The following is a 111,387-nucleotide window of genomic DNA, read 5'->3' as shown; positions in this document are numbered from 1 at the left end:
GGCGTGGCGGGCACCGTCGGCGCGGCCGGCGCCGGCGCGGGCTTGGCGGACGCCGTGGCAGCGGGGGCGGCCGGTGCGACAGCGCCCTGCCCGCCAATCGTCATGCCCTCGGCCTGCAGTGTGGCGACCGACTTGCTACCGAGCCCCTTGACGCGTTTGGCCAGGTCGGCGGCGTCCTTGTAAGGGCCGTGAGCGATACGTTCGTCGATAATGGCTTTGGACTTGACCGGCCCGATGCCCTTGAGCGTTTCGAGTTGTGCCTGATCGGCGGTATTGATGTCGACCGCGGCCATCGCCAGGCCGCAGAGGGTGAAAAAGGCAACCACCGCCAGCAAGAGTTTGCGAAGCATGATGCGATCCTCGTCAAGACGAGCCGGCCACCGCTGCCGCCTTGTTCCGTCTCGCGTCCGGTGCATTCGAACGGCAACGGCCCGGCTCACGCCAATGGCAATGACGCACGGCATACGACAGCCGGGCATCACGCCCTCCCTTTCGCCGCCGCGAACTCGCGCCCGGCACTGCCTGCCACATCACAACACCTGCCACGGCAAGCCGCGCACCCGCCATGAGTGGCCGGGACTGCCGCCCCCGTCCCGCCTCGCGGGCGGCCTCGTGTCCCGCCTGCCCTCCGGCGCCTCATCGATGTGCGCCCTTCGCCGTCTTTTCCGTCTTTTCCGTCGGGCCGGACCTCTCTGCTTCCTCGCGACTTCCCTACTTCATGTTAACGCCGCGGATCGCTTCCGGATGACATCAAACGAGACGGGGAGCCGCCTGGGCTCCCCGTCCGCATCACCTTCGGTGAGCGCCGCTTATTGCGCGAGCAGCCAGCGCACGTAACGCGACACCCCCTCGCCCACGGTGTAGAACGGCTGCTGATAGCCGCCGGCCTGGCGCAGATGGTCGATATTCGCCTGGGTGAAACACTGGTACTTGCCGCGCAGCGCGTCCGGGAACGGGATGTATTCGATCAGGCCCTGCTGCACCATCTCGTCGAGCGAGAGCGCCGCCTCGCCCGCCTGTGCACGCAGCGTGTTGATCACGGCGAGCGCGATGTCGTTGAACGGCTGGGCGCGTCCGGTGCCGAGGTTGAAGATGCCGCTTCGCTCGGGATGATCGAAGAAGTGCAGGTTCACCTTGACGACGTCCTCGACGGAGACGAAGTCGCGGCTTTGCGTGCCGGCGGCGTAGCCGTTGTATTCGCCGAAGAGCTTCACGCGGCCGTTGGCGCGGAATTCGTTGAAGTTGTGAAACGCCACCGATGCCATGCGGCCCTTGTGCGCTTCGCGCGGGCCGTACACGTTGAAGTAACGGAAGCCGGCGACCTGGCTGGGCAACTTGCCGCCCGCCTCGCGCATGGCGCGACGCACGATCTGGTCGAACAGGAATTTGGAGTAGCCGTAGACGTTGAGCGGCTTCTCGTATTCGCGCGTCTCGACGAAGGTCTCCGACGCACCATACGTGGCGGCCGACGACGCGTAGAGGAACGGCACGGTCTGCGCCTGACAGGCTTCGAACAACGCGCGCGTGTAGCGGAAGTTGTTCTCCATCATGTAGCGGCCGTCCGTCTCCATGGTGTCGGAGCATGCGCCCTCGTGGAAGATCGCCCGCACGCGGCCGAATTCGCGGCGCTCGAAGCGCGCGACGAAGTCGTTCTTGTCGAGGTAGTCGCTGATCTCGCAGTCGACCAGATTGCGGAACTTGTCGGCGCGCGTGAGGTTGTCGACCGCCACGATGTCGGTCTCCCCGCGCTCGTTGAGGGCCTTGACGAGGTTGGCGCCGATGAAGCCCGCGGCGCCGGTCACGATGATGGTCATGTCAGTTCGGAAAAGAGTTCGGTGTAGTTCACGGTCGCCGTGCCGAGCTTGCCCACGACGATACTGCCCGCACGGTTGGCGAGTACGACGGCCTGCTCGAGCGGCAGGCCCGCCGAGAGCGACGCGGCAAGCGTGGCGATCACGGTGTCGCCCGCTCCCGAGACATCATAGACCTCGCGCGCTTGTGCCGGTACATGCAGCGCGCCGCCCGCGGTGAAAAGCGTCATGCCTTCCTCCGAACGCGTGAGCAGCAACGCTTCGAGACTCAGCGACTCGCGCAGGTTTTGCGCACGCGCCATGAGATCGTCTTCCGAGCGCCATTCGCCCACGACCTGCTGCAATTCCGAGCGGTTCGGCGTGAGGATCGTCGCGCCGCGATAGCGCTCGTAATCGCTGCCCTTGGGATCGACGAGCACCGGCTTGCCCGCCGCGCGCGCCGCTTCAATCATGGGCTGCACGTGTGTGAGGCCGCCCTTGGCATAGTCGGAGAGCAGCACGACGTCGTAGTTGGCCAACAGTTGACGGTACTGGTCGAGCACCGCCAGCAGCACTTCGCGCGCCGGCTGGTTCTCGAAGTCGATGCGCAGCAGTTGCTGCTGGCGTGAGACGATGCGCAGCTTGATCGTCGTGGCGAGATCGGCGTCGCGCGTGACGAACGCGTTCACGCCGCTCGCACCGAGCAGCTCGGCCACGCGCGCGCCCGGCTCGTCCTCGCCGAGCACGCACAGCAGGCCCGCCTGCGCACCGAGCGAGGTTGCGTTGAGCGCCACGTTTGCGGCGCCGCCGAGACGCTCTTCGTTGCGCTTGACGTGCACCACCGGCACGGGCGCCTCGGGCGAGATGCGGTTGACGTCGCCGAACCAATAGCGGTCGAGCATCACGTCACCGACGATCAGCACGCGCGCGCGCGCAAACGCCTCACGAGGCACGTTGGGCACGCCCGGCGCCTGCACCGTGCGTGTGAGCGAAGTTGCCGTCGAAATCATCCGTCACTCCTCGAGATTCAGGCGGCTTCGTGCAAACCGCGGCCAATGCCGTGGTACTCGATGCCCAGTTCCTTCATGGCTTCCGGATCGTACAGGTTGCGGCCATCGAAGATCAGCGGCAGCGACAGCGCGCCCTTCACGCGCGCGAAATCGGGGCTGCGGAACGCTTTCCATTCGGTCACGATTACGAGCGCGTCGGCGCCGGCGAGCGTATCGTTTTGCGTCGCGCAGAACTCGACGCGCGCATGCGCGGCCGGATCGTTCGCGAAGTCGAGCGCGATCACGCGCCGGGCCTCTTCGAGAGCGACCGGATCATAGGCGCGCACGCGGGCGCCGCGACGCACCAGCTCCGCGATCACACGGCGGCTCGGCGCTTCACGCATGTCGTCGGTGTTCGGCTTGAACGCCAGCCCCCACAGAGCGAACGTCTTGTCCGACAGGTCCTCGCCCAGCCGCGCCACGATCTTGTCGATCAGCACGGCCTTCTGCGTTTCGTTGACGGCTTCGACCGCGTTCAGGATGCGCAGCGGCAGACCGTAGTCTTCCGCCGTGCGCACGAGCGCCTGCACGTCCTTGGGGAAGCACGAGCCGCCATAGCCGCAGCCCGCATACAGGAAGTGGTAGCCGATGCGCGGGTCCGAGCCGATGCCCTGACGCACGTCTTCGATATCCACGCCCACGCGATCGGCCAGGTTGGCCAGCTCGTTCATGAACGAGATGCGCGTGGCCAGCATGGCGTTGGCGGCGTACTTCGTGAATTCGGCCGAGCGCACGTCCATGTACAGGGTGCGTTCGTGATTGCGGTTGAACGGCGAGTACAGCCGCTTCATCATGGCGCGCGCCTGCTGGCCGTTGGCGTCGTCATCCACGCCGATCACGATGCGATCGGGGCGCATGAAGTCGTCCACCGCCGCGCCCTCTTTCAGGAATTCGGGGTTGGAGACGACCGAGAACGCCACGTTTTCGCCGCGTTTGGCGAGCTCTTCGGCCACGGCGGCACGGACTTTGTCCGCCGTACCGACGGGCACCGTCGACTTGTCGACGATGACCTTGAAACCCTTCGCGTAGCGGCCGATGTTGCGCGCGGCGGCAACGACGTATTGCAGATCCGCCGAGCCGTCTTCGTCCGGCGGCGTGCCCACGGCGATGAACTGAACGTCGCCATGCGCGACGGACGCCTCGACATCCGTCGAGAATTGCAGACGGCCGGCTTCGCGGTTGCGCGCGATGATTTCCTGCAGGCCGGGTTCGTGAATCGGCACGCCGCCGTTGTTCAGGATGTCGATCTTGCGCGGATCGACGTCGAGGCAGAACACGTCGTTGCCGACGTCCGCCAGGCAGGCGCCCGTAACGAGGCCGACGTAACCGGAGCCGATGATGGTGACTTTCATGATTGCGCGAACTTGAGGAAATTAGGAGGCCGCCGGCACGTCGGCACGTCGCGGCGTATAGGTCTCCCAGCCGTTACAGCCGGGGCATTGCCAGTAGAACAGTCGCGCGCGGAAGCCGCATTGATCGCACACGTAGCGCGGCAGCGACTTGGTGCGCTGCGTGATGAGCTTGCCCATGAGCGCGAGATCGGCTTGCGTGTCGCCGTGCGCCGTGGCGGCGTGCGCTTCGAGCAGACGCGCCATGCCCGGCGCGCTCGGCGCCCGGTGCATGAGCTCGCGCATGAGCTTGAGCGCGGCTTCGGGGCCTTCGAGGGCCACCGTCTTCTCATAGACGATCTCCAGCAGATCGTCCGACGGATTCCTGCGCAGCGCGTCGCGCAGCGTGGCGAGTCCTTCGGGCGCACGACCGAGCGCCTCGTAGGCGCGCATCAGGCGCTTGGCCGCGAGGCCGAGATACACGGGATTCTGCGCTTCGATGGTGCGCAGTACGGCGAGCGCACCGGCCGCATCGCCCGCGGCGAGCAGCATGTCGCCGCGCAACAGCGGCGCGCGCACGTTGGCGGGGTTGACGGCGAGCGCGGCGTCGAGCTCGCGCGAGACCGCTTCGGTGTCCTTTCGCTGCAACGCTTCTTGCGCCAACTCGCAGTGGAACTGCGCGATCTCCTTGCGGTAGGACACCGCCGGATCGAGTTCGCTCAGCGTCTCGGCCTCGGAGAGCGCCTTGCGCCATTCCTTCTCGATCTGATAGATGGTGAGCTTGGCGTGCTGCGCGGCCTTTGCATAGGCGCCCGTGTGCAGACGGCCGAACGCCTCTTCGGCGCGATCGAGCAGCCCCGCCTTGAGGAAGTCGTGGCCAAGCTCGTAGAGCGCATGCTCCTGGTCGGCTTGCGGCAGATCGTCGCGTGAGAGCAGGTTCTGATGCACGCGAATGGCGCGCTCCGTCTCGCCGCGACGGCGGAACAGGCTGCCCAGCGCGAAGTGCAGTTCGGTGGTTTCCGGATCGAGCTTGGCGACCTCGATGAAGGCGTCGATGGCCTTGTCGGGCTGCTCGTTGAGCAGAAAGTTCAGCCCTCGGAAATAGGACGCCGGCAAATTGCGGCTCTCCGAGAGCAGGCTGCGCAGATCCAGGCGCGCGGCCACCCAGCCGCAGCCGAAGATCACGGGGATGGCCAGAAGCCACCAGACCTCGAATTCCATGAAAGCGTGTTGTCGTTGAAACAGTCGATGAAGATGGCGCGCTTCGCGTGCCGCGTCGCTGTTGCCTTAGACCGGCGGCAGCATGGGGGGCTGATCGCTCGCCTCGGGATCGCGCTGGGCACGGGCCAGATCGCGTCGCGCGCGACGCAGTTCCAGACGTTGCCGCATCAGGCTCGGCAGCGTAGCGAGCACCCCGATGACGCCACCCACGACGAAAAATGCCAGGCCGATCATGATCAGCGGCGCCGTCCACGTGCGGCCCAGGAACAGGTTCAACGTGACCTCTCCCGTGTTGGCGAGCGCAAGACACAGCAACACCACGAACACGATGAGACGAATGATCCAAACAATCAGCTTCATGCCGAAAGGCTCCTGCGGCAGGCCTGCCGTATGTTGTGCGATGTGAACCGCCCGCGCACGCCGCTGCCATGCCGTCGCCGCGCCGGGCCGGCACGTGCCCGTATTGTACCGGATGTGCCCTGAGAGGCGTCGTTCCTGCAGTGCGCTTCACATTTCGGCAAATGCGCGCACACGCATGCGCCAGATGCAAAAAAAGCGCCCGAAGGCGCTTTTCTTGCGTAGTAGATCCCAAAGGGCCTTATTGGTCCGACGCCTTGTGATCAACCCGCTCACGCAACTCCTTGCCCGGCTTGAAGTGCGGCACGAATTTCTCCGGCACCATCACCTTCTCGCCCGACTTGGGGTTGCGGCCGACGCGCGGTGGCCGGCGGTTGAGCCCGAAGCTGCCGAAACCGCGGATTTCGATTCGATGGCCGCGCGCAAGCGCATCGGCCATCGCGTCGAGAATCGTCTTCACCGCGAAATCGGCATCCTTGAGCACCAACTGGGGAAACCGCGCCGCCAACTGGTTGACCAATTCAGACTTGGTCATAGGCCGTGGACCTTACTGATTCTGGCTGTCCAGCTTGGCCTTGAGCAGCGCACCCAGGTTCGTGGTGCCGCTCGCTGCCGAGCTATCCGACGACAGCTTGCTCATCGCTTCTTGCTGCTCAGCCGAATCCTTAGCCTTGATCGACAGGTTGATGTTGCGCGACTTGCGGTCGATGTTGACGATCATCACGTTGACGGCGTCACCATCCTTGAGCACGTTGCGAGCATCTTCCACTCGGTCCTGCGAGATTTCCGAAGCGCGCAGGTAGCCCTCGACATCCTCACCCAGCGACACGACAGCGCCCTTGGCGTCAACCGACTTGACCGTGCCGTTGACGATCGAGCCCTTGTCGTTGATGGCCACGAAGGTGTTGAACGGATCGCCTTCGAGTTGCTTGATACCCAGCGAGATGCGCTCCTTCTCGACATCGATGCCCAGCACCACGGCTTCGACTTCGTCGCCCTTCTTGTACTTGCGCACGGCCTCTTCGCCAGCTTCGCTCCACGACAGGTCCGACAGGTGGACCAGGCCGTCGATACCGCCCGGCAGACCGATGAACACGCCGAAGTCGGTGATCGACTTGATCGCGCCCTTGATCTTGTCGCCCTTCTTGAAGTTGCGCGAGAAGTCGTCCCACGGGTTCGGCTTGCACTGCTTCATGCCAAGGCTGATACGACGACGGTCTTCGTCGATCTCGAGCACCATGACTTCGACTTCGTCGCCGAGCTGGACAACCTTGGTCGGAGCAACGTTCTTGTTCGTCCAATCCATTTCCGAGACGTGAACCAGGCCTTCGATGCCCGATTCCACTTCGACGAACGCGCCGTAGTCGGTGATGTTGGTGACCTTGCCGAACAGGCGGGTGCCTTGCGGGTAACGGCGAGCGATGCCTTCCCACGGATCTTCGCCGAGTTGCTTGACGCCGAGCGAGACGCGACCCTTCTCCTGGTCGAACTTGAGGATCTTCGCAGTGACTTCCTGGCCGACCGACAGAACTTCGCTCGGGTGACGCACGCGGCGCCATGCGATGTCGGTGATGTGCAGCAGGCCGTCGATGCCGCCGAGGTCGACGAATGCACCGTAGTCGGTGATGTTCTTGACCACGCCCTTGACGATCGCGCCTTCCTTGAGCGTTTCGAGCAGCTTGGCGCGCTCTTCGCCCTGCGTGGCCTCGATCACCGCGCGGCGCGAGAGCACAACGTTGTTGCGCTTGCGGTCGAGCTTGATGACCTTGAATTCGAGGGTCTTGCCTTCGTAGGGGGTCGTGTCCTTGACCGGACGCGTGTCAACCAGCGAGCCCGGCAGGAACGCACGGATGCCGTTGACCATCACGGTCAGACCGCCCTTGACCTTGCCGGTGATCGTACCGGTCACGAGGTCGCCCGATTCCAGGGCCTTTTCCAGTTGCAGCCACGAAGCCAGACGCTTGGCCTTGTCGCGCGACAGCACGGTGTCGCCGTAGCCGTTTTCCAGGGCGTCGATCGCCACGGAAACAAAGTCGCCGGCCTGAACTTCGACCTCGCCCTGATCATTCAGGAATTCTTCGATGGGGATGTACGCTTCGGACTTGAGGCCGGCGTTGACGACCACGAAGTTGTGGTCAACCCGCACGACTTCTGCGCTGATGACTTCACCAGCACGCATGTCTTGGCGGGAGAGCGACTCTTCGAAAAGCGCCGCGAAAGATTCGTTGGTCGAGGTTTGCAGGTCGGACATAAAAGTGGATTACGCCGCTGACGTTCGTCTGCCGTAAGGGGGACTGACGCTCACGTACAACGGTTGGGTTAAAGGTTAAACAAAGCCGGGCCGAATGACTGCATGAAACATTCGGTCAGGCGCCTTGCGGGTACTGCACCTGCGCGAACCATTCGAGCACCTGGGCCACCGCCTGTTCGACGTTGAGCCCCGATGTATCGAGCACCCGCGCACCCTCTGCCGGCCGCAGCGGCGCCTCGGCACGGGTACGATCCCGCGCGTCACGCGCCTCAAGATCCAGCATGAGACTGTCTATGTTAGCAGAAAATCCTTTTTCTATCAATTGCTTATACCGCCTCTCGGCACGCGCCTGCGCGCTGGCGGTCAAAAACACCTTGAGATCGGCCTCCGGGAAGATCACCGTCCCCATGTCCCGACCGTCCGCCACCAGGCCCGGCGCGGTCTTGAAGCCCCGCTGCAGGCCCACGAGCGCCTGGCGCACCGGCTTGTGCACGGCAATGCTCGATGCGCGGTTGCCGATGGCTTCGGCGCGGATCGCGTCGGTCACGTCTTCGCCGGCCAGCCATACGCGCTGGTCGCGAAAACGAACGTCGAGCGTCTCGGCCAGCACCGTGAGCGCGCCGACGTCGTCCGGATCGATGCCGTGGCGCGCGCTGGCCAGCGCCGTCAACCGGTACAGCGCCCCGCTGTCGAGGTAGTGAAAGCCCAGCGCGTCGGCCACGCGGTGCGCCACCGTGCCCTTGCCGGACGCCGTCGGGCCGTCCACCGTAATGACCGGAATTGAGTCGTCCACCACCGTCAAATCAGGCATCCCTTCGTCTCTGTCTATCCAACACATTGAAAATATACTTCCCATCTAAATAACAATGATTATCATTTAGATGTATGCACCGCCGGCGTTCCGGAAGAAGTGACCGACGTGCAAAGCCGCGATTATCGCTTAGGCGGCCCCGATCGAGGGCCATCGCCCAACGCCTGGGAACCCTTCCCGCGCCTGGCCGGGGATGGATGGGTTTCGCGGGCGCCGGCACGCTCGTTGCCGCGGGCTATATGGATCCGGGCAATTAGGCAACCGCCATTGCCGGAGGCGCGCGCTACGGCTACACGCTGCTGTGCGTCGTCCTGCTCTCGAGCGTGATGGCGCTGTTGCTGCAATGGCTGGCAGCGCGTCGGCCTCGTCACCGGACGCGACCTCGCGCAGCTCTCTCGTAGCCAGTATAGCCGCCGCACCTCGCTGGCGTTGTGGGGACTCTGCGAGATCGCGATCGTCTCCGGCGACAGTGCGACGCACGTTGCGCGCCACCCGCCGGGACACCGTCCTCTCGCGCGGACTGGCACTCCTCCCGGCGCTATTGATCGACGGTCACGGCGGCGAGGCGCAAACCACGAATCTGCATTACGACGCGACGCGGACGAACTCGGTGAAGTAAGTCGGGAACGTCTTGCCCACGCACTTCGGGTCGTTGATCGTCACCGGCACGCCGCCAAGGCTTACCAGCGAGAAGCACATTGCCATTCGATGATCGTCGTAGGTGTCGATGGCGGCGTTCGGCGTGAGCGCCGTCGGAGGCGTCACTCGCAGATAGTCCGCCCCCTCTTCCACGGTCGCGCCAACCTTGCGCAGTTCCGTCGCCATCGCCGTGAGCCGGTCGGTCTCCTTCACGCGCCAGCTCGCGATGTTTCGCAGGGTGGTCGTACCGTCAGCAAACAGCGCCGCCACGGCGATTGTCATCGCGGCATCCGGAATGTGGTTGAAGTCCATATCCAGCGCGCGCAGCTTGCCGCTCGGCGTGTCCACGCCATGCACCTCGATCGCATTGTCGTGCAACGTGACCTTCGCCCCCATCGCAGCGAGCGCGTCGACGAAGCGCACGTCGCCCTGAATGCTGTCGCGGCCCACGCCCTCCACGCGCATCGGCCCACCGCCGATGGCGCCTGCCGCGAGGAAGTACGACGCCGACGAGGCATCGCCCTCCACTCGGATCTCCCCGGGGCTCCGGTATTTCGGGCCGTCGGCGCCAGCCGCGGGCAACGCGAAGCGCGACCATCCGTCCTGGCGGACGTCGATGCCGAAACGGCGCAGCAAACGCAGCGTGATCTCGATGTATGGCTTCGAGATCAACTCGCCTTCCACCTCCACGACAATCTCCCCCGAGGCCGAGGGCAGTAGCGGCAGCGTGAGCAGCAACGCGGTCAGGAACTGGCTCGAGACGTCCCCGCGCACGCGAATCGGCGCAGTGGGCGCAGCCACGTCCGCAGGCTTGATATGCAACGGCGGGTAACCCGGATTGCCCAGATAGTCGATGTGCGCGCCGAGTTGCCGCAGCCCGTCGACCAGATCCCCGATCGGACGCTCGTGCATGCGCGCCACGCCCGAGACTTCGTAGTCGCCGTGGCTGAGCGAGAGCGCTGCCGTCAGCGGACGAATGGCCGTGCCGGCATTGCCCATGAACAGCTTGGCCGCCTTCACCGGAAACTCCCCGCCACACCCCTCGACGACGAAGTCACGCGTGTTGCCGACCTGCGTGCACGTCACGCCCAGCGCGGCCAGTGCGTCGAGCATGACCTGCGTGTCGTCCGACGCGAGCAGATCGCGCACGCGCGTCGTGCCGTGCGAGAGCGCGGCGAGCAGCAGCACACGGTTCGAGATACTTTTGGAGCCGGGCAGGCGCAGCGTGCCTTCGGCATGGCCGTAAGGGCCGAGATCGAGCGTTTCCATTACTTTTCCTGTTGCTTGGCCCAGTCCGTTCGCGCCTGACTCGTGCGAGCGAAGACGGCCTCCAGACCAGCGCCATCGCCGGCGTCGATCAATTGGCGCAACGCGCCGAGCGTGGCGAGATAGCCGTCGAGCTCAGCGAGCAGGGCGTCGCGATTAGCCACGCAGATATCGCGCCACATCTCCGGATTGGAGGCGGCAATGCGCGTGAAATCCCGAAAGCCACCGCCCGCGAAACCGAATTTCAGCGCGGCATCGGGGGCCTCCAGAATCTGCGCGATAAGCGCATACGACAGCACGTGCGGCAGATGGCTGACCGACGCGAAAACCCGATCGTGCTGCGTCTCTGACATTTCCGACACCAGCGCGCCCGTGGCCTCCCACATGGCGCGCACCCGGGCGACGTCTTGCGCACGGTTCACCGCCTGTGGGCAAAGCACCACGCGCCGATCGCGATAGAGGTCGGCCTTCGCGGCGTCGACGCCGGACAGTTCCGCGCCCGCAATCGGATGGCCCGGCACGAAGCGCCACGCCTCGTCGTCCAGCGCCGCGCGAGCAGCGGCCACCGCGTCGCTCTTCGTGCTGCCCGCGTCGGTCACGAGTGTGCCGCCGCCCAGATGTGGACGAATCGCGGCGAGCAACGCGGGCGTCTGCGCCACCGGCGCGGCGAGCACGACGATGTCTGCGCCGGGCACGGCTTGCGCCATCGATGTCGCGGCACGATCGATCACGCCCAGCTCGCGCGCTCGCGCGAGCGATGCCTCGCTGCGCCCGACGCCAACGACTTCGCCCACGGCGCCCGCCGCCTTGAGCGCACGCGCCAGCGAGCCACCGATCAGGCCAACGCCGCAGATGACAAGTCTGTTCACGCGCATGGTGTTCATGCGGAGCGCGGGTACGACCCGAGCACCTTGCAGTAGGCCGCGTTCTGGCGCAATGCGTCGAGCGCCCGGGCCACGTTCGGATCGTCCCTGTGGCCTTCGAAGTCGATGTAGAAGTAATACTCCCAGGCACCGCTCTTGGCCGGACGCGACTCGAAACGGGTCATCGACACGCCGTTGTTCGCGAGCGGCTCGAGCAGTGCGACGACGGCACCGGCGCGATTGGGCACCGACAGGATCAGCGACGTCTGATCGCGGCCGCTCGGGGCGGCATCCTGTGTGCCGATCACGACGAAGCGCGTGCGGTTGTGCGGATCGTCCTGCACGTGCGAGAACGCGATCTGCAAGCCGTATTGCGTGGCCGCCGATTCACCTGCGATGGCGGCCACGGTCGGATCGGTCGACGCCATGCGCGCCGCTTCGGCATTGCTCGCCACCGCCTGCCGCTCGAGTTTGGGCAAGTGCGCCGACAGCCAGTGCTGGCACTGTGCGAGCGACTGGGCGTGCGAGCAGATGCGTGTCACGCCCTCGAGCGTGCCGGACTGCGACATCAGATTGTGATGAATCGGCAACGCCACTTCGCCGCCGATCGTCAGGGGGCTTTGGAGCAACAGGTCCAGCGTGCGCGACACCACGCCTTCGGTCGAGTTCTCGACCGGCACGACGCCGAAGTCCGCACTGCCGGCCTCGACCGCACGGAACACTTCATCGAGCGACGGGCACGGCAACCCTTTCACGCTCTGGCCGAAATAAGAGAACGCGGCCTGCTCGCTGTAAGTTCCCGCCGGTCCCAGGTAGGCCACCGTCATGACTTTCTCGAGCGCCCGGCTCGCAGACATGATCTCGCGCCAGATCGACGCGAGGTTGTCGCCGTACAAAGGCCCGTCGTTCGCCTGCTGGAGCCGCGAAATCACCTGCAGCTCCCGCTCGGGCCGAAACACGGGCGCGCCGAAACGCTTCTTGACCTCGCCGACCTCCAGCGCGATGGCCGCACGTTGATTGAGCAGCTTGAGCAACTGCGCGTCGATGGCATCGATTTTCTCGCGCAGCGGGCGCAGCGATGCATTCAGATCGTCATCCATGGAACGTATTGTCTTCTTGCGATGGGACATGGTCAGGTGCTCTCCGGCGCGCTGCCTCTGTGGTTCCGGCCCCGTCTCGGGCGCCCGGAACGCTCGCGTCACGCCGCCGGTCCACCCTCGTCAGCCGTGACTGCGTTCGAATTCACGCAGATAGTCGACCAGCGCCTGGACGCCGGCGAGCGGCATCGCGTTGTAAATCGAGGCGCGCATGCCTCCCACGGACTTGTGGCCCTTGAGCTGCAGCAGGCCGCGCTCGCGAGCGCCGGCCAGGAAAGTTTCGTTGAGCGCGTCGTCATGCAGGAAGAACGGCACGTTCATGCGCGAGCGGCAATCCGCAGCCACCGACGTGCGATAAAAGTCGCTGCCATCGAGATAGCCGTACAGCAGTTCCGCCTTCGCCTTGTTCTGCGCTTCCATCGCGGCCAGACCGCCCTGACGCTTGATCCACTGGAACACCAGCCCCGCGATGTAGATGGCATAAGTCGGCGGGGTGTTGTACATCGAATCGTTTTCCGCAACGATCTTCCAGTCGAACGCGCTCGGCGTGATCGGCAATGCACGGCCCAGCAGGTCGTCACGCACGATGACGACCGTCAGCCCCGACGGACCGATATTCTTCTGCGCCCCGCCGTACATCACGCCAAACTTCGAGACGTCCATAGGACGCGAGAGAATGTGCGAGGAGACGTCGGCCACGAGCGGCGTATCGGGCAACCCCGCGGCGGCCAGGTCCGGCGTCCAGAAGTACTCGACGCCATGAATCGTCTCGTTCGTGCAGATGTGCACGTAAGCGGGGTCCTTCGACAGCTTCCATTCGGCCATCGACGGCAGGCGCGTGAACTTTTCGTCTTCCGTGCTCGCCGCGATGTTCACCTCGCAATACTTGCGCGCTTCCTTCTGAGACTTCACCGACCACGAACCCGTGACGACATAGTCGGCCGTGCGCTGCCCGTCTGCACGCGCGCCGAGCAGGTTCATCGGAATGAGCGCGTTCTCGGCGAGCGCGCCGCCCTGCATGAACAGGATGCGGTAGTTCTCCGGCACGGCCAGCAACTCGCGCAGATCGGCTTGCGCCTGCGCCAGAATGCTCATGAATTCCTTGCCGCGATGGCTCATCTCCATCACGCTCATGCCGGCCCCGTGCCAGTCGAGCATCTCCTCGGCCGCCCGCGCGAGCACTTCGGCGGGCAACGCCGCCGGACCGGCGGAAAAATTGAAAGCACGCGTCATAATCGTTTGCTGCAGTAAAAGTGAAACGCAAGCCGTCGGACAGGCACCCGTGCGGCTTGCGTTTCACGTCTGGACGATGATTCGGTTGCGCGGCGGCGATAAGGGCCAACTATACCGCCAGTTGCACTTCGCGTGCGGGGCCGGGCGAGTTTTCCGGCGTTGGACGAAGGGATTCTGGATAATTCCGAGCCGAATCTGCCGATTTGCCTCCTCAACGCAAAATGGCCGTTTGCGATCGCTCGCAAACGGCCATTATCGGTCAAACCCGGCGGCGCCCGCCGAATCGTACCGAATTACTTCTTGGCCGGAGCCTTCGGTGCCGACTTGGCAGCCGCGGCGATTTCGGCGTCAGCCTGCTTGCTGGTCGCGTCGATCGATTGCGGCATGTACTTCTGCATCAGGCCGCCGACCACTTCCTGGCCAACCTGGTCCTGCACCTTGATGTACTTCTGGCCGACCGGGCTCTTGTAGAACGCCGTCAGACCCTTGATCTCGTCGGTCGTGTAGTACTTGCCATAGGCGGCGTACTGGGCCTGCACCGCGTCGTTCTTGAACGAGTCGGTCGTGAAGACCTTGCCCGCACCGTCAACCAGCTTCTGCACGGAATTCTGTTGCAGCGTCGGCACGATGGCCTGCTTCTGTGCGTCGCTCAACGTCTTGTTCTCGACCAGCTGGCGCTCCAGCACTTGCGGCGCCAGTTGCTTGGCTTGCGCCTGAGCACCTTCGCCGATGGCGGTCACGAGCTTGCTGGAGTCGATGGCATCAAGCAGATCCTTGATGGCTGCCTTCTTGTCGGCATCCAGCGGAGCGCTCTGCTGGGCCATTGCCACTGCCGGTGCTGCCAGCAGCAGCCACATCCACTTCTTGACGTTGTGTTGCATAGTAATAGTCACTCCAAAGTTCGCCAGCTCCCGCCGGCGATAAATAGATGCATCCTCGCCTGGTCACTTCACTGCATCGAGCCAGATTCTACTGACTTTTCGGGACAATGCACCCGAAGCTTACATCGAGTTACGCCTGAATTACTCCGTGACATCCGCTTCGGGCGCCTCGCCGTCGCCACCGTTCTCGGCGGTGTCCGCGACTTCGGCATCGGACTCGACGATGCGTTGCAGACCTGAGAGCGTCGTGCCCTCGTCCAGGCTGATCAGCGTCACCCCCTGCGTGGCGCGGCCCATTTCGCGGATCTCGGACACGCGCGTACGGATCAGCACCCCGCCGGTAGTGATCAGCATGATCTCGTCATCCGGCTCGACCAGCGTCGCGGCGACCACCCGGCCGTTGCGCTCGCTCGTCTGGATCGCAATCATACCCTTAGTGCCGCGGCCATGGCGCGTATATTCGGTGATCGACGTGCGTTTGCCGTAGCCGTTCTCCGTGGCCGTGAGCACCGACTGCTGTTCGTTCTCGGCGACGAGCAGCGCGATGACCGTCTGGCCGTCTTCGAGCTGCATGCCGCGAACGCCGCGCGCTTCGCGCCCCATCGGGCGCACGTCGTTCTCGTCGAAGCGCACGGCCTTGCCGGCGTCCGAGAACAGCATGACGTCGTGAGCGCCGTCGGTGATCGCCGCACCGATCAGAACGTCGCCCTCGTCCAGGTTCACGGCGATGATGCCCTTCTTGAGCGGACGGCTGAAGGCCGCCAGCGGCGTCTTCTTGACCGTGCCCAGGCTCGTTGCCATGAACACGAAGCGATCTTCCGTGTACTCCTTGACCGGCAGCACCACGTTGATTTTCTCGCCGTCCTGCAACGGGAACATATTGACGATCGGGCGGCCACGCGAGTTCCGCGAGCCCTGCGGCACCTCGTAGACCTTGATCCAGTACACGCGACCGCGGTTCGAGAAGCACAGGATCGTGTCGTGCGTGTTCGCGATGAACAGCGTGTCGATCCAGTCGTCGTCCTTCGTCGCAGCCGCCTGCTTGCCGCGGCCGCCGCGCTTCTGCGCGCGGTACTCCGACAGCGGCATCGATTTGATGTAGCCCGAGTGCGACAGGGTCACGACCATGTCCTGCGGCGTGATCAGGTCTTCGGTGTCGAGCTCGGTAGCGTTGTGTTCGATGGTCGAGCGACGGGCGTCGCCGAACTCGGCGCGCACGGCCGTGAGTTCTTCGCCGATGATCGTGGTGACGCGCTCCGGACGCGCCAGAATGTCCAGCAAGTCGGCGATCTGCGCCATGACTTCCTTGTACTCGGAGACGATCTTGTCCTGCTCCAGGCCGGTCAGGCGCTGCAGACGCATCTGCAGGATTTCCTGCGCCTGCGTCTCGGACAGGCGGTACAGGCCGTCGGCCTGCATGCCGACCGCGGCGTCCAGCCCTTCCGGACGATAGGCGGCACGGCCGCCCTGGGTCTCGCTCTCGGCACGCGCGAGCATCTCGCGCACCACCGACGAATCCCACGACTTCTCCATCAGCGCGGCCTTCGCGATCGGCGGCGTGGGCGCGGCCTTGATGATCGCGATGAAGTCGTCGATGTTAGCGAGTGCTACCGCCAGACCTTCGAGCACGTGGCCGCGCTCGCGGGCGCGGCGCAGTTCGTAGATCGTGCGGCGAGTGATCACTTCGCGGCGGTGCGACAGGAAGTGCACCAGCATCTCGCGCAGGTTCAGCAGCTTGGGCTGGCCGTCGACGAGCGCCACCATGTTCATGCCGAAGGTATCTTGCAGCTGGGTGTGCTTGTAGAGGTTGTTGAGCACCACCTCGGGCACTTCCCCGCGCTTGAGCTCGATCACCACCCGCATGCCGCTCTTGTCGGACTCGTCGCGAATGTCGGAGATGCCCTCCAGACGCTTCTCGTTGACCAGCTCGGCAATGCGCTCGAGCAGCGAGCGCTTGTTGACCTGGTAAGGCAGTTCGTCGACGATGATCGCCACGCGCTGGCCGCGATCGATGTCTTCGAAGTGAGTCTTCGCTCGCATCACGACGCGACCGCGGCCGGTGCGGTAACCCTCGCGCACGCCGGAGATACCGTAAATGATGCCGGCCGTCGGGAAATCGGGCGCGGGGATGATCTCGATGAGTTCGTCGACGCTGGCGTCGGGGTGCTTGAGCAGGTGCAGGCAGCCCTCGACGACTTCGTTGAGGTTGTGCGGCGGAATGTTGGTCGCCATACCGACCGCGATCCCCGAGGAGCCGTTGAGCAGCAGGTTCGGGATGCGGGCCGGCAGGATCAGCGGTTCCTTTTCGCTGCCGTCGTAGTTCGGACCGAAGTCGACGGTTTCCTTGTCGATGTCCGCGAGCAGTTCGTGGCCGATCTTGGCCATGCGCACTTCGGTGTATCGCATGGCGGCGGCGTTGTCGCCGTCGACCGAACCGAAGTTGCCCTGTCCGTCGACGAGCATGTAGCGCAGCGAGAACGGCTGCGCCATGCGCACGATGGTGTCGTAGACGGAAGCGTCGCCGTGCGGGTGATATTTACCGATGACGTCACCGACGATACGCGCGGATTTCTTGTACGCACGGTTCCAGTCGTTGTTCAACTCGTGCATGGCGAACAGCGCACGGCGGTGAACCGGCTTCAGGCCATCGCGCACGTCCGGCAAGGCGCGGCCGACGATCACGCTCATGGCGTAATCGAGATACGACCGCCGCATTTCTTCTTCGAGCGAAATCGGGAGAGTTTCTTTGGCGAACTGATCCATTATCCGTGTCTATCAAGCCCTAATCGCGATAGGCGGCTGCCGGCGATATGATCACGTGATTCTAACATGCCCGTCATAGGCATCCGAAACGAGCGTGATGCGATGCACAAGACATGAAGAGGAGGCCAAAACGTCGCGTAATCACGGGCAATGAAACGGTTGGCGAGGCGCTTCAAAAGGTGTTGCGCTCAAACCACAACTGCGCCACGAGGGGCGGCAAACCTGGGTTTTTTCTCGCGGCCGGCTGGAGCGCTATGGCAAAATGCCGTGGCATAAGTTAGACATTATTCGAAGTGCATGGGCCATGCTTTCGCGCACTCGGCGATGTTATACTTCGAGCGATGTAAGACTTTGGTTCCGTCGTCTAGGCTCGCAGTAAACCTGCGGTAATCTCATTTCGAGAGGAGAAATATGAATAAATTCGCTAAGCTCGCGATCGTTGCAGCTACCGCAGTGATGGCTGCTTCGGCTATGGCTCAAAATTATGTCCAGACCGCTCCGGGCCCGATCGCGGCCTCGAAACAAGCTGTCAACGACAACTGGGTTAACGGCAGCGGCGAGTGGGTGTGGAAGAACGGCTCGGACGAACTCTGCTGGCGCGACGCCTACTGGACCCCGGCCACGGCCAATGCCAAGTGCGATGGCTCGATCATCGCCCAGGCTCCGGCTCCGGCACCGGCTCCGGTTCCGGTCGCTCCGGTTTCGCAGAAGGTGACGTACCAAGCTGACGCCCTGTTCGATTTCGACAAGGCCATCCTGAAGCCGGAAGGCAAGGCCAAGCTGGACGATCTGGCCGGCAAGGTCCAGGCGCTGAACCTCGAAGTCGTGGTTGCCACGGGCTACACCGATCGCATCGGTTCGGACAAGTACAACGACCGTCTGTCGCTGCGTCGCGCTCAAGCTGTGAAGGCTTACCTGGTCAGCAAGGGCGTCGAAGCCAACCGCGTGTACACCGAAGGCAAGGGCAAGCGTAACCCGGTCACGACGGGTTGCAACCAGAAGAACCGTGCTCAGCTGATCAAGTGCCTGGCACCGGATCGTCGCGTGGAAGTCGAAGTCGTCGGCACGAACAAGTAATACGGTTCACCGACTACGAAAAAACCCCGCCTCGGCGGGGTTTTTTTCGTCTGTTGCCGCCGCAACGGGGAGCCCCGGCAATTTCCGGCACAGCGTGATTGACGGCCTTTCCCGCCGATCACGCCGTCTGCCTCTGCCGCGCGCCCGCTGCCATCGCGGGCCACCCCGGGCAAGTCAGGCCTCGCCGGCCAACTGCGGATACTGGCGCTTGACCATGAATGACATCAGCGCCTTGACGGGACGATCGCGCCACCACGAGCCGGTCTCGAGCGGCTTGAACATCATGCGCGTGGCCGCCTCGACCGGCATGTACTGCTTCATGACGTCGCCTGACATGGCGAGGAAAGCCTCCCAGGTCATCGTCTCGAACGGCGGCGGCGAGCGCCAGAACCGGTTGAGCGGCTCGAACGCGAAGGCAATGTCCTCGTCGCGAACCAGTTCGCTGCGCGCGACCATCGTGCGCAGGCGGCTGATCACGCCGTGCCGCTCCACCGCGTTGTAGCGATCGAAGGTCTTGCGAAAGTAGCGATAGTGGCCGACCTCCTCGCTGCTCAGCTTGTGCATCATCTGCTTGAGTTCCTCGACCGGCATGTAGGACTCGAGGCAACGGTAGATCATGGCCGTCTGCGTTTCCGTGACGCACCGCGACAAGGCTTCGAGCGCCAGCGACGGCCGCATGTACTCCACATCGCACCGCGGCTTGTAGCGCTCGAGAAACGCGTCATAGGCGTTCTGCCAGTCGAACTCGGGCCATACGCGTGCGATATAGTCCTTGGCGAGGCGCCCGTGTTCGACCTCCTCGGGCAGCCAGGTGTCGCGCAGCCACGTTCGCATCTCGTCATCGTCGCTGTACATCTGATTGAGCGTGGCGACGAACTCGGGGACACTGGTCTCGATGAACGACACCGTGGCAAGGGAATAGAAGATAAACGCATTGCTTCGGACAGACGGCTCTGCTGCCATGACACACTCTCCTATCGGCATAGGGGGTTGAACATGAATCGCCCAAGCACGTGCGTGCGACGCTGGCGGGCCGGGCTGCCGGCAAACGGGTGGTGCACTGCGTCCATTGCCCGGTGGCACGGACAGGCCACATGAAACGTCACACGAAGGTCACAAAGGCATAGTATAGGAATTGGCCCAATATCGCAGCGCGGCAAACGATCGGCGACAAATGAGAGGCCTTCCGGCGCCGATGACCGACGTTTGCCTGCGTTGCACCCATCCGAACCGTGAAACGTCATGACGCAACGTTATTGGTTGATGAAGTCGGAACCCGAGGAGGCGAGCATCGACGATCTTGCCGCTGCCAGACATAAGACCCTGCCGTGGACAGGCGTGCGCAACTATCAGGCGCGCAACTTCATGCGCGACGACATGCAAGTCGGCGACGGCGTGCTCTTCTACCACTCCAGTTGCGCCGTACCCGGCATTGCCGGTCTGGCGACCGTGGCCTCCCCCCCCTACCCCGACCCCACGCAGTTCGATCCGAAGAGCCCGTACTTCGACCCCAAGTCGAAGCCCGAAGCGCCGCGCTGGCTGCTCGTCGACGTCAAGCTCGATCGCAAGACCCGCCTCGTGCCGCTCACGGAAATGCGCCAGACGCCGGAACTCGAAGGCATGCTGGTGCTCGCGCGCGGCAACCGGCTGTCGATCACGCCGGTCTCGCCCGAGCACTGGCGATTCATCACGAAGCACTTACTCTAGGAGCCGGGTATCCAGGGAACCAAAATTGTGGCGATAGCGTCTGTATAACGTTATCGGCACACGCATAGTACGTACCCACTAGCGCTCTCGGCGCTGCCGGAACGCGTGCATGTGTGAGTCGGCAACCGGTCAAACGTTCGCCGCCAAGACGCGAACTCACATTCGAAAAAGGACACAACTATGCGCAAATCTCTCGCCGCCGCTCTCCTGATCGCCACGGCCGCCAATGCCGCCTACGCCCAGTCGGGTGACGATCCGAACCGCAATGTCGCGGGCGTGCTGGGCCTCGAGGCCCACGCCACGAAGGAAGTCGAGCAGGACACCGTGCACATCACGATGTCCGCGCAGGAGCAAGGTCCCGACGCCGCCACCGTCTCGCGCAACCTCACGCAAAAGGCCAACAGCGCGATGGCCATTGCCAAGGGCCAGAACACCGTGCAGGTGCAGACCGGCAACGTTTCGCTGTATCCGACGACCAATCGCGATGGCAAGATCACCGCCTGGCGCGGCCGCACCGAATTGCAGATGACGTCGAAGGACTTCGGCGCGGCATCGCGCCTCGCGAGCCAGATCTCGGGCCAGATGCAGATGGACGGCGTATCGTTCTCGCTCTCGCGTGAAGCGCAGGAGAAAACGCAGGCGGAGCTGACCAACCAGGCCATCCAGGCGTTCCGCGATCAGGCGCAGAGCAACACGAAGGCGTTCGGCTATGGCAGCTACACCATCCGCCAGGTGCAGGTCGGCACGAACGCCCCGGTCATGCCGCGTCCGTATGCCATGAAGGCAATGGCGATGAGCGCGAGCGCCGACGCCGCGCCGCCGATGCAGCTCGAAGGCGGCAAGACGCAAGTCACCGTGACCGTCTCCGGCACCGTGCAGATGAAGTAAGCCGGCGTCGGCGGCCGGTCGCCGTCCTCGCAATGGAAAGACGCCGCCCCTCGAGGGCGGCGTTGCTTTATTCGGCCAACGAAGCACTACGGATCACATCGCGACGTTTCCGCACCGCACCCCACACCGCAACAAGGCGTCACCACACCATGTGGCGTGGTCGCGTGTCACATGTCGCGGGTGCGAGTGGCCGCGGCTTACTTGAAGCGCTCGCGAAGCACGTTCTTCTGCACCTTGCCCATGGTGTTGCGCGGCAGTTCGGGCACGAAGTGCACGCGCTTGGGCACCTTGAAATTCGCGATGCGATGCTTGAGCGCATCAATGACGGTGCGCTCGTCGGGCGTCGCCGCGCCGTTGCGCGGCACGACCACGGCGACCACCGCCTCTCCGAAATCCGGATGCGGCACGCCGATGACCGCCGACTCGGCCACGCCGTCCATCTCGTCGATGAATCCTTCGATTTCCTTCGGATAGACGTTGTAGCCGCCGGAGATGATGAGATCCTTCGAGCGGCCGACGATGTGCACGTAGCCATCCTCGTCGAACTTGCCGACGTCGCCCGTCTTGAAAAACCCGTCGGCGGTGAATTCCTCGGCCGTCTTCTCCGGCATGCGCCAATAGCCGGCAAACACGTTCGGCCCTTTCACCTGAATGTGGCCGATCTCGCCTTGCGCGCACGGCCGGCCCTCATCGTCGACGACGCGCACCGACACTTCCGGCAGCGGCACGCCCACGGTGCCGGCCCGGCGCACGCGCGCCGCATCGCCGTGATACGGATTGGAGACGAGCATGACCGTCTCCGACATGCCGTACCGTTCGAGAATCGTGTGACCGGTGCGCTCGCGAAACGCGTCGAACGTCTCGCGCAGCAATGGCGCGGAGCCCGAGATGAACAGACGAACATTGCGGCAGACTTCGCGATCGAGCCCCGCTTCGGCCAGCAGCCGCACGTAATACGTCGGCACCCCCATGAATACCGTGGCGCGCGGCAACTGACGCAGCACCTCGCGCGCGTCGAACTTGGGCAGCCAGATCATCTTGCTGCCCGAATACAGCGCCGCATGACTCGCGACGAACAGCCCGTGCACGTGGAAGATCGGCAGCGCGTGCAGCAGCACGTCGCCGCCGCTGCGCTCGCCCCAACCCCAGAACGCATGCAGCACACGCGTGTTGCTCGCGAGGTTGCCGTGCGAGAGCATGGCGCCCTTGCTGCGCCCGGTCGTGCCCGAGGTGTACAGAATGGCCGCCAGATCGTGCGGCGCGCGCGGCACGGTCTCGAACGTGTCGCCGAACCACGCGGCGCGCTCGAGCAGCGAACCGGTGCGGTCCTCGCCCAGCGTGAATACGTGCTTCGCGCCGCTCGTGAACGCGATCTTCGAGACCCAGCCGAAATTGGCCGGGCTGCACACGACCACGTCGGGCTGCGCGTTCTCGACGAAATACGCGATCTCGGCTTCGCGATACGCCGTATTGAGCGGCAGATACACGTAGCCGGCGCGCAGTGTCGCGAGATACAGCAACAGGGCTTCGGGCGACTTCTCGACCTGCACGGCCACACGTGCGCCGGGCGTGAGCTCGAGGCTGGCGAGCAGGTTCGCCATGCGAGCGCTGGCGCGCTCGATGTCGTCCCAACTGTAGTAAAGCCCCTCGGGCGTCTCGATGGCGCACGCCGATTTGTCGGCGGGAAAACGTTCGGCGAACAGTCGATAGAGGTTGGCGTCTTGCGTCATAAACGGAACCGGATACGAAACGATGAATGCATCAACAGAAAAAAGGTTTCAACGGCAGACGCGGCAGCATACTGCATCTCGTCGGCACCGCGCGCCGGCGCGGCCGCGACCGCCATTGGGGCGCCCTGGGGGCCGCCATCGAGGCGCAATCGAGCCGCAATCGAGCCGCAATCGAGCCGCGATCGAGCCGCGATCGAGCGGCAATGGGAACCACCATTGGAGCCGCCAAGGAAAGCGCGGTACCTGCCTGCTAGCGCCCCTCGAATTTCGGCGGCCGCTTCTCGAGGAATGCAGCGACGCCCTCGCGATGATCCTGGGAATCCCAATAGGAGAAGGCCTGCTGCCACTCGGCTTCCGAGAGCGGCGGCACGGGCGGCGCGAGACGCGCGATCAGCCACTTGTTGAGCTGCGCGGCTAGCGGCGCCCCAGCCGCCAGACGTCGCGCGCAGGCACGGCCGGCTTCCTCGACGGCCTCGTCGGCCACCACGCGCGTGAGCAGTCCCTTCTCGCGCGCCTCGGTCGCGCCGAACACGCGCCCTTCGAGCAGAATCTCGAGCGCGACCGCCCGGCCCACGAGCGCCAGCACGCCGCGCAGCTCGCCCGGCGCCATCGGAAACCCGAGCCTGTTGATCGGCACGCCAAAGCGCGCGCTCTCGCCGGCAATGCGCAGATCGCAGTGCGCCGCGATCTCGAGTCCGCCGCCAACGCATACGCCTTCGATCAGCGCCACACTCGGATGCCGGCAGCGCGCGAGCGCCTCCAGCGTCGGGCCGATGATCTCGCCGTGATAGCGGCGCAACGCGTCGTAGCTGCCGCGCTCGGCCGGGAATTCCTCGATGTCGGCCCCGGCCGCGAAGTTGCCCTGCGCGCCGCGAATCACGATGGCCCGCACACGCGCGTCGGCGTCGAGCGCCTCTACATGCTCGCGCAGCGAGCGCCACATCGCCACCGAGATGGCGTTGAGTCGCGCCGGGTTCGACAGCGTCAGCGTGACCCACCCTTCGTCGAGCGCGCGGTCGTCGCGCAGCACTTCACTCACAGATGTCTCCCTTTTTCGTGTCGATCGCCGCCGTGCTCAGAGCAGGCGCGCCACCGCGCGTCCGAGCGCCGGCTGGCCGTCGATGAGCCGTTGCAGATTGGCGTCGAGCTCCTCGGGCTCGTACAGATAATTCACCATCATGCCGCACGACTGCCGGGCGCCCTTCTTCGACAGGTCGGCATGCCAGTTGATGCGCTCCACGCGCGCGCCGTTGCCCAGGTGGAACCGGGCGACCGGGTCGCGCGGCTGCCCGCGCACGAACTCGCGCGCCAGATAGTGCGCCGCCAGCGCCTCGCCCAGCGTGCGCTGCAACGCCTGCGTGCCCTTGCGCTCGGGCGACGCCTGCAGCCACGCCACCATCTGCGCTCCCGACGCGCCGTCGGCCAGCGACGCTTCCTGCGCCAGCAGCTTCTGGCGCTTCGGGCCGAGCACTTCGGCCAGCGCCTGCGCGGATAGCTGACGCAGCCACTCGTTGAAGCCGGGAATCGGCGAGAGCGTGGCAAAGTTGCGCAGCTTGGGGAAGTCGACCTGGAGCTCGTCGATCACGCGCTTGAGCAGGAAGTTGCCGAAGCTCACGCCACGCAGCCCGGGCTGCGTGTTGGAGATCGAGTAGAAGATGGCCCAGCGCACGCGGCGCAGGTCCTCGAGCGGCGCCTGCTCGTCGAGCAGCAGGTGCACTTCGGCCGCCATGTCGGGCACGAACGCCACTTCGACGAAGATCAACGGCTCGCGCGGCATGCGCGGATGGAAGAACGCGTAGCAACGTCGGTCGGAATCGAGCCGGTTGCGCAGGTCCGTCCATGAGGAGATTTCGTGTACGGCCTCGTAGCGCATGAGCTTTTCGAGCAGCGACGCCGGCGAGTCCCAGGTAATCGGATGCAGCTCGAGCAGGCCCACGTCGAACCATGTGGAGAACAGGCTGCCCAGGTCCTCTTCGAGTGCCGCGAGGCCGGGCAGCGCGGCGCGATGATGCAGCATATCCGCACGCCAGCGCACCAGAAACGGCAAACCGTCGGGCAACGCGTTAAAGCGCTTGAGGAACCGCACGCGCGCGCTGCCGAGCGCGCCGGCCAGCCCGCCAGCGCCGCGTCTGGCGCTCTCGCCGTCCCTGGTGCCGTCCCTGCTGCCGTCCTTCGTGCTCTGCTCGCGCGCATTGAGGCCAGGATGGGTGCCGGGGTTGCCGTCGTTGGCGCAAATGTCCGCTACCACACCGAGCAACGCCAATTGCTCGGCCGGCGACGCGCCGGTGTAACGCGCCATGAATTCGCGCGCCGCCTCGTTCGCCGCGGTATCGGTGAGCCGCGCCGACAGGCATTGCGACAACTGACGGCGCAGCGCATTTTCCGCGCGCGTCGACAATTTCACGGGCTCGATCTTGCCCTCGCCCTTCCCATCGCCCTTGCCGTCGCCCTTGCCGCCCCCCGGCCCACCGCCCTGCCCCCCGGACCTGCCCATGCCGCGCCCGAACCACTGACCGAGCCGCTCGCCAAGCGACGGCTTGGGCGACGGCACCGGCGCGCTCACCTCCGTCGCCGCATCGGGCGAGCCGCGGCCCGAAGACGCGGCGGCGATCGACGCGGCGCTTCCCGAGGTTGCGGTAGCAGACGTTGCAGACGTGTTCGGCTCATCCTTCATGGCTTCCTCTCAATGCTTGCGCCCTGCGGCGCGGATCTCCACGACAAAACCGCACGACAGTGCATCGCGCTTGCGGCGCCCGCCGTGGCCGCGTCCATCCCCCGCCTCGCCCATGCCGCCCGCTGCCGTCATCCCATCAACCGGTCCGGCAGCCACAGCGACAGACCCGGCATCACGCAAATGAGAACGACGGCCAGGATCATCAGCGCCACGAACGGCATCACGCCCCACACGATGTCGCGCAGCGCGATATCGGGCGCGGTGTTCTTGATAACGAATATGTTGAGCCCCACGGGCGGATGAATCAATCCCAGTTCCATGACGATCGTCATCACCACGCCGAACCACACGAGGTCGAAACCGGCGGCGCGCAGCGGCGGCAGGATGATCGGCGCCGTCATCAGGATGATGCTCACCGGCGGCAGGAAGAAGCCGAGCACCACGACCATCACGAGAATCGCCGTGAGCAGCACCCAGCGCGACAGATGCAGCCCCACGATCCACTGCGCGGCCGACTGGCTGATGTGCAGATAGCTCATGACGTAGGAGTACAGCAGCGACATGCCGATGATGAACATGAGCATGGTCGATTCGCGCAGCGTGCCGGTGAGGATCGGGGCGAGCTGGCGCGGGCGCCACATGCGATAGATCACGGCGATGAGCGCGAGCGCCAGCAGGCCGCCGAGCCCGGCCGTCTCCGACGGCGTGGCGTAGCCGCCGTAGAGCGCCGCCATCACGCCGATGAGCAGCGTGACGAACGGCAGCACGCGCGGCAGCAGCGCCAGCTTCTCGCGCATCGTGGCCGGCGGCTCGGTCGGAAACGGCGAGGGCGTGCCGTCGCGCGCGAGCGCCAGTTGCGCAAGCCCGTACTCCTTGCGATAACGCCACGCCGCATAGCACGAGAAGAGCCCCACCAGCAGCAGGGCTGGCACGATGCCCGCGAGGAACAGACGTCCGAGCGACTGCTCGGCGGCCACCGCATAGAGAATCATCGTGATCGACGGCGGCAGCAGAATGCCGAGCGTGCCGCCCGCGGCAATGATGCCGGCGGCGAAGCCGGGCGAGTACCCGCGCTGGCGCATCTCCGGAATGCCGGCGCTGCCGATGGCCGAGCACGTGGCGGGGCTGGAGCCGGCCATCGCCGCGAACAGCCCGCAGGCGAATACGTTGGCAATGCCCAGACCGCCGGGAATGCGCCGCATCCACGCGTGCAGCGCGAGGTAGAGATCCTGCCCCGCGCGCGACTTGCCGATCGCCGCGCCCTTCAGAATGAACAACGGGATCGACAGCAGCGTGATGCTCGCCATCTCTTCGTAGACGTTCTGCGTCACCGTATCGAGCGACGACGCGGGCATGAAGCCGAACATGAATACCACCGCGACCGCGCCGAGCGCGAACGCGATGGGCATGCCCGAGAACATGGCGGCGAGCGTTGCGCCGCCGTAGAGCAATCCAATGCCAAGCTCGCTCATGCGTGCCCTCCCGTCCGCCCCGGCCCCACCGGCGCGCCGGCGTGAGCTGCGCCGCCGGCGGCCTCCGCGCCTCGCATCTCACACGCGCCGATCGCCACCTGCACAAGCAACTGCATCGTGAGCAGCGTCATGCCGAACGCCATCAGTCCGTAGGGAATCGCCAGTGGAGGCCCCCACGTCGAGCTGCTGGTCTGCCCGTCGACATAGGCTTCCCAAAAGAGCGTCCAGGACTTCCACGCGAAGAAGGCGCAGAACGCCAGCGTGGCGATGTCCACGAGCCAGCGCCGCACCCGGTTCACGCGCGCGGAGAGCAGCGTGGTGATCGCTTCGATGCCGATGTGCCCGCGCAGGTGCTGCACGTGCGCGGCCGACACGAACGTCGCGCCGACCAGCATGAAGACCGCCGCTTCGTCCTGCCAGTCGGTGGCAAGCTTGAGCACGTGGCGCGCGAACACGCTGTAGCTCAGCACCAGCGCCGCCCCGACGAGCGCGAACATGCACACGACCATGAGCAGGCGGCTCACGCCCTGCAGCAGGGCGTCGAGCCGCCGCAGCGTGCGCGAGCGCGCCGCCGCCGGCACGGCCCTCACGTCGGCCCCGCTCATGCGGGCACCTTCTCGGCCAGTGCGAGCAGCTTCGCGCACGTGTCCGACTTGCTCGCGTAATCCTTCCACGCGGTGCGGCGCGCGATCTCGCGCCACTTCATGACCGTTGCTTCGTCCAGGTCATAGACCTTCGCCCCGGCCTTCGTATACACGCTCGCGATCTGGGCGTCGTCGGCCTTGGCCGCTTCGGTGCCGAACGCCTCGAGTTCCGCGCCGACCTGCAGGATCACCTGCTGCTGGTCCTTCGGCAGTTTGTCGAAGACCTGCTTGGACATCAGCAGCGGCTCGAGCATGAACCAATAGGACTTGTTGCGGCCGGTGGTCAAATGCTTCGACACCTCTTCGAGACGGAACGACATCAGGCTCGTGGACGAGGTCATCGCCGCGTCCATCGCGCCGGTCTGCATGGCTGCATAAAGCTCGTTGGACGGCAGCGAAATGACGGCGGCGCCCGCCTCCTTGAGCATCATGTCCATCTCGCGGCTGCCGCCGCGGACCTTGAGGCCCTTGGCGTCCTCCGGCGCCACGAGCGGCGCCGTGCGGCTCGCCACCCCGCCCGCCTGCCAGACCCAGCTCACGATCACGATGTTCTTTTCGGCGAGCACGCCCGAGAGCACCTTGCCGATTTCGCCATTGCGCCACGCGTTGCCCTGCGCATACGAGGTGACGAGCCCCGGCATCAGGCCAATGTTGAGCTCGCGCACTTCGCCGCCGGCATACGGCAGCGGATACAGCGACAGGTCGAGCGCGCCGCGGCGCAGCGCCGAGAACTGCGCGTTGGTCTTCATGAGCGAGCTGCCCGGATAGACCTGGAACTTGAGTGCGCCGTTGGTGCGCTTCTCGACTTCCTGCGCGAACTTGCGGCACAACCGGTCGCGGAAGTCCCCTTCCGTGAGCGTGCCGCCGGGGAATTGATGGGAAATCTTGAGCGGGCCGGACTGCGCGAATGCGCCGCCCCATGGGCCGGCCAGACCGCCGGTCACGAGGGCCGACGCGGCCCCGAGCATGAGCTGCCGCCGCAGCGGGGAAGGTGTTGTCTCCATGGCGTCTCCTGTCGCTTCTGTCAGTGATGAACCAGCGCAACCGGTGCCTGACATCGCCCGCGACAGGTCCGACCAGGCCGATGACGTTGACAACATGGACGACATCGGTGGGATCGGTTCCCGCCCCGGGGTGCACCGGCTCCGCCGGCACTGCATGTACGGATGACTGCTTGTTTTTGGGTGTTCTGAGTGCGCGAGTTGCCGCTCTCGGAATCAAATCGTATAGTTATTCCAACACCGTGTATACAAATCGACGCCACAAAAAATACATTTCTGGCGTTTACCCCGATCTTCAGCGCGACTTTCGCGCGTTACTTTGGCGACGATGAAGCCCACTGCCCCGACACCCCCCGCAGCCCCGACTGACCGTTCGTCCCGCCGCGCGGCGGGACAGGACCACGACCGAGCGAGAGCGTCATGAGCGTAAAACCGAAGCGATCGGAGGCGCTGCGACAGGCCATCGAGGAAAGGATTGCCGTGGGCGAATACCCGCCGGGCATGCGGCTCGACGAGGTCGAGCTCGCCAGCGCGTTCGGCGTGTCGCGCACCCCCTTGCGCGAGGCGCTGATCCAGCTCGCGTCGGCCGGCGTGATCGAAATCCGGCCGCGCCGTGGCGCGGTAGTCGCGCAGATCGATCCGCAGCGTCTGTGCGAGATGTTCGAAGTCATGGCCGAGCTCGAATCGATGTGCGGCCGGCTGGCCGCGCGCCGCATCACCGAAGACGAACTCGAAGCGCTGCGCGCCACGCACGAAGCGAGCCGCGCGGCGGCCGAGGCGCGCGACATCGACACCTATTACGAAGTCAACGCGCACTTTCACGCACTGATCTATCAGGCGAGCCACAATGCGTATCTGCAGGAAACCGCATTGCAGTTGCACCGGCGGCTGCGCGTCTATCGGCGCCTGCAGTTGCGCGTGCGCGACCGGCCGCAGCACTCCTTTTCGGAGCACGACGGCGTGTTCCGCGCGATCGAGGCGGGAGACGCCGAGGCGGCAGCCGAGCGGCTGCGCGCGCACGTCACCGTGCAGGGCGAGCGTTTCGCCGATCTGATGGCTTCGCTGCGGGCCCTGGAGCGCAAGGCCGGTTGAGAAAAGGCGGGGGGGGGCCTGGGGTGGCCCCGCGAGTGGTCCTTGGGGGCGCCCCACCCGAAAGGGACGCCCAGAGGCCGCCGGAGAAGCCTCAGGCGGCCGAGGTCACCGGCCTGCGATAAGACCACGCGAGCATGATCACGCCCGCGAGCACCATCGGCAGCGACAACCACTGGCCCATCGACAGGCCGAACGAGAGCAGCCCGAGGAAAGCGTCGGGCTCGCGCGTGAACTCCGCGAGGAAGCGGAACAGGCCATAGCCCACGAGGAACATGCCCGACACGGCGCCGAGCGGGCGCGCGCGGCGCGAAAAGATCCACAGCAGCACGAAGAGCGCAACGCCTTCGAGCGCCACCTCGAACAGTTGCGACGGATAGCGCGGCAGCCCATGGTATTGAGCGAAGATCATCTGCATGGCGCTGTCGGCCATCGCCTGCGGATGCGCCATGACCCACCGCGCGTCCTCGACGGCGGCCTGCGGAAAGAGCATCGCCCAGCGCGAATCGGGGCTCGTCACGCGCCCCCACAACTCGCCGTTAATGAAGTTGCCCAGGCGACCGGCGGCCAGGCCGAGCGGGATCATCGGCGCGATGAGGTCGGTGCCTTCGAGCAGCGAATGGCCGCGGCGCCGCGTGAACAGCCACATCGCAACGAGCACGCCGAGAAAGCCGCCGTGAAACGACATGCCGCCTTCCCACACCTTGAAGATGTCCAGCGGGTTCGCCAGATAGAACGACAGCTTGTAGAAGATCACATAGCCCAGACGGCCTCCCAGCACGACGCCGAGCACGCCGTAAAAGAGCATGTCGTCGAGGTCCTGCGCCTTCCAGCCTTGCGCCGCCATGGACGGCTGGCGCACGCGCAGGCGGCCGACGAGCAGGAAGAGGATGAAGCCGACCAGGTACATCAGGCCGTACCAGCGGATGGCGAGTGGGCCGAGATGAATCGCGACCGGGTCGAATTGAGGATGAATCAGCATGGATGAGAAGAATCGGTTCGTGAACGAAAGTTCCATGGCGGCGCGCGGCGCCCGGGCATTGCGCCGAAAGCCTGCCGTGTGCGTGTGACACTTCCCGGCGCTGCGCTTGCAACGAATCCGGGGGCGCGCTGGGATGGGCAGCACGATACCACGAGCCTGCTCGCGTGCGGCATCGCCGTCCCGTCGCGAAGGTGAGGCGCCGTCAGCCGGCCAGCATCGCGCCCGGCGGGGTGAGCGCAATACCGCGGGCCGTCTGCAGAAAGCCTTCGAGCACGGGCGTGACTTCGGCCGTGCGCCAGAGCAGACCGGTCTCGATGAGCGCGCTCGTCTCGCGCAACGACCGGTACGTCACGCCGGTGCGGCGCAGGTGACACAGCGACTGCGGCACGAGCGCCACGCCCATGCCCGCCGACACCAGGCTCACGATGGTCTGCATCTGAATGGCCTCCTGCCCCACGCGCGGCGTGAGACCGAGCGCCGCATAGCATTCCATGATGATGTCGTAAAACGCGGGCGCCACGCGGCGCGGAAAGATGACGAGCGGCTCGTCGGCGTAGTCGGCCAGGCTCACCGTGCCGCTGGGCAGCCCGTCGGCGCCGGTGGCCGCTTCGCCCTTGCCGGCCGGCAGCGCCAGCATCAGCGGCTCGCGCACGATCGGCAGGTACGACAGTTCGCTGGCGTAGCGCGCCGGCACGGGCGGGATAAAAAGACCGGCGTCGATGCGCCCGTCCATGAGGGCCTCGACCTGCACGTCGCTCGTCGCTTCGAGCAATTGCAGGCGCACGCGCGGATAACGCTCGCCGAATTCGCGCAGCAGCGGGGGCAGAACGCCGTAGTCGGCCGTCGATACGAAACCCAGCGAAAGCGTGCCGACTTCGCCGTGGGCGAGACCCTGCGCAAGCGCGGGCAAGGCGTCCGCATCGGCCAGCACGCGCCGCACCTCGGGCAAGAGCTGCCGCCCGACTGCCGTGAGTTCGACCGAACGGTTGGTGCGCACGAAAAGCGGCGCGCCGAGCGACGTCTCCAGTGCCCGGATCTGCTGCGAGAGCGGCGGCTGCGTCATCGACAGGCGCTGCGCCGCACGGCCGAAATGGCGCTCTTCGGCGACCGCGACGAAATACCGGAGTTGGCGTAAGTCCATGATATGTTTTTCGACTCAATTCGAGTCAAATAATATATTTGACAAGCACTCAAGGAAAGACGAATCTTGACGTCCGGCCAGACCGGCGCCGTGCGCTCCCAGCGCGCGGACGCCGACAAGAAAAGCCGGACGGCCCGACGGCCCTTCCCCATAAGTACAGCGTTCCAGAGACGACCATGCCTCAATACCGTTCCCGCACCTCCACCCACGGCCGCAACATGGCCGGCGCCCGCGCGCTGTGGCGCGCCACCGGCATGAAAGACGGCGACTTCGGCAAGCCGATCATTGCCGTGGTGAACTCCTTCACGCAGTTCGTGCCGGGTCACGTACACCTGCGCGATCTCGGCGCCATCGTGGCCAAGGAGATCGAGGCGGCCGGGGGCGTGGCCAAGGAATTCAACACCATCGCCGTTGACGACGGCATCGCCATGGGGCATGGCGGCATGCTCTACTCGCTGCCCTCGCGCGAGTTGATCGCCGACTCGGTCGAGTACATGGTCAATGCGCACTGCGCCGACGCGATGGTGTGCATCTCGAATTGCGACAAGATCACCCCGGGCATGCTCATGGCCGCCATGCGCCTGAACATCCCGGTCGTCTTCGTCTCGGGCGGCCCGATGGAAGCCGGCAAGGTGAAGTCAGGCGACGGCCAGGTGATCGCCAAGATCGACCTGATCGACGCCATGATCAAGGCCGCCGACCCGAACGTGAGCGACGCCGACGTGGCCGAAGTCGAGCGCAGCGCGTGCCCCACGTGCGGCTCGTGCTCCGGCATGTTTACCGCCAACTCGATGAACTGCCTGACCGAAGCCATCGGTCTCGCGCTGCCGGGCAACGGCACGATCGTGGCCACGCACGCCTGGCGACGGGGCCTGTTCGAGCAGGCCGGCCGTCTCGTGGTCGATCTGTGCCGCCGTTACTATCAGGAAGACGACGCCTCGGTCCTGCCGCGCAGCATCGCCACCAAGGCCGCGTTCGAGAACGCCATGACGCTCGACGTCGCCATGGGCGGCTCGACCAACACCGTGCTGCACCTGCTCGCCGCCGCGCAGGAAGCCGGCGTCGACTTCACGATGGCCGACATCGACCGCATCTCGCGCAAGGTGCCGTGCCTGTGCAAGGCGGCGCCCGCGACCGACAAGTACCACATCGAGGACGTGCACCGCGCCGGCGGCATCATCGGCATTCTCGGCGAGCTCTCGCGCGCCGGCCTGCTCGACACCTCGTGCGGCAACGTGCACAGCGGCACGCTGGGCGCCGCCATCGCGCAGTGGGACGTGGCCGGCGGTGCCGGCGACAAGGCGCAGACGTTCTACAGCGCCGCGCCGGGCGGCGTGCCCACCACCATCGCGTTCAGCCAGTCGTCGACCTACCCGTCGCTTGACCTCAACCGCGAGACGGGCTGCATTCGCAGCAAGGAAAACGCCTACACGAAGGACGGCGGCCTGGCCGTGCTGTATGGCAACCTCGCCGAGAAGGGCTGCATCGTGAAAACGGCCGGTGTGGACGAATCGCAATGGGTCTTCACGGGCCGCGCCCGCGTGTTCGAAAGCCAGGACGACGCCGTCGAGGGCATCCTGGGCGACAAGGTGCAGCCGGGCGACGTAGTGGTGATCCGCTACGAAGGCCCGAAGGGCGGCCCGGGCATGCAGGAAATGCTCTACCCGACCTCGTATCTGAAGTCCAAGGGCCTGGGCAAGACCTGCGCCCTGTTCACCGATGGCCGCTTCTCGGGCGGCTCGTCGGGCCTGGTGATCGGCCACGCCTCGCCGGAAGCGGCCGAAGGCGGCACGATCGGCCTGGTCGAAGACGGCGACGTGATCGAGATCGACATCACCCGGCGCAAGATGCACCTGGCCGTGTCGGACGAGGAACTCGCGCGTCGTCGCGCGGCGATGCAAGCGCGCGGCGACAAGGCCTGGCAGCCGGTGGCGCGCGAACGCGTGGTGTCGCAGGCGCTGCAGGCCTATGCGGCGCTCGCGACGTCGGCCGACCGCGGCGCCGTGCGCGACCTGTCGCAATTGAAGCTCGCCAAGCGCGGTTGAGCGCGCCGGCGCCTGACCCGGCGCGGCGGCACGCCAGATGCTTGCCGCCGCCCCCGCCGTCCCCGATCGCGGGACCGCGCTCGACACGCACCGCGGGCGGCACGTCGCAGCCCGGGTCGTGCGCCCGGCATCCCAGCGTGATACAACAACGCCTATGCGCTATGCCGCGACAGGCCGCGGCGTAGCGCATCCCCACAGGAGAGAGACGTCATGGCATTCAACCGTCGTTCGCGCAATGTCACGCAGGGCGTGGCGCGTTCGCCCAACCGCTCGATGTACTACGCGCTGGGCTACAAGGAAGAAGACTTCGACAACCCGATGATCGGCGTGGCCAACGGCCATTCCACCATCACCCCGTGCAACGCGGGGCTGCAGCGTCTTGCCGACGCCGCTGTCGAAGCGATCAAGGCCCATCAGGCCAATCCCCAGATCTTCGGCACCCCCACCATCTCCGACGGCATGTCGATGGGCACGGAGGGCATGAAGTACTCGCTCGTCTCGCGCGAAGTGATCGCCGACTGCATCGAGACCGCGGTGCAGGGCCAATGGATGGACGGCGTGGTCGTCATCGGCGGCTGCGACAAGAACATGCCGGGCGGCATGATTGCGCTCGCGCGCATGAACGTGCCGGGCATCTACGTCTATGGCGGCACCATCAAGCCGGGCAACTGGAAGGGCAAGGATCTGACGATCGTCTCCTCGTTCGAGGCCGTCGGCGAATTCACCGCCGGGCGCATGACCGAGGCCGACTTCAAGGGTATCGAGAAGAACGCATGTCCGTCGACCGGCTCGTGCGGCGGCATGTACACGGCCAACACGATGAGCTCGTCGTTCGAGGCGTTGGGCATGTCGCTGCTCTACTCGTCGACGATGGCCAACCCCGATCAGGAAAAAGTGGACTCCGCGGCCGAATCGGCGCGCGTGCTGGTCGAAGCCGTGAAAAAGGACCTCAAGCCGCGCGACATCATCACGCGCAAGTCCATCGAAAACGCCGTGGCGCTCATCATGGCCACCGGGGGCTCGACCAACGCCGTGCTGCACTATCTCGCGATCGCGCATGCGGCGCAGGTGGAATGGAGCATCGAGGACTTTGAACGCATTCGCGCGCGCGTGCCGGTCATCTGCGATCTGAAGCCGTCGGGCAAGTATGTCGCGACGGACCTGCACAGGGCCGGCGGCATTCCGCAAGTGCTCAGGATTCTGCTCGATGCCGGCCTGCTTCACGGCGACTGCATGACCATCACCGGCCGCACGATCGCCGAGGAACTCGAGCACGTGCCGTCCGTGCCGAGCCCGGACCAGCAAGTGATCTTCCCGATCGAGCGTGCGCTGTACAAGGAAGGCCATCTCGCCATCCTCAAGGGCAATCTTGCGCAAGACGGCGCGGTGGCCAAGATCACGGGGCTGAAGAACCCGGTCATCACGGGTCCGGCGCGGGTGTTCGACGACGAACAAAGTGCGATGGAGGCGATTCTCGCCGACAGGATCAAGGCAGGCGACGTGCTCGTGCTGCGCTACCTCGGCCCGAAGGGCGGCCCGGGCATGCCGGAGATGCTTGCGCCGACGTCGGCCATCATCGGCAAGGGTCTGGGCGAATCGGTGGGCTTCATCACCGACGGCCGGTTCTCCGGCGGCACGTGGGGCATGGTGGTCGGGCACGTGGCGCCCGAGGCGTTCGTGGGCGGCACCATCGCGCTCGTGCAGGAAGGCGACTCGATCACCATCGACGCGCACAAGCTGTTGCTGCAGCTCAACGTGCCCGACGACGAGCTCGCGCGGCGCCGCGCGGCGTGGAAAGCGCCCGCACCCCGCTATACCCGAGGCGTGCTCGCCAAGTACGCGGCACTGGCCCAGCCGGCCAACAAGGGCGCCGTGACCGGCTGACCCGATCGCACGACTTCGCGCTGCACCGACGACACGTCCGGCCTGCCCGCGGACGTGTCGTTTTTTTTCGCGCGCGTGCGATTTCGCATCGCAGGGCTTGCGCCGATGGCGCAAATCCGCCCGGCAGGAGGTCCGTGCAGCGGTGCGCAAGTGCTATATTGCTGCCGAAACCACCCTCCACTTCCCGGATACGACGCTCGAATGAAGCCATTTGCCGGCCAGTCTGCGACTGCGATGATCGTTGCGGGGCTCCTCTTCGCGGCAGGCGCTGCAACCGCGCAGACGGGCCCCGCCACCGCCGACGCCGCCACCGACGCTCGCGCCGTCGAGAAGCTCGCCCGAGACCGGAACTGCATGACGTGTCATGCCACGGATCGCACGCTGCTGGCGCCGTCGTATCGTGACATCGCCCGGCGGTATGCCGGACAGCCGAAGGCCGCCGAGGTCATCGCGCACTCCATTGCGGAGGGCAGCCGTGGCAAGTGGGGAAGCATTCCGATGCCCGCCGGCCCGCAGGTCGCCCCGGAGGAGGCGAATCGGCTGGCACGCTGGATTCTCGGGCTGGCACGCTGAACCCGCGGCTTGAGGGGGCTTGAGGGGGCTTGAGGTGGCTTGAGCTGGCTTGAGGCGGCTCGCGCCGGTGCATGCCGGCCTGCGCACTCCCGAGAGCGCCCACCGTCGCCTTTCCGAGCCCCCACTTGCTGCCCACGCCGTCATCATCGACCGGGCGCACGGCCGCGCCGCGCGTCCGGCCGCTTCGCGGCTTCGTGCTATCCCTGCGAGCGGGACTGCTTCGCGACTTCGTCGATGACCGCCTGCCGGATCCTGTCCGGCAATTGCGCTTGCAGGGCGTCGGCGACCTGCTTGCCGATCAGTTGCACGAGCCAGGACGTCTGGTCGATCAGCGCATCGTGGCAGCGGCGCTCGACCATCGTGGTGATCTCGTCGGCCAGTTGCCGCGTGAGCCGTGTGCTCACGCGCTCGGCAAAGACCGCGACGTCGGCCGGCACGCCCCGCTCGGCCGCCTGCTCGGCCGCCGGCGCGGGCGCGGCGTCGCCCGGCGCGAGCACTTCGGTCAGCGTGGGAATACCGGGGTCGGCGCGCTCGGGCTCGTGGGTCACGATCAGCCTCTCTGGTCGTAATTGTTCAGGGTGTAGCCGCGATCGCGGTAGAACCGGTAGCGCTCACGCGCGCCGGACAGTTCCTCGGGGGCGTCGCCGATGATCTCGACCACGCGCTCGAAGCGCGCGAAGTGCGTGGGCACGCTCGCCGCCAGATTGAGCAGGACCTGGTGGTGCTGCGCCTCTTCGTCGGGCGCGGCCAGCACCACCGGCGTGCGGGGCGCGAGCGGATCGCGGGCGAAGCAGTGCGGCACGAATTCCAGCGGCGAGAACGTCCACAACGTCTGGTCGAACGCCCGCAGAATATCGGGCTCGCCCACGACGACGAGCGTCTGCCCGGTGCCGTAGACCTTGCGCGCGAACCGGCACGCATACTGGAGCCGGTCCGCGACGTGAGTGTGGAAATCGACGCGTGTCACCGGGCTTCGCGATCGATGAGGAACTGCGTGAGCAACGGCACCGGCCGGCCCGTCGCGCCCTTGGCCGCACCGCTCTTCCACGCGGTGCCGGCGATATCCAGGTGCGCCCACTCGTACTTCTCGGTAAAGCGCGCCAGGAAGCAGGCCGCGGTCACGCTGCCGGCCGGGCGCCCGCCGATGTTCGCCACGTCGGCGAAGTTCGACTTGAGCTGTTCCTGATACTCGTCCTCGACCGGCAGGCGCCAGGCGGTGTCGCCCGTCGTGCGGCCGGCGGCGAGCAGCTCGTCGGCAAGCGCGTCGCTCCTGGAGAACAAGCCCGAGTTCACGTGGCCCAGCGCGATGATGCAGGCACCGGTCAGCGTGGCGACATCGATCACGGCGGCCGGCTTGAAGCGCTCGGCGTAGGTGAGCGCATCGCACAGGATCAGGCGGCCTTCGGCGTCGGTATTGAGCACTTCGATGGTCTGCCCCGACATGCTCGTCACCACGTCGCCCGGCTTGGTCGCCTGACCGCTCGGCATGTTCTCCGTGGCGGGCACGATGGCAATGACGTTGAGCTTGAGGCCCATCTCGGCGACCGCACGGATCGTGCCGAGCACGGACCCGGCGCCACACATGTCGTACTTCATCTCGTCCATGCCCTCGCCCGGCTTGAGCGAGATGCCGCCCGAGTCGAACGTCACGCCCTTGCCGACCAGCACGATCGGCGCCTGCTTGGCCGCGCCGCCTTCGTACCTGAGCACGATGAACTGCGGCGGCTGAACCGAACCGCGGGCGACCGACAGGAACGCCCCCATCTTGAGCGCTTCGATCTGCTTCGGTCCGAGAATCTCGGCCTTGAGCTTGAACTCGCGGGCGAGCTTGCGGGCGGTGTCGGCCAGATAGGTCGGCGTGCACACGTTGCCGGGCAGGTTGCCCAGATCCTTGGTGAGCGCCATGCCGTTGGCGATCGCTTCGCCGTACCTGGCGGCCTGGCGCGCGGCCTTGAGCGCCTCGGGCGCCACCGCGAAGACGACCTTGCGCAGCGCGGTGTTGGCCGGCTCGACCTTGCTCTTCATCTGCGTGAAGCGATAGGTGGCCTCGCGCAGGGCCAGCACCGAAGCGCGCACGGCCCAGGCGGTATCCTGCTGGGCGACCTTCGCTTGCGGCAGCGTCCACAGCACGTCCGCGGCGCGCGAGGCGAGCACGGCGCGCACCGCGGCGCGCGTGGCTTCGTTGAACCCCTTCTGCGAGAGCTGGTCCTCGCGGCCCAGACCGACGAACAGCACACGTGCCGGGCTCCAGCCGGCGACCTCGTGCAGCATGAGCGTGCTGCCGAGCTTGCCGTCGAGTTCGCCGCGCTTGACCATGCGTGCGAGCAGGCCCTTGCTTGCCGCGTCGAGCGCCTTGGCAAGGCCCGCGAGCGGCTGCTGCTCGAACACGCCGACCACCAGACACTCGGTCTTTGCGTTGGCAAGACCGGCCTGGCCCGCCTTGGTCGAATCGAAGGCTTTTGTGCTAAAGTCCATCGCGCTTTCCTCGGGTAAAATTCGTTCGAGCCGCAATTATCCGCTTTTTTTCTGCGCTCGCCCAACCGCGAGAGCTCCCCAATCGCCATCACATGATTTTTCAGCGTTCCCTGCAGCGCGAGCTGAACTACACCGCCGGGGCCGTCTTCATGGTGCTGATCACCGTCATGCTCACGACCATGATGATCCGCATCCTGGGCTTCGCCGCGTCGGGGAAAGCCGATCCGCGCGATGTGCTCGTACTCATCGGCCTTGCCGTGATCGGCTACCTCGCCGTGATCCTGATCGTCACGCTGTTCGTCTCGATCCTGTTCGTCCTCACCCGCTGGTACCGCGACTCCGAGATGGTCGTGTGGTTCGCCTCGGGCCTGTCCATTACCGACTTCATCAGGCCGGTGCTGCGCTTCGCCGCGCCGTATCTCGCCGTCATCACGTTCTGCGCGCTCGTCGCCTGGCCGTGGGCCAACCAGCAGATCTCCGCGCTCGAGACCCGCTTCGCGCAGCGCGACGACGTCTCCATGATCTCGCCGGGACAGTTCCGCGAGAGCGCGTCGAGCCATCGGGTGTTCTTCGTGGAGACGGTGTCCTCCGACGCAACCAGGGTCCACAACGTGTTCGTCTCCGGCACGGAAAACGGCAAGGTCAACGTGGTCGTGTCCAAGGACGGCCACATCGAGACGGCCAAGGACGGCAACCGCTACATCGTGCTGGAGAAGGGCCGCCGCTACGACGGCGTACCGGGCCAGCCCGACTATCGCGTGATGGAGTTCGAACGCTACGGCGTGAAGATCGACAACCCGGCCACCGCCGAGGTCGACAACACGCCGACCAAGGGCGTGCCGACCATGCGGCTGCTGCACGAGATCCAGAATCCGATCTTCCGCGGTGAAATCGTCTGGCGCGTCGGCCTGCCGCTGCTCGCGCTCTCGCTCGTGCTGCTCGCCGTGCCGCTCGCCTATCAGAACCCGCGCCATGGCCGCACGATCAACCTCGTCATGGCCGTGCTCATCTACCTCGCCTACACGAACCTGCTCAGTCTCTCGCAGGCCTACGTGGCGCAGGAGCGCCTGCCGCTGGCCATCGGCGTGTGGCTGCTGCATGCGCTGGCGCTGTGCATCATCGTGCTGCTCTACGTGCGCCGGGTGCGCTTCCGTGGTCTGTTCGGCCGACGCCGGAATTCGACGAATACGGCGGCTCGCGCCTCGGGAGGCGTTCGCTGATGCGCGTCTACGAGAAATACTTCGCGCGCCAGATCTATCTGGCGTTCCTGTTCGTGCTGCTCGCGTTCGTGGGCCTGTTCGTCTTCTTCGATCTGGTGAGCGAGCTCGGCGACGTGGGCCGCGGCGGCTATCGCTTCCAGCACGCGCTGGCGTATGTGATGCTGTTCGCGCCGCAGCGCATGTATGAAATCATTCCGGTCGCCTCGCTGATCGCCGCCATCTACGTCTGCGCGCAACTGGCCGGCAATTCGGAGTTCACGATCTTCCGCGTCTCGGGGCTGTCGACCGGACAGGCGCTGCGCTCGCTGCTCAAGATCGGTTTTCCGATCGTGCTGATCACGTTCCTGATCGGCGAATACGTGGCGCCAAACGCCGAGCAGCTCGCCCAGAAAATTCGTCTCGAGGCGCTGGGCAGTTCGGTCTCGGCCGGATTCCGCTCGGGCGTCTGGGTCAAGGACACGGTCGATCAGAACGGCACGCGCGTCACCCGCTTCATCAACGTGGGCACGCTCAACCCGGACAACACCATCGCGGACGTGCGCATCTACGAATTCGACGCCGCATTGCGGCTCGACAGCGTGCGCCTCGCCAAGAAGGGCCAGTTCCAGTCGCCCAACTACTGGAAGCTCACCGATGTCTCGGAGACGGTGTTTACCGCCGCGGACGACGCCGCCTCGAGCACCGATCCGCTGCGCGCGCTGGTGCAGAGCAAGCAGGTGCACATCGGCACCGTGCAGATGCGCTCGGAGCTCACGCCGCAGATCCTGTCCGTGCTGATGGTCTCGCCGGACAACATGGCCATCGGCAGCCTGTACCAATACATCGGTCACTTGAAGGAAAACCAGCAGAACACCGACCGTTACAGCCTCGCGCTGTGGCAAAAGCTGTTGTACCCGTTCGCCGTGTTCGTGATGATGGCGCTCGCGCTGCCGTTCGCGTACCTGCATGCGCGCGCGGGGGCCATCGGCCTGAAGGTGTTCGGCGGCATCATGCTCGGTATGAGCTTCCAGTTGCTCAACAATCTGTTCTCGCATCTGGGGCTGCTCAATACCTGGCCCGCGTGGTTCACCGCCGCGCTGCCCTCACTGCTCTATCTGGTGCTCGCCGTCGCCGCGCTGCGCTGGGTCGACAAACACTGAGCGCACACCCATGAGTGGCCCGGCCGGCATCGTCCTTTTCGCTCACGGCTCGCGCGATCCGCGCTGGGCCGAGCCGTTCGAGCGGCTGCGCGAGAAACTCGGTGCGCAACGCCCGGACGCCGTCGTCCGTCTCGCTTTTCTGGAATTGATGACGCCCAGTCTCGGCGACGCCGTCGCCGAACTCGCGGCGCAGGGTTGTCGCACGGTCACCGTGGTGCCGGTGTTCCTGGGCCAGGGCGGGCATGTGCGGCGCGACCTGCCCGTGCTCGTCGAGGCCTGCCGTCAGGCGCATGCGGGGTTGACGGTGCGCGTGAGCGTCCCCGTTGGGGAGGACGATACCGTGCTGCAGGCCATCGTCGCCTTCTGCGCCAGCGAACTCGACCGCGCCTGATTTCCTGGCCTCTTTCAGCCTCTTTCAGCCTCTTTCAGCCTCTTCCGGCGACCTTGCCTGACCGCCCTGCCGCGACGCCTCAAGCGATCTCACGCGACCTCAGGCGACCTCAGGCGACCTCGCGCGACCTCAAGCGGCCTCGCGCGCGACCTGCGCCGTGCAGCGCGAGATGCGCTGCGCGTTCGCGCCGGCAAACACGTCGCCGATGAGCAGCACGCTGGGCTGGGCGGCATCGAACCAGGACGAGGCGGCGCCGTCGCGCAACGCCTGCAGCGAAAGCAGTGCGCGGCGCTCGCGCGGCGTCGTCGCCGCTTCCACGATCGCAACGGGCGTGCCCGCCGGCTTGCCCGCGTCGATCAGCTCGCCCGCAATGCGCTGTGCTGCGTCGCGCCCCATGTAGTAGACCAGCGAATCCGCCGACGCCTGTGCCGCGATCTCGGCCGACTCGGGCGCACGGCTTTGCGTGGCGAACGCCACACTGCGTGCCACGCCGCGCAACGTCAGCGAGCGCCCGAGCGCCGCCGCACCGGCCAGCGCCGCCGTAATGCCCGGGACGACCTCGACTTCGATGCCCGCGCCTTCGAGTGCGCGCAGTTCCTCGTCGGCTCGGCCGAACAGCATCGGGTCCCCGCCCTTCAGGCGCACCACCCGCCGGTGCGTGCGCGCGTGATCGATGAGCTGCTTGTTGATGAAGTGCTGCGCGCTCGAGTGCTTGCCGCAACGCTTGCCCACGGCGACGAGCTTCGCCTGTGGGCACAGGGCCAGCATCTCGGGCTCGACGAGCGCGTCGTGCAGCACGACGTCGGCCTCGGCCAACAGGCGCGCGCCGCGCACCGTGATCAGGTCGGCCGCACCGGGGCCGGCGCCAACGAGGTACACCTTGCCGGGTGCCGGAGCGGATTGTGAGTGCGTCGTCGTCATGATGCGACCGTTTTGGTGGAGCCGGAGGCCGGCCCCTTTGCGGGGGCCGTGCATCCGAGCATCCGAAGTAGCGAGAATGCGCGGGAATGCCGAGGCATGCGCGCCAATGGATAACGCCTGCGGCGGCTTACGCGGCGAGCGAACGGATCATGCCCGCCGCCACGGTATGGTGCGTCGCTTCGTCGATGAGCACGAACGCGCCCGTGGCCGGATTCGCGTCGTAAGTATCGGCGGCAAGCGGCTTTTGCAGGCTCAGCTGCACGCGGCCGATGTCGTTCATCGTGAGCGTGGCCTTGTCCGTGCCGTGCGAGAGTGTGCTCACGTCGAGCACCGTATCGACGCTGCCGATCTTGACGTACACCGTGCTGGTCGCCTGCTTGAGCAGGTACTTGCGCTGCGGGGCGAGAGCCTCCTCGTCGAACCAGCAGACGTCGGCGGCCACCTTGCGCGACGGCGCCAGCGTCGACTCGGCCGCCACGAACGTGTCGCCGCGCGAGACGTCGACGTCTTCGGCCAGTCGAATCGTCACGCACTGCCCGGCGAACGCCTCGTCGAGCAAACCGCGCGGCCCGACGATCTCGGCCACGGTCGCGGTGCGCCCGGCCGGCAGCACGCGCAGCGCCTGCCCCACGCGCACTGTACCGGATTCGACACGGCCCATGTAGCCGCGAAAATCGTCGGCATGCGAGCCGTCCTGGCGCGCGACCAGTTGCACCGGGAAACGCAGCTCGCCGCCGGACTGCGCGACGGGCAGCGATTCGAGCACGTCGAGCAGCGGCTCGTCCTGATACCAGGGCATGCGCTCGCTCGCGTACACGATGTTGTCGCCCTTGAGCGCCGAGACCGGCACGAAGCGCACGCCTTCCAGACCCAGGCGATGGGCGAGCTCCAGGTAGGCGGCGCGAATGGCGTTGAACGTGGTCTCGCTGTAATCGACCAGGTCCATCTTGTTGATGGCGACGATCACGTGCTGCAGGCCCAGCAGCTTGACGATCGCGCTATGGCGCTTGGTTTGAGCGAGCAATTCGGTGCGGCCGTTCACTTCGCTCACGCGCGTGGCGTCGACGAGAATGATCGCCGCGTGCGCCGTCGAGGCGCCCGTGACCATGTTGCGCGTGTACTGTTCGTGGCCCGGCGTGTCGGCAATGATGAACTTGCGGCGCGCCGTCGTGAAATAGCGATAGGCGACGTCGATCGTGATGCCCTGCTCGCGCTCGGCTTCGAGGCCGTCGGTGAGCAAGGCGAAGTCGATGTCCTCGCCGGCGGTGCGCTTGTGCTTGGCGCGGGCGAGCGCGGAGAGCTGGTCGGTGAGCACCGACTTGCTGTCGTAAAGCAGACGGCCGATCAGCGTGCTCTTGCCGTCGTCGACGCTGCCCGCCGTGATGAAACGCAGCACGCCGAGGTCTTCCTGATGCGGGGTGAGGCTCATGGTCTATTCAACTCGATTGCAAGGCCCCCGGCGCGGTGTTGCGGCGCGCCCGTCGGGCCGGTGTCTCTGAACGTTGGGGCTGATGGCGACGCGTCGCAGCTTCAGAAATACCCCTGCTTCTTGCGCTGCTCCATCGCCGCCTCGGACGCCTGATCGTCCATGCGCGTGGCGCCGCGCTCGGTAATGTCGGTCACGGCCGTCTCGGCGATGATCTCCACCGGGCTGGCCGCGACGCTCGCCACCGGGCACGTGCAACTGATGTCGCCGACCGTGCGAAAACGCACCGAAGCGTACTCGCTCGACTCGCCGTCCTGCTTCGGCGTGAGCGGCGTGACCGGCACCAGCAGGCCGTTGCGGCGCACGATCTCACGCTCATGCGCGTAATAAATTGAGGGCAGATCGAGCTTCTCGCGGGCAATGTACTGCCACACGTCCAGTTCGGTCCAGTTCGAGATCGGGAACACGCGCAGGTGTTCGCCGCTGTGCAGACGCGCGTTGAACAGATGCCACAGTTCGGGGCGCTGCGCCTTCGGGTCCCACTGGCCGAATTCGTCGCGAAACGAGAAGATGCGCTCCTTCGCGCGCGCCTTTTCCTCGTCGCGGCGCGCGCCGCCGATCATCGCGTCGAAACCGTGTTCGGCGATCGTCTCGAGCAGCGTCACGGCCTGCGCGGCGTTGCGCGAATCGTTCTCACGACGCAGACGCACCGTGCCGCGGCGGATCGAATCTTCCACATGGCCGACGACCAGTTCAGCGCCGAGCGCCTTGGCGTGACGGTCGCGGAATTCGATCACTTCCGGATAGTTGTGCCCGGTGTCGATATGAACGAGCGGGAACGGCAGGACGGTCTTGCGATTCGGGCCCAGGCCGAATGCCTTGAGCGCCAGATGCAGCACCACGACCGAATCCTTGCCGCCCGAGAACAGCAGCGCCGGCTTGCGGCACTCGGCCACGACTTCGCGCAGGATGTACATCGATTCGGCTTCGAGCCAGTCCAGATGGTCCATGCGCGCGCCGTTGGCCTGCGCGACTTCGTGCATCGCACCCATAGTGTTCCTTCCTTTATGATTCCGTGATTCCGTAGATTCGGTTTGCCGCGATGTCCGCCATGCGCGGCCTCGCATCCTCATTCGTTCTGCCGTGGCGGCCCTCTTTCCCCTCGCTCGCCTCGCTCCCCTCGCTCGCCGGCGTCGCGCCCGCAGGCGCTCAGCCCGATTGCACCGAGACCGGGATCTTGCTCAGATTGCTCGCGTGCAGCCCACACTCCTTGCTGTCGCGCGACTCCCACCACCAGCGTCCGGCGCGGCTGTCTTCGCCCGGGCGGATGGCACGCGTACACGGCTCGCAGCCGATACTCGGGTAGCCTCGCGCGTGCAGCGGATTGACGGGCACGTCGCGCGCCGTCAGATACGCCCACACCTGCGCTTCGGTCCAGTCGAACAGCGGGTTGTACTTGGCGATGCCGCGCGCGTCGTCGTGCTCGGCGAAGGCCAGTTCGCCGCGCGTGACCGACTGCTCCCGGCGCTGGCCGGTGAGCCATGCATCGGCGTCGGCAAGGGCGCGGCCGAGCGGCTCGACCTTGCGGATCTGGCAGCACGCCTTGCGCAGGTCCACGCTTTCGTAAAACGCGTTCGCGCCATGCTCGGCGACGTATGCGTCGACGGCTTCGGCCTGCGGCGCGTACTGCACGACGTCATAACCGTAGCGAGACTTGATGCGATCGATCATGCCCAGCGTCTCGGCATGCAGCCGCCCGGTGTTCAGCGTGAAGATGGCGATCGGCAGCCGCTCGCGCAGAATCACGTGCGTGATGAGCATGTCCTCGGCAGCCAGGCTGCTCGCGAACTTCACGTTGCGATGCGAGCGCGCGATGCGCGTGAGGCGCTCGGCCAGCACGGCCTCCATTTCGTCGAGCAGCGCCATGTCCTGATGCTCGGCATCGGCAGCGCTTGGCGGCACCGTGGTCTTGTCGGCCTGAATCGCGGCCTCGGGACGGGTTTCGTTTCGCATCTCGCGAACTCCTTGTGTTCCGTGGGGTGTCAGCCGACCAGCTTCACCGCGGCGAGCGTGAGCGTCGCCGCCAGCGCCCCGCGCACGATGCGCTCGGGCAAGTGACGGGCGAGCTTCGCGCCCAGCCAGATGCCGGGCAGCGAGCCGATCAGCAGACTGCCGAGCAGTGCCCAATGCACCGTCTCGAGCCAGATATGGCCCAACGCGGCAATGGCCGTGAGCGGCACCGCGTAGGCGATATCGGTGCCGGCGACTTCGGCCGGCTCCAGTTGCGGGTACAGCATCAGGATCAGCGTCGCGCCAACGGCGCCCGCGCCGATCGAGGAAATCGTGACCAGCACGCCGAGCACGGCGCCGACGAGCACCGTCGCGCCCGCCTGCGCGGATCCCGTCAACTGCCAGTTCGGGTGGGCGCGCAGCGTGGCGAGCAGCTTCGCGCGAAAAAGCAGCGAGAGCACCGTGAGCAACACCGATGCGGCGATCGTCAGTTTGATGACGTGCAAGGCCCCGTCGTCGATCTCGCCCAGGCGCTTGAGGCCAAGGATCGTGACGAGCGCCGCGGGCAGCGCGCCGAGGATCAGGCGGCGCACGATGTGCCACTTCACGTGGCCGTGCGCGCGGTGCGCCACGGTGCCGAAGCTCTTCGTGATGGCCGCGAACGCCAGATCGGTGCCGACCGCGACCGGCGCGGCATAGCCGAGCAGCAACGTGAGCAGGGGCGTCATCAGCGAGCCGCCGCCCACACCGGTCAGCCCGACCAGCAGGCCGACGCCAAATCCGGAAATGGGTTCGAGCCACAGCGACATGAATGACGTTCCTGTTGGGTGCGGGTTGGGTGCAGGCCAGGTGCCTGCCGAATGTGTCGAATGCCTGTCGAATGCTTAATGCCTGGCGGGAATAACGTTATCGAAACAGTGGCACCCACTGTAATGAAAAGGCTATATACTTCAAACGAATTAAAAATTGTTTGTATATTTTCTAAAGTTATACAAATGAACCTGCACCAGTTCCGTTTCGTGCGCGAGGCCGTCCGCCAGAATTTCAATCTGACGGAGGCCGCCAAGGCGCTCTTTACCTCTCAGCCGGGGGTCTCCAAGGCAATCATCGAACTCGAGGAAGAACTCGGGGTGGACATCTTTGCCCGGCATGGCAAGCGCATCCGTAACCTGACGGAGCCCGGGCGCATCATCTTCGAATCGATAGAGCGCATCCTTCTAGAGGTGGAAAGCCTCAAGCGCATCGGCAAGGACTATGCCGCCCAGGACCAGGGCAGCCTCACCATCGCGACCACGCACACGCAGGCGCGCTACTCGCTGCCGCACGCGGTGGCCGAATTCAAGAAGCGCTTCCCCAAGGTGCGGCTGTCGATTCTCCAGGGTAGCCCCACGCAGATCGCAGAAATGGTGCTGCATGACCAGGCGGACCTGGCCATCGCCACCGAAGCCATCGCCGGTTACAAGGATCTGGTCTCGCTGCCGTGCTATCAGTGGCAGCATGTGGCCGTGGTGCCACCCGACCATCCGCTGCTGCAACTATCGTCGGTCGGCATCGAAGATCTCGCCAAGTATCCGCTGATCACCTACGACCCGCAGTTCGCCGGACGCGCCAAGATCGATCAGGCGTTCGCCCTGCGCCACGTACCGCCGGATATCGTGCTCGAGGCGATCGATGCCGACGTCATCAAGACCTACGTGGAACTGGGTCTGGGCGTGGGGATTCTCGCGGGGGTGGCGTTCGATCCGGAGCGTGACCGCAATCTGCGCGCCATCCAGGTCGGGCACCTTTTCGGCACGAACGTAACGCGCGTCGCGCTCAAGCAGGGCGCATACCTGCGCGGCTACGTCTTCACCATGGTGGAGCTGCTCTCGCCGATCCTCACCCGCAAGCTCGTCGAGCAGGCGCTGCGCGGCGAGCACGAGAACTACGAGCTTTGAGTGCGAGGCGGAGGCGGTCCACCCGCGGCCGCTGTGCCGGCGACAACGAACCGGGCGGCACCCTCCCCGCTTTCGGCGTGATGGATCAGCGCGCTAGAACGCCTCGTTGATCTGGAAGTAGACGCCGCGCGTCTGGCGACCGAAACCGACATCGAATCGCACGTTTACTCGTGGCTTGAATTCGAAGCGATAGCCCACGCCGCCGTTGGGCAACCAGTGCGCCGAGGCCAGGTTACCGGGGCGATCGGCGATCGCCCCCGCCCCCAGCCACACGACCATCCCGTGGCGTCCCGTGAGATGCAGTCGGTATTCCACCTGCGCCGTGAGCATGTTCCTGTCCCGGTACTGGCCGAGAAAATAGCCGCGCATGTGCTTGCCATCGCCAAACGTCGGCATCATGCTCCACGGCACGTCGCCCCAACTGAACTTCCCGTAGACGTCCACCGCCAGCACATCGCGCTCGCGAAACCGCGTGTAGTGATCGTAGGACCATTCCAGCGACTCGAACGCCGTGCTGCTGCCGAAGGCGCGCCGGTAGAAAGTGCCGGTGAGGATCAACGCCTGGCCGCGGTACGGGTTCGGAATGAAGTCGCGGGTGTCGTAGGAAAAGTTGGCGCTCACGCCGATGCTGCGCACATACGGACCGATGGGGTCCGTAACGAACGCGCTGGCGTCACCCTTGTCCCGGTTCACCGCCGAATCGAAGTGCGCGTCGACGCCGAAGCCGCCGTAGGCGCTGGGCCAGAGTCGCCAGAGGAAGGTCGGCCGCACGAAGGCGCTGCGCTTGGTGTACTTCTCCCGATTGTCGTCGTTGCTTGCACTCGTGTAGCCGATTCCCCAGTACTGCGTCGGCATATTGACCAGCGCACCCGCGAAGACGAAGCGAAACCGGTCGTCGGTGAAAAACGTCGTGTTGTCCACGCCGATACCGAACGCGCCGGTCGTGGTACCGAAGCCGTGGATCGTCATGGTCGAGAGTTGCGTCGTGGGCAAGGCATCTCGCGTCTTGTACAGGCCAACGGCGGCCGCGCCAATGCCGAACCCCATCTCGGGGTTGTAGAACGGGCCCGGCATGACGCCCCAGTCCATCCCGTGGCTCACGTCGACCTTGTCGGCCGCGCCGAGCTTCGCGAGCAGGCGATCGATCCAGCCTTGCCGCGTGGCAGGCGAAGCTCCCGTCGCCGATGTGTCGGCCGGCACGGTCGTCGCCGAGCCGGCCGCGGGTGCGGCAACGGACGTCTGGGTGCCGGCGTCGAGGGCCCACGCCGGCGGCGCCCAGGCACATGCGCTGACGGCGAGCAGCACGGCGGCCGTGCCGCCGAGCCGCATATCCCGCCCCGCCGTGGCAATCCGCGGCGCGCGCATCAGAACCTCAGAAACGCCGTGAGGATGACGTCGTTGCGATGATAGCCGTAACCGAACTCCGCAAGCAGCCCGAAACGTTTGCTCGCCGCCCAGCTCACTCCGGCCACACCGCTCCAACTGCCCGTCACGGACTCGTCGATCCGGTAGTCCAGCCGCTGCGTCTGCCCGGGCGCCGCCTCGATCGGGATATCGAAGTGGCCGGTGATCGTGGCCCGGGTGCGGAACCACGTCGCGCCGACATACGGTGTGAGGATCCCGTAGGCGCCCAGGCGGAGATTCCAGCCCACGCGCGGCGAGATGTTCCATGACTGAATCAACGACTCGGACATCGAGATGTCCGACACCGTATACGTCACCGGCAACGAGAAGAACACGTCGCCATACGTACCCACGAGCGTGAACCCGGCGCCATATGTGTGCCCGCTATAGTTGGCGCGCTGCGTGGGAAGCTTGATCGGGTTGGCGCAGTCGGGCCGTGGCCGTCTGCCGGCACAACCGACGTTCAGGCCGAAGAACTGCTCGAGCGCCGTGAGCGAGGAGAAACTGATGTTGATGTCGCCGCCGCCGCGCACATTGCCCACGATCGCGTACACGTTCATGAACGGGAACAGCCACGCGCCGAGCTGAAACTGGTTCGACTCGCTCCGAATGCGCGACTGATCGAACTGCACGAAGTCCGCCGAGCGCAGTGGGTTGCCGTTCGCACCGACCATCAGGTGACTGAGCTGGTAGCGCTGCGTGCCGTTGAAATAGGAATAGCCGATGTCATAGGGATTGGGCAGATCGTATCCCCGGTCGATGACGCGTTGCGCGAAAAACGGCAGCGCCCGGTCCCAATGCCTGGGCGCCGGCGCAGCGGTGGTCGCCGTGCCGCCCGCCGATGCGGAGGCGTTCGCCGTCGCGGCGTCGCCCGGGGCGGCTGGGGTCGGCGCCGCGCCTGTGTCCGGGGTTGCCGTCGGGCCGATGACGCCGCGATACCACCCGCGCCGCGCCGCGACATCGCCGTCGGCGCTCTCCGACGCGGTGGGCGAGACCATCGTCGCCCCCGTCGCCCCCGCGCTCCAGGCGGCGGCATCGGTCGCCGCGCCACACAGGCACACCGCCGCGAGCGCCACACCCTTGCGGAAACGCGCATTTGGCCCCATTCGCATGCATTCGTCCTATCGTCTCGTCCGGTGGATGACAGTCGCGCGCCTCAATGCCAGGCGCTGCCGACCTGGATATAGAACGCGTTCTCGCCTTTGCTGTGCGCCACGTCGATGCCAACGGCAAGCCCGAGCTTGGACGCAATCAGATAGCGGAAGCCGGCCCCCACGCTGATCACGTTGTCGGCGTCGGAGAACGTCTTCCACTTGCCCCACGCTCGCCCCGCCCCCGTGAAGCCGAGCACATACCAACGCGGTACGACGTTCCATCGCAGTTCGGCTTCGAGCATGGCCGCGTTGCGGTCCTGATACCGGCCTTGCTGGACGCCGCGCAGTTTCACGTAAGGCTGCGCGTAGAAAGGAGTGTCGCCGGCAGAGAAGCGTCCGTCGACTCGCAGGCCGAGCACCCAGGCGCGACCGAGCGGCAACCACGTGTAGCCGCGTCCGTTATACGTCTCGAACGACTGCGAACTGCCGGCCCATGGACGCGCCGCCTGAATCTCCAGCTCCATATAGCTGCCGCGGTTCGGGAAGAACATGTTGTCGCGCGTGTCGTAATCGATCACGACGCCGACCTTGCCGATGCGCCGTTGGGCATCCGGCACCCCGACTTCCTGGGCCACCTGGCCGGTGAAATGCGTGTTCGAGTCGAAATAGGTGTAGCGCGGCCCCACGAACCAATGCGAGTGCCCCAGCCGGAACAGCACCTGCTGGACCAGCAGCCAGCCATTGAGCTGGTAAGAGCGCGGTGAATTGAGCAGCCCATAGTAGTCGGTCTTCATGTTGACCTTGGCAAGGCCGCCCAGATAGCGAATCGAGTCACCGCCCCAGGTGTGAAAGTGCATGAGGCCTGCGCCCCAAGTGCCGTTTTCCGTGTACATCCCGCCGACGGCGGTAATGTTCGGCGGCGACATCACACCGGTCTCCCTGGCGTTTTGCGCGGCGTCGGCCATCGACTCGGAGAAGAACATCAATGCGACACCGCCCCCGTAGCCAACGGCGGGCTCGGTGATGATCATGGGCACCGGCAGCGCGCCGCGATGGTTCAGCAAAAAGTCGCTCGCGTCGAATTTGCCATCCTCCGGCGAGTGCCAGGACACCTTGCGGGACTTCGATGACGCATCGGCGGCAGCGGCCGGGACAGTCGGAGTCGGCTCCGCCGACGGCGGCGCGACGGTGGCCATCGTCTCGGCATACGCCGCACAGGCGGGCCATAAGCGATCGGCGCGAGCAGTATCAGGCTCCAGCCCACGGCTGCGCGGCGCAGGCAAATCCGCAACAGATTCCGCATGAGTTATTCGCCCTCCGGAAGCGAGTACTTCATGACGATTTAAATAATCACCCTCGAATAAATCAAATCACCTCATCGAAAAACAATAAACACAATCAATTTCGATAAAACAACGATCACCGAATCCTCATCAAGTCGCCTTGCCCTCGAATACCGGCCATCTGTGGCTGGCGCAGACCATTACGTCGCATTGCACGGCGTTGCGCGGCATTACGCATGCACTAGACGGCGCCACATGGCGCATTTCGTCGCTGCCGCACGCCCCTCGCCACGGTGCAAATGCGCGCGCCACGACACGCCCCGCCGTTCACCGCGTGCAGAAGCGGCGCGCCTATTGCCCGACTGCCCGGCTGCCCGGCTGCCCGGCTGCCCGGTTCAGACATGGAAATTCATGCAACAGAAAAAATCATCGTAATTTAAATTACGGTTTAATTACCCACTCACAATCAAAAACAAGAATTCACAACAAAACACTAAATCAGACAGCAAGGTTTCGTCAAAAACAATTTTCCGAATATTGAGTTCCATGCCGCGCTGATGTGGGCGACCGGATGCCGGAGGTCACCCGCACCGGTCGACCGACACCCGCGGACCAACTATTTTTCCTGGCTGGAGGAACGCAAGCGGTGCGGTATGCTTATGCGATTCGTCTACAAGGAGACCCCATGCGCTCAGCTCTTCGCGGCATCCGCCTCTCGGGCGTGGTGCTTGCCATGACCCTCGCCGGCGTGACGACGGCGGCCCGTGCCGACATCACCGTCGGCATCGACCTGTCGTCGACCGGCCCCGCGGCCGCCATCGGCATTGCCAGCAAGAACGCCATGCAGCTCTGGCCGGATCAGATCGGCGGCCAGAAAGCGCATTACGTGTTCCTGGACGACGGCTCCGATCCGGGCACGGCCGTGAAGAACGCGCGCAAGCTCATCAGCGAGAACAAGGTCGACGTGATCGTCGGGCCGAACATCACGCCGAGCGCGCTGGCCATGCTCGATCCAATCTCCGAGGCCGAAACGCCCATGATCACGCTGATCGGCTCGGCCGTCGCCGTGGAGCCGCAGGACGCCAAGCGGCGCTGGGCGTTCAAGATGGCCGCCAACGATTCGGCCATGGCCGACGTGATGACCCGTTACATGGCCAATCACGGCGTCAAGACCGTGGGCTTCATCGGCTTTGCCGACGCCTACGGCGAGAGCTGGTGGAAGGAATTCTCGAAGTTCGCCGAGTTGCGCAAGCTCAAGATCGTGGCGCAGGAGCGTTTCAACCGGACGGACACGAGCGTCACTGGCCAGGTGCTCAAGCTGATGGCGGCCAAGCCCGATGCGATCCTCGTCGCGGGCTCGGGCACTCCTGCCGCGTTGCCGCAGCGCACGCTGCAGGAACGAGGCTACGGCGGCAAGATCTACCAGACGCACGGTATCGCCACGTATGACTTCGTTCGCGTGGGCGGCAAGGACGTCGAGGGCACGCTGTTCCCGACCCAGCCGGGCGTCGTTGCCAAGACGCTGCCGGCGGGCCATCCGGCGCGCACGGCCGCGCTGGCCTTTACCAAAAAGTACGAGGCGAAATATGGCGCGGACACCGTGACCCAGTTCGCGGCGGACGCCTATGGCGTGTGGGACCTGCTCAATGACGCCGTGCCGCGCGCGGCGAAGACGGCCGCCCCCGGCACGCCGGCGTTTCGCTCGGCGCTGCGCGACGCGCTCGAATCGACGCGCAATCTCGCGATTCCCAACGGCATCATGAACCTGAGCCCGCAGGATCACGTAGGGTTGGACCAGCGCGCGGGCGTGATGGGTCAGATCAAGAACGGGAAGTTCGTGTACGTCTCGGATTGATAGCGGCATGACGACATCCACCATTGCATTCGTCGGGCTGGGCGCCATGGGCGGCCAGATGGTTCGTCATCTGATGGCGGCGGGCCATCGGCTGCATCTGTACGCCCGCCGCCCCGAGTCGGCCGCGCCGTTCGTCGAAAAGGGCGCGACGTTTTTCGAGACGCCGGCCCTCGCGGCGGCGCAGGCCGATTTCGTCATTACCAACGTCACCACGACCCAGGACGTCGAGGCGGTGCTCCTCGGCGAGAACGGGGTGGCGCAGGGCGCCCGGCCCGGCGCCATCTGCATGGATCACAGCACGATCTCGGCGGAGGCGACGCGGCGCATAGCAGAGCGCCTGGCGCGCCGGGGCATTCGATTCGTGGACGCGCCGGTGTCTGGCGGCCCCACGCGCGCGGCGCAGGCGTCGCTGTCGATCATGGTCGGCGCCTCGCGCGAGGACTTCGAGACGGTCAAGCCGCTGCTCTCGGTGCTGGGCACGACCATCACGCACGTCGGCGAGGTCGGCGCTGGTCAGGTGGCGAAGGCGTGCAACCAGATCGTGCAGGTAATCAACATCCAGGGCATTGCGGAGGCAATGCTGTTCGCGGCGCGCAGCGGCGTGGACCAGGACAAGGTCATCGAGGCGATCTCGCAGGGACTCGCGGGCAGCCGCATGCTCGACATGATGGGTCCGAAGATGGCGCATCGCGACTTCTCCGCAGGCATCGAAGCGCGGCTGCACGACAAGGACTTCTCGATGATCCTCGACGCGGTCGCCGAGGCCGGCCTGTCGCTGCCGGCGCTGTCGCTGGTGAAGGGACAGTTGACGGCGCTGATGGAGAACGGCTGGGGGCATGACGACACGTCGTCGCTGCTGCGCGTGCTGGAGGGCCAGCAACAGGTCCACTGAAGGCCGTGGGCGGGCTTGTGGCCGCGGCGAATTTCGGTCATAATCTCGCCTTCGTCCGGTAGCCCATGGGGCATCGCACGAACCACGCTGCGACACCGTCCGGTGAACGCACACCCGCCCAGGTGGTGAAATTGGTAGACGCAGGGGACTCAAAATCCCCCGCCGCAAGGCGTGCCGGTTCGATTCCGGCCCTGGGCACCACTAGAATTCTTGGCGTTCCGCCGAAGCACTCACCAACGTAGTTATCCACAGATTGCGGAATATTCCGCAAAATCACCATGGAGCACGCTGCAATGCCCCGATCAGGGATGTGGCTTTTTGCCTCGATCCATTACTCTGTCGGCAAGCGTGAGGAGCAGTGCATCCCAGTAATCGGACTTCTATCGAGATTGACCTGCCCCCGGTTTTAGTCCGGACTGCAGTTAGAGCTCGAGGTTAAAAACTACTGCTTCGCGTCGTGCGCCCGGGCGAACTGCACAGGCGTCAGATAGCCGAGCGAACTATGAGGCCGCTCGGTGTTGTACTCGATACGCCATTCTTCAATCGGTCGCTTGGCGTGGCGCATTGAGACGAACCAGTGCTCGTTCAGGCATTCATCGCGGAACCGCCCGTTGAAGCTCTCGATATAGGCGTTCTCCACCGGCTTGCCAGGCCGAATGAACGACAGCGTGACACCGGCTTCGTAGGCCCATCCCGCTGCAACAGCACGTGAATCCGGCGATAGCCGTAGCGACGCTTCTGCGCGGCGATGGCCATCATCCGGCCAGTCAGCGCTTCGTCGTCAACTCGGCGGCGTGATTCGTAGTGGAACAGCGAGCGCGAAATCCCTATCCGAAGTGCTCCCGCCAGCGCCCGCATTCCGCGCGCCGACGCGATTCTGGACGCCCCGGTTCAGCCCCCCGTACAGATGAGAGATTGCCTGTGCTTCGAAGGCCATTTGGTCCAGGCGTTTCGCAATGCCCGAAGGCTGCGTGCGCAGCAGTTTCCCGACCCCGAAGCGAAGTTCGCCGAGTTGGAGCGCGAGGGCATTCTCGCCGTTCCGAAGACGTTCTATGAGCAGCCCATCTACTACAAGGCCAACCGGTTCGCCGTGATCGGCACCGACCACGATGTTCGCTGGCCCGCTTACAGCAATGTCCTGGACTTCGAGCTGGAGTTCGGCTTCTTCGTCGGCAAGCAAGCCACGGACGTGTCGAAGGAAGCGGCGCGCAGCTACATATACGGCTATACGATCTTCAACGACATGACCGCCCGCGACGCACAGACTGCCGAAATGGGAGGTCAACTGGGTCCGGCAAAAGGCAAGGATTTCGACACGGCAAATCCGATGGGGCCTTGCCTCGTCACTGCCGACGAACTCACCGACCCCTATAACCTGACGATGATTGCCCGCGTCAACGGCGAAGAATGGACACGTGCCCGATCGAACACGATGTATTGGAAGTTCGAAGACCTGATCGCGCATATCTCGCGCAGCGAAACGCTTTACCCGGGCGAATTCATCGGGTCAGGCACCGTCGAAGGCGGTTGCGGACTTGAGCTTATGCGGTTTCTCTCGCCGGGCGATACCGTCGAGCTGGAGGTGGAGGGCATCGGCGTATTGAGGAATCGCGTCGTGCGTTGATGTTTTCCGCATGTGCGAGCGCGAAGCGCGAGACCAGGGACAGGATGTTCTTTGCCACGTTCCTGAGAACCTTTCCTGAGCTCAACGAGCATCGTCCGCATCCGAAGGGGCGCACTTTCGGTGCTCTCCACGCTTGCTGGCCTGGGCATTTTCGGTTTTCGAACCGTTTGATGTGTTCGCGACGGACAAACAACAGGAGCTTCAGGCTCTCGTGGAAACGATCGTTCACGCGTGTTCACCTGGCGCGCCTGAATCTCCCAACGTTGGCCGTCCTTCGAGATGGGCGACGATTTCCTGCGCCGTTGCCCTCGCGCTTCGCATGACACCGATCAACGTCGCCGACGCGTAGCCCGTCCACTCGCCATAGCCCACCAGCCACAACCTCGGCTCGTCGGCGGCGCGCGTTCCCGACACGCGTATTCGCCCCTGCGCGTCGGCAAGTTGCAGCCCATCCAGATGCTGCAGCGCTGGGCGAAAGCCGGTGCACCAGATGACGACGTCGACGTGCGAATGCGTGCCGTCCGGCCACACCACGCCATCATCGACGAAGCGCGAGAACGGTCGCACCGCGTGCAGCACACCGCGCGCGCGTGCCTCGCGCACCGACGGCACCATGACGATATCGCCCAAGCCGCCCTTCGGGTACGGATCGGGCTCGCCGCGTCGCGCCGCCTGCCATCGCGCCGTCGCACGCTCGAACAGAACCCGCCCGTCGACGTCGTCGGGCAAATACGACGGCGGCGCGAGCGTAACCCATGTCGCCTCGCTCCATCGCGACACCTCGGCATGAATCTGCGCCCCGGAATTGCCTCCCCCGACGACCAGCACCTTCAGCCCCTGCAGCGCCTGCGCCCCCCGGTAGTCTGCGGAGTGCATCTGACGCCCCCGAAACGCCTCCTGCCCCGGATATGCCGGCACATACGGCGCGCGCCACGACCCGGTCGCGCTGACGACCGTTTGCGCCAGCCAGTCGCCGTGATCGGTGCGCACATGAAGCCCGTCGTTGCGGGCGACGATCGTCGACACATGGACGGGCCGGCGCACCGGTATGGCGTAGCGCGCTTCGTACTCGCGCAAGTACGCCACGATGTCGTCGCGCGACGGGTAGTGCCGCTCGCCGCCTTGCATTGGCCAGCCGGGCAACGAACTCCACTGCGCGGGGGAAAAAAGCTGCAAGGACGGCCACGCGTTTTGCCACGCCCCGCCCGCCGCGGGCTGATCGTCGAGTACGACGTAGTCCACCGCCCAGCGACGCAGGAAATATGCCGTTGCGAGCGCCGACTGGCCGCCGCCGACCACGAGCGTATCGACGTGCCGCATCGCTGCCGCGTCGCGCCCGGTCATGCCGCGTCCTCCTCATGCGCCTGCACGCGCGGCCCCACCTGCCGGAAATAGCGCCCCGGCGACTCACCGAACGCGCGCCGAAACATCGCAATGAAGTTGCTCGGCGTCGAATAACCCAGCGAGTCTGCGATCGTGCCAACCGGCTCGCCGTTGGCCAGCCGCTCGAGCGCGCTGACCAGACGCGCCTGCTGACGCCACTGCGTGAACGCCATACCGGTCTCGGCAACGAACAGCCGCCTGGCCGTGCGCGAGGACACACCGGCGCGCCGCGCGAGCGCCTCGAGCGGCGTATGCGCGCCCAGATCGCCGAGCACCGTGCGCGCGATCCGCAGCGCCCGCGCGTCACTCGGCATCGGCAGCCCGAGCGGCTCGGCCGGCGAGCGCCCGATCTCGTCGACAAGCACCTGCGACAGACGCATCTCGTCCTCGCTCAACGTCTCGCGCGCCGCCCACGAACACGCCCGATTGACGAGCGCCGCCAGCAACTCCGACACGCCGACCACACGCGGCGCGTCGGGTAGCCCCGCCGCCGCATGCGGGGCCACCAGCACGATCCATCCGCTCACCACGCCGGTGAGCGACACGCGATGCGTCATCCCCGGCGGAATCCACCCCGCCCGATACGGCGGCAGCAGCCACGCGCCCATTGGCGTGTGAACCTGAACGAGCCCTGAATGAATACAGAACAGTTGCCCGCGCACGTGCGAATGCCAGTCCAGCTCGCGGGTGCCCACGCGGAAAAGGCTGCGCTCCTGGTCGCGTCCGCCGAACGCCCATACGGGCGGGCCATCGAGGCGGTCGTTCGGCTTGGCGCGGGCGAGCGGCGTATCGTCCAGCGCGATCCGTGGCGTCAACATCGGCACAGGCGACAGATCGGTCAGCATCGCTTTGTCCGTTTCACATTGTTTTATGACCAAACGATGTTATCAGGTCAACGTCGAGCGCGCAGACAATGGCGGAAGTGCCACTGCCGGCCGCCTCGGGGCGGCCCATTTACACCATGTCAGCCTTGCATGTCACCATCGTCGGCGCGGGTCTTGGCGGCCTGTGCCTTGCCCAGGGGCTACGCCGCGCGGGCATCTCGTTCGACGTCTATGAGCGCGACGAAGCGCCCGCCGCCCGCTTTCAGGGATACCGTCTGCGCATCGACGCCGACGGCTTCGATGCGCTCTCGCAATGCGTGCCCGAAGCGCACGCCGAGCGCCTGCGCGAGCGTGCCGCCGTCGCGCGCATGGGCGGGCGCTTCGTCACGCCGCAACTCGACGCGGCCAACGTCGCGCTGCCGCCGAGCTGGCATGACGCGCACACCGATGCAGGCGTGAGCGGCCATGGCCGCCGCGGGCCGTCAGCCGCGGCACGCCGCGATTCGGCATCCAACGGCATTCCCGGCGACCTCAGCCTGCACCGCCAGACGCTGCGTGAAATCCTGCTCGACGGCATTCTCGATCGCGTCCATTTCGGCAAGACCTTCGTGCGCACGACGACCGACGACTACGGCCGTCGCATCGCTCACTTCGAAGATGGCACGCGCAGCGCGCCGGGCCTCGTGGTCGCCGCCGACGGCACGCACTCGCGCGTGCGCGAGTACGTGCTGCCGGGCATGGCGCCGCGCACCACGGGCGACGTGTGCGTCTATGGCCTCACGCCGCTCACCACCGCACTGCTCGTGCTCATGGACCGGCAAGGTGAAGCCACGGTGATGGAAGGCAGTACGGTCGTCTTCGCCGACGGCTTCGCCGTCGTCATCGACGCCATGCTGTTCCGCCGCCCGGCGCCGTCCGTGCCCGCGCACGCCGGCCCGGAGCACATGCCGCTCTCGCCCGTGGCCGATTACCTCTATTGGGCGTTCGCGGGCCCGTCGGAGACGTTGCTGGGCCCGCCCCCCGTCAGCGCAGAGTTCAGCGGCTGCGCGCCGCTCGCGCGCATCGAATCGTTGACCGAAACGTGGCACCCGCACCTGCGCTCGCTGTTCACGCACGCCGCCCCGGACACCGTCCGCACAATGCCGGTGCGCAGCACGGCGAGCCCGCTGCCGTGGCAGATCGACGGCGTGACGGGCCTCGGCGATGCCGTCCACACCATGAGCCCCGCGGGCGGCCTTGGCGCCAATACCGCGCTGCGCGACGCCCAGCGGCTGGCGGCGCATCTGCAGCATGTCGCGGATGGACACATCACGCTCGCGCAAGCCATCGCGTCGCACGAGCGCGACATGTGCGAGCGTGCGCGCGAAGCCGTGCGCCTGGCCGACGCCGGGGCAGCGCTGCTCAACGCGCGGCGCCAGCCGCCGCAAGCGCGGGTGAGCTCCGCCGCGGACGCCATTCACCTGTGAGCCACCACCGCTCCCGTGTTACTTTTACGGCAACGTTCAAGCGCGCGAGGAGTGGCCATGTACACGGTGATGGGCATCACGGGGCGGGTTGGCGGGGTGATCGGGCATCATCTGCTCACGGCGGGACTGCCGCTGCGGGCCGTCGTTCAGGACGCTGTCCGATCGAGCCGATGGGCGACGCTGGGCGGCGAGATCGCCGTGGCCGAGCACGGCGACGTCGAGGCGCTCACCCATGCGTTTCGCGGCAGCGAGGCCGTATTCGTGATGCTGCCGCCCAACGCCGATCCCGAACCCGACTTCTCGCACGCGCGGCATCTGATCGACGCCGTCCGGCAAGCACTGGCGGCCACGCGTCCGAAGCGCGTCGTGTGCCTGTCGAGCATCGGCGCGGACCGCGACGCGCCGAGCCTGCTCAGTGCGCTGGGCATGTTCGAGACGGCAATGACGTCGCTCGCGCTGCCGGTGACGTTCCTGCGCCCGGCATGGCTGATGGAGAACTTCGCATGGGACATCGCCCCGGCGCGCGAGCGCGGCGTGTTCCCGAGCTATCTGCAGCCGGTCGACCGCGCGATTCCGATGGTGTCGACGAGCGACGTCGGACACTTCGCGGCGCGCGCCATGCAGGACGACTTCCACGACGAGCGCATCTGGGAAATCGAAGGGCCCGAGCGCTACTCCCCCGACGACATCGCCGCCGCCCTCGCCCGTGCGCTCGTTCGCGACGTGCACGCCGAAGCCGTACCGCGCGCCGCCTGGGACCCCCTGTTTCGTGCGCAGGGCATGCGTAATCCGCTGCCGCGCATTCAGATGCTAGACGGCTTCAACGACGGCAGTTTCCGTTTTCGCGACGGCGGGCAGCACGCCCTGCGCGGCGAGGTCACGCTCAACGAAGCCATCGCGGCCCTCGTGCGCGAGAGCTGAGGCGGGATATCGTCAACGCACCTGCTGCGCGCAGGCGGCTCACGGCGCGCCGCACGACGGCGCCTGTGCCAGCAGCGCGCGCCATCGTCGCGCCCAGTCGCCGTCGTGCGCCACACCGGGCACCACGGGCGTTCTCACGCATGTGCCGCCTGCCGCCCGCGCAAATCGGCGTGCGACCTCGGGCGGCACCACGGTGTCCTGCGCACTGCTGAAGTGTGTCTGCGGGATCGTCGCCACCTCGCGGGCGACGTCGATGGGGTTGCGCGAGGCCGGCATCGGCGAGACCCGATGCATTCGGTTGACGTATTCGACGTCGAGATTGCCGGCCACCGTGCGAAGCGATGCCACGTCGCGGCGGCGCGCCGCGACGAGCACGGCAATTGCGCCGCCGCCCGAATAACCGACCAGTTCCACGGGCTGGCCCGGCACGCGCAACGCCATTTGTCCGACGGCCGCATCCATCGACGCGACGACCTCCGGCGCAAACCGCTTGCCCGTCCAGTACGCCGTCTCGCAGTGCGGGTCGTCCTCCATCGGTGTGTACTGGCACGGACGCGCGAGATACACCACGTTCCCGGCCGGGTCGGCGGCAGCGAGCGCGAGCCCTGTCGCCGCGACGGGCGTGGGATCGAGCGACGGCTCCGTGCGCGACACCCACGCCAGTCCATCGCCCTCGATATAGATGCGCACCGGCGCGTCTGCACGCGTGATTCGGGAGAAGGCCGTGAGTTTGAATTCCCCCGCCGTGATCACTTCCCGGCGAAGTCCTGCGGGCCGCGCGAGCGAGTCGGCGTGAGCGTTGCGATCGAAGCTCGCGCAGCCGGAAACGAGCGTCAGCGCGACAAGCGCCGCCACACGACCTGGAATGCGCCACGGCGCACGAGCCGCACGAGCCGCATGAAGCGAATGAAGCGCATGCGGCACGGCCCCGTGCCGGTGCGAGCGCGCCTCAGCCTTGGCCATGACGACAGGCGCTCGCGAAAGCCGCCAGTTCCTTTGCGACACGCTCCACCACGGGCTGCCACTGTGCCAACGCCGGCTGCCGGAACAGGCGCATGCCGGGATACCACGGCGAGTCGTCGCGATCGAGCAGCCAGCGCCAGTCGGGAACGAACGGCAGCAGAACCCATACCGGACGCCCCATCGCCCCCGCCAGATGCACGGGCGACGAGTCCACGGAGATCAGCAGATCGGCGAGATGCAGGATGGCGGCCGTGTCTTCAAAATCGCGAATCTCGTCGCTCAGCGACACCATCGACATGCCTGCCGGCGGCGTAGCGGCCTGCGCGGAGGCCGGGCCTTTCTGAATCGACAGGAACGTGGCGCCGCTCGCACCCAGCGGCGCGAGCTGTCCGAGCGTCATGGAGCGGTTGCGGTCGTTGGGATGCTCGGGCCTGCCGGCCCACACCACGGCGACCCACGGTCTGGGCACGTCGGCCAGGCGATCGCGCCAATGTGCGACCCGGGCGGGATCGGCGCTCAGGTACGCCGTGTCGCCCGGCAGGTCCTCCAGCTTGAGGCCCATGGCCATGGGCAGACTCATCAGTTCACAATGCTGATCGAAGGCGACCGGCAGCGTGCCGCGCGCGACGAGGTCCGCCTCGCCCCACATGCGCTTCGCGATCGACAGCGTTTGCGGATTGACCTCGAAGATCACGCGCGCCTGGCTGCGCTCGCGAGCCCATCGCGCCATGCGCATGAACTGGAACGTGTCGCCATAGCCCTGCTCGTCGTGAATGAGCAACGTCTGCCCCGGAATCGGCTGCCCCTCCCAGCGCGGACGCTGCACCTTGCGCTCGATGGACTGGGTGTGGACGAGACTGTAGCGATAGCGATATTCCCGCCAGCCGCGCTCGAAGTCGCCCAGCAGAAGCAATGTCTCGGCAAGATCGAAGCGATTCGACAGATCGCCCGGCACCTGGCGTGCGAGCATCTCGAGAATGTCCCGACCTTCATGCGCCTTGCCCTGGGCGCGCAAGGCCAGCGCGAAAAGGCGCCACACCGACATCGGTGCCGCTCCCGCGCGAGCCACCTCCCGCAGCAGTGCCTCCGCGCCCTCGAAATCCTGCGATTCGATGCGCTTGGCGGCCGCCTCGTGGATGGCGGCCAGCGTCTGCGTCGTCTGCCCTTGCGACGCGTTGGCAACCGGTGCAACGAGCGCTGTCGCGGTGTCCGAAGCGCTTCGCGCCGCACGCCCTCCCGCCGCCGCTTGCGCCGCCGCTTCTGCCGCCGCTTCTGCCGCCGCTTCTGCCGCCGCTTCTGCCGCCGCTTCCGCCGCCGCTTCTGCCGCCGCCAGCGCCGCCCGCGCGCCGGCGCTTTCCGGCACGAGCTCGACAGCGGCGCGTGCGCTCGCCAGAGCCTCGTCCAGACGGCCCACGAGTCGCAGAACCGTGGCGCGCGCCACAAGCGTCGACGGGTGCTGCGCCGCGAACGCCGACATCGCCTCCACGATCTGCAATGCCGCCGCCACGTTGCCTCGCGACAGCTCGATATCGGCCAGGTTCCGGTAAGCGTCGACAAAGTCCGGCGCGAGGTCGATGGCGCGCCGCGCCAGCGACTCGGCCTCGTCGAAACGCCGCAGCGCACTGAGCAGCGAGGCGAGATTGCTCAGCGTATCGGCGCGCTGCGGGTCAAGCGCTAGCGCCTGGCGGTAATGCATTTCGGCCGAATCGAAACGGCGCAGCAAGCGCGCCGTGTTGCCGAGATTGTTGTACGCATCGGCCGAGCCGGGTTGCAGCTCGCTCACACGCGTGAGGCAGGACAGGCTTTGCTCGAGCTGTCCGGTTTCCTGCAGGGCAATGCCGAGGTTGTTCCAGCCGGCGGCGAAGGCCGGATCGATTTCGACGGCGCGCCGCCCGGCGCGCACCGCGTCCTCGAGCCGCCCCGCCTGACGATACATCTCCACGAGATCGGACCAGCATGCGGCGTGGGCATGCGGCGCCCGGCACGTGGTCTCCAGATGCCCGATCGCCATGTCGCGCTTGCCGTAAGCGTGCGCCATGAGCCCCAGCAGATAGTGGGCGTCAGGATGCTCGGGAGCGACTGCCAGCACCCGCCGGCACAAGGCTTCGGCCTGCGCCGCCTGTCCGGCCTGCCAATGGGAATTCGCCAGCGTCATCGCCTGCGCGAACGTCAGCGTACCGGGGGAAGAGGAAGACATTGAAAAGGGATCGGGGAGCGCCGGACAATGCGCGATACTTCCATGCCGGTCGCGGCCATGTCAATCCGGCGCGCCGAGTCCCTCCAGCGAACTCCCGCCACCTCGACTAAACTCGGCGAACGACTCAACACAGGGAATCTCATGAGCACGAACATCGAAACCATCGCCGTCAAGCGCAACGACGGCAGCGACGCGTCACTGGCCGATTACGCCGGCAAGGTGCGCCTGGTCGTCAACGTCGCCTCGAAGTGCGGTCTCACGCCGCAATACGAAGGGCTGCAGCGCCTGTACGAAGAGAAACGCGCGGCGGGTCTGGAAGTGCTGGCATTCCCGGCGAACAACTTCAAGGGCCAGGAACCGGGCACCGATGCGCAGATCCGCGACTTCTGCACCACGCAGTACCACGTCACGTTCCCCCTGTTCGCCAAGATTTCCGCGCTCGGCGACGATCGTCACCCGCTGTATACGGCGCTCGTCCAGGCAAAGCCGGAAGCCATCGGCGAAGGCCCGTTCCGGGAGCGTCTGAAGGGCTTCGGCATCGAGCGCGAGAACCCCGCCGACATCCTGTGGAACTTCGAGAAGTTCCTGATCGGCCGCAATGGTCAGGTGGTCGCGCGCTTTTCACCCGACGTGAAGGCCGACGACCCGCGCCTGCTCGCCGCCATCGACGCCGAACTCGCGAAGTCAGGACGCTGCCAACAATAATCGCGTCGTCGCTGGCTACGACCGCGACAGCGACATCTTCCTCGCGGCTGTGGGTGACCGGTTCTGAGCCGCAGCGACGTCACCGCCGCCACCTGCGACAGTTCGTCGCGTCGCGGGGAGTTGACGTCTTCATTAGAGTCGCGGCTCGATTGCCTCCGTAATGCGCGATCAGCACGATGAGCGCGATGAGCGCGATGAGCGCGATGAGCCCGAAGCCCTTGCATGGCAAGGGCTTCGCGGCGATGCGTTATCCGCAATTCACTGTTGCGTCGCGTGCGGTTTCTCCCGCGGCGTGGTCGTCCTACCGTAGAAGCGTAGGCGGTGCCGGGCACTCGAGTGCGCCGGCCGACCACCCGGAAAGCAATGACAGGAGAAAAATCATGAGCCGCACACTTACCCGTCTGATGTTGGCCGCGACCCTTGCCGTGGCCGCTGCTCCGGCCGCGTTCGCCGGCACCGGTGGCAATGGCTATCCAAACGAGAATCTCTTCTGGCAGTCGAGCGTGTACAGCGAAAAACTTGCCGTGCCGCGCGCGCAGGTGCGCGAGGCGCTGATCGACGCGCAAGGCGCGCTCACGCAAACCGACAGCCAGTATCCGGTCCTGAAACCCTACGGCACGCCGCTCGCCGCGCGTGTGCAGGGCTCGACCGTGCTGATGAACTCGACCTATCGAGGCAACTGATCGGCCGATAGCTCGCCGGCAGTGAATGACACCCCGCATCTGGGCGGGGTGTTTTTTTGATGGCGGGAATCGTGCGGATGATGCGTCGTGCAATCGGATCACACGGCAAGGGCGGCAAGCTCGCGCTGCCCGAGTGGCGTGACGCGCAAGGCGCGCGGCTCGCTCGCCGGCTCCAGCCACTTCGCTTCGAGACAGGCGCTGAGCAGCGCCGCCCCCAAGGCGCCGCCGAGATGCGGCTTGCGCTCGCTCCAGTCGGGACAGGTGCAGGCGAAACGACGGCGGCGGGCGCGGGCGGTGTCGAGATCGACGCCCAACGCGGCGAAGCCGCTCGTGCCCGCGTCGGTCAGCACAACGTCGCTGCCGTCGACGCGAATCCACCGGTGCGCACGCATGCGCGCGAACAACTCGACGGCAATCTCGCCCGCCATGTGGTCGTAGCAGGTGCGCGCGTGGCGCAGCGGCGCCGGGGTGGCGCGGCTCACCGGCGCCGGACGTGGGCGCACCTGTTGCGTGGCCAGCACCGCGCTCGCCAGCGCTTCGATTGCCGCGGCCGTTTCCGGCGTGGCAATGCGAAAGTACCGATGACGCCCGCGCGCCTCCTGCGCCAGCACGCCGCCGTCGACCAGTCTCGCCAGGTGAGCGCTCGCGCTTGACGGCGACAGGCCGGCCGCCAGCGCCAACTCTCCGGCCGGGCGCGCCGAACCGTCCATCAATGCCCAGAGCATCGTCATGCGCCCCGCGTCGGCGAGCAGCGCCGCCAGCGAACTGACGCTCGGGGCATGGTCTCGTGCAATGTCCATCGCACCGCTCCTTTGCCGTACATGCCCGCAGTATAGGCCGGCCTGCGCGTTCGATACTTCAGCGCGTGGTGAAACGTGCCGCGCATCGACTGTCGCAACATGATTTCACCGCGATCTTCGACTACCCCACACCGGAGGTGCCTTCATGTCCGACGTTCACACGAGTTCCGATGCGATGCCGGTGTCGGCAAACGCGCCAACGAACGCACCCACAGGCGCACTGACAGGCGCACTGACAGACGCACTCACCGACACACTAAGAAGCGCACCGGCAAACGCGCTGGCCGCCGTAGCGCATCCCGACCCCTATCCCTACTACGAGGCACTGGCCGCGTGCCGCTCGTTCGACTTCGACGCATCGCTCGGCATGTGGATCGCGGCCGGACAGCAGGCAGTGAGCGCCGTGCTCCGGCATCCGGCGTGCGGCGTTCGCCCTGCGGGGGCCGTCGTTCCTGCGGCGCTGGCGGGAGGCGCCGCGGGCGAGTGGTTCGGCGCCCTCGTTCGCATGAACGACGGCCCGGGGCATGCGGCGCTCAAGTCCTGGCTGCAGGCGCGGCTCGCAACGCTGCAGCCCGACGCCAATGCGCTGGCGCGGCTTCGGCATGCGAGCCGGTGTGCCTGGAGCCACGCCGCCGAATCCCTGGCGGCCGACGCCAGCGCCCTGCCCGCACGGCTCGACGATTTCGTCTTCCGCCAGCCCGTCTATTCGCTCGCCGCGTGGATCGGCGTGCCGCACGATCAGTGGCGCGCCATACATGACGACGTCCGGCGCCTCGTGGCCGCCGTGGCGCGGGCGGCGCGCCCGACGCTCGATGACGACACGATCGCGCGCGGACACTACGCCGCATCGGCAATGCAGGCTCGCGCGACTCGCTGGCTCGACGGCGACGCCGCGTCCGGCAGTTGGCTGCACGCCACGGCACGCGGCGCGCAGCGCGCCGAGGCCATCGACTTCGGCGGGCTCACGGCGAACATCGTCGGTCTCTTCACGCAAGCGCACGACGCCACCGCAGGGCTCGTGGCGAACGGACTGCGTTGGCTCGCGCGCCGCGAAACGCGTGCTCGCGGGCCGCTGACATCCGACCACGCTCCGCCGCCGGACAGCTTCAGGCACGCCCAGTGCGCCATCGCGGACGTCACGCGCTTCGACCCTCCCGTCCAGAACACGCGCCGCTTCCTGCATGCGCCGGCCGTCATCGGCGAGCGCACGATCGCGCGAGGTGAATCGGTGCTCGTGGTGCTGGCGTCGGCGGCGCCCAGCGCCGCGGCGGACGACAGCGCCTGGACCTTCGGTCGCGGCGCACATGCCTGCCCGGGCCGCGCGCCCGCCGGCACGATCGCGGCCGTGGGCGTCCAGACGGTACTCGATTCCGGCATCGATCTGCCCGCCGTGGCCGCCGGCATCACCTACCATCCGCTGAGCAATATCCGCATCGCGCGCTTCATGCCGCCGGCGGATTGATACATTCGTCGCTTCACGTCGGAGCATTTGTTTTACTGGACGAAACTTAAATTTCATCAGACAAAACACGCAGTCAAAATCGGAAAGCCTTTAACGACAAGGCGTTGCGGGCCGTCGCCGCCGCATTGGCGAAATTGAGGCAGGATGCAAGTCTGCGCGCGCCCGGGCCGTTCTTTGCGGGCACGCGATCCGTTTTGTCCAGCATCGCACTCATGTCCAACACACAAACCGACGGCATGCCCATGCCCGCCCGAGTCTGGGCGGTCGCCACCGTCATGCTTGCCATCTCGCTCTCGGTGCTCGACGGCGCGATCGCCAACGTGGCATTGCCCACCATCGCGCGCGATCTGAACGCGAGCCCCGCCACATCCATCTGGATCGTCAACGCCTATCAGCTCGCCATCACCATCTCGCTGCTGCCGCTCGCCGCGCTCGGTGAAATCGTCAGTTATCGGAAGGTCTACACCGTCGGGCTGGCGCTCTTCACGCTGGCATCGCTCGCCTGCGCACTCTCGGACTCGCTCGTCACCCTGACCGTCGCCCGCGTGGCGCAAGGCTTCGGCGCGGCCGGCATCATGAGCGTCAACACCGCGCTCGTGAAGGCGATCTACCCGTCGCGCTGGCTCGGGCGCGGGGTCGCGCTCAACTCGCTGATCGTCGCCTTCTCGTCGGCAGCCGGTCCGACCATCGCGGCGGGCGTGCTCTCGGTCGCGCACTGGCCATGGCTTTTCGCGATCAACGTGCCGCTGGGCGTGGTCGCCTTCGCGATCGCCGTGCGCTCGCTGCCCGACAGCAAGCGCGCCTCGCATGCGTTCGACTGGACTGGCGCCGTGCTCAGCGCGCTGACCTTCGGTTTGCTGATTTCCGGCATCGACGCTTTCGGGCACGGTCAGGACCGCTGGCTCGTAGGGCTCGAACTGGCCGCGGCGGTCGTCATCGGCACGGTGTTCGTGCGCCGTCAACGCACACAGCCGGTGCCTCTGCTGCCGGTCGACTTGCTGCGCATCCCGATCTTCGGCCTGTCGATCTGCACGTCGATGGCGTCGTTCTGCGCGCAGATGCTCGCGTTCGTGTCGCTGCCCTTCTTCCTGCAGGACACGCTCGGCTTCGACCACGTGCAGACCGGCCTGCTGATGACCGCTTGGCCGCTCACCATCATGGTCGTGGCGCCGATGGCCGGACGTTTGCTCGAACACTACAAGCCGGGCCTGCTCGGCGCAGTGGGACTTGCGGCCTTCGCGCTCGGCCTGCTCGCGCTCGGCTTGCTGCCACAGCATGCGACGACCGGCGACATCGTATGGCGCATGGCGCTGTGCGGCTTCGGTTTCGGCCTGTTCCAGTCACCCAACAACTACGCGATGCTCATGTCCGCGCCGGCCCACCGCAGCGGCGGCGCGAGCGGCATGCTGGGCACCGCGCGCCTGACCGAACAGACGACCGGCGCGGCACTCGTCGCCCTTGTCTTCAGCGTGGCGCCACAGGGCGCCGGCACGCGCGCATCGCTCTACGTGGCCGCGGCGTTCGCCGCGGTTGCGGCCGTCGTCAGCAGCCTGCGCACGCTGCCGTCCGCGCAGCCGGGCGCACGCTCCGCACGCGGATGACGCCCGCGCCCGCACGCGTGCCGGGCCGACATCTGGCCAGCCGCCTAGCCGTGCTACACTGCCGACCTTTTACGGCTCGCGCGCGCGGGCCGCAAATGCCATGAGTTTCTGCGCCATCGATTTCGGCACTTCGAATTCCGCCGTCGCCGTGCAAGACGGCGCGGCCATGCGTCTCGTCGAGCTCGAAGCCGGCTACGGCACGCTGCCGACCGCCGTCTTCTTCAACGCCGACGAAGGCGGTCGCGCGTCGTTCGGCCGTCAGGCCATCTCCGAATATATCGACGGATACGACGGGCGCCTGATGCGCTCGCTCAAGAGCCTGCTCGGCTCGTCCCTGATCGAGAGCACCACCGATCTCGGCAACGGCTGCGCGATGCGCTACATCGACATCATCGCCACGTTCCTGCGCCACCTGCGCTCGCACGCGCTCAGGGCGAGCGGCGGCGATCTCGAGCAAGTGGTGCTCGGGCGGCCGGTATTCTTCGTCGATGACGATCCGCGCGCCGACGCCGCCGCGCAGCGCTCGCTCGAACAGAGCGCTCTCGACGTCGGCTTCAAGGACGTGCAGTTCCAGTTCGAGCCGATCGCCGCGGCCTTCGACTACGAGTCGCGCCTCACGCAGGAGCAGCAGGTGCTCGTCGTGGACATCGGCGGCGGCACGTCCGACTTCTCGCTCGTTCGCGTGGGTCCGGAACGTGCGCGCCATCTGAACCGCAAGGACGACGTGCTGGCGCATCACGGCGTGCACATCGCCGGGACGGACTTCGATCGCCGCATCGAGCTCGCCACGATCCTGCGCGAGCTCGGCTACAAGTCGCTCGGCCCCGACGGCAAGGAGGTGCCCAGCCGGATCTATTTCGATCTGGCCACCTGGCACCTGATCAACACCGTGTACACGCCCAAGCGCGTGGGTGAACTCGCGCTCACCGCGCATCTGTACGCCGATCCGGCGCATCATCGTCGCCTCATGCGCACCGTCGAGCAGCGCCTCGGCCATGCGCTGGTGGGGCATGCGGAAGCTGCGAAGATCGACGTCGCCTCGGGCGGCGAGACGCGCATCGACCTCGGCGTCATCGAGCGCGACCTCGGCGTGGCATTTTCGGAAGCCTCGTTGGTGGAAGCGGTGAGCGAGGAGATCGCGCGCATTACGGCGGGCGCCGTGCATACCGCGTCGCTGGCCGGTTTGCGGGCCGAGGACGTCGACGCGCTCTACTTCACCGGCGGCTCGACCGGTCTTCGCTGTCTGTCCGGCGCCATGTGCGCCGCATTCCCCAACGCGGCGCCGGTCTTCGGCGATCGTCTGGCCAGCGTGGCGCTGGGCCTCGGCATTCACGCCAAGCGCGTGTTCGCCTGAGCGAACACGCCGTTCGGCAGACGTTACTGAAACGCGACTTCGTTGAAACTGCGCAGTTTCCGGCTGTGCAGCCGGTCCAGGCCGTTGTCGCGCAGCAGTTCCATTGCCTTCACGCCGATCTTCAGATGCTGGTCGACGCGTTCGCGGTAGAAGCGGTCTGCCATGCCGGGCAGCTTCAGCTCGCCGTGCAACGGCTTGTCGCTCACGCACAGTAGCGTGCCGTATGGCACGCGAAAGCGGAAACCGTTCGCCGCGATGGTCGCGCTTTCCATGTCCAGCGCAATCGCGCGGCTCTGACTCATGCGCTGTACCGGCTCGCGGTGATCGCGCAACTCCCAGTTGCGGTTGTCGACCGTAACGACCGTTCCCGTGCGCATCACGCGCTTGAGCTCGAAATCGTCCAGTTGCGTGACGTCGGCGACGGCCCGCTCGAGCGCGACCTGCACCTCGGCCAGCGGCGGCACCGGCACCCACAGCGGCAGATCGTCGTCGAGCACGTGGTCCTCGCGCACATAACCGTGCGCCAAGCAATAGTCGCCCAGACGCTGCGAGTTGCGCAGCCCGGCGCAGTGGCCGAGCATGATCCACGCATGCGGGCGCAGCACGGCGATGTGGTCGGTGATCGTCTTGGCGTTCGACGGACCGACGCCGATGTTCACCATCGTGATGCCCGTGTTGTCGGGGCGCACGAGATGGTACGCCGGCATCTGCGGCAGGCGCCCGGGCGCCGTGCCTTCCGACGCCCGCGCGGCGATGTTCTGATTCCAGTGCGTGACATTGCCCGGCTCGACGAATGCCGTGTACTGGCTGCGGTATTCACGCACGGCAGGATCGTCGCTCGCACTCATCAACTCCCGCCCCAACTCCACGAACTCGTCGATGTAGAACTGGTAGTTCGTGAAAAGCACGTAGTTCTGGAAATTCTCGGGCGAGGTCGCCGTGTAGTGACGCAGGCGGTGCAGCGAATAATCCACGCGCGGCGCCGTGAAGAGCGCCAGCGGCAGGATCTCGTCGGGCAGCGGGTCGCGCGTGCCGTTCACGATACTGTCGTCCATCGTCGCAAGATCAGGCACGTCGAACACGGTGCGCATGGCACGCAGGTGCGTCTGGTCGAGGTCGCCTTCCAGATACACGCCGTCCTGGTAAGCGAAGTGCACGGGGATCGGCTCGTCGGAGACGCCCACTTCGAACGCCACACCGTGGTTGTGCGCCAGCCGGCGAAGCTGCTCGACGTAGTAGTTCTCGAACAGGTCGGGACGCGTGACGGTCGTCTGGTAGCTGCCCGGCCCGGACACGAACCCATACGACAGACGCTTGTCGAGCTGGGTGATCTCTTCGGTGGTGATGCGGATGAACGGGTAATGCGCGCTCACGCGGCGCGCGAGATCCTTGTCGGTCGAGAATCGTTCGAAAGCGGCGCGCAGATAGGCCGTGTTGGCGTCGTAGATCGTCTTCAGGTAGGCGACGGCTTCCACCGGATCGGTGATCGATCGGGTGGCATGGACCGGTTCTTGTTCTGACATGCGCAAACCTCTTCTGTCTTTTTCATGATGTCGAGTATGCGCCTATTGTGACACGACTGTATGACGCGCGCGGTGGCGTGCGAGGCATGCGTGTGCCGCCGAAAGTGCCGGCCCGCGCCGCCCCGCGCCATCCCGCGCCATCCCGCGCCGTCCTGCGCGAATGCGACGACAGCGAGGCAGCGCTCAGTCTTCGAGCCGCATGCCCACCTTGAGCGTGACTTGCCAGTGAGCGACCTCGCCGTCTTCGATATGGCCGCGCGTTTCGGTGATCTCGAACCAGTTCAGGTTGCGCAGCGTCTTGCTCGCGCGTTCGATGGCGCACTTGACGGCGTCGTCGATGGACTTCGTCGACGAGCCCGTCAGCTCGATGTGCTTGTAGACGTGATCGGTCATGACAGTCTCCGGGTGAGTGAGGAGACTTTCCATCCTAGGCGCATGCTACTGCGGCCGCAAGTCGGTGTATTCCGACAGGGTGTCATCGGGCGCGTCGCCACCGGGACGGCCGGCAGCCCCGTCGTCGCGCTCGAGCCCGGGCGCACACGCGTGCGGCAAGCGCTGCGCGTCCTCCTGTGCGCGACGCAGCACGGCCGGCACCACGGTGTCGAGCGGCGTCGGCACGACATTGACGAGATTGCGGCGCACCTTCTGCAGCAACTGCGTGAGCTGCACCGTCTCGAAGGCCGTCAGCCCGTGCAACGCCTCGTTGCGCACTTCGTCGGAGAGCGCGCGGGCGATCTTCAGTTGCTCGACCGCGGCGCGCGTGACAAACAGGCGTTCGATGCGCGGGTCGCGCGCGTCGGGACGGCGACGCACCCAGCCCGCCTCTTCCATGCGCTCGAGCATGCGGGCGAGCGTCTGCGGCGGAGTTTCGAGAATGTCGGCCAGCACGGTCTGGCTCACGCCGCGATTGTCGGCGAGGTAGACGAGCAAGCGGCACTGCGCACGCGTCATCGGCAGCGTGCGTTGCGCGAACTGCTCGAAGCGGCGCCCGAACAGACGTTGGATGTCTGCCACGAGAAAGCCGAAACGTTGGGCGGAATCGGACACTTTCATAGGCCGCATTATGCTAAACATGTTTAGCGATATCAAGCCGCAACCAGCGCCGCGGCCGGCGGGCCGCCCGCTCGCGGCGCATGCCGGTTCAGGGAGGTTCCCGGCGTGTTTCGCGCACCGGAATACGCGGCGACTCAGGCGGCCTGCACGTCCGAATCGCGACCGCTGCCATGGCCGAGCCAGTCGAGCGCGCCCTCGCCCCGGCTGCCTTCGCTGCCCGGTCCGGCGCGCCGCACGGCCACGCCGACGGCCAGTACGTCGATCGCCGCGAGGTGCAGAATGCGCGCGATCATCGTCACGTGCGCGCCCATCGTCTCGACGTGATCGTTCGGCAGCACCAGCGTTGCCTTGCGCGCCAGCGGGGAATTGCGCGCCGTGAGCGCGATCACCTTCGCACCGCGCTTGAGCGCGATGTCGACGGCGCGATTCAGATCCGGTGAACGGCCCGACGCCGAAATGGCAACCACGACGTCTCCTTCCCCGAGCAGCCCGGCCGACGCCTGCAACAGGTACGGGTCGCCATAGGCGATGGTCGGCATGCCGAAGCGGAAGAACTTGTAGTGCGCGTCCTGCGCGATGACACCCGAGTTGCCGAGGCCATAGAACTCGATGCGGCGTGCGCCGTCGAGCAGCGTCACCGCCGCCTCGACGGTGCGGGCGTCGAGATGCTCGCGCATCTGCAGGATCGACGACACGGTGTTGTCGAGCACCTTCGCGCTGAATTCGGCCGCCGAATCGCCCACGTGCACCTGACCGTGACGCACCGGCAGCGTGCCCGTGAGGGCGCTCGCCAGCTTGAGCTTGAAGTCGGACAGTCCCTGGCAGCCGAGCTTGCGGCAAAAACGGATCACGGTGGGCTGACTCACCCGTGCGAGACGCGCGATGTCCGCCACCGGCTCGGCCAGCAGCGCGCGCGGCTGCTTGAGCGTGAGGTCGGCCACGCGCTGCTCCGCCGGGCTCAGGCGATCGCGCAACCGGTGCAGCCGGTCGATCAACGCCCCCGCGCCGGCCGCGTGAGAGCCGAGCTGCTCCGCAAGGATCGCAGACGTGCCGAGGAACGCCGGGTGTGCGGCCGTGATGACGAACGTCGGAATCTTCTTCAGATAAGCCTCGAAGCGCCCCTTGGCTTCGAAGCGTTGACGAAACGGCGACGCCTCGAACAGATCGCCGAGCTTGGGGATCACGCCACCGCCCAGATACACGCCGCCGACCGCCCCCAGCGACACCGCGACGTTGCCGGCAAGCGTGCCGAGCATCGCGCAGAAGCAGTCGACGGTCTCGCGCGCGAGCGCATCGCCCGCGTGCGCGCGCTTCACGATCGCCGGCGTCTCCAGCGCGTCGAGCGCTCGCCCCTCGCGCGCGGCGAGCGCCTGATAGACGAGCGCCATGCCCGGCCCCGCCACCAGACGCTCGAAGGACACATGCGGGAAGTGCTTCCAGGCGTAACGCAGCACGTCGATCTCGCGATCGTCGGCCGGCGCGAAGGTCGTGTGCCCGCCTTCGCTCCCCAGCGCGATCCAGCGATCGCCGGCCGGAATCAGGCCGGAGACGCCCACGCCGGTGCCCGGTCCGAGCAAGCCGAGCACGCCGTTGGGCCTGGGCTCGCCGCCGCCCACCTGGCGTTTCTCGTGCTCGGACAGATAAGGCAGCGCCATGGCGAGCGCGGTGAAATCGTTGACGACGAGCAGCGTCTCGAAGCGCAGTGCGCGGCGCGTGGCCTCGATCGAAAAGTGCCAGTCGCGGTTGGTCATGCGCACTTCGTCGCCCTCGATCGGGTTGGCGATGGCGACGGCCGCGTGCTGCACGGGTTCGGCGTGATCGGCGTCCTCGAGATAGGCGCGGATGACTTCGGGCACGCCGGCGAAGTCGTCGCAGGCGTAGTCGCGGATCTCCACGAGCTCGCCGGGCGCGATCTCGAGCGCGAAGCGGGCGTTGGTGCCGCCGATGTCGGCCAGAAGACGCGGGCCGCTCACGTGCGGTGGACTATGTCTCACTCCAGAAGACATCGATCGAGACTCCTTCAGTGTGAATCAACCGGGAGATGGCGTTGTCCTGCGGCTCGGCCTGCGCCGCCTCGAGCACGGCGCGCTTGGCCGGGCCCTGGATCTGCAGGACGAGGCGCTCGCAAGAGGCAAGCGCGGCGAGCGACCACGACACGCGCAGATGCGGCGCGCGCTGCGGCTGCACGAGCACGAACTTGTCGCGCGTGGTGATCGCTTCGCGCCACTGCGGCGCATCCGCGAACAGGGACGCGGTATGGCCGTCCTCGCCCATGCCCAGCACGCAGATCTGAGGCACGCCGTGCGTCCATGTGTCGTTGAGCGTGCGCACGTGCAGCGCGGCGGCACTCGACGTGTCGACGAGGGGCAGCCAGCGCGCCCCCGTTGCGCCGGGCAGCAGCGTCTCGGCAAGCAGGCGTGCGTTGCTCTGTTCGTGCGTGGGCGGCAGCCAGCGGTCGTCGGCCAGCGTGATGTCGACGTCGCGCCACGCCACGGGCAGGCGCGCCAGTTGCGCGAGAAACGCCCGCGGACTCGTGCCGCCCGAGACGGCGAGCAACGCGCGCGGCCGGATCGTGAGCGCTTCGTCGATGCCTGCCACGACGGCGTTGGCCAGCGCGAGCGCCTGCGCTTCGCGCGTAGGATAGGTTCTCCAGCGGATCATGCGCGTCCGTCTCCGAAGACTTGGGGCTTTGCCCTTGTGCGCCCCGGCCCGTTCGCCGGGGCGGCGTCAGTTCTCTTCTTCCACCCAGCATCGGCCCGACTGCGCGAGCAATGCGCTCGCCGCCGGGGGCCCCCACGTGCCGGCGGCATAGCGCTTCGGCCCCTTGGCCTGCCGCGCCCAGTACGCCTGGATCGGCGCCACCCAGCGCCATGCCTGCTCCTGCTCGTCGCGGCGCACGAAGAGGGCGAGACGCCCGTTGATCACGTCGAGCAGCAACCGCTCGTAGGCGTCCATCCGGTGCCCCTTGAAGAACTGGTCGAACGCCAGATCGAGGTGTACGGTCTGCAGGTTCATGCCTTCGCCCGGCTGCTTGGCGAGGCAGTACAGGCGGATCGACTCGTTGGGCTGCAGGCGGATCACCAGACGATTTGCGCCGGGCTGCGCGGTGGCTTCGCCAAGCAGCGGGTACGGCGTGGCGCGATAGTTGACGACGATTTCCGCAACGCGCTCGCCGAGCCGCTTGCCCGTGCGCAGGTAGAACGGCACGCCGGCCCAGCGCCAGTTGTCGATCTCCGCCTTGAGCGCGACGAACGTCTCGGTCTGGCTGTCCGGGGGCACGCCGGGCTCGTCCACGTAGGCGGGCACGGCGGACTTGTCGATGGCGCCGCCGCCGTACTGGCCGCGCACGACGTTGTGCGCCACGCTCTCGTCGTCCATCTGCCGCAGCGAGCGCAGCACCCGCAGCTTCTCGTCGCGCACCGCATCGGCGTTCATCGACAGCGGCGGCTCCATGGCCACGATGGCCAGCAGTTGCAGCAAGTGGTTCTGCACCATGTCGCGCAACGCGCCGGTCTGCTCGTAGAACTCGCCACGCCCTTCCACGCCAATGGCCTCGGCGATGGTGATCTGAATGCTATCGATCAGCTCGCGCCGCCACAGCGGCTCGAAAATCGCGTTGCCAAACCGCAGCGCGAGCAGGTTCTGCACCGCCTCCTTTCCGAGGTAGTGGTCGATCCGATAGATCTGGTCTTCGCGGAAGATGGCGCCGACGGCGTCGTTGATGCCTTCGGAGGACGCCAGATCGTTGCCGAGCGGCTTTTCGAGCACGATGCGGCTGTTCTCGTTGAGCCCGGCGCTGCGCAGGCCCTCGCAGATCGGGATGAACAGCGACGGCCCGGTCGCCAGATAGAAGATGCGCACGCCCTGGCGCTTGGCCAGCCGCTCGGCCAGCACCCGGAACTCGGCCTCGCGGCCGAGATCGAGCGGCATGTAATCGATGGTGGCGAGAAAGCGCTTCCACGTCGGCTCGTCCCACACGTCCGGCTTGATGTGCGCGCGCACGTGCTGCTCGCACCAGGCGTGATAGCCGGCGGCGTCCATCGGGGTGCGGGCCACGGCCAGGATGCGTCCGGCGGTGTCGGTGTGCGCGCCGGCTTCCAGTTGCCCGGTGCAGAACGCCCGGAACAGGGCCGGCAGCACCTTGCGCAGCGACAAATCGCCGGTGGCGCCGAAGAGGACAAAGGTATAGGGTGAAAGCGTGTTCATGGACAGCGTGGACTCCGTGCAGTCAGACGCGTCCGAGGCTTGCGCAAAGCGCGGATGGACTCGGCCGGCGTCACCGGAAAAGCGCAACTTTGACACTGCATTGTAGTTTAACTACACTGCAAATCAACAAAATCTCGTGCTTTGACTACATCGAAGGCGATGCAGCGCAAGGCGCACCCAGCCAGCATGCGAGACACGCCGCAGGCTTCGGGCGCGTGACCCGCATGGGGCGACCCACAACGTCCCGGAATCACCATGACTCAGTCTTCGCACAACGTGTCGCTGCATCCCGTGGTAGAGCGCGTGACCGAGCGACTCATCCGCCGCAGCCGGGCGACCCGCCAGGCGTATCTCGAAGGCGTCGCGCGCGCCATGCACGGGCAGCCCGGGCGCGAGAAGCTCGGCTGCGCCAACCTCGCGCACGCCATGGCCGCCGCGCCCGCCGACGACCGTCTCAAGCTGCGCACCGAACGCGCGCCCAACATCGGCATCGTCACCGCCTACAACGACATGCTCTCGGCGCACGCGCCGTTCGCCGAATTTCCCGACATCATCAAGTCCGCCGCGCGCGCGCACGGCGCGAGCGCGCAGGTCGCCGGCGGCGTGCCGGCGATGTGCGACGGCGTCACGCAGGGTTACGCCGGCATGGAGCTCTCGTTGTTCTCGCGCGACGTGATCGCGCTCGCCTCGGCCGTCGCGCTCTCGCACCAGACGTTCGACGCCGCCATGTTCCTTGGCGTGTGCGACAAGATCGTGCCGGGGCTCGTGATCGCCGCGCAGGCGTTCGGCCATCTGCCGGCCGTATTCGCGCCGGCCGGCCCCATGCCCTCCGGCCTGCCGAACGACGAAAAGTCGCGCATCCGGCAGGAATACGCGGCCGGACGCATTACGCGCGCCGCGCTGCTCGACGCCGAGCTGGCCGCCTATCACACCCAGGGCACCTGCACGTTCTACGGCACGGCCAACAGCAATCAGATGCTCATGGAATTCATGGGCCTGCACCTGCCCGGCGCGTCGTTCGTCAACCCGCACACGCCGCTGCGGCACGCGCTCACGCAGGCGGCCACCGCGCGCGCCGTGGCGCTCGCCAGGTCGGGCATCAACACGTCGCAAATTCTCGACGAGCGCGCCTTCGTGAACGGCGTGGTGGGACTTCACGCCACCGGCGGCTCGACGAACCACACACTGCATCTCGTGGCGATGGCGCACGCGGGCGGCATTCTGCTCGATTGGGAGGATTTCGCCGATCTGTCGAACGTCACGCCGCTGCTCGCGCATGTCTACCCGAGCGGCAAGGCCGACGTGAACCAGTTCCACGCCGCGGGCGGGCTCAACTTCCTGATCCGCGAGCTGCTCGACGCCGGCCTGCTGCACGAGAACGTGACGACCGTCATGGGGCATGGCCTGCGCGCGTACACGCAGGAAGTCTTCCTGCGCGACGACGTGCTCTCGTGGCAGGAAGCACCGGCACAGAGTCTCGACGAGACCATCGTGCGGCCGGCCTCGCGCCCGTTCGCGCCGGAGGGCGGCCTGCGCATGCTCCACGGCAACCTCGGTCGGGCGGTGATCAAGTCGTCCGCCGTGAAGCCGGAGCATCGGACAGTGCGCGCACCGGCACGCGTGTTCTCCGATCAGGAATCGGCGCAGGCGGCATTCAAGGCGGGCGAGCTCACGCGCGACGTGATCGTGGTGGTGCGTTTCCAGGGGCCGCGCGCGAACGGTATGCCCGAGCTGCACAAGCTCATGCCGATGCTCGGCCTGCTGCAGGACGAGGGCCACCATGTGGCGCTCGTGACCGACGGCCGCATGTCCGGAGCGTCGGGCAAGGTGCCGGCGGCCATTCACCTCTCGCCTGAAGCGCACGACGGGGGCATGCTCGCAAGGGTGCAGGACGGGGACATCATCTCGATCGACTGCGAGAAGAACCTGCTCCATTGCGAAGTGGACGACGCCACGCTCGCCGCCCGCGCGCCCGAGCCGGTGCCGCCGCGGCCGTTCGATCCGTGGCGCAACCTGTTCCAACTGTTTCGCGACAACGTCGGTGCAGCGCCGCACGGCGCGTGCGTGCTCTTCAATGATGCGCAATACGGCGACGCGCAGCATCCCGACGCGTCCTGAGACGGCCGCGCCACCGCCAAAATCGAGGAATCGAGGCGTCAAGAATCTTGACGCCTTTTTTATTCGCGCGTCCCTAGACTGGCTTCGTCCTCACTCCCGTCTTTATCGACACGCCGCCATGCCCGTCATTGCCGAACGCGCCAGTCTCGAACCTCCCGATGCACCCGGTGCACCCGATGCGCCAGCCTCGCCCCTGCAGGCGCGCCGCGCGACCTCCCCGCGCTTGCGTCTTGACACCACGCTGGACATCACGCTGAGCCGCGCCGCCGTTTCCTCGCTTGCCATCACGCTCGCGATGAGCCTGCCGCTGCCGTGGCGCGTCGAGACGATCCGTCCGATCCGGCGCGACACGGCGGCCGTCGTGTCGATCGCGTTGCCGCGCGGGCAAGCCTCGCATGCCATGCACGTGGTCATGCAGTCGCTGCCCGAGGCCGAATTCGGCGCGCTGCGCCGGCAGCCTGCCGCCTGAGCGCCAGGCCGTCCGGCCCATTTTGGCGTCGCCCCGATTCGTTTCCGTTTTTTCTCACCATGAACGCAACCATTTTTCAGGGCGTGTGGATTCCGCTCGTCACTCCAATGACCGGTGCCAATGGCGCCGCCATCGATCGCAACGCATTCGCGCGGCTGGTCGACTACTACCTTGCCGCGGGAGTGGACGGCTTCGTGGTGGCCGGCACGACCGGCGAAGGCGCCCTGCTCGCGCCAGACGAACGCCGCTGGCTCGTGGAGACCGCATGCCATCTCGCGCACGGCCACGCGCCGGTGCTCGCCGGGGTGGGTGCGGCCGACACCGCCAATGCAGCGCGGCAGATGCGCCATCTCGACGATTTGCCGCTTGCCGGCTACCTCGTGCCGCCACCGTACTATCTGCGTCCGTCGCAGGAAGGCATTCTCTGGCATTACCGCACGCTCGCCGCCGGCACGCGCAAGCCGCTCGTGCTCTACAACGTACCGCTGCGCACCGGCGTGACGCTCGCGGTGCAGACGATTCGCGAGCTGGCATCGCACGACGCGTTCGCCGCAATCAAGGAATGCGACGCGCATCCGCTCGTGCATCTGCCGTCGCAGACGACGCTGCGCGTGCTGTGCGGCGACGACATGCAGCTGCTCGCCGCGCTGCGCGCCGGCGCCACCGGCGGCATCTCGGCCGCGGCGCATGTGCGCCCCGATCTCTATCTGAAGCTCGTGCGGTACGTGCGCGATGGCGATCTGTCGCGCGCCGCGACGCTCTTCAATGGCATGAGGCCGCTCATCCGGCGACTCTTTAGCGAACCGAATCCGGTAGCGATCAAGGCCGCGCTCGCCTCGCTCGGCTTGTGCGGGCCGGCCGTGCGCCGGCCGCTCATGCCATGTACCGATGGGCTTCGCCGGGACATCGACGCGCAGCTCGAAGTGACGATGGCCTTTTGAGCCGCACCGCCACACGCGACCTTCCCCCTTGCGTGAGCTCGCCCATGGATGACATCGATCAACGCCACCGCACCGTCGCCCGATTGCTCATCAAGCTCTCGGGCACCACGCTGGCGCGGCTCGCCTGCGCGAGCGGAATCGCCGCCAGCACGATTTCTCGCTGGGTCCACGGCGAGCGCTGCGTGCTGGGCGCTTCGTCCCGTGACAGGCTGCTTGCCGCGCTCGGCGCGGTCAGCGACGGCACGCACGTGCGCCTCGCACCGCGCGCCCCGGGGGCGGCACAGCCCGTCTTTCGGATCAACGGGCTCGTGCAGGCCGAGCGCTTCGCCACCCTCGCCGCGCTCACCGCCACGCGCTTCGTGGCCGCACGCGAGGCGTGTCAGGCCCAAACGCGCCAGGAAACGCTCGTGAGCGTCGTCACGGACCTCACGGGCGAGGTCACCGCGCGGCTCGTCGGCACGCGCGAGGCGCTCGACGAGCTCTACGCGGCGCTCGACATCGCCGTGTCGCCGAACCGGCGCTCGCGCGTTACTGCCACCCGAAGCGACGCGCGAACATGCCCTTCATCATCTGCGTGAGTACCGCGTAGGCGAGCAGGATCGCGGCGAGCATCGGGAAGTACGCGAGCGGCAGCGCCTGCAGCCGGAACGTCTCGGCGAACGGCGAGAGCGGCAGCATCACGCCGATCAGCATCACCGCGCCGGTCATGAGCAGGAGCGGCCACGCGGCGCGGCTTTGCACGAACGGGATGCGGCGCGTGCGAATCAGGTGCACGATGAGCGTCTGCGAGAGCAGGCCCTCGACGAACCAGCCCGACTGGAACAGGCTCTGGTGCGCGGCGCTGTTCGCGCCGAACAGATGCCACATCCCCACGAACGTCAGTACGTCGAAAATCGAGCTGATCGGCCCGAAGAACACCATGAAGCGCGACAGGTCGGCCGGGTTCCATTGCTGCGGGCGCATGAGCTGCTCGGGGTCGACGTTATCGAACGGGATCGTCGTCTGCGACAGGTCGTAGAGCAGGTTTTGCGTGAGCAGCTGCAGCGGCAGCATCGGCAGGAACGGCAGGAAGGCGCTGGCGATCAGCACCGAGAAGACATTGCCGAAGTTCGAGCTGGCCGTCATCTTGATGTACTTGAGCATGTTCGCGAAGGTGCGACGCCCTTCGATCACCCCCTGCTCCAGCACCATCAGACTCTTTTCCAGCAGGATCAGATCGGCCGCTTCCTTCGCGATATCCACCGCCGTGTCCACGGAAATGCCGATGTCCGCCGCGCGCAGTGCCGGCGCGTCGTTGATGCCGTCGCCCATGAAGCCCACCACGTGGCCGTTCGCGCGCAGCATGTGCACGATGCGCTCCTTGTGGGCCGGCGTGAGCTTCGCGAACACGTTGGCGCGCTCCACAGTGCGGGCCAGTTCGGCGTCGCTCATCGATTCGATCGCATCGCCGAGCACGCAGCCGGTCACCGCAAGCCCCACTTCTCGGCACACCTTGACGGTCACGAGGTCGTTGTCGCCCGTGAGCACCTTCACGTCGACACCGCAAGCCGCCAGCGCCTGGAGCGCCGGTGCGGTCGACTCCTTGGGCGGATCGAGGAACGCGATGTAGCCCACGAGCACCAGTTCGCGCTCGTCGGCAACGCTGTAGCGCTCGCGCACGGGCGGCAGATGGCGGGTGGCCACCGCTACCACGCGCAGGCCTTCGGCGTTCAGGTCCGCGGTTACCCGACGCAGGCGGGCGAGCACGTCCGGTGTGAGCGGCTCGACGTTCGCGCCGTGCTGCACGCGGTTGCACACCGCCATCACTTCCTCGACGGCGCCCTTGCAGATGAGCTCGTGATGCTCGCCGTTCTCGCTCACGACGACCGACATGCGACGGCGCTCGAAGTCGAACGGAATCTCGTCGATCTTGCGATAGCGATTCACCACGTCCAGACGCTGGTGCAGCTCGGCGTGATCGAGCACGGCCACGTCGAGCAGGTTCTTCAGACCGGTCTGGTAGAAACTGTTCAGGTAGGCGTACTCGAGCACGTCTTCGCTGGCGTGGCCCCACACGTCGGTGTGGCGCTCCAGGCAGATGCGATCCTGCGTGAGGGTGCCGGTCTTGTCGGTGCACAGCACGTCCATGGCGCCGAAGTTCTGGATCGCGTCGAGCCGCTTGACGATGACTTTCTTGCGCGAGAGCACCACCGCGCCCTTGGCGAGCGTGGCGGTCACGATCATCGGCAGCATCTCGGGCGTGAGACCCACGGCCACCGACAGCGCGAAGAGCGACGCTTCGAGCCAGTCGTGTTTGGTGAGGCCGTTGACGACCAGCACGATCGGCGTCATGACCAGCATGAAGCGGATCAGCACCCACGAGACGCGATTGACGCCTTGCTGGAACGACGTGACGGCCGGACGCTGCGCCGTCACGCGCTGGGCGAGCGAGCCGAAGAAGGTGCGCGCGCCCGTCGCCACCACGACCGCCGTGGCCGAGCCGCTCACCACGTTGGTGCCCATGAATGCGAGATTGTCGTAGGTGAGCGGATTGTCGCCGACGCTGCCCTCGCCCGCATGCGCGAATTTTTCCACCGGCAGCGCTTCGCCGGTGAGCGCCGACTGCGAGACGAACAGGTCTTTGGCCGCGAGAATGCGCACGTCCGCCGGGATCATGTCGCCCGCCGCGAGCAGCACGATGTCCCCGGGCACGAGCTGCGCGAGCGCAATCTCGCGCCCCATGCGGCCCAGGTGCCGCACATTGTCGAGCCCTGCGGTCGCACCGCTCAGCGCTTCGCGGCGCAGCACGGTCGCGGTGGTGCTCACCATCGCCTTGAGCTTTTCCGCCGCCTTGTTCGAGCGCGCCTCCTGCATGAACCGCAACACCGTGGAAATGATCACCATCGACGAGATGATGATCGTTCCCTCGGTGTCGTCGGTCGCATACGACACGGCGGCCAGCGCCGAGAGCAGCAGGTTGAACGGATTGCGATAGCACTGGAACAGATGACGCCACCACGGCAGAGGCTTCTCGTGCTCCACTTCATTGGTGCCAACGTGCGCGCGCACGCTCGCGGCTTCGTCGTCGGACAGGCCCTGGCGGGTCGTGCCCAGGCGCGCGAGCAGATCCGGGCCGGTCTCGCGCGCGGCATCGAGCAGACCGGGCAGACCGGGTGGTGCCAGGTGGCCGGCATTCGGCGCATCGAGGGTTTCGAGCATGTCGCCGCGGCGGAAAAGGCGCAGGCCAAGGCGCGCGCCCAGCACCGCGATGAAACGCTCGCCGAGGGTGAGAGCTTGTTGCATCGGATACATCCTTGAGGAAATGCGAGGCGGGCGCGTCGGCCGCGCCTCGCCAAAGTCATGAAACGGTGTGTCAGCGGGTCGCTTTCGCGCGACGGACCTGCGCGCGCAGCCACCGACCGAGACGACCGGGACGACCGAGACGATCGAGAGGGCCAAGACCGCCCCAGCCCCGGCCACGCTCGCCCCGCGCCTCGCCAGCTTCGGGGGGCGCACCGACGCGATAGTGATGCAGGCACTCGGCCGGCAGCATGAGGGCTTGCGGATTGCCCGCGCGAAGGGTCATGGAATAACGGAACACGACGAATCTCCCGGCCGCACGGCGTCGCGCCCGGCGCGCGTCATGCGCGGGCGGTCGTCGCCGCCGCCCGGATCATCTGACCCGGGGCGAACGGTCGGACAGCAAGCGCATGCGCACGGCCGAGTCGCCCGTGCGGCAAACGTAAAACTGGTTAGGGAGCGTGCTACGAACGATGAACGTCTGCGATCCGGCGCGTCGCCGCGCGCCAGGCGCGCGAAGGCCAGAGGAATCCGCGAAATCCGCGAATCGAGACAATCCGCGACGGACTTGAGACGAACTCGAGACGAACATCAGAGGTGCGCGCCAACCCGGCTATGCGAGTCAGCGGCGGGGAAATCCCGGGGACTAACTCGCGGTGGTGGTGTCGACCTGCGTCGACCGGCAACTACCACTAGAACAACTGTCCACGGAAGGATCTCCTGAGAGCTATGACGGCGCGATTCTACCCTCGAGTGCGTCGAAAGAAAAGTGACAATTCAAGGTGTTACAAAATGATGACAATGGAAACTTTGCAGTGCGCGGCGACTCAGTCAGAATCTGTCACGTTTTCGTCATCAACCGCCTGCCGGCGGCCGTCGATACGCCGGCATCGCGCGTGAAGCCCCATGCTGCCGGACGGTATTGCGGCCCCGCGGCCGGCATCGCTCCGGAACTCATGGAATCGCTCAACCGCGCCGTCTTTCTGGCCATCAACGCCTCGCCCAACGTCAGCGAAGGCGAACTGGCCATCGCCGTATTCCTCGCCAAGTACCTGATCCTGCTGCTCCCGGCCGGGCTCGTCACGCTGTGGCTCGCCGGCGGGCGCGATCGCGAAGGGGCCGTGCATGGCCTGCTCGGCGTGGCGCTGGTGCTGCTGATCAACTTCGTCATCGGGCGGGCGTGGTTCGAGCCGCGTCCGTTCGTCGTCGGCCTCGGCACGAACCTGCTGGCGCATGCGCCGACGAGCGCGTTTCCGAGCAATCACGCGTCGATCATGTTCACCTCGGCGTTCGTGCTGATGGGCACCGTGGCGCGAACGCCCCGTATGCTCGGCAAGCTCGTGCTGCTCTGCGCCCTGCCCGTGTGCTGGGCGCGCGTCTATCTTGGCGTGCATTGGCCGATCGACATGCTCGGCGGGCTGTGCGTGTCGATCGTCGCCGCGCTCGTCATGCGCACGGGCGCCGCGCGCGAGACGAGCCGCATTGCCGCCGCCGTGCTCGAAGGCGTCTACCGCCGCCTGCTGGCCTGGCCGATCGCGCGCGGCTGGCTGCGTCGATGACGCGAAGCGCCCAGGCGCCAATGCCCGCCAATGCTCGCCAATACCGGACCGGTCGTCGATCTGCCGAAGATTGTCTGAGGCCTTGCCAGGAATTTGCCGGGAGCGGCGCGAAGGTGTCGCGAAACGGCTGAGGGGGCGGGAGGTTGGGAGACTCGGGAGATCCGAATCTCCCAATGGCGTTGCCAGGAGGGAAATCAGCGGTGGTATTCGCCGGCGGCTTCGGGCTGGTAGTCGATGCCGAGCAGTTCGAGCTCGATGCGATGACCGCCCGGCACTTGCCAGTGAATCGATTGGCCGACGCGCAATCCGAGCAGCGCGCTGCCCACCGGCGCCAACACCGAAATACCGTTCTCCGTGTTCGCGAGATGCTGCGGATAGACCAGCGTCACGCGATGCTCCTGCTGCGTGGCCAGATCGCGATAGCGCACCACCGAATTCATCGTGGCGACGTCGGCCGGCATCTGCTCCGGCTCGACGACGCTCGCCCGGGCGAGCTCTGTTTCGAGTGCCTCCACATACGGCAATGCCGCGCGCGGCGCCTGCGCCATGAGCGCTTCGAGGCGATCGAGGTCGAGGCTCGAGACAGTGATCGAAGGACGTTGCGAGTTGACGGTGGACATGTCGATGGGCCTGTTTTTCCTTGACGTTGAGTGAATTGCCTTCAATCTAACAGAAGGCCCGCGCCGCGAGAAGTCCCGGATTCTGGCCGCATCCGCTAGAATCGACGCATTCGGGACCGCCCGCCGGGCCTGCGTCGCGCAGCCGTTTTTGCCGCGCCGCAACGCCCTCCGGCGGCCAGACGCATCCTTCATTTCCCGTGCCGGCAACGCGCTGCACGACGCCGCGGCTCGCCCGCCCGCGTTGTACGCCCCGCCCGTGCCGGCCTTATCAGGTAAAGAGGCACCATGTCCGAACACAGCACGAATGCCGCGCTCTTCGAGCGCGCCCAGCAGACCATTCCCGGCGGCGTGAATTCGCCCGTGCGCGCGTTTCGCTCGGTCGGCGGCACGCCGCGCTTCATCGCCCGCGCCCAGGGCCCGTACATGTGGGACGCCGAGGGCGCGCGCTACATCGATTACATCGGCTCGTGGGGACCGATGATCGTGGGCCATCTCCACCCGGAAGTGGTCGCCGCCGTGCAGCACGCCATGTCGCAAGGCTTCAGCTTCGGCGCGCCGACCGAGGCCGAAGTGACCATGGCAGAGGAAATCTGCCGTCTCGTACCGTCCATCGAACAGGTGCGCCTGGTGTCCTCGGGCACCGAAGCGACGATGAGCGCGCTGCGCCTCGCGCGCGGCTTCACCGGCCGCAACAAGATCGTGAAGTTCGAAGGCTGCTACCACGGCCACGCCGACAGCCTGCTCGTCAAGGCGGGCTCGGGCCTGCTCACGTTCGCCGACTCCACGCGCAACGCGCCGTCGTCGGCCGGCGTCCCGCCCGAGGTCACGCGCGACACGCTCGTGCTCGAGTACAACAATGTCGAGCAGCTGCGCGAACTGTTCGCCGGCCAGGGCGGCGAAATCGCGGCCGTGATCGTCGAGCCCGTGGCCGGCAACATGAACCTCGTGCGCGGCTCGCGTAATTTCCTGCAGACCCTGCGCGAGCTGTGTACGGCCCACGGCGCCGTGCTCATCTTCGACGAAGTGATGTGCGGTTTCCGCGTCGGGCTGGGCGGTGCGCAGGCGCTCTACGGCATCACGGCCGATCTCACGTGCCTGGGCAAAGTGATCGGCGGCGGCATGCCGGCCGCGGCCTTCGGCGGACGCCGCGACATCATGTCGCACCTCGCGCCGCTGGGGGGCGTCTACCAGGCCGGCACGCTCTCGGGCAACCCGCTGGCCGTCGCCGCGGGCCTCGCGACGCTCAAGCTCATTCAGGCGCCCGGCTTCTACGAGGATCTGGCCAAGCGCACGTCGAAACTGGTGACAGGCCTCGTCGAGGCGGCGCAGGCCGCCGGCGTGCCGTTCTCGGGCGACAGCGTGGGCGGCATGTTCGGCCTGTACTTCCGTGCGAACGTGCCGCAGAGCTTCGCCGAGGTGACGACCTCCGACGTCGCGCGCTTCAACAAGTTCTTCCACGCGATGCTCGATCGCGGCGTCTATCTCGCACCGAGCGCATTCGAAGCAGGCTTCGTCTCGGCCGCGCACGACGACGCGGTCCTCGACGCGACCCTCGAGGCCGCGCGCGACGCATTCCGCACGCTCGCATGAGCGTCATGTGCGCGCGGCGCACGCCCGATCCCGCTACCGGTCATTCCGTTCGACCATAACAAGGAAACTCATCATGCAAATGCTGCTGCCGACCCGCCTGCCTCAGTCGATCTTGCGCTGGCTCGCCATGGGACTCCTCGCGTCGCTGCTCAGCGCGTGCGGGTACAACGAAATTCAGGTCAAGGACGAAGCCGTCAAGGCGGCGTGGAGCGAAGTGGTCAACCAGTACCAGCGGCGCGCGGATCTGGTGCCCAACCTGGTGAACACCGTGAAAGGCTACGCGGCGCACGAGCAAACGACGCTCACCGACGTGATCAACGCCCGTGCCAAGGCGACGAGCATCACCGTCACGCCGCAGACGCTCAACGATCCCGAAGCATTCAAGAAATTCCAGCAGGCTCAGGGCGAACTCTCGGGCGCGCTCTCGCGCCTGATGGCCGTGTCGGAGAACTACCCGAACCTGAAGGCCGACGGCCTGTTCCGGGATCTGCAGTCGCAGCTCGAAGGCACGGAGAACCGCATCACGGTAGCGCGCAATCGCTACATCCAGTCGGTGCAGGACTACAACGTGTACGTGCGCCAATTCCCGAACAATCTGACCGCCAAGATGTTCGGCTACGGACCGAAGCCGAACTTCACGGTCGAGAACGAGAAAGCCATCTCGACGGCGCCGACTGTCAAGTTCTGAGAGTCGCGCCATGGCCGCCGTTGCGCTGTTCCGATCATCGTCCTCGCCCGCCGCGGCGCACCTGCCGCACCGGCTGGGTCGGCCGCGCACGGACGTGCCGGCGCCAAGGCTGGCACGCCGCGCACCGCTCGGCGCGTCGCCCGGTTCGTCGCCCGGTTCGTCGCCCGGTTCGTCGCCCGGTTCGTCGCCCGGTTCGTCGCCCGGTTCGTCGTCTGGTTCGCTCCTTGGCGCCTGCCTTGGTGCGCTCTATGCCGTGCTGCTGGCATGCCTGTGCTGGTTCGCGCTGCCCGCCAGCGCCGAGGAAGGGGTGCCCGTGCCCGCCCTCACCGCGCGCGTCACCGACCTGACGGGCACGCTCACGGCCGAGCAGCGCAACGCGCTCGAGACCCAGCTCGCGCAATACGAGCAGCAGCGCGGCAGCCAGATCTTCATCCTGATGGTGCCGACGACCGCGCCCGAGACCATCGACCAGTACAGCATCCGCGTGGCGGACGCATGGAAGGCCGGGCGCAAGGGCGTGGACGACGGCGTCATCCTGCTCATCGCGAAGGACAATCCGAATGACTTGCGCAAGATGCGCATCGAGGTCGGACGCGGCGTGCAGGGCTCGCTCACCGACGCGATCGCCGGCCGGATCCTGCGTGACGTGATGGCGCCGCACTTGCGCAGCGGCGACTTCTTCGGCGGCCTCGCCGCCGGCGTCGCAGCGGTGCAGGCGGCCATGAACAACGAGGCGCTGCCGGCGCCGAACCTGCCGTCGACGCGCGCGCCGCACGGCGATCTGTCCGACTTCCTGCCGCTGCTCTTCATTGTCTTCATCATCGGCATGGTGGTGCTCATGGAGAGCCGTCGGCGCTTCCGAGGGCCGGGGCTGCCCGGCGCCGACCTGAACGACCCGCGCTCGCGCGTGCTCACCGGCCAGCGCGGCCGCATCGGCGCGGGCGGCTTCGGGACCGGCCTGGGGGGCGGCTTGGGCGGCTTGGGCGGATTTGGCGGCTGGGGGCGCGGCGGTGGCGACGGTGGCTTCGGTGGCGGCGGCGGCGGTGGCGGCGGTGGCGGCGGTTTCGGCGGCGGCGGCGGTGGCGGCTTCGACGGCGGCGGCTCGTCCGGGAACTGGTGACGGCCATGACACACGAGGCAATCGCGATGCAGCACAAGCCACACGACATCTCACGCTGGCTGCGCCATTTTGGCACCTGGCGCGCCCACGCCCGCTGGCTTTTTCCCGACAAGGCGCTCGACGCGCTGGAAGCCGCGATCCGCGCGTCCGAGCGCGAGCACCGCTGCGAGATCCGTCTGGTCATCGAGGCGGCCATGCCGCTCGCGGCGGTGTGGCAAGGCCAGAGCTGCCGGCAGCGCGCCGTGCATCTGTTTCGCGAGCTGGGCATTGCGCACACCGGCGAGCGCACGGGCATACTGCTGTATATCAACGTCGCCGACCACGATATCGAGCTGGTGGCCGACAAGGGCGTCAACGCGCTGGTGCCCGCCCGGAAATGGGATGCCGTCGTCGCGCAGATGAGCGCCGGCTTCCGTGACGAACGCTATGTGGAGAGCGTGCTCGGCGCTCTCGACACCCTGCGCGGCATTGCGCGCGAATCCCTGCCGGCTCACGCCGGCGCCGAGTCGGACAATGCCCTGACCGACCGGCCGCTGATGATCTGACGCCTCATGTTTTCTGACCAGGATTTTGCCTATATGCGCCGCGCGCTGGCGCTGGCCGAGCGCGCGATGTTCACGACCTCGCCGAACCCGCGCGTGGGCTGCGTCATCGTGCAGGACGGGCGTGTGATCGGCGAAGGCTTCACTCAGCCCGCCGGCCAGGACCACGCCGAGGTGCAGGCAATGAAGGACGCCCGCGTGCGCGGCGAAGCGCTGCGTGGCGCAACCGCCTACGTCACGCTCGAGCCGTGCAGCCACTACGGCCGCACGCCGCCGTGCGCGAAAGGATTGATCGAAGCGGGCGTCAAACGCGTGATTGCGGCCATGGAGGACCCGAATCCGCTGGTGGCCGGGCGCGGTCTCGCGATGCTGCGTGAGGCCGGCATCGAGGTGCGCTGCGGTCTGCTGGAACAGGAAGCACGCGAGATGAACATCGGCTTCGTCGCGCGCATGACGCGCGGCACGCCGTGGGTCCGCATGAAAGTCGCGGCAAGCCTCGACGGCAAGACGGCGCTGCACAACGGCGTGAGCCAGTGGCTCACCGGGCCGGCGGCGCGCGCCGATGGCCACGCATGGCGTGCACGCGCGTGCGCGATCCTCACCGGCATCGGCACCGTGCGCGAGGACGATCCGGCGCTCACGGTGCGCGAAGTGCAAACCACGCGTCAGCCCCTGCGCGTCGTCGTGGACTCGCGGCTCGACATCTCCCCGTCCGCCAGGGTTCTCAAGGACGGCAATGCGCTGGTCGTGTGCGCGAACGGCGACGCCGAACGTGCCGCGCGTCTGCGCCAGCTCGGCGTGGAAGTGCTCGACCTGCCCAATGCGAACGGCAAGGTCGAACTGCCGGCGCTGCTGCGCGCGCTCGGCGAACGCCAGCTCAACGAGATTCACGTGGAGGCCGGCTTCAAGCTCAATGGCTCGCTGCTGCGCGAGCACTGCGTGGACGAGCTGCTGGCCTATCTTGCCCCCTGCCTCGTGGGCGACGCGCAAGGCATGTTCAACCTGCCCGCGCTGAGCTCGCTCGACGACAAGCTCGCGTTGTCCTTCACCGACGTGCGCATGATCGAAGAGGACCTGCGCATCATGGCGCGTTTTCGCCGCCAGTAAGTGACGTTGCGGCTAGCGCGCCGGAGGGCTGCCTCGCCGCGAACGGGGAAAGCGCAAAACGCGGAAAGCGCGGAAAACATGGAAAATGCGTGCGCCGCCCGGCACACCCCGCCGTCCTTCGCGGCGGCCGCCCGCTGCGCGGCCGCTCATCCGCGCCTCGCGCTCAGACGTGAAAACCCACGCGACCGAGCGTCTCCATCTCCACGCACACGTACTGCCCCGGCTGGATGTATTCGGCCGGCGTAGCGCCGCCCGCCATCACGATCCACCCCGCCTGCAACGGCTCGCCGGCCGCGGCCGACAGCCGCGCCGCCGCCACCAGCGAGCGCAGCGGGTGGCCGAGCAGCGCCGCCGTGGAGCCGACCTGCACCGTGCGGCCGTTGATCGTCATCGCAAGCCCCAGATTCGAGAAATCGACGTGCGGGCTGTGCCAGGCGCCGATCACGAAGCCGCTCGACGACGCATTGTCCGCGATCACCTCGGGCAGGGTGAACTTGAAGTCCTTGTAACGCGAATCGATGATCTCGATGGCCGGTGCGATCGCCTCGACCGCCGCCAGCGCCTGCGGACCGGTGACGTTGCCTTCGAGCGGCTTGTTCAGGATGAACGCGATCTCCGGTTCCACGCGCGGATGCACGTAGCGCCTGAAATCGATGGCGGTGCCCTCTTCGACCTGCATGCCCGAAGTCAGGCGCCCCCAGATGACGTCGGAGAGCCCCATCTGAATCATCTTTGCGCGGCTGGTGAAGCCCATCTTCACGCCGACACGCGTCTCGCCGCGCTCGGCACGGCGCGCGAGCGACGCCTTCTGAATGGCATAGGCGTCCTCGAGCGACAGACGGTTGTCGGTGTCGAACTGCTCGACTTCGTGGGCGAAACGGGCCGCGTCGTCGAGCAGCTTGGCGTAGTCTTGGATGTGGCTCATCGTGCAGCCTCGCTGGCAGGTTCAAAGACGGCGCGGACCGATCCCAGGCCGTTGATACGGGTCTCGAAGATGTCGCCGGGCGTCACCGCCGCCATCGGGCCGAGTGCGCCCGAGAGCACGAGGTCGCCCGCCTTGAGCGGCGTGCCGACGGCGGCCATCGTGCGGGCAAGCCACACCACGGCGTTGATCGGGCTGCCCAGACAGGCCGCGCCCGCGCCGACCGAGACCGGCTCGCCGCGGCGCTCGAGCACCATGCCGCACATGCGAGCGTCGAATTCCGAGAGCTGCCTGGGCGTGTTGCCGAGCACATACGCGGACGAAGACGCGTTGTCCGCGATCGTGTCGGTAATGCGGATGTTCCAGTCGGCCACGCGGCTGCCCACGATTTCGAGCGCCGGCAACGCGTAGTCGATGGCGTTCAGTACGTCGAGCTGCCCCGGGTTTTCGACGTTCAGATCGCGGCCGATCACGAACGCGATCTCGGCTTCGATCTTCGGCTGCGTGAGAATCGACGCGGGAATCGGCTCCCCGTCCCCATAGCCCATGTCGTCGAACAGCATGCCGAAATCGGGTTGGTCGACACCCAGTTGCTTCTGCACGGCGACCGACGTGAGGCCGATCTTGCAGCCGACGATGCGGCGCCCGGCGGCCAGACGCCGCTCGGTGTTGATGCGCTGGATGGCGTAGGCGTCTTCGATGGTGAGCGGCGCATACGTGTCGCGCAACGGTGCGATGAACCGATGCGAGCGCTCGGCCTCGAGCAGCGCGTCGGCAGCCTGCTGCAGGCGCGCCTGCGTGGCGGCCTCGCGCGGCGCGGCTTGTGAGGTTTGCGTTTGGGCGGCCATCACGCACCCGCCCTGGCCGGTGCGGCCGGCTCGTCCTTGGTGCGCTCGCCGACGGCCCAGTGCGCGGCCGGCACCTGCGTGGCGTACACGCGGATCGACTCGAGCGGCGCCCCGAGCGTTTCGTGCACGGTGCGCGCCACGGCCTTCACGCAGGCCTTCACGGTAGCGTCGTCGCGACCCTCCACCAGATTGATATGTACGATTGGCATGATTCTGTCCCCTGAAAATGCCGAATGGAGCAACGTCGTCGCTCCATGATGCGCGAGCGGCAGGATACCGTCCAATACCAAATTTCCCAATTGCGATACCATTTCGGTATCGAGTTTGGCGGCATTGCGCCGCTGTGGCGCGCACGTCGCACGCGAGCCGCACACACGCTGCTGCAAAGCTGCGCAAAGGGCAACGAGGATTTCATGGACATCAAGCAAATGCGCTACTTCCTGGCCGTGGCGCAGGAAGGGCATTTCGGACGCGCGGCCGAGCGACTGAACATGGCGCAGCCACCGCTCACGCGCCACATCCACGCACTCGAGGCGCAACTGGGCACACCGCTCTTCGTGCGCACGCCCAAGGGCGCCACGCTGACCGCAGCCGGACAGACGCTGCTCGCCGAAGTACCGAACATCCTCGCACTCACGCGCCGCGCTCAGGAGCAGACGCGGCTGGCCGGCCTGGGCTATATCGGGCGGCTCGACGTCGGCATCTTCAGCTCCGGCATTCTCAACGTGATCCCCCGGCTGCTCGCGAGCTTCCATACCGAGCGGCCCGAGGTGAAGATCGGCCTGCACAACCTCTCGAAGACCGAGCAGATTGCCGCGTTGCGCGAGCGTCGCATCGCCATCGGCTTCAATCGCCTGATCCCGGACGAGCCGGACCTGGTCGTCGACTGGATTCATCGCGAGCCGTTTCTCGTGGCGCTCTTCGAAGGGCATCCGCTGTGCGAGCGCGCCACGCTCAGCCTGGCCGATCTCGACAACGAGCGGATGATCCTCTATCCGAACGCGCCGGTGCCCGGCCTCGCCGAAGAGGTGGCCGCGGCCTTTCGCGCGGAGGGCGTGACGCTGCGCGTGGAGCAGGAAGTGGAGGACGTGGTGACGTCGATGGCGCTGGTGGCGAGCCGCTTCGGCGTATGCGTGACCACGGAGTCGGCGGCAAACCTGCGCTTGCCCGGCGTGGTCTACCGGCCGCTGAAGTCACCGAACCTGCGCTCCATCGAACTGAACTGCATGTATCGGCGCGACGACGACTCGCCGATTCTGGCGGCGTTTCTGGCGCTCATCCGCCAGTCGCGGACCCAGCGCCGCGCGCTCGCCATGTGACGCCAGCCCCGGCTGCGGCTGCGGCTGCGGCTGCGGCTGCGGCTGCGCAGCATACGAATGGCCCATATCTCCTCATGCCGCCCATGCCGGACCGGATCGGATGCAAAGCGGGCGAATTGGATACCCCTGGCGTGCGGATTGTATCCAAAATGTCCTGATTCCCACCCGGCTCGGCGCCGATGGCCGGGATTCATCGTGTCCCCGATTTATGCCGAAGGCGCATGGATGCGCATTTCGCGATCTGCGTAGTACTACCGAGAAGCCGTGTGACGACTCTTATTTCCCGCTTCCGACCCTTTTGAAATCCTTTATTCATGCGGGTCTCGAAGGCCTTCCGCACATCTGTTCCAAATTAACGTCGTATTACGCTACTATGGCGCATCGTTCGCGCCTGAATTGGCAAGAATGATCAAATTCCGACAGGTTCAGCAGTCGATCGAGACCCCGCACGCTCGGGTAGTCAAAAAATACAAATCAAGGAGATGTCCACAATGCAGTTCCGTCACAAATCCCTGTTCGTCGCCGCTGCCCTCGCCGTGATCGGCACGGCTGCCAATGCCGAAACCGTCAAGATCGCCATCGCCGGCCCGTTCAGCGGCTCGGTCGCGCAATACGGCGACATGGTCAAGGCCGGCGCGCTGACCGCGATCGAGGAAATCAACGCCGCAGGCGGCGCAAACGGCAACAAGCTCGAAGCCGTGATGATGGACGATGCATGCGAGCCGAAGCAGGCTGTCGCCGTCGCCAACAAGATCGTCAGCCAGAAGATCAAGTACGTGATCGGCCACGTGTGCTCGGGATCGACCATCCCGGCGTCGGACATCTATGAAAACGAAGGCGTGGTGATGATCACCCCGTCGGCCACGGCGCCGCAGCTCACCGAAGGCAAGAAGCGCCACTTCATCTTCCGCACCATCGGCCGCGACGATCAGCAGGGCCCGGCCGCCGCGCAGTACATCATCAACAAGGTCAAGCCGAAGAAGGTCGCCGTGCTGCACGACAAGCAGTCGTATGGCCAGGGCATCGCCACTTCGGTGAAGAAGGACCTCGACGCCGCCAAGATCCCGGTCGTGCTGTTCGAAGGCATCAACGCCGGCGACTCGGACTACTCGGCCGTGATCACCAAGCTCAAGTCGCAAGGCGTGGACTTCGTGTACTTCGGCGGCTACCACCCGGAAATGGGCCTGTTGCTGCGCCAGGCACGCGAACAAGGCGTGAAGGCCACGTTCATGGGACCGGAAGGCGTGGGCAACAAGGACGTGACGGCAATTGCCGGCCCGGCCTCGGAAGGCATGCTCGTCACGCTGCCGGCCGACTTCACCGCCGATCCGGCCAACGCCAAGCTGGTGAAGGCCTTCGCCGACGCCAAGCGCGATCCGAACGGCCCGTTCCAGATGCCGGCCTACACGGGCGTGCAACTGATCGCCAAGAGCATCGCCGGCGCCAAGAGCACGGACTCGGAGAAGGTGGCCAAGTACCTGCACGCGAACACGTTCGACACCCCGATCGGCAAGGTCGCGTATGACGCGGCGGGCGACCTGAAGTCGTTCAAGTTCGTGGTCTACACCTGGCACAAGGACGCCACCAAGACCGCCGCCAACTGATTCCCTGACGCTTTACCGGCCAGCGAATCACCCCCTGCCGCCCGCCGCCTCTGGCGGGCGGCGCGCATTCGCGTTCGGCCCCCGCTCGTCGCGAGGCTTCCCGCATGAACGATTTTTTCCCACAGCTTGCCCAGCAACTGGTCAATGGCCTGACGCTGGGCGCGATCTACGCGTTGATCGCCATTGGCTACACAATGGTCTACGGCATCATCGGTATGATCAACTTCGCCCACGGCGAGATCTACATGATCGGCGCCTATGTCGGGCTCGTCACACTGACTGCCATCGGCACCGCAGCGGGCTACCCCCTACCGCTCGTGCTCGGGGCGGCGCTGCTGGTGTCGGTGCTGGTCACGGGCCTTTACGGTTTCGCGATCGAGCGCGTGGCGTATCGCCCGCTGCGCGGCGGACCTCGCCTCGGACCGCTGATCTCCGCGATCGGCATGTCCATCTTCCTGCAGAACTACGTGCAGATCGGCCAGGGCGCGCGTGACGTTTCCGTGCCGATGCTGATCTCCGGCGCCATCGACATTCCGATGGGCGAGTTCACGGTGACCATTCCCTATGCTCGCATGCTGATCGTGGGCGTGACGGTCGCGCTGATGATCCTGCTCACGCTGTTCATCGCCAACTCACGCATGGGCCGCGCCTGCCGCGCCTGCGCCGAGGACATGCGCATGGCCAACCTGCTCGGCATCGACACGAACCGCGTGATCTCGTTCACGTTCGTGCTCGGCGCCATGCTCGCGGCCGTGGGCGGCGTGCTGATCGGCCTGACCATCGGCAAGCTCAATCCGTACATCGGCTTCATCGCCGGCATCAAGGCGTTTACCGCGGCAGTGCTCGGCGGTATCGGCAGCATTCCCGGCGCCATGCTCGGCGGCGTGCTGCTCGGGCTGGCGGAGACCCTCGCCTCGGGCTACATGCCCTCCGAGTACAAGGACATCGTGGCCTTCTGCCTGCTGGTGCTCGTGCTGCTGTTCCGCCCGACCGGCCTGCTGGGCAAGCCCGACGTCGAGAAAGTCTGAGGTCGACCATGACACAACAACTCACGCTAAAGTCCGGCACCGCACAACGCGCGCCGGCAGGCGATACGCTCAAGGGCGCGGTCATCTCCGCGCTCATGACGATCGTTCTCACGGCCCCTATCCTGGGCCTGCAACTCAAGCTCGAAGGCTACAAGGTCGTGCTGGAGCAACACTGGCGCCCCGTCTGGATCGCCGCGGCCGTCATCTTCGTGTTCCAGCTGATCAAGCCGCTGCTGCTGCGCTCCACGCGCGCGATCAAGGTGCCGAGCGTGCCTGCCCTGGGCCGCCGGCAGCAGTTGAGCGCGATGTGGGTGCTGCTCGCCGTCGGTCTGGTGTGGCCGTTCATCGGCTCGCGCGGTGCGGTGGACGTGGCGACGCTCGCCCTCATCTACTGCGTGCTCGGCCTTGGCCTGAACATCGTGGTGGGCTTCGCCGGCCTCCTCGACCTCGGTTACGTCGGCTTCTACGCGGTAGGCGGCTATACGTATGCGCTGCTCAACCAGTACTTCGGCTTCACGTTCTGGGAATGCCTGCCGATCGCCGCGCTCATGTCGGCCACTTTCGGCTTTCTGCTCGGCTTCCCGGTGCTGCGCCTGCGCGGCGACTATCTGGCCATCGTGACGCTGGGCTTCGGTGAAATCATCCGCCTGCTGCTCAACAACCTCACCAGCATCACGGGCGGTCCCGACGGCGTGTCGGGCATTCCGAAGCCGAGCGTGTTCGGGTTCGAAATGGCGCGCTCCTCCAGCGTCGAGGGTGCAAAGACTTTCCACGAACTGATCGGGCTCGACTACAGCGGCTCGCACATGGTCATCTTCCTGTACCTGCTCGCCTTCGCCCTCGTGGGCTTTACGCTGTTCGTCACGAGCCGCCTCATCCGCATGCCGATCGGCCGCGCATGGGAAGCGCTGCGCGAAGACGAAATCGCATGCCGCTCGCTGGGCCTGAACCCGACCCGCATCAAGCTCTCGGCGTTCACGCTGGGGGCGTCGTTCGCGGGCCTGGCCGGCGCGTTCTTCGCGGCCCGTCAGGGGTTGGTCACGCCCGAATCGTTCACGTTCATCGAATCGGCGCTCATTCTCGCCGTGGTGGTGCTCGGCGGCATGGGCTCGCAGATCGGCGTGATTCTCGCGGCCATCCTGCTCACGATCCTGCCGGAAGTCGCGCGCGACTTCGCCGAATACCGCATGCTGATTTTCGGTCTGGTGATGGTGCTGATGATGATGTGGCGTCCGCAGGGCCTGTTGCCCGCCACCCGCCCGCATGTGGAGTTGCCGCAATGAGTGCAGAACTGTTGAAACTCTCCGGCCTGCAGATGCGCTTCGGCGGCCTGCTGGCTGTCGACGGCGTCGAGTTCGACGTCCGCAAGAACGAAGTCTTCGCGATCATCGGCCCGAACGGCGCCGGCAAGACCACAGTGTTCAACTGCGTGGGCGGCTTCTACCGTCCCACGAGCGGGTCGATCACGCTCGACGGCGACGACATCACCGGCCTGCCAAGCCACATGGTCGCGCGGCGCGGTCTGGTGCGCACGTTTCAGAACATTCGCCTGTTCCGCCAACTGACGGTCGTGGAAAACCTGCTCGTGGCGCAGCACATGCGCGTGCACAGCGGCTTCCTGCAGGGACTCTTCTCCACGGGAGCGTTCCGTCGCGCCGAGCGCACGGCGCTGGAGCGCGCCAAGGCGTGGCTCGACCGCCTGGGCCTCACGGCGGTGGCCAACCGCGAAGCGGGCACGCTTTCGTATGGTCATCAGCGCCGCCTGGAAATCGCGCGCTGCATGATCACCGAGCCGCGTCTGCTCATGCTCGACGAACCGGCCGCCGGCCTGAACCCGCAGGAGAAGATCGAGCTGCAGCAGCTCGTCGACAATCTGCGCCACGAGTTCGGGATCTCGGTGCTGCTCATCGAGCACGACATGAGTCTCGTGATGGGCGTCTCCGATCGGATTCTCGTGATGGAACACGGCAAGCCGATCATGATCGGCAAGCCCGACGAGGTGCGCAACGACCCGCGCGTCATCAAGGCCTACCTCGGAGAGGAATAATGCTCAAGCTGGAACAGATCCACACCCACTACGGGGCCGTCGAGGCGCTCTCGGGCGTGTCGATCGAAGTGAACAAGGGCGAGATCGTCACGCTCATCGGCAGCAACGGCGCGGGCAAGACCACGCTCATGATGACGGTGTGCGGCACGCCGCGCGCCTCGAGCGGGCGCGTGACATTCGAAGGCCACGACATCACCGGCCGCCCCACGCACGAGATCATGCGCATGGGGCTCGCCATTTCGCCGGAAGGCCGGCGCGTGTTCCCGAGCCTGACCGTCATCGAGAACCTGAAGATGGGCGGGTTCTTCGCCTCGAAGGAAGACATCGATGCCGGCATGGAGCATGTCTTCAAGCTGTTCCCGCGGCTTGCCCAGCGCGGCAAGCAGCGCGCGGGCACGATGTCCGGCGGCGAGCAGCAGATGCTGGCGATCGGCCGGGCGCTGATGAGCCGTCCGCGCCTGCTGCTGCTCGACGAACCGACGCTTGGCCTCGCCCCGCTCGTGATCGCCCAGATCTTCGACATCATTCGAGCCATTCGCGACGAAGGCGTGACGGTATTCCTCGTCGAACAAAACGCGAACAAGGCGCTGCATGTGGCCGATCGCGGCTATGTTCTCGAGACCGGCCGCGTCGTGCTGGCCGATTCCGCGCAAAACCTGCTCGCCAACGACGACATCAAGCGCGCCTATCTTGGCGCTTGATTCAGGCAGCTGATGCGGGCACGCCACAGCGCGTGTCACGCGCTGGCGCTGCAGGACAAAGACGTGCCCATGGGCACGTCTTTTTTTATCGCCGGCGCCGGCTCACGCGGAGCGCGACGAGAGCGCCCGGTTCATGCCGAACACCGTGGCTGCCCACGACGCCAGCAGCATTGCCATCATCGCCCATGCAAACGCGCCGGTGCCGGCGCGATCGAGCAGCATGCCGCCCACAACGCCACCCGTCGCAACCGCGATGTTCCAACCGGTCACGTAGGCGGACTGCGCAACGTCCATTGCATCGCCCGCAAGACGGGCAAGCGCCGTCTGGGTGATCGTCGAGAAGCCGCCGAAGGCGAGGCCCCACACAAGCGCCGCCACGTACACCACGCGGGGGTTGTGCCCCCACAGGCCGAGCAGCAGGGCGGCCAGACCGAACATTGCGAGGCCGGACACCGCCAGCACCCGCAACTCGCGGTCAACGATGGCGCCCGCGATCCACAGGCCGATGATCGAGCCGGCCCCGAAGACGAAGAGCACGGCGCCGACGCTCGCCGACAGGCCCGACGGCTGCAAGAACGGCTCGATGTAGATGTAGAGGACGTTGTGAGCCGCCACGAAGGTGAGCACCACACACAGTACCGACCGGATGCCGGGCATCGCGATCACCTTGCCGAGCGCATGGCGCTGCTGCCGCGACTGCCCCGGGAAATCGGGGACGACGGCCAGCACCCACGCAATCAGCAGCGCGCACAGCCCTGACATCAAACCGAACGCCCCCTGCCAGCCGATCACACGTCCCAGCAAGGTGCCCGCGGGTACACCGAGCACCAGTGCGGCCGTCGCGCCCGCCCCGGAGATCGCAATGGCGCGTCCGGCGTAGCGCGCCGGCGACATCCGTACCGAGTAGCCTGCCAGCAGCGACCATACGATGCCGCCGAACACACCGGCAAGGAATCGGGCAACCAGGGATACGGCGTAACAGCCCGAGAGCGCCGTCACCAGGTTCACGACGGCAAAGCCGGCGATCGCGCTCAGCAGCAACGCGCGCCGCCGCACACCTTGCGTGAGCGCCGTGACGGGGATCGCCGCCACCAGCGCGCCGGCCGCGTAAGCGGTGATGAACTGGCCAGCGAGGCTGTCCGTCACGTCGAGCCCTCGGGCGATCGACGACAGCAAGCCCGCCGGCATGATCTCGGTCAGCAGCGTGATAAAGGCTGCCATGGCCAGCGCGAGCAGCCCGCCGAGGGGCAACCGCTCCACATCCTTCGGCAATGCGCCTGCCGTCAATTCATTCATGAACGCTTCTCCTCGATTCCAGACCATTCCAACGCCCGTCGGGCGACACATCGCCATGGTGCCGACCTCCGTATCGAAGAAAAACAGGCTACAGTGCAAAATATTTGTGACACCAAAGTCATCAATAGGGAATGTCGGATGGAGAATCTGGGATCGCTCGATGCGTTCGTTCGCGTCTGCACGTCGCGCAGCTTTACCGAGACGGGCCGCCAGTTGGGCATTTCGGCGTCGGCCGTGAGCAAGGCCATCGCCCGGCTCGAGGCGCGGCTCGGCGTGCGGCTGTTTCACCGCTCTACGCGGACCGTTACGCTCACCCCCGAGGGCGCGATGTTCCTCGAGCGCTGCCGGCGCATTCTCTGCGAAGTGGAATCGGCCGAAGCGGAACTGATGCAAACGCGCGAAGCCCCGCGCGGCAAGCTGCGCATCAGCCTGCCGTCCGTCGGGACCGTGTTCATGCCGAAGCTGGGGGATTTCAAACGGCAGTATCCGGACATCGAGCTCGACATCGATTATTCGGACCGGCTCGTCGACGTCATCGAGGAAGGCTTCGACGCCGTGATTCGCACCGGGCCGCCGAGCGACTCGCGGCTCATTGCGCGACGGCTCGGCACGTGCCGCAAGGTCGTCGTGGGCTCACCCTCCTATTTCGCCGCGGCCGGAACGCCGCGCCGCCCGGAAGACCTGGCGCGGCACGCCTGTCTGCTCTATCGCTACCCCAGCACGGGCAAGCTCGACGTGTGGCCGCTGGGCACCCCGTCGGGCGAGACGCCCGCGATCGAACTGCCGCCCAGCATGGTGACGAATACGCTCGATCCGCAGGTGTGTTTCGCCGAGCAGGGACTTGGCGTCGCGTGCGTGCCTGAAATTGCCGTTCGCGCTCAATTGCAACGGGGCAGCCTCGTGACCGTGCTCGACGAGTACACGACGCAGGAAATGGTGTTCCACGTACTGTGGCCATCGAGCCGCCACCTGTCGCCGAAGATCCGTGCCTTCGTCGACTTCACCGCCGAGCATCTGTTTGCGCCGTGACGGCGAGAGCGGGTAAGCTGCGCTCCGCCGTGCCGCGCCCCGCCTTACTGCATCAATTCGACCAGCTGATCGAGCGCCTTGCCCCAGCCTTCGTGAAAGCCCATCGCCTCATGTTGGGCGCGTGCGGCCTCGTCGCGATGAATCGCCATCGCCGTGTAGCGCGTACCCTTGCCGTGCGCCTCCATGAGCACCGCCGCGGTAAACAGAAAGCTGCCGCAGTGATCGGTCGCGGGCGGCGGTGCGGGACGAAAGCCCGGCAACATGGCGTTGGTCCAGACGAGGCGCGAATTTTCGACGACTTCCAGATAGCAACCGTCGTTCGGAAACTGCTGACCTTCGGGCGACGCCATCACCGTGCGAAACAAGCCGCCCGGGCGTAGATCGAGCTCGCAGTCGACCGTTTTCCAGGGCGCTGGCGTGAACCACTTCTTGATGTGCTCGGGTTGCGTCCACGCGGCCCAGACGCGCTCGCACGGCACGTCGATGTAGCGCTCGAGCACGAGGTCGAGCTTCGGGTCGACGGAGAAAAGATTGGCACGGCTCATGTTCACGTCTCCTTCATCTGTAACAGGTAGTTGTCGAGCTGATCGAGGCGGCGCGTCCATGTGTCGCGCTGCCGTTGCAGCCAGTCCTGCGCACCGGCCAGCGTTTCGGTCTCGAGCGAGTACGTGCGCACGCGGCCCTGCTTTCGCGAGACCACCAGACCGCTCTCCTCCAGCACGTTCAGATGCTGCGAGAACGACGGCAGCGCCATCGAGAACGGACGCGCCAGCTCGCTCACCGACGCCGGCCCCAGCGTGAGACGCTCGACGACCGCCCGGCGCGTCGGGTCCGACAGCGCCTGGAAAATACGATCGAGCGGTATCGATTGGTTAGTCATGCACCTAACTATAGAGACGGATATCACTTAGGTCAATGCCTTTGTTTTCAGAATGTTCCGACGATGGCGATATCGACGTCGCATTTCGGGGGGCGATCCGTCCGCCCTCGATTCGGACGGCGCCTGAAACAGCATTGCCCGACGTCGCCAGGCCGCCGCGGCAAGAGATTCGGCCGCTGCCGGACACCGGCTTGGCGTAGAATAGAGCCTTTCCAAATTCAGCCCCCGCGTTGCCCGCTATGCCGTTGGCCACTACAGAAGAAATCATTGCCGAGCTGAAGGCCGGCCGCATGGTAGTCCTCGTCGACGAGGAAGATCGTGAGAACGAGGGCGATCTGGTCATGGCGGCCGAGTTCGCCACGCCCGAGGCCATCAATTTCATGGCGAAGTACGGTCGCGGGCTGATCTGCCTCACGCTCACGCAGGCGCGCTGCAAGCAGCTCAACCTGCCGCTGATGACCTATCGCAACGGCACGCAATACGGCACGGCCTTCACGCTGTCGATCGAGGCGGCCGAAGGCGTGACGACGGGGATTTCGGCGGCCGATCGCGCCCACACGGTGCAGACAGCGATCGCGCGCGACGCGCGCCCCGAAGACATCGTCCAGCCTGGACACGTGTTCCCGATCATGGCGCAGCCCGGCGGCGTGCTCGTGCGCGCCGGCCACACGGAGGCCGGTTGCGACCTGACGGCCATGGCCGGCCTCACGCCCGCGGCCGTGATCTGCGAGATCATGAACGACGACGGCACGATGGCGCGTCTGCCGCAGCTGCTGGAGTTCGCCGAGCAGCACGACATCAAGATCGGCACCATCGTCGATCTGATCCACTACCGCAGCCGCACCGAATCGATGATCGAGACGGTCGCCACGCGCGAGATGCAGACCGCATGGGGTCCGTTCCAGGCCACGCTTTACCGCGACAAGCCGAGCGGCAATCCGCATCTGGCGCTGGTGCGCGGCACGCCCACGCCCGCCGACGAGACGCTGGTGCGCGTACACGAGCCGCTGTCGGTGTTCGACCTGCTCGAGACCGGTGTCTCGACCCACTCCTGGACGCTCGCCGGGGCCATGCAGGCCATCGCCGAAGCCGGCAAGGGCGTGGTCGTGCTGCTCAATTGCGTGGAAACGCCCGAGCACCTGTTCGCCCAATTCGAAGCGCTCGACGAAACGCAGAAGGTCGCGCGCGCGAAGCGTCGCCCGGTGGACTTCCGCACGCATGGCGTTGGCGCGCAGATCCTGCGCGAGCTGGGCGTCGGTAAAATGCGGGTGCTCTCCAGCCCGCGCAAGATTCCGAACATGGCGGGTTACGGCCTCGAGGTCACCGGTTTCCAGCCGATGCCCGGCGCCGACGCCGCCTGAGCAATCCCGTATCTGCGCCCCGCCGCCAATGGCCGGCGGGGCGCCACCTTGCCGAGCATTGCCTGTCTCGGGCGTGCCGGCCTCCTGTTGGTCGCACCGCCTGGGACGGCACTTTTTAAAGGAAGCCCATTATGAAGATCGAAACACTGGAGCCGGAACTCGACGGTGAAGGCCTGCGTGTGGGTATCGTCCAGGCGCGTTTCAACGACGCGTTCTGCACGGTGCTGCGCGATGCCGCCGTGGCCGAGCTCGAGCGCCTGGGCGTCGACGAGAGCGACGTGCTGCTCGTCACCGTGCCCGGCGCCCTGGAAATTCCGCTGGCGCTGCAAAAGCTCGCCGAGACCGGCCAGTTCGATGCCCTCATCGCGCTCGGGGCGGTGATCCGCGGCGAAACGTATCACTTCGAGCTGGTATCGAACGAGAGCGGTGCCGGCATCACGCGCATCGGTCTCGATTTCGGCATTCCCATCGCCAATGCGGTGCTGACGACCGAAAACGATGCGCAGGCGGAAGTGCGCGCCGCGGAAAAGGGTCGTGACGCGGCCCGGGTGGCAGTGGAAATGGCCAATCTGCTCGAAAGCGTCGATCAGTTTTTCGGCGACGACGACGCATTGGAAGAAAACGAAGAAGAGGAAGATCGGTAATGAAGAGTGCCCGCCGCCGCGCACGCGAATTTGCGCTGCAAGGCTTGTATCAATGGCTGCTTTCGCGCGCTCACGCGGGGGAGATCGATGCGCATCTGCGCACGACCCCCGGCTACGACAAGGCCGACCGCGCCCACCTGGACGCGCTGCTTCATGGCAGCATCCGTGAAGCGGACGCCTTGTCGCAGCGCCTGCAGCCGTACCTCGACCGCCCGGCCGCCGAACTCTCGCCGGTCGAACACGCGGTGCTCGTGATCGGCGCCTACGAGCTGATCCACCATCTGGACATTCCGTACCGCGTGGTGATCAACGAGGCCGTCGAACTGGCCAAGACCTTCGGCGGCGTCGAGGGCTTCCGCTATGTGAACGGCGTGCTCGACAAGTTTGCCGCCGAGGTGCGCCCGGATGAAGTCGCTGCCAACGCAGCCAATCGCAACGGCGGCCGCGGCAAAAGCGCCTGACGCCTCTAGCGCCCCTGACGCGCCCGGCGCCCACCCCAACGCGACGGTGGGCGGCGCACCGGCCGCACCCGGGCCGCAGACGGGGCGACGCCGCCGTCGCCCCCTTCCCGTAACCTCTTTCGCCCCCTCCCCGACAACATCATGGACCGCACGCCCGACCTCGCTCCCGCGCTGACACTGGCGCAACGCGTCGACGATATTGCCCCCTTCCATGTAATGGAGCTCGCCAAACAGGCTGCGCTGCGTGAAAAGGCCGGCCATCGCGTGATCCACATGGGCATAGGCGAGCCGGATTTCACGGCGCCCGAGGCCGTCATCGAAGCCGCCGCGAAGGCCATGCGCGACGGACGCACGCAGTACACGGGCGCCATGGGCATTCCCGCGCTGCGCGAAGCCATCGCCGGCTACTACCGCAGTTTCTATGGCGTGGACGTCGATCCGTCTCGCATCGTCGTGACAGCAGGGGCTTCCGCCGCGCTCGTGCTCGCCTGCGCGGCGCTGGTGGGCGTGGGCGACGAAGTCCTCATGCCGGATCCGTGCTATCCCTGCAATCGGCATTTCGTCTCGACCTTCGACGGCAAGCCGGTTCTGATTCCCTCCGGGCCTGCCGAGCGGTTCCAATTGACGGCGGCGCGCATCGAGTCGCATTGGGGGCCGGCGACGAAGGGCGTGCTGCTTGCCTCGCCGTCGAATCCGACGGGCACGTCGATCGAAGCGGACGAACTCGCGCGCATCGTGTCCGCCGTGCGCGCACGGGGCGGCTTCACGCTCGTTGACGAGATCTATCAGGGGTTGTCTTACGATGGCAAGCCGACGACGGCGCTGTCCTTCGGAGACGACGTGCTCGTCGTGAGCAGTTTCTCGAAGTACTTCAACATGACGGGCTGGCGCCTGGGTTGGCTCGTCGTGCCGCCATCGCTGGTGCCGACCTTCGAGAAGCTCGCGCAGAACCTGTTCATCTGCCCGTCGGCCGTGGCGCAACGCGCCGCAACGGCATGTTTTCTGCCGGACACCCTCGCCATCTACGAAGCCCGCAAGGACGCTTTCCGCCAGCGGCGCGACTTCGTCGTGCCGGCTCTGGCGCGTCTGGGCTTCAAGGTGCCGGTCATGCCGGACGGCGCGTTCTATGTCTACGCCGACTGCACGGGCGTGTCGCATCCGGACGCCGCCGACAGCGATCGCCTCACCCAGTCGCTGCTGCGGCAGGCCGACGTGGTGCTGGTGCCGGGACTCGACTTCGGGTTCGCGCAACCGCGCCAGTACATCCGACTGTCGTATGCGACGTCGCTCGAACAACTACACGAGGCGATGGAGCGCATCGGAAAAGTATTCGCGGCGAACTGAAGCGCAAGCCAACGCGCCAACGCGCCGGAAAGCAAAAAACCCATCGAAGCGATTCGATGGGTTTTTTGTTGGCTGCAATCGCGATGCTCAACCCGCGATGCTCAACTCGCGATGCTGGAGCCGCGATGCGCAGGCGCCGCCGATCTGGCTCAGGCAGCCGTGCTATCGTCGGCTTCGAGCGGCTTGGCCGCAGCCGCCTTGCCCGTCGGCGTGGCGGCTGCCGGCGCCGGCGAGGCTTGCGTCGTGTCGTCGGCCTTGTCCGCCGCGACCGGCTTCGTCACCGGCTTGGCCGAGCTCACGATCACCGGCGCCTGCGGCGCATTGGGCGAAACCTTGCGCCCCATGGCCACACTGCGCAGACGATCACGCTCGGCGAGCACCTTGGCGCCATAGCCGCCATCCCCCGCGCTGGTCGAGCCGACATACAGGCGCAGGCCGCCGGCGAGCGAACCGCCGCGCGCGATGCATTCCTTCAGGATCAGGGCGCCGACCTTGATGTTCGCGAGCGGATGCAGCGCTGCCTCCGGACCGCCGAAATATTCCAGCTTGTCCTGATGGACCTTCGACATCACCTGCATGAGCCCCTGGGCGCCCACCGTGCTTTCCGCATACGGATTGAAGCCCGATTCGATGGCCATCACGGCCAGCAGCAGCAGCGGATCGAGGCCCACTTCCTTGCCGGTCGAATACGCTGCGCGGACGAGATTGCCCGTGACATCGCCCGCGACCCGATAGCGGCGGGCCAGATAGTCGGCCACGGCGATCTGCTCGCGGGTGTCCAGCGCCTTGGTGGCTCGCGCATCGGCGGCTACGCGCTGGTTCGGGATATACGCGGCAAGCACGGCAGCGGACGGCACATGCTGTGCGGCCTGCGCCATCATCGCCGAATCGGACGGGGAACCCTTTGCAACGACGCTGCCGTTGGCACCCGGGCCGGCCGTCGTGTCGGCCGAACCGGTGGCTGCCTCGAGCAGCGGACCGACGCGCGACGCCAGATCGGCGCGCCAGGCCGGTCGGGCCCACAACGCCAGCGTGCCGACCACGGCCACCAGACCGACCGCGCTGGACGCATACAGTCCAGCACGACCGCCGTGCCATGCGAGGCGACGCCAATCGCGGCGAGCCGCGGCTACCGTCGCCGCGCCGCGCGCACGAAGCGCTCCGACAGCGGCCAGTAGCCAGGGTGATAAACCAGACTTCTTCATACTACGTACTCCGGTTACGCCGTCACCACGGGGTGGCCCCGCGGCGTAAGGAAACGAGCCGGTATGCCCGCCAGGCATCCCGTGAAGCGCTCATTTACGGCATATGGACAAGGCGGCGCATCGTGTTGTCATGGACGATGCCGGTACCGCCGCAGCGCGCCGACCTGTTCAGGTCCCCGGCGCTGACGAGCTATCGCTCGCGCTGCTTCCTAAAACACTGGTTTCCCGACCTCGGTGAGAAAACCAGCCACTGAAAATCCACGTCGATGTTGTAGTTGTCGCTAAGCTCACGCGGGTCGGCCTACCCGTCGTCAAAGCCGCCTTTCTGGATTCAACGGGCGGATTGTAGCAGTCACATATAAACCGTCAATACTATAAATACTAAAAATAATTACTAAAAGTAATTTGTAACGGCGGTTTTGCCGTGACGTTCGTCCGCCTCGACCGGTAAAATGCCCTGCCTCACCCCGCGTTTACAGGGTGTCACCCGGACAAAACACGATTCAAACGCCCGTTTTCATCGGGCGTATGAAAACTGTAAAAAATTTTTGGTAACGGTTTGTTTCATGAAATATCTCGATCTTCGTGACTTCACCGCGCAACTGGAGCGATCCGGGCAGCTTCGTCGCGTAGACGTGCCGGTCTCGCCGGTGCTCGAGATGACGGCGCTTGCCGACCGCGTGCTCAAAGCGGCCGGTCCCGCCCTCCGGTTCGAGCGTCCGACAGGCTACGACATGCCGGTACTGGCCAACTTGTTTGGCACCCCTGAACGAGTGGCGCTCGGCATGGGCATCGACAAAGGCGAGGACGCACTGGCCTCGCTGCGCGACATCGGGCGGCTTCTCTCGACACTCAAGGAACCGGAGCCGCCGCGCGGCCTGAAGGACGCCGGCAAGCTGCTGGGCATGGCGAAGGCCATCTGGGACATGGCGCCCAGGGAAGTCGGCTCGCCGGTGTGCCAGGAGATCGTCTGGGAGGGCGAGGACGTGGATCTCGCACGCCTGCCGGTTCAGACGTGCTGGCCCGGCGACGCCGCCCCGCTCATCACCTGGGGCCTCGTCATCACGAAGGGTCCGCATCGCAAACGCCAGAACCTGGGCATTTACCGCCAGCAGGTCATCGGCCGCAACCAGGTGATCATGCGCTGGCTCGCGCATCGCGGCGGTGCGCTCGATTTCCGCGAATTCGCGCAGACCCACCCGGGCAAGCCGTTCCCGATCGCTGTCGCGCTCGGGGCGGACCCGGCGACCATGCTGGGCGCGGTCACACCGGTGCCCGACACGCTGTCCGAATACCAGTTCGCAGGCCTTTTGCGCGGCAGCCGCACGGAACTGGCCAAGTGCCTCACGCCGGGATTGGAGTCGCTGCGCGTGCCTGCGCGGGCAGAGATCGTGCTCGAGGGCTTCATTTACCCGTCCGAGCAGCCGCCCGTCGTGCCCGAGGGCGCACCGCCGCCCCCCAGCCGGGGCGCGACGGCCGGCTACGCCCATGCGCTGGAAGGTCCTTACGGTGATCACACTGGCTATTACAACGAGCAGGAGTGGTTCCCGGTCTTCACGATCGAGCGCATCACGCTGCGGCGCAACGCGCTCTACCATTCGACCTACACGGGCAAGCCGCCCGACGAGCCCGCCGTCCTCGGCGTGGCGCTCAACGAAGTGTTCGTGCCGCTGCTGCAAAAGCAGTTCCCCGAGATCACCGACTTCTACCTGCCCCCGGAAGGCTGCAGCTACCGGATGGCGATCGTGCAGATGAAGAAGGCCTATCCCGGCCATGCCAAGCGCGTGATGTTCGGCGTGTGGAGCTTCCTGCGCCAATTCATGTATACGAAGTTCATCGTGGTGGTCGACGAAGACGTCAACATCCGCGACTGGAAGGAAGTCATCTGGGCGATCACCACGCGAGTGGACCCGACCCGCGACACCACGCTCGTCGAGCGCACGCCGATCGACTATCTCGATTTCGCGTCTCCCGAGGCCGGCCTGGGCTCGAAGATGGGGATCGACGCAACGAACAAGTGGCCGGGCGAAACTTCGCGCGAATGGGGACGTCCCATCGAAATGACCGCCGACGTCGACGCGCGCATGGCCAGGCTCTATCAGGATCTCGGCCTGTAAAACCGGCCCGGCCACCCGCGGGGCGGGCAGCGAACGCCGGCGGCCGTAGCGGCTGCCGGCGTTTTTCATTTCACGTCGCCCGCAGCGACATCGAGCCTCTGCGCCCATAAGAGAGGCCGACGCCGGTATCGGCCGGCGCCCGACACGCGACAGACTGCCGTATCCGATTCACCCGTTCCTGTCGTTTGTAGCGTCCGCATCGCCTGTATTGTCTGTATCGCTCGTATCGTTCATATCCGTTGCCGCCGTGCGGCCCGGGCTCAGCAGTCCGCGCCGCCCGGTCATCGAGAGGAGAGTCGATCGTGTCAACCACCCGTTCGTCGCAGCGTTCCCAGGGCCGTTCCGCCAAGGCGCCCAAGGCCCATCCCGCGCTGGCCAAGCTGAAAGATCCCGAACTGCTCAAGTCCGACGCCTACATCGACGGCGACTGGACGAAGGCCGACTCGCAAGCCACGTTCGCCGTACATGACCCCGCCACCGACGCCGAGATCGCCCAGGTGGCCGACCTCGGCGCCAAGGAAGCCGAACGTGCGCTGGTGGCCGCCGAGGCGGCCTTGCCCGAATGGCGCGCCAGGACTGGCAAGGAGCGTGCGCGCATCATGCGCCGCTGGTACGACCTGATCATGCAGGCCCAGGACGACCTGGGCGCCATCATGACCGCCGAGCAGGGCAAGCCGCTCGCCGAAGCCAAAGGCGAAGTCGCTTACGGCGCCTCGTTCATCGAATGGTTCGCCGAGGAGGCCAAGCGCGTGGACGGCGACGTGCTCGCGTCTCCCGAGGGCGGCAAGCGCATGTTCGTGCTCAAGCAGCCGATCGGCGTGTGCGCGTCGATCACGCCGTGGAATTTCCCGATCGCGATGATCACGCGCAAGATCGCCCCCGCCATCGCCGCGGGCTGCACGATCGTGGTCAAGCCGGCCCGCCTCACACCGCTCTGCGCGCTCGCACTCGCGGAGCTGGCCTCGCGCGCGGGCCTGCCCAAGGGCGTGTTCAATGTGGTGACGTCGAAAAACTCGTCCGACGTGGGCGACGTGCTCACCTCCAGCCCGCGCGTGCGCCATTTGTCGTTTACCGGCTCGACGCCGGTCGGCGCCAGGCTCATGGAGCAGTGCGCGCCCACCATCAAGAAAGTCGCGCTGGAGCTGGGCGGGCTCGCGCCGTTCCTGGTTTTCGACGACGCCGACGTGGACGCCGCCGTCCAGGGCTGCATCGCCTCCAAATTCCGCAATGCCGGCCAGACCTGCGTCTGTGCGAACCGCATCTATGCGCAGGACGGCGTC

General features: G+C 66.3%; 102 protein-coding genes, 1 tRNA gene and 3 pseudogenes (1 of these 106 cut by a window edge). 48 read left to right on the top strand and 58 right to left on the bottom strand.

The genetic code is table 11. The features are described 5' to 3' along the window. The 9 genes from PNO31109_RS16890 to cmk all read right to left on the bottom strand — a co-directional run. The coding region (locus tag PNO31109_RS16890; RefSeq protein WP_174966441.1) for a ComEA family DNA-binding protein at positions 1 to 350 on the bottom strand (350 nt) is incomplete at its 3' end. Between the two features lie 459 nt (positions 351 to 809). Next, positions 810 to 1,814, bottom strand: a complete 1,005-nt coding sequence (gene rfaD / locus PNO31109_RS16885; protein ID WP_150556604.1) for an ADP-glyceromanno-heptose 6-epimerase — start codon at positions 1,812 to 1,814, stop codon at positions 810 to 812. Continuing rightward, positions 1,811 to 2,800 (bottom strand): D-glycero-beta-D-manno-heptose-7-phosphate kinase, encoded by a 990-nt coding sequence (gene rfaE1, locus PNO31109_RS16880; protein WP_150556603.1) that lies wholly within the window; start codon positions 2,798 to 2,800, stop codon positions 1,811 to 1,813. Before rfaE1 ends, rfaD begins: the two co-directional genes overlap by 4 nt. Before the next feature lie 17 nt (positions 2,801 to 2,817). Beyond that, entirely contained in the window at positions 2,818 to 4,191 is a 1,374-nt protein-coding gene (locus tag PNO31109_RS16875) for a UDP-glucose dehydrogenase family protein (protein ID WP_150556602.1), read from the bottom strand. 21 nt (positions 4,192 to 4,212) lie between these two features. Further along, positions 4,213 to 5,388: a lipopolysaccharide assembly protein LapB gene (lapB, locus tag PNO31109_RS16870; protein WP_150556601.1), complete on the bottom strand. Its 1,176-nt coding sequence runs from the start codon at positions 5,386 to 5,388 to the stop codon at positions 4,213 to 4,215. 66 nt (positions 5,389 to 5,454) lie between these two features. Continuing rightward, positions 5,455 to 5,748, bottom strand: a complete 294-nt coding sequence (locus tag PNO31109_RS16865; protein ID WP_150556600.1) for a LapA family protein — start codon at positions 5,746 to 5,748, stop codon at positions 5,455 to 5,457. Between the two features lie 238 nt (positions 5,749 to 5,986). Then, on the bottom strand, positions 5,987 to 6,280 hold the full coding sequence (locus PNO31109_RS16860) for an integration host factor subunit beta (protein ID WP_017232087.1): 294 nt from the start codon (positions 6,278 to 6,280) through the stop codon (positions 5,987 to 5,989). Positions 6,281 to 6,292: 12 nt separating this feature from the next. Beyond that, positions 6,293 to 7,996, bottom strand: a complete 1,704-nt coding sequence (rpsA, locus tag PNO31109_RS16855) for a 30S ribosomal protein S1 (RefSeq protein ID WP_039409192.1) — start codon at positions 7,994 to 7,996, stop codon at positions 6,293 to 6,295. A 115-nt stretch (positions 7,997 to 8,111) separates the two neighbouring features. Further along, positions 8,112 to 8,807, bottom strand: coding sequence for a (d)CMP kinase (cmk, locus tag PNO31109_RS16850; RefSeq protein ID WP_217433189.1), 696 nt, complete (start codon positions 8,805 to 8,807; stop codon positions 8,112 to 8,114). A gap of 197 nt (positions 8,808 to 9,004) precedes the next feature. Here cmk and PNO31109_RS16845 point away from each other — a divergent pair. Next, a pseudogene (locus PNO31109_RS16845) lies at positions 9,005 to 9,281 on the top strand (Nramp family divalent metal transporter); the annotation flags it as partial. 111 nt (positions 9,282 to 9,392) lie between these two features. Here PNO31109_RS16845 and aroA read toward each other — a convergent pair. From aroA to gyrA, 6 genes are all read right to left on the bottom strand, one after another. Next, on the bottom strand, positions 9,393 to 10,715 hold the full coding sequence (gene aroA / locus PNO31109_RS16840) for a 3-phosphoshikimate 1-carboxyvinyltransferase (RefSeq protein ID WP_150556599.1): 1,323 nt from the start codon (positions 10,713 to 10,715) through the stop codon (positions 9,393 to 9,395). Then, positions 10,715 to 11,596 carry a prephenate dehydrogenase gene (locus tag PNO31109_RS16835; protein WP_306345255.1) on the bottom strand — a complete coding sequence of 294 codons (882 nt, stop codon included), beginning with the start codon at positions 11,594 to 11,596 and terminating at the stop codon, positions 10,715 to 10,717. The genes aroA and PNO31109_RS16835 overlap by 1 nt, the downstream gene beginning before the upstream one ends. After that, positions 11,593 to 12,675 (bottom strand): prephenate dehydratase, encoded by a 1,083-nt coding sequence (gene pheA, locus PNO31109_RS16830; RefSeq protein ID WP_150556598.1) that lies wholly within the window; start codon positions 12,673 to 12,675, stop codon positions 11,593 to 11,595. Before pheA ends, PNO31109_RS16835 begins: the two co-directional genes overlap by 4 nt. A gap of 120 nt (positions 12,676 to 12,795) precedes the next feature. Beyond that, positions 12,796 to 13,905 carry a 3-phosphoserine/phosphohydroxythreonine transaminase gene (gene serC / locus PNO31109_RS16825; protein WP_150556597.1) on the bottom strand — a complete coding sequence of 370 codons (1,110 nt, stop codon included), beginning with the start codon at positions 13,903 to 13,905 and terminating at the stop codon, positions 12,796 to 12,798. A gap of 293 nt (positions 13,906 to 14,198) precedes the next feature. After that, on the bottom strand, positions 14,199 to 14,786 hold the full coding sequence (locus PNO31109_RS16820) for a DUF2059 domain-containing protein (RefSeq protein WP_150556596.1): 588 nt from the start codon (positions 14,784 to 14,786) through the stop codon (positions 14,199 to 14,201). Positions 14,787 to 14,927: 141 nt separating this feature from the next. Further along, a complete protein-coding gene (gene gyrA, locus PNO31109_RS16815) occupies positions 14,928 to 17,549 on the bottom strand; it encodes a DNA gyrase subunit A (protein WP_150556595.1) in 2,622 nt (873 codons plus the stop codon). A 411-nt stretch (positions 17,550 to 17,960) separates the two neighbouring features. Here gyrA and ompA point away from each other — a divergent pair, with 411 nt between their 5' ends. Next, entirely contained in the window at positions 17,961 to 18,626 is a 666-nt protein-coding gene (gene ompA / locus PNO31109_RS16810; protein WP_150556594.1) for an outer membrane protein OmpA, read from the top strand. A gap of 174 nt (positions 18,627 to 18,800) precedes the next feature. Here ompA and PNO31109_RS16805 read toward each other — a convergent pair whose 3' ends face one another. Beyond that, the gene (locus PNO31109_RS16805; protein ID WP_150556593.1) at positions 18,801 to 19,589 is read right to left on the bottom strand and encodes a hypothetical protein; all 789 of its coding nucleotides are present in this window, start codon (positions 19,587 to 19,589) and stop codon (positions 18,801 to 18,803) included. A gap of 279 nt (positions 19,590 to 19,868) precedes the next feature. On the opposite strand from PNO31109_RS16805, the gene PNO31109_RS16800 reads away from it, so the two are divergent. Together PNO31109_RS16800 and PNO31109_RS16795 are read left to right on the top strand one after the other, a co-directional pair. Further along, positions 19,869 to 20,333 carry an EVE domain-containing protein gene (locus PNO31109_RS16800; RefSeq protein ID WP_150556592.1) on the top strand — a complete coding sequence of 155 codons (465 nt, stop codon included), beginning with the start codon at positions 19,869 to 19,871 and terminating at the stop codon, positions 20,331 to 20,333. A gap of 180 nt (positions 20,334 to 20,513) precedes the next feature. Next, complete coding sequence (locus PNO31109_RS16795; protein ID WP_150556591.1) at positions 20,514 to 21,221, top strand: SIMPL domain-containing protein; 708 nt, start codon at positions 20,514 to 20,516, stop codon at positions 21,219 to 21,221. Positions 21,222 to 21,418: 197 nt separating this feature from the next. Here the strand turns inward: PNO31109_RS16795 and PNO31109_RS16790 are convergent, their stop codons facing one another. After that, a complete protein-coding gene (locus PNO31109_RS16790) occupies positions 21,419 to 22,951 on the bottom strand; it encodes a malonate--CoA ligase (RefSeq protein WP_150556590.1) in 1,533 nt (510 codons plus the stop codon). A 26-nt stretch (positions 22,952 to 22,977) separates the two neighbouring features. Here PNO31109_RS16790 and PNO31109_RS16785 point away from each other — a divergent pair, with 26 nt between their 5' ends. After that, positions 22,978 to 23,205: a hypothetical protein gene (locus PNO31109_RS16785; protein WP_150556589.1), complete on the top strand. Its 228-nt coding sequence runs from the start codon at positions 22,978 to 22,980 to the stop codon at positions 23,203 to 23,205. Here PNO31109_RS16785 and PNO31109_RS16780 read toward each other — a convergent pair. From PNO31109_RS16780 to dctP, 5 genes are all read right to left on the bottom strand, one after another. Continuing rightward, positions 23,202 to 23,981 carry an enoyl-CoA hydratase/isomerase family protein gene (locus tag PNO31109_RS16780; RefSeq protein WP_150556628.1) on the bottom strand — a complete coding sequence of 260 codons (780 nt, stop codon included), beginning with the start codon at positions 23,979 to 23,981 and terminating at the stop codon, positions 23,202 to 23,204. The genes PNO31109_RS16785 and PNO31109_RS16780 overlap by 4 nt on opposite strands. A 45-nt stretch (positions 23,982 to 24,026) precedes the next feature. Beyond that, complete coding sequence (locus tag PNO31109_RS16775; RefSeq protein WP_150556588.1) at positions 24,027 to 25,625, bottom strand: malonyl-CoA decarboxylase domain-containing protein; 1,599 nt, start codon at positions 25,623 to 25,625, stop codon at positions 24,027 to 24,029. Positions 25,626 to 25,753: 128 nt separating this feature from the next. Next, a complete protein-coding gene (locus PNO31109_RS16770) occupies positions 25,754 to 27,097 on the bottom strand; it encodes a TRAP transporter large permease (RefSeq protein WP_150556587.1) in 1,344 nt (447 codons plus the stop codon). Continuing rightward, entirely contained in the window at positions 27,094 to 27,702 is a 609-nt protein-coding gene (locus PNO31109_RS16765) for a TRAP transporter small permease (RefSeq protein WP_150556586.1), read from the bottom strand. The genes PNO31109_RS16770 and PNO31109_RS16765 overlap by 4 nt, the downstream gene beginning before the upstream one ends. Next, positions 27,699 to 28,745 (bottom strand): TRAP transporter substrate-binding protein DctP, encoded by a 1,047-nt coding sequence (gene dctP, locus PNO31109_RS16760; RefSeq protein ID WP_150556585.1) that lies wholly within the window; start codon positions 28,743 to 28,745, stop codon positions 27,699 to 27,701. Before dctP ends, PNO31109_RS16765 begins: the two co-directional genes overlap by 4 nt. 417 nt (positions 28,746 to 29,162) lie before the next feature. Here dctP and PNO31109_RS16755 point away from each other — a divergent pair, with 417 nt between their 5' ends. Beyond that, the gene (locus PNO31109_RS16755) at positions 29,163 to 29,834 is read left to right on the top strand and encodes a GntR family transcriptional regulator (RefSeq protein ID WP_150556584.1); all 672 of its coding nucleotides are present in this window, start codon (positions 29,163 to 29,165) and stop codon (positions 29,832 to 29,834) included. A gap of 91 nt (positions 29,835 to 29,925) precedes the next feature. Here the strand turns inward: PNO31109_RS16755 and lgt are convergent, their stop codons facing one another. Both lgt and PNO31109_RS16745 read right to left on the bottom strand, forming a co-directional pair. Next, the gene (gene lgt / locus PNO31109_RS16750; protein ID WP_150556583.1) at positions 29,926 to 30,813 is read right to left on the bottom strand and encodes a prolipoprotein diacylglyceryl transferase; all 888 of its coding nucleotides are present in this window, start codon (positions 30,811 to 30,813) and stop codon (positions 29,926 to 29,928) included. A 202-nt stretch (positions 30,814 to 31,015) separates the two neighbouring features. Further along, positions 31,016 to 31,954 carry a LysR family transcriptional regulator gene (locus PNO31109_RS16745; protein ID WP_150556582.1) on the bottom strand — a complete coding sequence of 313 codons (939 nt, stop codon included), beginning with the start codon at positions 31,952 to 31,954 and terminating at the stop codon, positions 31,016 to 31,018. 176 nt (positions 31,955 to 32,130) lie between these two features. On the opposite strand from PNO31109_RS16745, the gene ilvD (PNO31109_RS16740) reads away from it, so the two are divergent. The 3 genes from ilvD (PNO31109_RS16740) to PNO31109_RS16730 all read left to right on the top strand — a co-directional run bounded on the left by ilvD (PNO31109_RS16740) (position 32,131) and on the right by PNO31109_RS16730 (position 36,456). Next, positions 32,131 to 33,999: a dihydroxy-acid dehydratase gene (gene ilvD / locus PNO31109_RS16740; protein ID WP_150556581.1), complete on the top strand. Its 1,869-nt coding sequence runs from the start codon at positions 32,131 to 32,133 to the stop codon at positions 33,997 to 33,999. 210 nt (positions 34,000 to 34,209) lie between these two features. Further along, positions 34,210 to 35,883, top strand: coding sequence for a dihydroxy-acid dehydratase (ilvD, locus tag PNO31109_RS16735; protein WP_150556580.1), 1,674 nt, complete (start codon positions 34,210 to 34,212; stop codon positions 35,881 to 35,883). A gap of 201 nt (positions 35,884 to 36,084) precedes the next feature. Beyond that, positions 36,085 to 36,456 carry a c-type cytochrome gene (locus PNO31109_RS16730; protein WP_174966440.1) on the top strand — a complete coding sequence of 124 codons (372 nt, stop codon included), beginning with the start codon at positions 36,085 to 36,087 and terminating at the stop codon, positions 36,454 to 36,456. Between the two features lie 197 nt (positions 36,457 to 36,653). On the opposite strand, the gene PNO31109_RS16725 is transcribed toward PNO31109_RS16730, so the two are convergent. Genes PNO31109_RS16725 through PNO31109_RS16715 form a run of 3 tightly spaced genes read right to left on the bottom strand, consistent with a single transcriptional unit; the run spans position 36,654 to position 38,931 of the window. Next, positions 36,654 to 37,004 carry a DUF2486 family protein gene (locus tag PNO31109_RS16725; RefSeq protein ID WP_174966439.1) on the bottom strand — a complete coding sequence of 117 codons (351 nt, stop codon included), beginning with the start codon at positions 37,002 to 37,004 and terminating at the stop codon, positions 36,654 to 36,656. A gap of 2 nt (positions 37,005 to 37,006) precedes the next feature. Then, positions 37,007 to 37,423, bottom strand: a complete 417-nt coding sequence (locus PNO31109_RS16720; RefSeq protein WP_150556578.1) for a DNA polymerase III subunit chi — start codon at positions 37,421 to 37,423, stop codon at positions 37,007 to 37,009. Next, positions 37,420 to 38,931 (bottom strand): leucyl aminopeptidase, encoded by a 1,512-nt coding sequence (locus tag PNO31109_RS16715; RefSeq protein WP_150556577.1) that lies wholly within the window; start codon positions 38,929 to 38,931, stop codon positions 37,420 to 37,422. The genes PNO31109_RS16720 and PNO31109_RS16715 overlap by 4 nt, the downstream gene beginning before the upstream one ends. 92 nt (positions 38,932 to 39,023) lie before the next feature. Between PNO31109_RS16715 and lptF the strand changes: the two genes are divergently transcribed. The 3 genes from lptF to PNO31109_RS16700 are packed head-to-tail and all read left to right on the top strand — an operon-like array spanning position 39,024 to position 41,681. Next, positions 39,024 to 40,151 carry an LPS export ABC transporter permease LptF gene (gene lptF, locus PNO31109_RS16710; RefSeq protein ID WP_150556576.1) on the top strand — a complete coding sequence of 376 codons (1,128 nt, stop codon included), beginning with the start codon at positions 39,024 to 39,026 and terminating at the stop codon, positions 40,149 to 40,151. After that, positions 40,151 to 41,290, top strand: coding sequence for an LPS export ABC transporter permease LptG (gene lptG / locus PNO31109_RS16705; protein WP_150556575.1), 1,140 nt, complete (start codon positions 40,151 to 40,153; stop codon positions 41,288 to 41,290). The genes lptF and lptG overlap by 1 nt, the downstream gene beginning before the upstream one ends. Before the next feature lie 10 nt (positions 41,291 to 41,300). Further along, entirely contained in the window at positions 41,301 to 41,681 is a 381-nt protein-coding gene (locus PNO31109_RS16700) for a sirohydrochlorin chelatase (RefSeq protein ID WP_150556574.1), read from the top strand. A gap of 129 nt (positions 41,682 to 41,810) precedes the next feature. On the opposite strand, the gene cobA is transcribed toward PNO31109_RS16700, so the two are convergent. The 5 genes from cobA to PNO31109_RS16675 all read right to left on the bottom strand — a co-directional run bounded on the left by cobA (position 41,811) and on the right by PNO31109_RS16675 (position 46,847). Further along, positions 41,811 to 42,602, bottom strand: a complete 792-nt coding sequence (gene cobA / locus PNO31109_RS16695; RefSeq protein WP_150556573.1) for a uroporphyrinogen-III C-methyltransferase — start codon at positions 42,600 to 42,602, stop codon at positions 41,811 to 41,813. Between the two features lie 127 nt (positions 42,603 to 42,729). Further along, positions 42,730 to 44,031: a sulfate adenylyltransferase subunit 1 gene (locus PNO31109_RS16690; RefSeq protein ID WP_150556572.1), complete on the bottom strand. Its 1,302-nt coding sequence runs from the start codon at positions 44,029 to 44,031 to the stop codon at positions 42,730 to 42,732. A gap of 101 nt (positions 44,032 to 44,132) precedes the next feature. After that, entirely contained in the window at positions 44,133 to 45,080 is a 948-nt protein-coding gene (cysD, locus tag PNO31109_RS16685) for a sulfate adenylyltransferase subunit CysD (protein WP_150556571.1), read from the bottom strand. A 157-nt stretch (positions 45,081 to 45,237) separates the two neighbouring features. Continuing rightward, entirely contained in the window at positions 45,238 to 45,936 is a 699-nt protein-coding gene (locus tag PNO31109_RS16680) for a phosphoadenylyl-sulfate reductase (RefSeq protein ID WP_241014021.1), read from the bottom strand. Positions 45,937 to 46,070: 134 nt separating this feature from the next. Then, positions 46,071 to 46,847: a sulfite exporter TauE/SafE family protein gene (locus tag PNO31109_RS16675; RefSeq protein ID WP_150556570.1), complete on the bottom strand. Its 777-nt coding sequence runs from the start codon at positions 46,845 to 46,847 to the stop codon at positions 46,071 to 46,073. Positions 46,848 to 47,033: 186 nt separating this feature from the next. On the opposite strand from PNO31109_RS16675, the gene PNO31109_RS16670 reads away from it, so the two are divergent. Then, positions 47,034 to 47,975 (top strand): CysB family HTH-type transcriptional regulator, encoded by a 942-nt coding sequence (locus PNO31109_RS16670; protein ID WP_150556569.1) that lies wholly within the window; start codon positions 47,034 to 47,036, stop codon positions 47,973 to 47,975. A 93-nt stretch (positions 47,976 to 48,068) separates the two neighbouring features. Here PNO31109_RS16670 and PNO31109_RS16665 read toward each other — a convergent pair whose 3' ends face one another. Genes PNO31109_RS16665 through PNO31109_RS16655 form a run of 3 tightly spaced genes read right to left on the bottom strand, consistent with a single transcriptional unit; the run spans position 48,069 to position 51,585 of the window. Beyond that, positions 48,069 to 49,340: a BamA/TamA family outer membrane protein gene (locus PNO31109_RS16665; RefSeq protein WP_150556568.1), complete on the bottom strand. Its 1,272-nt coding sequence runs from the start codon at positions 49,338 to 49,340 to the stop codon at positions 48,069 to 48,071. Continuing rightward, the gene (locus PNO31109_RS16660; RefSeq protein WP_241014017.1) at positions 49,340 to 50,491 is read right to left on the bottom strand and encodes a hypothetical protein; all 1,152 of its coding nucleotides are present in this window, start codon (positions 50,489 to 50,491) and stop codon (positions 49,340 to 49,342) included. Before PNO31109_RS16660 ends, PNO31109_RS16665 begins: the two co-directional genes overlap by 1 nt. A gap of 44 nt (positions 50,492 to 50,535) precedes the next feature. Further along, on the bottom strand, positions 50,536 to 51,585 hold the full coding sequence (locus PNO31109_RS16655) for a BamA/TamA family outer membrane protein (protein WP_306440561.1): 1,050 nt from the start codon (positions 51,583 to 51,585) through the stop codon (positions 50,536 to 50,538). Positions 51,586 to 51,916: 331 nt separating this feature from the next. Here PNO31109_RS16655 and PNO31109_RS16650 point away from each other — a divergent pair, with 331 nt between their 5' ends. The 4 genes from PNO31109_RS16650 (at position 51,917) to PNO31109_RS16635 (ending at position 54,704) form a co-directional block, all read left to right on the top strand. Further along, entirely contained in the window at positions 51,917 to 52,297 is a 381-nt protein-coding gene (locus PNO31109_RS16650) for a hypothetical protein (RefSeq protein WP_150556566.1), read from the top strand. A 192-nt stretch (positions 52,298 to 52,489) separates the two neighbouring features. Continuing rightward, positions 52,490 to 53,611 carry an ABC transporter substrate-binding protein gene (locus PNO31109_RS16645; protein ID WP_370750440.1) on the top strand — a complete coding sequence of 374 codons (1,122 nt, stop codon included), beginning with the start codon at positions 52,490 to 52,492 and terminating at the stop codon, positions 53,609 to 53,611. Between the two features lie 7 nt (positions 53,612 to 53,618). After that, positions 53,619 to 54,503, top strand: coding sequence for an NAD(P)-dependent oxidoreductase (locus PNO31109_RS16640; protein ID WP_150556564.1), 885 nt, complete (start codon positions 53,619 to 53,621; stop codon positions 54,501 to 54,503). 116 nt (positions 54,504 to 54,619) lie between these two features. Beyond that, positions 54,620 to 54,704, top strand: a tRNA-Leu gene (locus PNO31109_RS16635). A gap of 241 nt (positions 54,705 to 54,945) precedes the next feature. Here PNO31109_RS16635 and PNO31109_RS16630 read toward each other — a convergent pair. Further along, a pseudogene (locus PNO31109_RS16630) lies at positions 54,946 to 55,194 on the bottom strand (integrase core domain-containing protein); the annotation flags it as partial. 246 nt (positions 55,195 to 55,440) lie between these two features. Between PNO31109_RS16630 and PNO31109_RS16620 the strand changes: the two are divergent. Further along, entirely contained in the window at positions 55,441 to 56,127 is a 687-nt protein-coding gene (locus PNO31109_RS16620) for a fumarylacetoacetate hydrolase family protein (RefSeq protein WP_241014016.1), read from the top strand. Positions 56,128 to 56,352: 225 nt separating this feature from the next. On the opposite strand, the gene PNO31109_RS16615 is transcribed toward PNO31109_RS16620, so the two are convergent. Both PNO31109_RS16615 and PNO31109_RS16610 read right to left on the bottom strand, forming a co-directional pair. Then, positions 56,353 to 57,471: an ArsO family NAD(P)H-dependent flavin-containing monooxygenase gene (locus tag PNO31109_RS16615; RefSeq protein WP_370750418.1), complete on the bottom strand. Its 1,119-nt coding sequence runs from the start codon at positions 57,469 to 57,471 to the stop codon at positions 56,353 to 56,355. After that, positions 57,468 to 58,355, bottom strand: a complete 888-nt coding sequence (locus PNO31109_RS16610; RefSeq protein WP_306345253.1) for an AraC family transcriptional regulator — start codon at positions 58,353 to 58,355, stop codon at positions 57,468 to 57,470. Before PNO31109_RS16610 ends, PNO31109_RS16615 begins: the two co-directional genes overlap by 4 nt. A gap of 116 nt (positions 58,356 to 58,471) precedes the next feature. Between PNO31109_RS16610 and PNO31109_RS16605 the strand changes: the two genes are divergently transcribed. Both PNO31109_RS16605 and PNO31109_RS16600 read left to right on the top strand, forming a co-directional pair. Continuing rightward, positions 58,472 to 59,800 carry an FAD-dependent oxidoreductase gene (locus PNO31109_RS16605; RefSeq protein ID WP_206111404.1) on the top strand — a complete coding sequence of 443 codons (1,329 nt, stop codon included), beginning with the start codon at positions 58,472 to 58,474 and terminating at the stop codon, positions 59,798 to 59,800. Positions 59,801 to 59,857: 57 nt separating this feature from the next. Beyond that, the gene (locus tag PNO31109_RS16600; RefSeq protein WP_150556561.1) at positions 59,858 to 60,721 is read left to right on the top strand and encodes an NmrA family NAD(P)-binding protein; all 864 of its coding nucleotides are present in this window, start codon (positions 59,858 to 59,860) and stop codon (positions 60,719 to 60,721) included. 39 nt (positions 60,722 to 60,760) lie between these two features. Here PNO31109_RS16600 and PNO31109_RS16595 read toward each other — a convergent pair whose 3' ends face one another. The 3 genes and pseudogenes from PNO31109_RS16595 to PNO31109_RS22365 all read right to left on the bottom strand — a co-directional run. Continuing rightward, positions 60,761 to 61,576 carry an alpha/beta fold hydrolase gene (locus PNO31109_RS16595; RefSeq protein ID WP_150556560.1) on the bottom strand — a complete coding sequence of 272 codons (816 nt, stop codon included), beginning with the start codon at positions 61,574 to 61,576 and terminating at the stop codon, positions 60,761 to 60,763. Positions 61,577 to 61,670: 94 nt separating this feature from the next. Further along, positions 61,671 to 62,831 (bottom strand): glycosyltransferase family 9 protein, encoded by a 1,161-nt coding sequence (locus PNO31109_RS22370; RefSeq protein ID WP_306345256.1) that lies wholly within the window; start codon positions 62,829 to 62,831, stop codon positions 61,671 to 61,673. 315 nt (positions 62,832 to 63,146) lie between these two features. Beyond that, positions 63,147 to 63,839 (bottom strand): annotated as a pseudogene (locus PNO31109_RS22365) (tetratricopeptide repeat protein); the annotation flags it as partial. 183 nt (positions 63,840 to 64,022) lie between these two features. Between PNO31109_RS22365 and PNO31109_RS16585 the strand changes: the two are divergent. Both PNO31109_RS16585 and PNO31109_RS16580 read left to right on the top strand, forming a co-directional pair. Beyond that, on the top strand, positions 64,023 to 64,586 hold the full coding sequence (locus PNO31109_RS16585; protein ID WP_150556559.1) for a glutathione peroxidase: 564 nt from the start codon (positions 64,023 to 64,025) through the stop codon (positions 64,584 to 64,586). A 380-nt stretch (positions 64,587 to 64,966) separates the two neighbouring features. Continuing rightward, positions 64,967 to 65,269, top strand: coding sequence for a hypothetical protein (locus PNO31109_RS16580; protein ID WP_150556558.1), 303 nt, complete (start codon positions 64,967 to 64,969; stop codon positions 65,267 to 65,269). A 98-nt stretch (positions 65,270 to 65,367) separates the two neighbouring features. On the opposite strand, the gene PNO31109_RS16575 is transcribed toward PNO31109_RS16580, so the two are convergent. Then, positions 65,368 to 66,069: an ArsR/SmtB family transcription factor gene (locus PNO31109_RS16575; RefSeq protein WP_150556557.1), complete on the bottom strand. Its 702-nt coding sequence runs from the start codon at positions 66,067 to 66,069 to the stop codon at positions 65,368 to 65,370. 145 nt (positions 66,070 to 66,214) lie between these two features. On the opposite strand from PNO31109_RS16575, the gene PNO31109_RS16570 reads away from it, so the two are divergent. The 3 genes from PNO31109_RS16570 (at position 66,215) to PNO31109_RS16560 (ending at position 70,486) form a co-directional block, all read left to right on the top strand. Then, the gene (locus PNO31109_RS16570) at positions 66,215 to 67,531 is read left to right on the top strand and encodes a cytochrome P450 family protein (protein ID WP_150556556.1); all 1,317 of its coding nucleotides are present in this window, start codon (positions 66,215 to 66,217) and stop codon (positions 67,529 to 67,531) included. A gap of 212 nt (positions 67,532 to 67,743) precedes the next feature. Next, positions 67,744 to 69,132 carry an MFS transporter gene (locus tag PNO31109_RS16565; protein WP_150556555.1) on the top strand — a complete coding sequence of 463 codons (1,389 nt, stop codon included), beginning with the start codon at positions 67,744 to 67,746 and terminating at the stop codon, positions 69,130 to 69,132. A 100-nt stretch (positions 69,133 to 69,232) separates the two neighbouring features. Next, the gene (locus PNO31109_RS16560; protein ID WP_150556554.1) at positions 69,233 to 70,486 is read left to right on the top strand and encodes an Hsp70 family protein; all 1,254 of its coding nucleotides are present in this window, start codon (positions 69,233 to 69,235) and stop codon (positions 70,484 to 70,486) included. A gap of 23 nt (positions 70,487 to 70,509) precedes the next feature. Here PNO31109_RS16560 and PNO31109_RS16555 read toward each other — a convergent pair whose 3' ends face one another. The 6 genes from PNO31109_RS16555 to zwf all read right to left on the bottom strand — a co-directional run bounded on the left by PNO31109_RS16555 (position 70,510) and on the right by zwf (position 77,268). Then, positions 70,510 to 72,009, bottom strand: coding sequence for an AMP nucleosidase (locus PNO31109_RS16555; RefSeq protein WP_150556553.1), 1,500 nt, complete (start codon positions 72,007 to 72,009; stop codon positions 70,510 to 70,512). Positions 72,010 to 72,192: 183 nt separating this feature from the next. Next, entirely contained in the window at positions 72,193 to 72,402 is a 210-nt protein-coding gene (locus PNO31109_RS16550) for a dodecin (RefSeq protein WP_150556552.1), read from the bottom strand. Positions 72,403 to 72,447: 45 nt separating this feature from the next. Next, entirely contained in the window at positions 72,448 to 73,062 is a 615-nt protein-coding gene (locus PNO31109_RS16545; protein WP_174966436.1) for a MarR family winged helix-turn-helix transcriptional regulator, read from the bottom strand. Positions 73,063 to 73,196: 134 nt separating this feature from the next. After that, positions 73,197 to 75,068, bottom strand: coding sequence for a bifunctional transcriptional regulator/glucokinase (locus PNO31109_RS16540; RefSeq protein WP_241014014.1), 1,872 nt, complete (start codon positions 75,066 to 75,068; stop codon positions 73,197 to 73,199). Next, the gene (pgl, locus tag PNO31109_RS16535) at positions 75,046 to 75,723 is read right to left on the bottom strand and encodes a 6-phosphogluconolactonase (protein WP_150556550.1); all 678 of its coding nucleotides are present in this window, start codon (positions 75,721 to 75,723) and stop codon (positions 75,046 to 75,048) included. The genes PNO31109_RS16540 and pgl overlap by 23 nt, the downstream gene beginning before the upstream one ends. Before the next feature lie 66 nt (positions 75,724 to 75,789). Further along, positions 75,790 to 77,268, bottom strand: coding sequence for a glucose-6-phosphate dehydrogenase (gene zwf, locus PNO31109_RS16530; RefSeq protein ID WP_150556549.1), 1,479 nt, complete (start codon positions 77,266 to 77,268; stop codon positions 75,790 to 75,792). A gap of 255 nt (positions 77,269 to 77,523) precedes the next feature. Between zwf and edd the strand changes: the two genes are divergently transcribed. The 4 genes from edd (at position 77,524) to PNO31109_RS16510 (ending at position 81,374) form a co-directional block, all read left to right on the top strand. Continuing rightward, positions 77,524 to 79,386 carry a phosphogluconate dehydratase gene (gene edd, locus PNO31109_RS16525; RefSeq protein WP_174966435.1) on the top strand — a complete coding sequence of 621 codons (1,863 nt, stop codon included), beginning with the start codon at positions 77,524 to 77,526 and terminating at the stop codon, positions 79,384 to 79,386. Between the two features lie 118 nt (positions 79,387 to 79,504). After that, positions 79,505 to 79,855 carry a hypothetical protein gene (locus PNO31109_RS16520; protein ID WP_150556548.1) on the top strand — a complete coding sequence of 117 codons (351 nt, stop codon included), beginning with the start codon at positions 79,505 to 79,507 and terminating at the stop codon, positions 79,853 to 79,855. A gap of 59 nt (positions 79,856 to 79,914) precedes the next feature. Beyond that, positions 79,915 to 80,796: a 4-hydroxy-tetrahydrodipicolinate synthase gene (dapA, locus tag PNO31109_RS16515; RefSeq protein WP_241014013.1), complete on the top strand. Its 882-nt coding sequence runs from the start codon at positions 79,915 to 79,917 to the stop codon at positions 80,794 to 80,796. A 44-nt stretch (positions 80,797 to 80,840) separates the two neighbouring features. Further along, complete coding sequence (locus PNO31109_RS16510) at positions 80,841 to 81,374, top strand: helix-turn-helix domain-containing protein (RefSeq protein ID WP_150556547.1); 534 nt, start codon at positions 80,841 to 80,843, stop codon at positions 81,372 to 81,374. Here the strand turns inward: PNO31109_RS16510 and mgtA are convergent. Together mgtA and PNO31109_RS16500 are read right to left on the bottom strand one after the other, a co-directional pair. Then, positions 81,325 to 84,078 carry a magnesium-translocating P-type ATPase gene (mgtA, locus tag PNO31109_RS16505; protein ID WP_150556546.1) on the bottom strand — a complete coding sequence of 918 codons (2,754 nt, stop codon included), beginning with the start codon at positions 84,076 to 84,078 and terminating at the stop codon, positions 81,325 to 81,327. The genes PNO31109_RS16510 and mgtA overlap by 50 nt on opposite strands. Before the next feature lie 70 nt (positions 84,079 to 84,148). Next, complete coding sequence (locus tag PNO31109_RS16500; protein ID WP_150556545.1) at positions 84,149 to 84,376, bottom strand: hypothetical protein; 228 nt, start codon at positions 84,374 to 84,376, stop codon at positions 84,149 to 84,151. A gap of 655 nt (positions 84,377 to 85,031) precedes the next feature. Between PNO31109_RS16500 and PNO31109_RS16495 the strand changes: the two genes are divergently transcribed. Next, positions 85,032 to 85,634, top strand: a complete 603-nt coding sequence (locus tag PNO31109_RS16495) for a phosphatase PAP2 family protein (RefSeq protein WP_206119227.1) — start codon at positions 85,032 to 85,034, stop codon at positions 85,632 to 85,634. 194 nt (positions 85,635 to 85,828) lie between these two features. On the opposite strand, the gene rnk is transcribed toward PNO31109_RS16495, so the two are convergent. Continuing rightward, positions 85,829 to 86,254: a nucleoside diphosphate kinase regulator gene (rnk, locus tag PNO31109_RS16490; protein ID WP_150556543.1), complete on the bottom strand. Its 426-nt coding sequence runs from the start codon at positions 86,252 to 86,254 to the stop codon at positions 85,829 to 85,831. A gap of 285 nt (positions 86,255 to 86,539) precedes the next feature. Between rnk and hemL the strand changes: the two genes are divergently transcribed. The 5 genes from hemL to ribD all read left to right on the top strand — a co-directional run bounded on the left by hemL (position 86,540) and on the right by ribD (position 91,301). Further along, entirely contained in the window at positions 86,540 to 87,844 is a 1,305-nt protein-coding gene (gene hemL / locus PNO31109_RS16485; protein ID WP_150556542.1) for a glutamate-1-semialdehyde 2,1-aminomutase, read from the top strand. 73 nt (positions 87,845 to 87,917) lie between these two features. Further along, positions 87,918 to 88,532, top strand: a complete 615-nt coding sequence (locus PNO31109_RS16480) for a LemA family protein (RefSeq protein ID WP_150556541.1) — start codon at positions 87,918 to 87,920, stop codon at positions 88,530 to 88,532. A gap of 256 nt (positions 88,533 to 88,788) precedes the next feature. Beyond that, positions 88,789 to 89,652: a TPM domain-containing protein gene (locus tag PNO31109_RS16475; protein WP_370750438.1), complete on the top strand. Its 864-nt coding sequence runs from the start codon at positions 88,789 to 88,791 to the stop codon at positions 89,650 to 89,652. A gap of 5 nt (positions 89,653 to 89,657) precedes the next feature. Further along, positions 89,658 to 90,197 (top strand): TPM domain-containing protein, encoded by a 540-nt coding sequence (locus PNO31109_RS16470; protein ID WP_150556540.1) that lies wholly within the window; start codon positions 89,658 to 89,660, stop codon positions 90,195 to 90,197. 6 nt (positions 90,198 to 90,203) lie between these two features. After that, on the top strand, positions 90,204 to 91,301 hold the full coding sequence (ribD, locus tag PNO31109_RS16465) for a bifunctional diaminohydroxyphosphoribosylaminopyrimidine deaminase/5-amino-6-(5-phosphoribosylamino)uracil reductase RibD (protein WP_150556539.1): 1,098 nt from the start codon (positions 90,204 to 90,206) through the stop codon (positions 91,299 to 91,301). A gap of 163 nt (positions 91,302 to 91,464) precedes the next feature. Here the strand turns inward: ribD and PNO31109_RS16455 are convergent, their stop codons facing one another. Genes PNO31109_RS16455 through PNO31109_RS16445 form a run of 3 tightly spaced genes read right to left on the bottom strand, consistent with a single transcriptional unit; the run spans position 91,465 to position 93,280 of the window. Next, a complete protein-coding gene (locus tag PNO31109_RS16455; RefSeq protein ID WP_150556538.1) occupies positions 91,465 to 92,226 on the bottom strand; it encodes a 2-keto-4-pentenoate hydratase in 762 nt (253 codons plus the stop codon). Further along, entirely contained in the window at positions 92,223 to 93,071 is an 849-nt protein-coding gene (locus PNO31109_RS16450; RefSeq protein WP_150556537.1) for a 2-keto-4-pentenoate hydratase, read from the bottom strand. Before PNO31109_RS16450 ends, PNO31109_RS16455 begins: the two co-directional genes overlap by 4 nt. Beyond that, positions 93,071 to 93,280 (bottom strand): tautomerase family protein, encoded by a 210-nt coding sequence (locus PNO31109_RS16445; protein WP_150556536.1) that lies wholly within the window; start codon positions 93,278 to 93,280, stop codon positions 93,071 to 93,073. Before PNO31109_RS16445 ends, PNO31109_RS16450 begins: the two co-directional genes overlap by 1 nt. 204 nt (positions 93,281 to 93,484) lie before the next feature. Between PNO31109_RS16445 and PNO31109_RS16440 the strand changes: the two genes are divergently transcribed. The 6 genes from PNO31109_RS16440 to PNO31109_RS16415 all read left to right on the top strand — a co-directional run bounded on the left by PNO31109_RS16440 (position 93,485) and on the right by PNO31109_RS16415 (position 99,770). After that, a complete protein-coding gene (locus PNO31109_RS16440) occupies positions 93,485 to 94,390 on the top strand; it encodes a LysR family transcriptional regulator (RefSeq protein ID WP_150556617.1) in 906 nt (301 codons plus the stop codon). A gap of 491 nt (positions 94,391 to 94,881) precedes the next feature. Continuing rightward, positions 94,882 to 95,994, top strand: a complete 1,113-nt coding sequence (locus tag PNO31109_RS16435; RefSeq protein ID WP_150556535.1) for a branched-chain amino acid ABC transporter substrate-binding protein — start codon at positions 94,882 to 94,884, stop codon at positions 95,992 to 95,994. A gap of 104 nt (positions 95,995 to 96,098) precedes the next feature. Beyond that, positions 96,099 to 97,022: a high-affinity branched-chain amino acid ABC transporter permease LivH gene (livH, locus tag PNO31109_RS16430; protein WP_150556534.1), complete on the top strand. Its 924-nt coding sequence runs from the start codon at positions 96,099 to 96,101 to the stop codon at positions 97,020 to 97,022. Positions 97,023 to 97,030: 8 nt separating this feature from the next. After that, entirely contained in the window at positions 97,031 to 98,305 is a 1,275-nt protein-coding gene (locus PNO31109_RS16425; protein ID WP_150556533.1) for a high-affinity branched-chain amino acid ABC transporter permease LivM, read from the top strand. Beyond that, complete coding sequence (gene livG, locus PNO31109_RS16420; protein ID WP_150556532.1) at positions 98,302 to 99,069, top strand: high-affinity branched-chain amino acid ABC transporter ATP-binding protein LivG; 768 nt, start codon at positions 98,302 to 98,304, stop codon at positions 99,067 to 99,069. The genes PNO31109_RS16425 and livG overlap by 4 nt, the downstream gene beginning before the upstream one ends. Then, positions 99,069 to 99,770, top strand: coding sequence for an ABC transporter ATP-binding protein (locus PNO31109_RS16415; RefSeq protein ID WP_150556531.1), 702 nt, complete (start codon positions 99,069 to 99,071; stop codon positions 99,768 to 99,770). The genes livG and PNO31109_RS16415 overlap by 1 nt, the downstream gene beginning before the upstream one ends. A gap of 102 nt (positions 99,771 to 99,872) precedes the next feature. Here PNO31109_RS16415 and PNO31109_RS16410 read toward each other — a convergent pair whose 3' ends face one another. After that, on the bottom strand, positions 99,873 to 101,066 hold the full coding sequence (locus PNO31109_RS16410) for an MFS transporter (RefSeq protein ID WP_206111221.1): 1,194 nt from the start codon (positions 101,064 to 101,066) through the stop codon (positions 99,873 to 99,875). Between the two features lie 138 nt (positions 101,067 to 101,204). On the opposite strand from PNO31109_RS16410, the gene PNO31109_RS16405 reads away from it, so the two are divergent. Continuing rightward, positions 101,205 to 102,095 (top strand): LysR family transcriptional regulator, encoded by an 891-nt coding sequence (locus PNO31109_RS16405; protein ID WP_150556530.1) that lies wholly within the window; start codon positions 101,205 to 101,207, stop codon positions 102,093 to 102,095. Positions 102,096 to 102,139: 44 nt separating this feature from the next. On the opposite strand, the gene PNO31109_RS16400 is transcribed toward PNO31109_RS16405, so the two are convergent. Together PNO31109_RS16400 and PNO31109_RS16395 are read right to left on the bottom strand one after the other, a co-directional pair. Next, positions 102,140 to 102,640 carry an SRPBCC family protein gene (locus PNO31109_RS16400; protein WP_150556529.1) on the bottom strand — a complete coding sequence of 167 codons (501 nt, stop codon included), beginning with the start codon at positions 102,638 to 102,640 and terminating at the stop codon, positions 102,140 to 102,142. Positions 102,641 to 102,642: 2 nt separating this feature from the next. Continuing rightward, positions 102,643 to 102,975, bottom strand: coding sequence for an ArsR/SmtB family transcription factor (locus PNO31109_RS16395; protein ID WP_150556528.1), 333 nt, complete (start codon positions 102,973 to 102,975; stop codon positions 102,643 to 102,645). 239 nt (positions 102,976 to 103,214) lie between these two features. Here PNO31109_RS16395 and ribBA point away from each other — a divergent pair, with 239 nt between their 5' ends. From ribBA to PNO31109_RS16375, 4 genes are all read left to right on the top strand, one after another. After that, positions 103,215 to 104,336, top strand: coding sequence for a bifunctional 3,4-dihydroxy-2-butanone-4-phosphate synthase/GTP cyclohydrolase II (gene ribBA, locus PNO31109_RS16390; protein WP_150556527.1), 1,122 nt, complete (start codon positions 103,215 to 103,217; stop codon positions 104,334 to 104,336). Positions 104,337 to 104,467: 131 nt separating this feature from the next. Then, on the top strand, positions 104,468 to 104,980 hold the full coding sequence (ribH, locus tag PNO31109_RS16385) for a 6,7-dimethyl-8-ribityllumazine synthase (RefSeq protein ID WP_150556526.1): 513 nt from the start codon (positions 104,468 to 104,470) through the stop codon (positions 104,978 to 104,980). Continuing rightward, positions 104,980 to 105,441, top strand: coding sequence for a transcription antitermination factor NusB (nusB, locus tag PNO31109_RS16380; RefSeq protein WP_150556525.1), 462 nt, complete (start codon positions 104,980 to 104,982; stop codon positions 105,439 to 105,441). The genes ribH and nusB overlap by 1 nt, the downstream gene beginning before the upstream one ends. 141 nt (positions 105,442 to 105,582) lie before the next feature. Continuing rightward, positions 105,583 to 106,785, top strand: a complete 1,203-nt coding sequence (locus PNO31109_RS16375) for a pyridoxal phosphate-dependent aminotransferase (RefSeq protein ID WP_150556524.1) — start codon at positions 105,583 to 105,585, stop codon at positions 106,783 to 106,785. Between the two features lie 149 nt (positions 106,786 to 106,934). On the opposite strand, the gene PNO31109_RS16370 is transcribed toward PNO31109_RS16375, so the two are convergent. Beyond that, a complete protein-coding gene (locus PNO31109_RS16370; protein WP_150556523.1) occupies positions 106,935 to 107,990 on the bottom strand; it encodes a lytic transglycosylase domain-containing protein in 1,056 nt (351 codons plus the stop codon). A 566-nt stretch (positions 107,991 to 108,556) separates the two neighbouring features. On the opposite strand from PNO31109_RS16370, the gene PNO31109_RS16365 reads away from it, so the two are divergent. Together PNO31109_RS16365 and PNO31109_RS16360 are read left to right on the top strand one after the other, a co-directional pair. Then, positions 108,557 to 110,107 carry a UbiD family decarboxylase gene (locus PNO31109_RS16365; RefSeq protein WP_150556522.1) on the top strand — a complete coding sequence of 517 codons (1,551 nt, stop codon included), beginning with the start codon at positions 108,557 to 108,559 and terminating at the stop codon, positions 110,105 to 110,107. 371 nt (positions 110,108 to 110,478) lie between these two features. Continuing rightward, positions 110,479 to 111,387: the 5' portion of an NAD-dependent succinate-semialdehyde dehydrogenase gene (locus tag PNO31109_RS16360; RefSeq protein ID WP_241014168.1), read on the top strand. Its footprint extends 543 nt past the window's final position; only the first 909 of its 1,452 coding nucleotides appear in the window; it begins with the start codon at positions 110,479 to 110,481; its stop codon lies off the right edge, out of view.

Origin of the sequence: Pandoraea nosoerga (genome assembly GCF_902459585.1) — a bacterium.
Lineage (GTDB): Bacteria > Pseudomonadota > Gammaproteobacteria > Burkholderiales > Burkholderiaceae > Pandoraea > Pandoraea nosoerga.
Note: the sequence above shows the minus strand (reverse complement) of the source record. Positions and strands in the feature narration are given on the sequence as shown.

Excerpts from the sequence above, each read along its gene's own strand:
- rfaD (WP_150556604.1), bottom strand. The coding sequence starts at position 1,814 with ATGACCATCATCGTGACCGGCGCCGCGGGCTTCATCGGCGCCAACCTC.
- rfaE1 (WP_150556603.1), bottom strand. The coding sequence starts at position 2,800 with ATGATTTCGACGGCAACTTCGCTCACACGCACGGTGCAGGCGCCGGGC.
- PNO31109_RS16875 (WP_150556602.1), bottom strand. The coding sequence starts at position 4,191 with ATGAAAGTCACCATCATCGGCTCCGGTTACGTCGGCCTCGTTACGGGC.
- lapB (WP_150556601.1), bottom strand. The coding sequence starts at position 5,388 with ATGGAATTCGAGGTCTGGTGGCTTCTGGCCATCCCCGTGATCTTCGGC.
- PNO31109_RS16865 (WP_150556600.1), bottom strand. The coding sequence starts at position 5,748 with ATGAAGCTGATTGTTTGGATCATTCGTCTCATCGTGTTCGTGGTGTTG.
- PNO31109_RS16860 (WP_017232087.1), bottom strand. The coding sequence starts at position 6,280 with ATGACCAAGTCTGAATTGGTCAACCAGTTGGCGGCGCGGTTTCCCCAG.
- rpsA (WP_039409192.1), bottom strand. The coding sequence starts at position 7,996 with ATGTCCGACCTGCAAACCTCGACCAACGAATCTTTCGCGGCGCTTTTC.
- cmk (WP_217433189.1), bottom strand. The coding sequence starts at position 8,807 with ATGCCTGATTTGACGGTGGTGGACGACTCAATTCCGGTCATTACGGTG.
- aroA (WP_150556599.1), bottom strand. The coding sequence starts at position 10,715 with ATGGAAACGCTCGATCTCGGCCCTTACGGCCATGCCGAAGGCACGCTG.
- PNO31109_RS16835 (WP_306345255.1), bottom strand. The coding sequence starts at position 11,596 with ATGAACACCATGCGCGTGAACAGACTTGTCATCTGCGGCGTTGGCCTG.
- pheA (WP_150556598.1), bottom strand. The coding sequence starts at position 12,675 with ATGGATGACGATCTGAATGCATCGCTGCGCCCGCTGCGCGAGAAAATC.
- serC (WP_150556597.1), bottom strand. The coding sequence starts at position 13,905 with ATGACGCGTGCTTTCAATTTTTCCGCCGGTCCGGCGGCGTTGCCCGCC.
- PNO31109_RS16820 (WP_150556596.1), bottom strand. The coding sequence starts at position 14,786 with ATGCAACACAACGTCAAGAAGTGGATGTGGCTGCTGCTGGCAGCACCG.
- gyrA (WP_150556595.1), bottom strand. The coding sequence starts at position 17,549 with ATGGATCAGTTCGCCAAAGAAACTCTCCCGATTTCGCTCGAAGAAGAA.
- ompA (WP_150556594.1), top strand. The coding sequence starts at position 17,961 with ATGAATAAATTCGCTAAGCTCGCGATCGTTGCAGCTACCGCAGTGATG.
- PNO31109_RS16805 (WP_150556593.1), bottom strand. The coding sequence starts at position 19,589 with ATGGCAGCAGAGCCGTCTGTCCGAAGCAATGCGTTTATCTTCTATTCC.
- PNO31109_RS16800 (WP_150556592.1), top strand. The coding sequence starts at position 19,869 with ATGACGCAACGTTATTGGTTGATGAAGTCGGAACCCGAGGAGGCGAGC.
- PNO31109_RS16795 (WP_150556591.1), top strand. The coding sequence starts at position 20,514 with ATGCGCAAATCTCTCGCCGCCGCTCTCCTGATCGCCACGGCCGCCAAT.
- PNO31109_RS16790 (WP_150556590.1), bottom strand. The coding sequence starts at position 22,951 with ATGACGCAAGACGCCAACCTCTATCGACTGTTCGCCGAACGTTTTCCC.
- PNO31109_RS16785 (WP_150556589.1), top strand. The coding sequence starts at position 22,978 with ATGCATCAACAGAAAAAAGGTTTCAACGGCAGACGCGGCAGCATACTG.
- PNO31109_RS16775 (WP_150556588.1), bottom strand. The coding sequence starts at position 25,625 with ATGAAGGATGAGCCGAACACGTCTGCAACGTCTGCTACCGCAACCTCG.
- PNO31109_RS16770 (WP_150556587.1), bottom strand. The coding sequence starts at position 27,097 with ATGAGCGAGCTTGGCATTGGATTGCTCTACGGCGGCGCAACGCTCGCC.
- PNO31109_RS16765 (WP_150556586.1), bottom strand. The coding sequence starts at position 27,702 with ATGAGCGGGGCCGACGTGAGGGCCGTGCCGGCGGCGGCGCGCTCGCGC.
- dctP (WP_150556585.1), bottom strand. The coding sequence starts at position 28,745 with ATGGAGACAACACCTTCCCCGCTGCGGCGGCAGCTCATGCTCGGGGCC.
- PNO31109_RS16755 (WP_150556584.1), top strand. The coding sequence starts at position 29,163 with ATGAGCGTAAAACCGAAGCGATCGGAGGCGCTGCGACAGGCCATCGAG.
- lgt (WP_150556583.1), bottom strand. The coding sequence starts at position 30,813 with ATGCTGATTCATCCTCAATTCGACCCGGTCGCGATTCATCTCGGCCCA.
- PNO31109_RS16745 (WP_150556582.1), bottom strand. The coding sequence starts at position 31,954 with ATGGACTTACGCCAACTCCGGTATTTCGTCGCGGTCGCCGAAGAGCGC.
- ilvD (WP_150556581.1), top strand. The coding sequence starts at position 32,131 with ATGCCTCAATACCGTTCCCGCACCTCCACCCACGGCCGCAACATGGCC.
- ilvD (WP_150556580.1), top strand. The coding sequence starts at position 34,210 with ATGGCATTCAACCGTCGTTCGCGCAATGTCACGCAGGGCGTGGCGCGT.
- PNO31109_RS16730 (WP_174966440.1), top strand. The coding sequence starts at position 36,085 with ATGAAGCCATTTGCCGGCCAGTCTGCGACTGCGATGATCGTTGCGGGG.
- PNO31109_RS16715 (WP_150556577.1), bottom strand. The coding sequence starts at position 38,931 with ATGGACTTTAGCACAAAAGCCTTCGATTCGACCAAGGCGGGCCAGGCC.
- lptF (WP_150556576.1), top strand. The coding sequence starts at position 39,024 with ATGATTTTTCAGCGTTCCCTGCAGCGCGAGCTGAACTACACCGCCGGG.
- lptG (WP_150556575.1), top strand. The coding sequence starts at position 40,151 with ATGCGCGTCTACGAGAAATACTTCGCGCGCCAGATCTATCTGGCGTTC.
- PNO31109_RS16700 (WP_150556574.1), top strand. The coding sequence starts at position 41,301 with ATGAGTGGCCCGGCCGGCATCGTCCTTTTCGCTCACGGCTCGCGCGAT.
- cobA (WP_150556573.1), bottom strand. The coding sequence starts at position 42,602 with ATGACGACGACGCACTCACAATCCGCTCCGGCACCCGGCAAGGTGTAC.
- PNO31109_RS16690 (WP_150556572.1), bottom strand. The coding sequence starts at position 44,031 with ATGAGCCTCACCCCGCATCAGGAAGACCTCGGCGTGCTGCGTTTCATC.
- cysD (WP_150556571.1), bottom strand. The coding sequence starts at position 45,080 with ATGGGTGCGATGCACGAAGTCGCGCAGGCCAACGGCGCGCGCATGGAC.
- PNO31109_RS16680 (WP_241014021.1), bottom strand. The coding sequence starts at position 45,936 with ATGGAGGCCGTGCTGGCCGAGCGCCTCACGCGCATCGCGCGCTCGCAT.
- PNO31109_RS16675 (WP_150556570.1), bottom strand. The coding sequence starts at position 46,847 with ATGTCGCTGTGGCTCGAACCCATTTCCGGATTTGGCGTCGGCCTGCTG.
- PNO31109_RS16670 (WP_150556569.1), top strand. The coding sequence starts at position 47,034 with ATGAACCTGCACCAGTTCCGTTTCGTGCGCGAGGCCGTCCGCCAGAAT.
- PNO31109_RS16665 (WP_150556568.1), bottom strand. The coding sequence starts at position 49,340 with ATGCGCGCGCCGCGGATTGCCACGGCGGGGCGGGATATGCGGCTCGGC.
- PNO31109_RS16660 (WP_241014017.1), bottom strand. The coding sequence starts at position 50,491 with ATGCGAATGGGGCCAAATGCGCGTTTCCGCAAGGGTGTGGCGCTCGCG.
- PNO31109_RS16645 (WP_370750440.1), top strand. The coding sequence starts at position 52,490 with ATGACCCTCGCCGGCGTGACGACGGCGGCCCGTGCCGACATCACCGTC.
- PNO31109_RS16640 (WP_150556564.1), top strand. The coding sequence starts at position 53,619 with ATGACGACATCCACCATTGCATTCGTCGGGCTGGGCGCCATGGGCGGC.
- PNO31109_RS16615 (WP_370750418.1), bottom strand. The coding sequence starts at position 57,471 with ATGACCGGGCGCGACGCGGCAGCGATGCGGCACGTCGATACGCTCGTG.
- PNO31109_RS16610 (WP_306345253.1), bottom strand. The coding sequence starts at position 58,355 with ATGCTGACCGATCTGTCGCCTGTGCCGATGTTGACGCCACGGATCGCG.
- PNO31109_RS16605 (WP_206111404.1), top strand. The coding sequence starts at position 58,472 with ATGTCAGCCTTGCATGTCACCATCGTCGGCGCGGGTCTTGGCGGCCTG.
- PNO31109_RS16600 (WP_150556561.1), top strand. The coding sequence starts at position 59,858 with ATGTACACGGTGATGGGCATCACGGGGCGGGTTGGCGGGGTGATCGGG.
- PNO31109_RS16585 (WP_150556559.1), top strand. The coding sequence starts at position 64,023 with ATGAGCACGAACATCGAAACCATCGCCGTCAAGCGCAACGACGGCAGC.
- PNO31109_RS16580 (WP_150556558.1), top strand. The coding sequence starts at position 64,967 with ATGAGCCGCACACTTACCCGTCTGATGTTGGCCGCGACCCTTGCCGTG.
- PNO31109_RS16575 (WP_150556557.1), bottom strand. The coding sequence starts at position 66,069 with ATGGACATTGCACGAGACCATGCCCCGAGCGTCAGTTCGCTGGCGGCG.
- PNO31109_RS16570 (WP_150556556.1), top strand. The coding sequence starts at position 66,215 with ATGTCCGACGTTCACACGAGTTCCGATGCGATGCCGGTGTCGGCAAAC.
- PNO31109_RS16565 (WP_150556555.1), top strand. The coding sequence starts at position 67,744 with ATGTCCAACACACAAACCGACGGCATGCCCATGCCCGCCCGAGTCTGG.
- PNO31109_RS16560 (WP_150556554.1), top strand. The coding sequence starts at position 69,233 with ATGAGTTTCTGCGCCATCGATTTCGGCACTTCGAATTCCGCCGTCGCC.
- PNO31109_RS16555 (WP_150556553.1), bottom strand. The coding sequence starts at position 72,009 with ATGTCAGAACAAGAACCGGTCCATGCCACCCGATCGATCACCGATCCG.
- PNO31109_RS16550 (WP_150556552.1), bottom strand. The coding sequence starts at position 72,402 with ATGACCGATCACGTCTACAAGCACATCGAGCTGACGGGCTCGTCGACG.
- PNO31109_RS16545 (WP_174966436.1), bottom strand. The coding sequence starts at position 73,062 with ATGAAAGTGTCCGATTCCGCCCAACGTTTCGGCTTTCTCGTGGCAGAC.
- PNO31109_RS16540 (WP_241014014.1), bottom strand. The coding sequence starts at position 75,068 with ATGTCTTCTGGAGTGAGACATAGTCCACCGCACGTGAGCGGCCCGCGT.
- pgl (WP_150556550.1), bottom strand. The coding sequence starts at position 75,723 with ATGATCCGCTGGAGAACCTATCCTACGCGCGAAGCGCAGGCGCTCGCG.
- zwf (WP_150556549.1), bottom strand. The coding sequence starts at position 77,268 with ATGAACACGCTTTCACCCTATACCTTTGTCCTCTTCGGCGCCACCGGC.
- edd (WP_174966435.1), top strand. The coding sequence starts at position 77,524 with ATGACTCAGTCTTCGCACAACGTGTCGCTGCATCCCGTGGTAGAGCGC.
- PNO31109_RS16520 (WP_150556548.1), top strand. The coding sequence starts at position 79,505 with ATGCCCGTCATTGCCGAACGCGCCAGTCTCGAACCTCCCGATGCACCC.
- dapA (WP_241014013.1), top strand. The coding sequence starts at position 79,915 with ATGAACGCAACCATTTTTCAGGGCGTGTGGATTCCGCTCGTCACTCCA.
- PNO31109_RS16510 (WP_150556547.1), top strand. The coding sequence starts at position 80,841 with ATGGATGACATCGATCAACGCCACCGCACCGTCGCCCGATTGCTCATC.
- mgtA (WP_150556546.1), bottom strand. The coding sequence starts at position 84,078 with ATGCAACAAGCTCTCACCCTCGGCGAGCGTTTCATCGCGGTGCTGGGC.
- PNO31109_RS16495 (WP_206119227.1), top strand. The coding sequence starts at position 85,032 with ATGGAATCGCTCAACCGCGCCGTCTTTCTGGCCATCAACGCCTCGCCC.
- rnk (WP_150556543.1), bottom strand. The coding sequence starts at position 86,254 with ATGTCCACCGTCAACTCGCAACGTCCTTCGATCACTGTCTCGAGCCTC.
- hemL (WP_150556542.1), top strand. The coding sequence starts at position 86,540 with ATGTCCGAACACAGCACGAATGCCGCGCTCTTCGAGCGCGCCCAGCAG.
- PNO31109_RS16480 (WP_150556541.1), top strand. The coding sequence starts at position 87,918 with ATGCAAATGCTGCTGCCGACCCGCCTGCCTCAGTCGATCTTGCGCTGG.
- PNO31109_RS16470 (WP_150556540.1), top strand. The coding sequence starts at position 89,658 with ATGACACACGAGGCAATCGCGATGCAGCACAAGCCACACGACATCTCA.
- ribD (WP_150556539.1), top strand. The coding sequence starts at position 90,204 with ATGTTTTCTGACCAGGATTTTGCCTATATGCGCCGCGCGCTGGCGCTG.
- PNO31109_RS16455 (WP_150556538.1), bottom strand. The coding sequence starts at position 92,226 with ATGAGCCACATCCAAGACTACGCCAAGCTGCTCGACGACGCGGCCCGT.
- PNO31109_RS16450 (WP_150556537.1), bottom strand. The coding sequence starts at position 93,071 with ATGGCCGCCCAAACGCAAACCTCACAAGCCGCGCCGCGCGAGGCCGCC.
- PNO31109_RS16445 (WP_150556536.1), bottom strand. The coding sequence starts at position 93,280 with ATGCCAATCGTACATATCAATCTGGTGGAGGGTCGCGACGACGCTACC.
- PNO31109_RS16440 (WP_150556617.1), top strand. The coding sequence starts at position 93,485 with ATGGACATCAAGCAAATGCGCTACTTCCTGGCCGTGGCGCAGGAAGGG.
- PNO31109_RS16435 (WP_150556535.1), top strand. The coding sequence starts at position 94,882 with ATGCAGTTCCGTCACAAATCCCTGTTCGTCGCCGCTGCCCTCGCCGTG.
- livH (WP_150556534.1), top strand. The coding sequence starts at position 96,099 with ATGAACGATTTTTTCCCACAGCTTGCCCAGCAACTGGTCAATGGCCTG.
- PNO31109_RS16425 (WP_150556533.1), top strand. The coding sequence starts at position 97,031 with ATGACACAACAACTCACGCTAAAGTCCGGCACCGCACAACGCGCGCCG.
- livG (WP_150556532.1), top strand. The coding sequence starts at position 98,302 with ATGAGTGCAGAACTGTTGAAACTCTCCGGCCTGCAGATGCGCTTCGGC.
- PNO31109_RS16415 (WP_150556531.1), top strand. The coding sequence starts at position 99,069 with ATGCTCAAGCTGGAACAGATCCACACCCACTACGGGGCCGTCGAGGCG.
- PNO31109_RS16410 (WP_206111221.1), bottom strand. The coding sequence starts at position 101,066 with ATGAATGAATTGACGGCAGGCGCATTGCCGAAGGATGTGGAGCGGTTG.
- PNO31109_RS16405 (WP_150556530.1), top strand. The coding sequence starts at position 101,205 with ATGGAGAATCTGGGATCGCTCGATGCGTTCGTTCGCGTCTGCACGTCG.
- PNO31109_RS16400 (WP_150556529.1), bottom strand. The coding sequence starts at position 102,640 with ATGAGCCGTGCCAATCTTTTCTCCGTCGACCCGAAGCTCGACCTCGTG.
- PNO31109_RS16395 (WP_150556528.1), bottom strand. The coding sequence starts at position 102,975 with ATGACTAACCAATCGATACCGCTCGATCGTATTTTCCAGGCGCTGTCG.
- ribBA (WP_150556527.1), top strand. The coding sequence starts at position 103,215 with ATGCCGTTGGCCACTACAGAAGAAATCATTGCCGAGCTGAAGGCCGGC.
- ribH (WP_150556526.1), top strand. The coding sequence starts at position 104,468 with ATGAAGATCGAAACACTGGAGCCGGAACTCGACGGTGAAGGCCTGCGT.
- nusB (WP_150556525.1), top strand. The coding sequence starts at position 104,980 with ATGAAGAGTGCCCGCCGCCGCGCACGCGAATTTGCGCTGCAAGGCTTG.
- PNO31109_RS16375 (WP_150556524.1), top strand. The coding sequence starts at position 105,583 with ATGGACCGCACGCCCGACCTCGCTCCCGCGCTGACACTGGCGCAACGC.
- PNO31109_RS16370 (WP_150556523.1), bottom strand. The coding sequence starts at position 107,990 with ATGAAGAAGTCTGGTTTATCACCCTGGCTACTGGCCGCTGTCGGAGCG.
- PNO31109_RS16365 (WP_150556522.1), top strand. The coding sequence starts at position 108,557 with ATGAAATATCTCGATCTTCGTGACTTCACCGCGCAACTGGAGCGATCC.